The 81998-nt window shown below is 42.2% G+C and carries 61 protein-coding genes and 1 pseudogene; 47 read left to right on the top strand and 15 right to left on the bottom strand.

All coding sequences use genetic code 11. The annotated features are described in order from the left end of the window. Window positions 1–1018 precede the first annotated feature (1018 nt). From ACYQ28_RS17500 to ACYQ28_RS17485, 4 genes are all read right to left on the bottom strand, one after another. Window positions 1019–1717 (bottom strand): OmpA family protein, encoded by a 699-nt coding sequence (locus tag ACYQ28_RS17500; RefSeq protein WP_460052166.1) that lies wholly within the window; start codon window positions 1715–1717, stop codon window positions 1019–1021. 196 nt (window positions 1718–1913) lie between these two features. Further along, window positions 1914–2186 carry a 30S ribosomal protein S20 gene (gene rpsT / locus ACYQ28_RS17495; RefSeq protein ID WP_460052167.1) on the bottom strand — a complete coding sequence of 91 codons (273 nt, stop codon included), beginning with the start codon at window positions 2184–2186 and terminating at the stop codon, window positions 1914–1916. Between the two features lie 198 nt (window positions 2187–2384). Continuing rightward, the gene (locus ACYQ28_RS17490; protein ID WP_460052169.1) at window positions 2385–2783 is read right to left on the bottom strand and encodes a hypothetical protein; all 399 of its coding nucleotides are present in this window, start codon (window positions 2781–2783) and stop codon (window positions 2385–2387) included. Between the two features lie 1317 nt (window positions 2784–4100). Beyond that, window positions 4101–4412, bottom strand: a complete 312-nt coding sequence (locus ACYQ28_RS17485; RefSeq protein WP_460052170.1) for a YebG family protein — start codon at window positions 4410–4412, stop codon at window positions 4101–4103. A 206-nt stretch (window positions 4413–4618) separates the two neighbouring features. On the opposite strand from ACYQ28_RS17485, the gene murJ reads away from it, so the two are divergent. The 16 genes from murJ to ACYQ28_RS17405 all read left to right on the top strand — a co-directional run bounded on the left by murJ (window position 4619) and on the right by ACYQ28_RS17405 (window position 25721). Continuing rightward, window positions 4619–6223: a murein biosynthesis integral membrane protein MurJ gene (gene murJ / locus ACYQ28_RS17480; RefSeq protein ID WP_460052171.1), complete on the top strand. Its 1605-nt coding sequence runs from the start codon at window positions 4619–4621 to the stop codon at window positions 6221–6223. Between the two features lie 77 nt (window positions 6224–6300). Next, window positions 6301–7269 carry a bifunctional riboflavin kinase/FAD synthetase gene (gene ribF, locus ACYQ28_RS17475; protein WP_460052172.1) on the top strand — a complete coding sequence of 323 codons (969 nt, stop codon included), beginning with the start codon at window positions 6301–6303 and terminating at the stop codon, window positions 7267–7269. A 95-nt stretch (window positions 7270–7364) separates the two neighbouring features. Next, window positions 7365–10163, top strand: coding sequence for an isoleucine--tRNA ligase (gene ileS / locus ACYQ28_RS17470; RefSeq protein WP_460052174.1), 2799 nt, complete (start codon window positions 7365–7367; stop codon window positions 10161–10163). Window positions 10164–10203: 40 nt separating this feature from the next. Then, entirely contained in the window at window positions 10204–10722 is a 519-nt protein-coding gene (gene lspA, locus ACYQ28_RS17465) for a signal peptidase II (RefSeq protein WP_460052175.1), read from the top strand. A gap of 8 nt (window positions 10723–10730) precedes the next feature. After that, the gene (locus ACYQ28_RS17460; protein WP_460052177.1) at window positions 10731–11180 is read left to right on the top strand and encodes an FKBP-type peptidyl-prolyl cis-trans isomerase; all 450 of its coding nucleotides are present in this window, start codon (window positions 10731–10733) and stop codon (window positions 11178–11180) included. Window positions 11181–11225: 45 nt separating this feature from the next. Beyond that, window positions 11226–12164 (top strand): 4-hydroxy-3-methylbut-2-enyl diphosphate reductase, encoded by a 939-nt coding sequence (ispH, locus tag ACYQ28_RS17455; RefSeq protein WP_460052178.1) that lies wholly within the window; start codon window positions 11226–11228, stop codon window positions 12162–12164. Between the two features lie 258 nt (window positions 12165–12422). Then, window positions 12423–12920 (top strand): type IV pilin protein, encoded by a 498-nt coding sequence (locus ACYQ28_RS17450; RefSeq protein WP_460052179.1) that lies wholly within the window; start codon window positions 12423–12425, stop codon window positions 12918–12920. Window positions 12921–13248: 328 nt separating this feature from the next. Next, window positions 13249–13764, top strand: a complete 516-nt coding sequence (locus tag ACYQ28_RS17445) for a GspH/FimT family pseudopilin (protein WP_460052181.1) — start codon at window positions 13249–13251, stop codon at window positions 13762–13764. Window positions 13765–13788: 24 nt separating this feature from the next. After that, window positions 13789–14274 (top strand): type IV pilus modification protein PilV, encoded by a 486-nt coding sequence (pilV, locus tag ACYQ28_RS17440; protein ID WP_460052182.1) that lies wholly within the window; start codon window positions 13789–13791, stop codon window positions 14272–14274. Window positions 14275–14304: 30 nt separating this feature from the next. Then, window positions 14305–15354, top strand: a complete 1050-nt coding sequence (locus ACYQ28_RS17435; protein WP_460052183.1) for a PilW family protein — start codon at window positions 14305–14307, stop codon at window positions 15352–15354. 36 nt (window positions 15355–15390) lie between these two features. Further along, on the top strand, window positions 15391–15936 hold the full coding sequence (locus ACYQ28_RS17430; RefSeq protein WP_460052184.1) for a pilus assembly PilX family protein: 546 nt from the start codon (window positions 15391–15393) through the stop codon (window positions 15934–15936). Between the two features lie 85 nt (window positions 15937–16021). Beyond that, entirely contained in the window at window positions 16022–19540 is a 3519-nt protein-coding gene (locus ACYQ28_RS17425; protein WP_460052186.1) for a pilus assembly protein, read from the top strand. A 429-nt stretch (window positions 19541–19969) separates the two neighbouring features. Next, complete coding sequence (locus tag ACYQ28_RS17420) at window positions 19970–20428, top strand: type IV pilus modification PilV family protein (RefSeq protein WP_460052187.1); 459 nt, start codon at window positions 19970–19972, stop codon at window positions 20426–20428. Continuing rightward, window positions 20425–21423 carry a PilW family protein gene (locus ACYQ28_RS17415; RefSeq protein WP_460052188.1) on the top strand — a complete coding sequence of 333 codons (999 nt, stop codon included), beginning with the start codon at window positions 20425–20427 and terminating at the stop codon, window positions 21421–21423. The genes ACYQ28_RS17420 and ACYQ28_RS17415 overlap by 4 nt, the downstream gene beginning before the upstream one ends. Continuing rightward, on the top strand, window positions 21424–21963 hold the full coding sequence (locus ACYQ28_RS17410) for a pilus assembly PilX family protein (protein ID WP_460052190.1): 540 nt from the start codon (window positions 21424–21426) through the stop codon (window positions 21961–21963). A 131-nt stretch (window positions 21964–22094) separates the two neighbouring features. Beyond that, entirely contained in the window at window positions 22095–25721 is a 3627-nt protein-coding gene (locus tag ACYQ28_RS17405; RefSeq protein WP_460052191.1) for a pilus assembly protein, read from the top strand. A 695-nt stretch (window positions 25722–26416) separates the two neighbouring features. Here the strand turns inward: ACYQ28_RS17405 and ACYQ28_RS17400 are convergent. Beyond that, window positions 26417–26989, bottom strand: a complete 573-nt coding sequence (locus ACYQ28_RS17400) for a GspH/FimT family pseudopilin (RefSeq protein ID WP_460052192.1) — start codon at window positions 26987–26989, stop codon at window positions 26417–26419. A gap of 345 nt (window positions 26990–27334) precedes the next feature. Between ACYQ28_RS17400 and ACYQ28_RS17395 the strand changes: the two genes are divergently transcribed. Continuing rightward, window positions 27335–34591: an RHS repeat domain-containing protein gene (locus tag ACYQ28_RS17395; protein WP_460052194.1), complete on the top strand. Its 7257-nt coding sequence runs from the start codon at window positions 27335–27337 to the stop codon at window positions 34589–34591. Between the two features lie 381 nt (window positions 34592–34972). On the opposite strand, the gene ACYQ28_RS17390 is transcribed toward ACYQ28_RS17395, so the two are convergent. Beyond that, window positions 34973–35077: a SymE family type I addiction module toxin gene (locus ACYQ28_RS17390; protein WP_460052195.1), complete on the bottom strand. Its 105-nt coding sequence runs from the start codon at window positions 35075–35077 to the stop codon at window positions 34973–34975. A gap of 250 nt (window positions 35078–35327) precedes the next feature. Between ACYQ28_RS17390 and ACYQ28_RS17385 the strand changes: the two are divergent. The 4 genes and pseudogenes from ACYQ28_RS17385 to ACYQ28_RS17370 form a co-directional block, all read left to right on the top strand. Then, window positions 35328–35570: pseudogene (locus ACYQ28_RS17385) on the top strand (alpha-amylase family glycosyl hydrolase); the annotation flags it as partial. A 168-nt stretch (window positions 35571–35738) separates the two neighbouring features. After that, a complete protein-coding gene (locus ACYQ28_RS17380; RefSeq protein WP_460052248.1) occupies window positions 35739–36773 on the top strand; it encodes a transposase in 1035 nt (344 codons plus the stop codon). A gap of 109 nt (window positions 36774–36882) precedes the next feature. Next, window positions 36883–37098, top strand: a complete 216-nt coding sequence (locus ACYQ28_RS17375; protein WP_460052196.1) for a hypothetical protein — start codon at window positions 36883–36885, stop codon at window positions 37096–37098. Between the two features lie 700 nt (window positions 37099–37798). Then, window positions 37799–38797 carry a hypothetical protein gene (locus tag ACYQ28_RS17370; protein WP_460052198.1) on the top strand — a complete coding sequence of 333 codons (999 nt, stop codon included), beginning with the start codon at window positions 37799–37801 and terminating at the stop codon, window positions 38795–38797. Window positions 38798–38874: 77 nt separating this feature from the next. On the opposite strand, the gene ACYQ28_RS17365 is transcribed toward ACYQ28_RS17370, so the two are convergent. Continuing rightward, entirely contained in the window at window positions 38875–39117 is a 243-nt protein-coding gene (locus ACYQ28_RS17365; protein WP_460052199.1) for a hypothetical protein, read from the bottom strand. Between the two features lie 508 nt (window positions 39118–39625). Between ACYQ28_RS17365 and ACYQ28_RS17360 the strand changes: the two genes are divergently transcribed. The 3 genes from ACYQ28_RS17360 (at window position 39626) to ACYQ28_RS17350 (ending at window position 41599) form a co-directional block, all read left to right on the top strand. After that, on the top strand, window positions 39626–40507 hold the full coding sequence (locus ACYQ28_RS17360) for a DUF4382 domain-containing protein (RefSeq protein ID WP_460052201.1): 882 nt from the start codon (window positions 39626–39628) through the stop codon (window positions 40505–40507). 358 nt (window positions 40508–40865) lie between these two features. Further along, window positions 40866–41219, top strand: coding sequence for a hypothetical protein (locus tag ACYQ28_RS17355; RefSeq protein ID WP_460052202.1), 354 nt, complete (start codon window positions 40866–40868; stop codon window positions 41217–41219). Window positions 41220–41251: 32 nt separating this feature from the next. Then, window positions 41252–41599: a hypothetical protein gene (locus tag ACYQ28_RS17350; RefSeq protein ID WP_460052204.1), complete on the top strand. Its 348-nt coding sequence runs from the start codon at window positions 41252–41254 to the stop codon at window positions 41597–41599. 99 nt (window positions 41600–41698) lie between these two features. On the opposite strand, the gene dapE is transcribed toward ACYQ28_RS17350, so the two are convergent. The 7 genes from dapE to map form a co-directional block, all read right to left on the bottom strand. After that, window positions 41699–42850 (bottom strand): succinyl-diaminopimelate desuccinylase, encoded by a 1152-nt coding sequence (gene dapE, locus ACYQ28_RS17345; protein ID WP_460052205.1) that lies wholly within the window; start codon window positions 42848–42850, stop codon window positions 41699–41701. Window positions 42851–43219: 369 nt separating this feature from the next. Next, on the bottom strand, window positions 43220–44251 hold the full coding sequence (gene dapD / locus ACYQ28_RS17340; RefSeq protein WP_460052206.1) for a 2,3,4,5-tetrahydropyridine-2,6-dicarboxylate N-succinyltransferase: 1032 nt from the start codon (window positions 44249–44251) through the stop codon (window positions 43220–43222). A 53-nt stretch (window positions 44252–44304) separates the two neighbouring features. Next, on the bottom strand, window positions 44305–44649 hold the full coding sequence (locus ACYQ28_RS17335) for an ArsC family reductase (RefSeq protein ID WP_460052208.1): 345 nt from the start codon (window positions 44647–44649) through the stop codon (window positions 44305–44307). A gap of 104 nt (window positions 44650–44753) precedes the next feature. Then, window positions 44754–45446 (bottom strand): endonuclease III, encoded by a 693-nt coding sequence (nth, locus tag ACYQ28_RS17330; RefSeq protein WP_460052209.1) that lies wholly within the window; start codon window positions 45444–45446, stop codon window positions 44754–44756. A gap of 14 nt (window positions 45447–45460) precedes the next feature. Next, complete coding sequence (gene dapC, locus ACYQ28_RS17325) at window positions 45461–46660, bottom strand: succinyldiaminopimelate transaminase (RefSeq protein ID WP_460052211.1); 1200 nt, start codon at window positions 46658–46660, stop codon at window positions 45461–45463. Between the two features lie 18 nt (window positions 46661–46678). Next, on the bottom strand, window positions 46679–49378 hold the full coding sequence (locus ACYQ28_RS17320) for a [protein-PII] uridylyltransferase (RefSeq protein WP_460052212.1): 2700 nt from the start codon (window positions 49376–49378) through the stop codon (window positions 46679–46681). Continuing rightward, the gene (map, locus tag ACYQ28_RS17315) at window positions 49378–50151 is read right to left on the bottom strand and encodes a type I methionyl aminopeptidase (RefSeq protein WP_460052213.1); all 774 of its coding nucleotides are present in this window, start codon (window positions 50149–50151) and stop codon (window positions 49378–49380) included. Before map ends, ACYQ28_RS17320 begins: the two co-directional genes overlap by 1 nt. A gap of 471 nt (window positions 50152–50622) precedes the next feature. On the opposite strand from map, the gene rpsB reads away from it, so the two are divergent. From rpsB to ACYQ28_RS17210, 21 genes are all read left to right on the top strand, one after another. After that, complete coding sequence (gene rpsB / locus ACYQ28_RS17310; RefSeq protein ID WP_460052215.1) at window positions 50623–51366, top strand: 30S ribosomal protein S2; 744 nt, start codon at window positions 50623–50625, stop codon at window positions 51364–51366. 183 nt (window positions 51367–51549) lie between these two features. After that, complete coding sequence (gene tsf / locus ACYQ28_RS17305) at window positions 51550–52428, top strand: translation elongation factor Ts (protein WP_460052216.1); 879 nt, start codon at window positions 51550–51552, stop codon at window positions 52426–52428. 241 nt (window positions 52429–52669) lie between these two features. Beyond that, entirely contained in the window at window positions 52670–53413 is a 744-nt protein-coding gene (gene pyrH, locus ACYQ28_RS17300; RefSeq protein ID WP_460052218.1) for a UMP kinase, read from the top strand. Window positions 53414–53449: 36 nt separating this feature from the next. Continuing rightward, on the top strand, window positions 53450–54007 hold the full coding sequence (gene frr / locus ACYQ28_RS17295) for a ribosome recycling factor (RefSeq protein WP_460052219.1): 558 nt from the start codon (window positions 53450–53452) through the stop codon (window positions 54005–54007). 32 nt (window positions 54008–54039) lie between these two features. After that, complete coding sequence (gene uppS, locus ACYQ28_RS17290; protein WP_460052220.1) at window positions 54040–54780, top strand: polyprenyl diphosphate synthase; 741 nt, start codon at window positions 54040–54042, stop codon at window positions 54778–54780. Continuing rightward, complete coding sequence (locus ACYQ28_RS17285) at window positions 54773–55621, top strand: phosphatidate cytidylyltransferase (protein ID WP_460052222.1); 849 nt, start codon at window positions 54773–54775, stop codon at window positions 55619–55621. The genes uppS and ACYQ28_RS17285 overlap by 8 nt, the downstream gene beginning before the upstream one ends. A gap of 52 nt (window positions 55622–55673) precedes the next feature. Next, window positions 55674–56876, top strand: a complete 1203-nt coding sequence (gene ispC / locus ACYQ28_RS17280) for a 1-deoxy-D-xylulose-5-phosphate reductoisomerase (RefSeq protein WP_460052223.1) — start codon at window positions 55674–55676, stop codon at window positions 56874–56876. Window positions 56877–57084: 208 nt separating this feature from the next. Further along, window positions 57085–58455 (top strand): RIP metalloprotease RseP, encoded by a 1371-nt coding sequence (rseP, locus tag ACYQ28_RS17275; RefSeq protein ID WP_460052224.1) that lies wholly within the window; start codon window positions 57085–57087, stop codon window positions 58453–58455. Between the two features lie 156 nt (window positions 58456–58611). Further along, window positions 58612–61305, top strand: coding sequence for an outer membrane protein assembly factor BamA (gene bamA / locus ACYQ28_RS17270; protein WP_460052226.1), 2694 nt, complete (start codon window positions 58612–58614; stop codon window positions 61303–61305). 465 nt (window positions 61306–61770) lie between these two features. Then, window positions 61771–62280, top strand: coding sequence for an OmpH/Skp family outer membrane protein (locus ACYQ28_RS17265; RefSeq protein WP_460052227.1), 510 nt, complete (start codon window positions 61771–61773; stop codon window positions 62278–62280). Between the two features lie 22 nt (window positions 62281–62302). Continuing rightward, window positions 62303–63331 (top strand): UDP-3-O-(3-hydroxymyristoyl)glucosamine N-acyltransferase, encoded by a 1029-nt coding sequence (gene lpxD, locus ACYQ28_RS17260; RefSeq protein WP_460052228.1) that lies wholly within the window; start codon window positions 62303–62305, stop codon window positions 63329–63331. A 45-nt stretch (window positions 63332–63376) separates the two neighbouring features. After that, the gene (gene fabZ, locus ACYQ28_RS17255; protein WP_460052230.1) at window positions 63377–63814 is read left to right on the top strand and encodes a 3-hydroxyacyl-ACP dehydratase FabZ; all 438 of its coding nucleotides are present in this window, start codon (window positions 63377–63379) and stop codon (window positions 63812–63814) included. Window positions 63815–63850: 36 nt separating this feature from the next. Further along, window positions 63851–64627, top strand: a complete 777-nt coding sequence (lpxA, locus tag ACYQ28_RS17250; RefSeq protein WP_460052231.1) for an acyl-ACP--UDP-N-acetylglucosamine O-acyltransferase — start codon at window positions 63851–63853, stop codon at window positions 64625–64627. Beyond that, window positions 64628–65767, top strand: a complete 1140-nt coding sequence (lpxB, locus tag ACYQ28_RS17245) for a lipid-A-disaccharide synthase (protein ID WP_460052233.1) — start codon at window positions 64628–64630, stop codon at window positions 65765–65767. After that, on the top strand, window positions 65767–66378 hold the full coding sequence (gene rnhB / locus ACYQ28_RS17240; protein WP_460052234.1) for a ribonuclease HII: 612 nt from the start codon (window positions 65767–65769) through the stop codon (window positions 66376–66378). Before lpxB ends, rnhB begins: the two co-directional genes overlap by 1 nt. A 520-nt stretch (window positions 66379–66898) precedes the next feature. Then, window positions 66899–68308 (top strand): hypothetical protein, encoded by a 1410-nt coding sequence (locus tag ACYQ28_RS17235; RefSeq protein WP_460052235.1) that lies wholly within the window; start codon window positions 66899–66901, stop codon window positions 68306–68308. Window positions 68309–70081: 1773 nt separating this feature from the next. Next, on the top strand, window positions 70082–74536 hold the full coding sequence (locus ACYQ28_RS17230) for a S8 family serine peptidase (RefSeq protein ID WP_460052237.1): 4455 nt from the start codon (window positions 70082–70084) through the stop codon (window positions 74534–74536). A gap of 768 nt (window positions 74537–75304) precedes the next feature. Further along, window positions 75305–75805, top strand: coding sequence for a hypothetical protein (locus tag ACYQ28_RS17225; RefSeq protein WP_460052239.1), 501 nt, complete (start codon window positions 75305–75307; stop codon window positions 75803–75805). 2 nt (window positions 75806–75807) lie between these two features. Continuing rightward, on the top strand, window positions 75808–76140 hold the full coding sequence (locus ACYQ28_RS17220; RefSeq protein WP_460052240.1) for a hypothetical protein: 333 nt from the start codon (window positions 75808–75810) through the stop codon (window positions 76138–76140). 570 nt (window positions 76141–76710) lie between these two features. Further along, window positions 76711–77316 (top strand): hypothetical protein, encoded by a 606-nt coding sequence (locus tag ACYQ28_RS17215; protein ID WP_460052242.1) that lies wholly within the window; start codon window positions 76711–76713, stop codon window positions 77314–77316. A gap of 42 nt (window positions 77317–77358) precedes the next feature. After that, window positions 77359–78294 (top strand): rhomboid family intramembrane serine protease, encoded by a 936-nt coding sequence (locus ACYQ28_RS17210; RefSeq protein ID WP_460052243.1) that lies wholly within the window; start codon window positions 77359–77361, stop codon window positions 78292–78294. A gap of 587 nt (window positions 78295–78881) precedes the next feature. Here the strand turns inward: ACYQ28_RS17210 and ACYQ28_RS17205 are convergent. After that, the gene (locus ACYQ28_RS17205) at window positions 78882–79571 is read right to left on the bottom strand and encodes a class I SAM-dependent methyltransferase (RefSeq protein WP_460052244.1); all 690 of its coding nucleotides are present in this window, start codon (window positions 79569–79571) and stop codon (window positions 78882–78884) included. A 484-nt stretch (window positions 79572–80055) separates the two neighbouring features. On the opposite strand from ACYQ28_RS17205, the gene ACYQ28_RS17200 reads away from it, so the two are divergent. Continuing rightward, window positions 80056–80478: a GFA family protein gene (locus ACYQ28_RS17200; protein ID WP_460164733.1), complete on the top strand. Its 423-nt coding sequence runs from the start codon at window positions 80056–80058 to the stop codon at window positions 80476–80478. A gap of 535 nt (window positions 80479–81013) precedes the next feature. Beyond that, the gene (locus ACYQ28_RS17195) at window positions 81014–81475 is read left to right on the top strand and encodes a hypothetical protein (protein ID WP_460052247.1); all 462 of its coding nucleotides are present in this window, start codon (window positions 81014–81016) and stop codon (window positions 81473–81475) included. The last annotated feature ends 523 nt before the right edge of the window (window positions 81476–81998 follow it).

Genomic DNA, 81998 nt, shown 5'->3' with positions numbered 1-81998 from the left:
ACGATGCATCGCCGATGGTAGTGTGGGGTCTCCCCATGTGAGAGTAGGTCATCGTCAAGCTCTTAACTCTAAAAGGGTCATCCTAACGGATGGCCCTTTTTTTATGCCTTCTTAAAAACAATCTATATACCCTTCAAAAATAACTCGCTAAATTAAAACTCTCATCTACTAGTTAGATTACTCAGAATAGTTAGCTATTTTTGGTTAGCCCAGCGTTAATGCGATCGCTCTAGAATCCTTAAAAGAGTCTTTCGAGCGTCTCGATGTTATTGGAATTGGCTGTAGAGAGTTTTTCTCAAGAATGTCCAATCATCTATCTCTGTGGCTCTGGTTCTATTACTAGTGGCCTATCTCTGTTTAAGTCTATTCGTTTTGTTAAACGCCGCTATGACTTGCTAGTTTCAGTCTTTTTTAACCACAGCTCCCGGGAATTTAAATGTTGCGACTAAAATCGATTACAATTTGCCGGCAACTTACCTTTATTAAATGAAAATGAGGAGGTCAATGTTGCCAGAAAATGAATGATAATGGCGGCAATAATTTATTCGTATTTGAAGTTCGGGTATTACTCATACTCATACTCATACTCATACTCCATTAGCGATCAATGCAATCCTCTCGTTATATAATTGCAGTAATTAATTACGATAAATCGGCTTCGGATTTATTTCTGCTATTAAACAACGCAAATGTATTTCTAGTAATAATGGCAAAGATTGATCGGTGAGAACCGCGCGAATTGACGGTTGCTTGTATGCTATGAATACGTCGTTATTTCCGGCCATAATTACTTACTGCGTTTGAAACTTGATTAATTAAATGGTTTTGCTATTTATTAGATTTCTTCTAACAAGTGGCGGGCTTTATCTGAAATATTTAATTAACTCTGACTGGCGATATTTCCGTATAAGTACATTCCACCAGATACGGATTTGGGTACAAAAAAGCCCGGCGAACCGGGCAAAGTTATGGCGAGTGATTAAGTAGAGATGAAATAAAGGTGTTATGAAAAGGCGCTTTAAAAGCGAGATACAAAGTTATTGCTTGTATTGGTTAAAAAGTCGATGTCTACACGGCGCTCAAGAGCGTAAGCTTCGCGGTCACCTTTTTGGGCTTGGGAGAAATTTGAGCCTTCGCCGCGAGTGATAATTCGAGATTCTTTTACACCCATCACCAATAATTTATCTTTCACCGACTTCGCACGATATTGCGAAAGAACATTGTTGTAGTCGTCGTTACCACGTGGATCGGTATGGCCAACCAGTTCGATATTGATATCGGGGTTTTCCATCAGCACTTCCGCAATGGCATCTACAACGCCTTCAGCATCTGTGTTTAGCTGGTCCGAATTGGTGCTGAAGAACACGCGCATTGGCAGTGTTTCTAGTTGTAGCTTGTAAGGCTCTGGTTGGCTGTTTTGGTCTACCAATAAAGCTTGGTTCACGGCGAGTTCCTCTTCTAAATAAGCGATTTCAGATGTTGCGGCTTTAAGGGATGCAGTAGATTCATCCGCTCTTTTTATCTCATCGCCAAGATACGCTCCTGCAAGTGAGCCGATAACAAAGCCTACAGGTCCTCCGACAATGGTGCCAACAATGGTTGATGTCGCAAAGGTGGCTCCTTGTTTTGCTTCGGTAGCGGTGGTTGCTGCTAACGATTGCGTGGCGCCAGTTACAAGTGCAAGTGAAAGAGTAGAAAGTGCGATTAGTTTTTTCATGTCCGTTTCCCGTGAATTTAAAAATCTGTGTGTTTTGTTTCGATAGGGTTATTAAACACAGGGAAGTAGGCTTCGGAATGGGTGCTTTAGGGCGAGTCAGCGATAGAATGTGGCAGAATATGGCAATTGCAGATTATTACGGGCGTAAAAAAAGCCGCATGAGCGGCTTCTTTTGTTGTTTGACGACAAGCTAATCTTAAGCAGCGGTGCTTAATGCTTTAACTTGAGCGTTCAAACGGCTCTTGTGACGAGCAGCTTTATTCTTATGAATAATGCCTTTATCTGCAATTCGATCGATTACAGGTACTGCAGCCGTATACGCTGCTTTAGCTGCTTCTTGGTCACCGGCTGCAATGGCTGCATTAACTTTTTTAATATAAGTACGCACCATTGAGCGCAGGCTGGCGTTATGCTTACGCGCTTTGTCGTTTTGGCGAGCACGTTTTTTTGCTTGAGGTGAATTTGCCACCGTGTTGCTCCTGTGAATGGGCTGTTAAAACTAAGGACGCAGCATTATGCGTTTTTTTTAGTCTGTGTCAATTCGAATTTTAGAGATTTTTCTAATTATAGATAGATATCTCATCTTGCTTAGTTAGATTGAGCGCTTCACATAGGAAGTCGGCCATTCCTGTATCGTGAAGGTATCTAATAGCTCGATGATGGGTATCTATTGAAAAGCTGAGCGTGGCTTCGGGACTAGGTTTATGGCCAGCATACGTGGCTCAAGAAGCTGTGCCTGCTCCAGTTTTTGTGCAAGTCCACTTGGATAGGTATCCGGTAGTCTCGACTCTAAAACTAAATCATCATTAGTCTCGTATTGGAGACGCTTATCAGCGCGATCAGTTTCAATTCGGCTGCGACAGCCGATTTCTTCAATCGCCATTGCTAAGCGTTTAGCGTAGGTTTTGTCCAGTCCCTGTTTCAGAATGTTTACCTTGCCTGAAAACAGATTTTTCAGCTGGCTACCGTTTCTCACGCCAAAACGATCTGCAAACGCCATCATGGCCGCTTCACGATTTTTGCCTGGGAAGGTTTCACCCCAAAAAACAACTTTATAAGTATCCATAGTGCTTACTGCTTTGTTAGCTACCAAAAACATAAATACATCAATAAATGACGGAGTCAGAGTGGACCTGGTATCTAATCCATTAGAACTTTGTCCATTTTCATAAGATAGGTTTGCATCTGAACTTAAGCGAGACCATAAGTGTGAGTTTTAGAGTTAACTCATACATGTCTTATATCGGATAAGTGCAGTTACTTTGTGATTAGTCTCTTTTCGGTAATTATATAACTGTTTAAACAATATGCAAAAGTGTGAACTACTTAATAGCTTTAAATTAAATGTTAAATTTTGTTTTCTTGTTCAAGAATAAGTAAATGCTAATGTTAAGACTTGTTGTGCAAAATAATTCTGATCAGTATCTCTGATACTCATCCGTAATTTAATCAAGGAGTAGTAATTAAAAATGTAATTTCCAATTCTTTAACCATTTCAATTATTTATCGTTCCTGAAATTGGAGAGGCTTGCCAGTGTCGCTGGAAACTTTTGATTGATTAGAGCTTACTATATTTTTTTGGTGGATTTTTGTAGTCGGTTTTTTTTGGATTGTTCGATCAAATAAATCTTATTGGTTTGATCATTCCAGATTGAGATTGATAAACAAGGATTCGATTCAATGATGATATTACGAGTGAATTTCTATAAATAGCAAATCACTATAATTGTATCAAAAGAATTACTTAAATTAGGAGTTAAGAGAGAAGAGCAAAAAACTGAAAATTAGATGAATCTAATTTGTTAAATAGAAGTTTTGAATATAACAGTAAGATTCTCGATGTCGGCACTATTTCAATAAATGTGGATTATTAAAATTAGCGGTTCGTAATAAAAATATTGTTTAATCTTGTAATTAATTCGGGTTTGATTAAATTTATCCAAGGTGCAAACAAGGGATACGTTAAAAGAATTTTTAACTCATCTAATGAATGCTTGAACCTAAATAAAGGAACCTCTAACTCATCCAATAAATTAATCAAAAGACAAAAATTGACAATGCAATTTCCAATTTCCTCACAATTTCAATCGCCTACCGCTCTTGAAATTGGCAATAAGTCCTTGTGTCGATGGAAGCTCTGGGGCAATTAGAGTTTCCAAAAGTTTTTAGCATGAAATTAAAATTACGATCGCCGTCCTTGGCGATCTCAAACCAACATCCTGTCGGTAACATTAAAGGCTAGCAAAGAAGACTAACCCGAGAGGGGGTAATTCGCATAAATATTGGAGTCCTTTCCAAACGATATCCCTGATTTCTTAACCATCGAAAGTGATTTTCGATTGGTATAGCTCAAATTTTAAAGTGAAGACACGCCACTCAATTTTTAAAGTGAAGACACGCCACTCAATGAAGTTACATTGCTGTCAGTTTTTGTGGCTGAAGATGATGAATCTTCAAATTTTTCCAACAGTGCGTCAGGTTTGCCTTTGCATGCTTTTACGAGTAGTTCTCGTCGTTTTGCGAGTAGCAAACCAATTTTTTCGGCTGAATCTTCGTCTAATCCAGGGACTTCCTGTTCAATTAGCGTTGTAATGTTTGCAGCAAGCTCTAGCATGCTGTCGTGTTCTTCTGCATCTTTTTTGTTGTCGAACATAGCGCCATCTCGATCACATTTCCAAACTGCTACAACAGCCATTTTCTTCCCCTTCTATAAGTACTGTATGTGTGTACAGTATTTTATTTTTGTCTGCAGGTCAACCAGTTTTAATGAGCGTTATGCATACAAAATAGTTAACGAGCTTGCCGAAGGTCTGAATTTCATAGCTCGACATTCGGTCACTTGCATCTCAACACAGTAAAATCAGGTACACTGCCCAAAATTTCTGCCTAGGAATTCGCTGCTTGGAAAAATTACCACCTGAAAAAAATTCATCGTTACAAGAAGCTTCTGGAAAAAAAAGTCTGTTTCGCTCAAGTTCTATCGTCGGCTCAATGACCATGTCGTCACGTATTTTGGGATTGATTCGCGACGTATGTTTTGCGCGGTTTGTGGGTGCCGAGGCGGGGGCAGATGCCTTCTATGTGGCATTTAAGATTCCCAATTTTTTTCGCCGGTTATTTGCTGAGGGGGCGTTTTCTCAGGCATTTGTGCCGGTTCTGAGTGAATACCGTACTAAAGGCAGTTCGCAGGCCGTCAAGCTTCTCATAGATCACGTCTGTGGTGCTCTGGGATCAGTCCTGTTGCTCTTTACTGTATTGGCCGTTTTGGGCGCGCCTGTGGTTGCAACACTCTTTGCTCCTGGATTCGTGAACGATGAAGTTAAATTCGATCTGGCGACCGATCTTTTGCGAATTACGTTTCCTTATTTGTTTTTGATTTCCATGACAGGCTTTGCTGGAGCCGTGCTCAACAGTTATGACCGTTTTGCGATTCCCGCACTGACTCCGATTTGGTTGAATATCTGTTTGATTGGCGCTGCGCTTTTTGCTGCTCCTTATTTCTCGCAGCCTGCTTACGCGCTGGCTTGGGGTGTTTTGATTGCTGGTGTTGTGCAGTTGCTGTTTCAATTGCCTTTTCTGGCACAACTGCAACTCATGCCAAAGCCGAAGGTTAATTTCCGCCACGAAGGGGTTATTCAGGTACTTTCATTGATGGCACCGGCAATCTTTGGTGTTTCAGTAAGTCAGCTAAATCTACTTCTCGATACCGTGCTAGCGTCTTTCTTACCAACGGGAAGTGTTTCTTGGTTGTACTATTCTGATCGATTATCAGAGCTGCCCTTGGGCGTTTTTGCAGTGGCGATAGGTACGGTTATTTTGCCGAATTTATCGCGTTTACACGCCAGTGAAGATCCTGGCCGATTCAGTGCGACCCTTGACTGGGCACTCAGAATGATTGTGATGATTGCAGTGCCCGCTGCGCTAGCGTTGATTCTCTTAGCCGAGCCTATTCTCAGCACATTGTTTTTATACGGTAAAACGACCGCTTTCGATATTGAAATGTCGACGTGGAGCCTTCGTGCTTATGCGTTGGGATTAGTCGCATTCATGCTTATTAAAGTGCTAGCGCCGGGTTTTTATGCGCGCCAAGATATGAAAACGCCAGTGAAAATAGGCATTAAAGCCATGATTGCTAACATGGTTTTTAATGTGGTGTTTGTGGTGCCGTTGTATTTTTATTTAAATTTAGGCCACGTTGGTCTTGCCTTGGCGACTTCTGTTTCGGCTTTCTTGAATGCAGGTTGGTTACTTCACGAGTTGAAAAAGCGCGAGGTTTATCAGCCAGAGCCGGTATGGAAGAGAATGTTCTTTACGCAAGCGGTTGCTAATGGTGTTATGGCACTTTTGCTGGTCTTAATTCTCACACAAGTACCTTCTTGGATTGAAATTAATGCCGCTCAACGATGTTTGTGGTTACTGCTTCTTTGCGTTGTTGGTGGTGGCAGTTATCTATTGAGTTTATACGCCTGCGGAATTAGGGCGAAAGACCTCCGACCTTCTCGCTAGTTAAGGAAAATGCCACACAACTTAAAAGTCATCGGTTATAATCACCGCCCTTTTTAACCCCGATGCTGGACGAGTCTGTGGCCGAGACCCAAATTAATCATGCACCCAAGTTGATCCGAGGACTGCACAACATCCGTGATATTCACCACGGTAGTGTCGTTACCCTAGGTTCGTTCGATGGTGTGCATCTCGGCCATCAAAGAGTTATAAAGCAATTGAAAGACAAGGCCGCTGAATATAGTGTGCCGTCGGTTGCAGTAATATTTGAGCCTCAGCCAATGGAGTTTTTATCGCCGCAGGCGGCTCCGGCTCGAATCATGAGGTTTCGCGAAAAAGTCAGAGCGCTGCTTGATGCCGGAATAGACCGAGTTTGTTGTTTGGAGTTTAACAATAAGCTCAGCTCGCTTTCGGCCCAAGAATTTTGTGAAAAAATTCTCGTACATGGCTTGGGAGCTCGATTTGTTGTCATTGGCGATGACTTTCGCTTTGGGCAAGACCGCCAAGGGGATTTTGAGTTTCTTCAAGCACAAGGTACCAAGTGGGGCTTTGGCGTTGCTGATACCAACACGCTGGAACAAAACGGCGAAAGAATTAGTAGTACTCGTATTCGTCATCTTTTAGCCGAAGCTGACTTTGACGGGGCAAGACACTTATTAGGCAAACCGTTCACTATGAGTGGCCGGGTGGGTTATGGCAATCAGCTGGGGCGTAAACTCGGACTACCCACCGCGAACCTAGCCATCCGGCGTTATAAAACTCCCGTCCGCGGTGTGTTTGCCGCTCACGTTACACTTCCTAGTGGTGAGGTTTTACCCGCGGTGGCGAATGTCGGCGTACGGCCTACGGTTGACGGTATTGCAAAACCGATACTTGAGGCCCATGTATTAAACTTTGCGGGTGATCTTTACGGACAAATGTTAACGGTAGAGTTTTGCAAAAAGCTTCGCGATGAATCCAAGTTCGAATCTATTACTGCCCTACAGCAGCAAATTTTAAAGGATATCGAACAGGCTAAAGATTATTTTAAAGAAAACTCGTTATTTTAGAGAAAACCCAAAGTAGCTAAGTAGTTTCTTGTGTGTACCCAAAGACCTGTACATATTGGAACCTTTGAATTTTATCCCACGACTTCTGTGTTGTTATGACTGATTACAAAAAAACTCTTAATCTTCCGCAAACCAGTTTTGCGATGAAAGCTAATCTTGCTCAGCGTGAGCCAGAGTTTGTTAAACGTTGGCAGAAAGAAGGTACCTACGAAAAAATTCGTAACTCCCGTGCGGGTCGAGAAAAATTCATACTTCACGATGGCCCGCCCTATGCAAACGGCGACATCCACTTGGGTCATGCAGTTAATAAAATCCTGAAAGACATCATTGTTAAATCGAAGACTTTATCTGGTTATGACTCACCCTACGTTCCGGGTTGGGATTGCCATGGCTTACCCATTGAACATCGCGTTGAGAAAAAAATTGGCAAGGCCGGTGTTAAGGTCGATTTCAAAGCTTTCCGACAACAGTGTCGTGATTACGCAGCTAAGCAAGTAGAAGGTCAAAAGAAAGACTTTATTCGTTTGGGTGTACTTGGCGAGTGGAACAACCCCTACCTCACCATGGATAAGCAATACGAAGCTGACATTATTCGCGCACTTGGAAAAATCATCGAAAACGGCCATTTGCAAAAAGGTTTCAAGCCTGTTTACTGGTCCGTTGTGGGTGGCTCCGCGTTAGCCGAAGCTGAGGTCGAATATCAGGATAAAACCTCGTTTTCCATTGATGTTAAATTTGCTGTGGTTGACCAATCTGCTCTAAAAGCCGTGTTTGGCGCTGAGCAAACCTCAGAAACAGCTTACGTAGTTATTTGGACAACAACGCCTTGGACTCTTCCTGCCAACCAAGCCGTTAGCTTGAACGCTGAATTAGATTACGCCCTAGTGGTTGCTGGCGATGAAAGCTACGTGTTAGCCGAAGCGCTTGTTGAGTCGGTAATGCAGCGCTCTAACATTGAAGATTACAGCATTGTGGGTCGCGCCAAAGGCAGTGATCTTGAGCACTTGAAGCTTCAACATCCATTTTACGACCGACAAGTTCCAGTGATTTTGGGTGATCATGTCACTACAGACGCTGGTACCGGTTGTGTTCATACTGCTCCCGATCACGGCGGTGAAGACTTTGCTGTGTCGCAAAAATACGGCATCGAAACGCTTAACTATTTGGATGATTCCGGTATCTATCGCGCGAATGTTGAAATCTTCGCCGGTGAGCATGTTTATAAGGTCGACGAAAAAGTCATCGACGTATTAAAAGAACATAACGCGCTTTTGTGTGAAGGCAAAATTGTTCACAGCTTCCCGCATTGCTGGCGTACCAAAACTCCGCTGATTTTCCGAGCGACGCCGCAATGGTTCGTCAGCCTCACCAAAAATAATCTGCAATCTAAAGTAATGAACTGCATCGATGATGTGCAGTGGATTCCGGGTTGGGGTAAGGCTCGTATTGAATCAATGCTGGCAAACAGCCCAGACTGGTGTATTTCTCGCCAACGTACTTGGGGTGCGCCCATCGCACTGTTTGTACATAAAGAAACCCAAGAATTGCATCCAAAAACGCCAGAACTTATCGAAGAAGTGGCTAAGCTGGTTGAGAAAGATGGCATGGATGCTTGGTTCGATCTTGAGCCTAGCGCCCTGTTGGGTGACGAGGCCAACGACTATCAAAAAGTTACCGACACGCTAGATGTCTGGTTCGATTCTGGTGTTTCTCACTATGCCGTGGTTAGTCGCAGAGAGAATTTAAGCTTTCCGGCAGATTTGTATTTAGAAGGTTCTGATCAACATCGTGGTTGGTTCCAATCTTCTTTAAAAACCAGTTTGGCTATCAATGAAGCACCTCCCTATAAAGCAGTGTTAACCCACGGCTTCTTGGTGGATTCCAACGGCCACAAACTTTCTAAATCTGGCGACAACGCAATTCCTCCGCAAGAAGTGCTTCAGGAGTTGGGTGCAGACGTTTTACGTCTTTGGGTTTGTGCAACAGACTTCAGTGGTGAGATGAGTGCGTCTAAAGAAATTCTAAAACGCACGGCCGACTCTTATCGCCGTATTCGTAATACCGCCAGATTCTTATTGAGCAACATTCCTGATTTTGATCCGGCTAAAGATTTATTAAGTACTGATCAACTCTTATCGTTGGATGCTTGGGCTGTGGCAAGAACTGCACAGCTGCAAACTGAATTGCGCAAAGATTACGACAGTTATCAATTGCACCTGCTGTATCAGAAGTTGCATAACTTCTGTAGCGTAGAGCTGGGTGGTTTTTACCTCGATATTATTAAAGACCGCTTGTACACAACCGCCGCCGATAGCTTGGCGCGCCGTTCTGCACAAACCGCGGTGTACTGGATTGTCGAAGCCTTGGTTCGCTGGATTGCACCGGTATTGAGTTTTACCGCCGAAGAAATTTGGGCGGCCTTGCCAGCGGTGGAAAACAGAGACGACACGGTATTTACCGCTGAGTGGTTAGAGCTGCCGCAAATTGATGCGGATATGAGTTACTGGAAAACCATTTCTAACGTAAAAACTGCGGTTAACAAGGTGCTTGAAGAAGAGCGTAATGCCGGTGTAGTTGGTGGTGGTTTGACCGCTAGCGTGACGCTTTACGCAGAAGGTGAAATCTTTGAAGCAATTAATAAGCTCGAAGAAGAGCTTCGTTTCGTATTGATCACCTCGGCAGCTTCTATTTTACCCTTATCAGAAGCCGCCAATAATGCGAAAGATACCGATATCAAAGGTTTGAAAGTCTTGGTCAGCAAGGCTTCCGGTGAAAAATGTGTGCGCTGTTATCACGTTTTAGAAGACGTTGGCAGCAATTCAGAACACCCAGAGATTTGTCCTCGCTGTGTAACCAATATCGATGGACAAGGTGAAGTGCGTAAGTTTGCCTAGACATTTTCTAGTCACGCAAACGGCAATATAGAGGCAAATTTTGTTTAATTTATCGAAGGCTACAATCGCTTGGTATTTGATTGCTTTAGCGGTAATTTTGGTTGATCAAGTTAGTAAGTATTTAGCAACTGCTAGTTTGGAGATGCATACGCCAATAATATTTACGTCCTTTTTCAACTTTACGCTCATGTACAACGAAGGCGCAGCTTTCAGTTTTCTAAGTGACGCAGGCGGTTGGCAAAGGTATCTGTTTTCAGGTCTTGCTGGGGCGGTGAGTATAGGTTTGGTTATTTGGCTGGCAAGAATTCCGTCGTATAAACGTTGGGAGCCAATTGCTTTAGCTCTTGTACTTGGGGGCGCCATTGGTAACCTCTACGATCGAGTTGTTCTCGGCCATGTTGTCGATTTTATTGTCGTTCATTATCAAGATCATTACTGGCCTGCATTTAATATTGCCGATTCTGCGATTTCAGTTGGCGCTATAATGCTGGTAATTGACGCTTTTTTTGGCAAAAAAAAATCCGGTGAGATGGCTTCTGAGAACTTAGACAAACAGTGATGACAACTATGACAGATTTAACAATTGGTCCCGGTACCCGAGTCACGCTTCATTTCTCTTTGAAATTAGAAAATGGAGACGTTGTTGATACAACTTTTGGCGGCGAACCAGCCACTTTTGAGGTGGGTGACGGCAATCTTTTAGAAGGCTTTGAGCGCGCGCTCTTTGGAATGACCTGTGGTAACAAAGAGACCTTGGTTATTAAGCCCGAAAACGGGTTTGGTCAGCGTAATCCGCAAAATATTCAAGAAATTCCTCGCTCGGAATTTGATCCAGGCATTGAAATGTCAGAGGGTTTGGTACTTTCTTTCGCCGATGCAGCAAACACCGAACTGCCGGGAGTGGTGAGCAGTTTTGATGAGCAGACGGTAAAGGTCGATTTTAATCACCCTCTATCTGGACGTGATATCCACTTTGAAGTGGAAATCATTGATGTTGCACCGGTTACCACTCATTAACGAACTCACGTTTTCTCTTTTTTGATGTAGGGAAGTTTTCAACCTATGGACATAAAACTTGCTAACCCCAGAGGGTTTTGCGCCGGTGTTGATCGTGCTATCGATATCGTGAATCGAGCTTTAGATGTATTCGGCGCACCAATTTATGTCCGTCATGAGGTGGTTCATAACAAATTTGTGGTTGATTCTTTGCGCGATCGCGGAGCAGTATTTGTCGACGAGCTGGATCAAGTGCCGGATTCTTCGTTAGTAATCTTCAGTGCTCACGGTGTGTCAAAAACTGTTCAGCAAGAGGCTCAACGCAGAGGTTTAAAGGTCTTCGATGCGACCTGTCCGTTAGTGACCAAGGTTCATATGGAGGTTTTGCGTTTCAGCCGCAACGGCCAAGAGTGCATTCTAATCGGCCACAATGGCCATCCCGAAGTTGAGGGTACTATGGGTCAATACGATCATAGCTCCGGCGGTGAAATGTATTTGGTCGAAAACGAAGGCGATGTCGAAAACCTTCTAAGTAAGGTTCGTGATCCCAACAATCTTTCCTACGTGACCCAAACTACCCTGTCCGTTGACGATACCGCACGTGTTATTGATGCACTGCGCGCAGTATTTCCCAAAATTAGCGGTCCTCGTAAAGACGACATTTGTTATGCCACCCAAAATCGTCAAGATGCTGTACGCCAGCTAGCACTGGAGTGCGATCTGGTTTTGGTGGTTGGATCTGTTAACTCCTCTAACTCGAATCGTCTGCGAGAATTAGCCGAACGCTGTGGCACCAAAGCATTTCTGCTGGATAACGCCGATGCTATCGAAGCCGATTGGCTTAAAGGAGTTTCTACCATTGGCCTTACCGCGGGTGCGTCTGCGCCAGAAGTCTTGGTAAAGGGTGTTGTTGATCGATTGGTGGCGATGGGGGCGAGCTTACCGGTGGAAATAGACGGACAAGAAGAAAATGTTCGTTTCACATTGCCGGTAGAGTTGCGCTGAATTTAATTTCTAGCTCTTGATTGGCATCACTTTTCGTTTGTTAAAAATTTTCTAGAATATTCGCTCATCCAGAATTTGTTCCGTTTGTCTGCGTTTGTCAGCGCTAGTCTGAGTTGAGCTAGTGTAAAAGAGACTTCGTCTAATCTTAATGTTAGAAATAGTCTTGAAGGTTAGAAATAGTCTTGATGGAACATCTGTCGTATCGACTCTAGGTTCGCAGAACAACACGTCTCTAGAATTAACTTATTGGAAAGGTCCATGAGCATAAATACCACCCAACGCGGTTTTACTTTAATCGAGGTAATTATCGTTGTTGCCATCATCGGAATTCTGGCTTCTATTGCTTTTCCGGCTTATCAAAGTCAGGTTGATAAAGGTTATCGCTCCGATGCGCAAGGTGCTTTAACTGCCTTCGCTCAAGCTATGGAGCGTTATTACACGGCTAACGGGACCTACGTAGGTGCAGAGGTTGGCGGTGATCCAGCCGGTGCAGAAATAGCCTTTGGCGATGCGCCTGTTGCACCACGTATTTTCTCTCAACAGGTACCGTTAAACGGCGGTGCAGCGGTTTATGATCTGGTTATCGCAGAAGCTACCGCAACCGGTTACACCATATACGCTCGACCACTAGCCGGAGCGCGCATGACCGGCGACGGTCTTTTCGCCATTCGCGGCAACGGTCGTCGCGGTTGGGATAGAAATGACAACAATGACCCATTTGAAGCGGGTGAAACCTGCTGGGAACAAGAGTGTTGATTAAGATAGTATTGATTTAGGTGGTGTTGATTTAGATGGTTTTAATCTAAATTTTCTCAGGAAACCGTTCAGGTTTTTCAGCATGTTCGGCGCATTTTTAAGCTTGAGATGCGCAATACTTCTTCGATGTTTGCAAAAATAAAGTCCGAAGAATGTGTGAATAATGTTTTTTTTCACACATTCTATGGCGATTTCCTCACAGTTTTTTTAGCTCTCAAATCTTAGTCTCCCATTGATTCTGCTGACAATACCGCTGGTCAGTCGTCGGATGCTGTCAAACATAAGTTTATCTATTATCCCTTAAAAGAATTTCATTAAAGGCTCTAAAGTGAAAGATAACTCTGGATTCACCTTAATTGAGTTGTTGGTAGCCGTAGCTATCTTGGCAATTCTAGTTGCCTTCGCCATTCCCAATTTTACCGACACAACCGCTCGCAGTCGTTTGGCAGCTAACGCTAATGAAGTGCTTGGCGCCATCCAGCTTGCTAGAGCGGAGGCGCTGCGTCGCAACGGTGCTGTGTCATTAGCACCTCTTGACGGTGCAGATTGGTCAAACGGATTTGCAGTGTATATAGACGCCGGTGGTACGGCCAACGCCTATGATGATGGTGAAGAGATTCGTATTTTTGAGAACTTTGGTCGCGGCACAACCATCGCGACTGTGGGCGCTTCAACCAATATCATTTTTGATAGCCGCGGTTTTGCCAACTCTAATGGAGCCGGTGCTGCGCCTTCGGAAGAAGCGCTTCGAATTTGTGATGATCGTCCAGCAGAAGTGGGGCGTTTAGTTAATTTACTGGTATCTGGCGCCACTTGGGTGGCAGATGCAAACGACTGTAACTAGTGAGTTTAAAGAGTTGTGAAGTGTATGCGTACTTCGAATAAAAGCTCCCAAAAGGGCATTACCTTAATCGAAATTCTGGTAACCGTTATTATTCTGGCGATCGGTTTTTTAGGTCTAGCCAGCGTTCAGCTACTGGGAACTCGCAATATTTCCTCTAGTAATTATCGTTCTCTAGCAACCATTTATGCCCATGATATTGTTGAGCGCATGAGATCAAACCAAACCGGCGTTGATTTTGGTGCTTATAACAATACCAACAGTGAAGACGGCGTTGATCCCGGCTGTTCACCTTGTTCACCAGCCGAGTTGGCGCAGCTTGATCTGTTCCAGTGGAATACTCTGATGACCTCTAACCCGGTTCAAGGCGGCTTACCTAATGGCAACGGAACCATTGATTATTCGGATGCGACCGAGCAATTTACTGTGACAATCACGTGGTCTGAAAACACCATAGATGATGCCGGGCCGGGGTTACAGGATCAGACTTACCAACTTGTTGTGCGACTTTGAAGTTAACGGAATTTAGTGTTAGTGATGCCCATGAAAAACTTTAACGATGCAAATCGCCTTACACAGGGTTTCACCCTAATAGAGCTGTTAGTGGCGCTATTTTTGGGTGCTGTTTTAATTTTTGGCGCAATCCAAGTCTTTGACAGCAGCCGCGAAGGTGCCCGCGTTCAAAATGCCATGGCATCGATTCAGGATGGTGGGCGTGTTGCTATGGAGCTGATCTCTCGGGATATTCGCCGCGCTGATTCCAGTGGTTGCTTGGCGGATAAATCACGAATTCAAAATATATTGGATGCCTCTACCGCAAATTACTTGGATGACGTGCACCCATTTTTTAATTTAGGTGCGACGGCTGGCGAGAGCGGTGTTACCGGCGTTGAGTCGGCATTGGGTGACGTGATCACCGACTTTAATCCCCTTACCGCTGTTTCTACCGATTTGGACGTAATCGATGGCACCAGTATTTTACGTGTTGTGGGTGCTGCTCCGGCTTGCGACGGCATCAATGCGTTGGATAACTCCTCATTAGATGAAGATGATCCGCTGCGTTTGAGATCCGCGTGTGAAATTCCAGAGGGAACCGTTCTTCTGGTAGCCGATTGTCAACGCGCCGATATCTTTGTGAAAACCAATCCCGCCGGTGCCGGTTTGGTTATCGAACATGCTGCGACAGCAGCGGGTGGTTTTGCCAATACACAACCTACTTTTTCAAAAACCTATAAATACGACGCTCAAATTCTAGTGCCTTTTGTTCGCGAGTATTTTGTTGCGCAAGGTTCTAACGGCAACAACTCTTTGTACCGACGCGACAGTGGTCGGGTGCAAGAATTGGTAACTAATGTCGTTGATTTTCAGGTTATCTATGGACAAGACAGTAACGACAACGGTGCCGCCGATATTTTTGCCGGAACCTTCGCTGATATGTCTACAGTGGTATCGGTACGAGCCAGTTTAACGGTGCGAAGTGAACAGGCGATTATTCGCGAGCCCGGTGATGTTGATAGTCGTCCAATTATTCGCAACTACACCAGTACTAACGGAATTCGTAATCGCGTAGTTGCGTCTTCTGTGGGTGGATAATAGTTCTTTGCTCTTTTTATACGTGGGAGTTTCTTCATGAACAGCTCAAGACAAAATCAAAGCGGCGCCGTCTTGATTGTAAGCCTCGTGGTTTTATTGGTACTGACCATCGTTGTGCTTTCTGCCAACCGAAATGTTTTGCTTCAAGAACGTATGACCGCGGCTATTCGTGACTCTGATATTGCGTTCCAAGCTGCGGAGTCTGGTTTAGTCGAAGCGGAAGCGTTTATTAATGATGTGCTACCGGGCCTTGGCGGATTGGGCATTTTTTCTGCCACCGGCAATGACGGTTTATACGCAGTTAATGCCGGCCCCTCTGACTATACAGACCCTGCCGTGTGGGCCGATGGTGTTACCCGTCAAGCGGTGGCAACCGCCGACGGCTACGACGTGCGTTATTTTGTCGAAAGTCTGGGTGCTTTTTCTATTGGTGGTTTAGGTGAAAGTATTGCCCTCAACAACGATTACAGTCAGCCAGAACAAGACACAGTTGCCGATGTTTTCCGCGTGGTAGTTCGTGCAGCGGGTCCAAATGGCACACCAGTAAAAGTTGTAGCTAGCTATTTCAGTGCAAATCTCTGATTTAACTTAAATTATCAGCTAATCAAATTTGTTTCGTTAATTCATTCACAAAAAATGGACAAGCTTCCGCTTGCCGGTGAGAGTTATGGGTTTCTCAAATCATAAAGTTTTTTTGCGGGCTAGAACGTTTTCACATGTTGCGTTTACGTCGGCGCTTACTTTGGCAACCTGTCACAGTGCCTTTGCCGTTAATCTACCAGATCGCCCTCTGTTAACCGAGGCGAGTATTGAGCCTAACGTCATGTTAACGCTCGACGATTCTGGTTCTATGACCAACGGCTTTAACTCCGCAGATTTCGATTCAGGGAGAACCTACTCAAACACTCCCAATAATAATAACACGCAGGGAACAAGAGATTGTCCGACAGCAATTGCTATTCCCGATCTAGGAGATCGATTAGATAATCTGGATGATGCTGTTAAGGAAGCTAATCGCATTGTTGCGCGTACCGATGCAGACGGTAATGCATTTTTTACCCATCTTGGCGTTGATTACGCGTGGGGTACCTCCAATGAGCGCGATGTTAGAACGGGCTTGCCACAGCGCTGTTTCTTATCGGGTGGACGCTACTTTGTTCAGTATTCTAACGATTTTGAAATCGAAGGAGCATCGGGCGGCAACTCTATTTTTACCTTTGGTAACTTCTGGAACTATTACTTCTCAAACGAGGATGGTACCGACGGTGATAACTGGGGTGAAGAAGATCAGAAGTTTGGTGTTGGTGAACGTATCGAGGTTGCTCAAGACGCCGCAAAATTGCTGTTAAGAAGTTTGGATGGTGTTCGTATTGGACTAGGTGGTTTTGACAACGGCGTTGGCGGCACAATTCTCGCCGAAATTGATTCCATTGATGCTGTTGTGGGTACGCAAAACGGCGTTGGAATTACGCAGCGTGAACTGCTCATCGATCGAATCAACGATATTGTTGCAGAAGGATCTACGCCTCTCGGTGAAACACTTTCTGAAATGGGTCGATACTTTGTTGAAGGTTTTCTCGACCAGCCCTTAACCTTGCATCCAAACGACGTCAGCGGCACTCCTACTGGTACAGAGAGCGTTGAAACAGCAGGAAGAGTCTTTAACAATGAGCCTTTGTATTTAAACGGCACCCGCAGGCCCACCGCCGAGCGCCCGGTTATTCAAGCTTTCTGTCAGCGAAACTTTACGGTAATGCTTACCGATGGTGCTCCCCAGTCAGACAGTCGTCACAACCCATTGCTTGAAAACTACGACGCAGACGGCTTTGATTCCTTTTTTGGCAACGACGTATTTGATGATATTGCATTGGCTTTATATGACATCGATTTACGCCCTGATTTGAACGAGTTCGACGGCGATCCCGTGCGCAACAACGTGTCTACCTATGTAATTGCCGGTTTCGATGGTGTTGGTGTTTCAACCGTTCTTACCAATGTTGTAAATAACGGCATTGGTTTTGGTGTAGATGAAAACGTAGGCCCAGGCACCTTGTACGAAGCCGCAGACGGTGACGCGTTGGTAGACGCATTCGACCGAATTTTCGAAGAAATCTTCTCAAGTGCGGGTTCTCTAACGTCGGTTACATTCAACTCGGGATCACTAGAATTAGATACTGCGCTTTACCAAGCCACCTTCTCACGCACCGAATTTTTATGGAACGGTGAGTTGGTAGCGTTTCCGATTGACGAAAACACCGGCTTGTTTTCATTGGATGCCGCTTGGAATGCTTCTCGTATTCTAGATGCACGGGTGGCAGCAAACGGACATACCGATCGCTCGATCTACACTATGGGAAACACTAACGACGGTATTTCTTTTGTGACCGCCAACTGGGGCCTTTTAACCGCAAATCAACAAAACGATTTGCAGGGTGGCGGCAGTCCTGCGCAGGGTAGGGATGTTTTAAATTATCTTCGCGGTGAATCGAACCCACTGTTTCGCAATCGAACAACATCGGACGGCCGTCTAGGTTTGTTAGGTGATATCGTTAACTCATCTCCCATTGAAGTGGGTGAGCCGGAACTAAATTACCCTGATCCAGGTGTAACGGTTGGCAACGGCACTGTGAGCACTGCTTTTGGTACGGCGAGCCGCCCTTACTCACAATTTCGTGCTGCTAATGCAGGGCGTGAATCGATAGTCTATGTGGGTTCTAACGATGGAATGATGCATGCCTTCCGAGGCAGTCCTGAAGATGGTGGTCAGGAAGTATTTGCATACATTCCAAGCCAACTTTTCGACTCAAGCAGAGATGACGAAGGGCTTTTCTTCCTAACTAATGAACGTTACGACCACCGTTTTTACGTTGATGGCCCTCTTACCGCGTCAGACATCTTTATTGACCCAAATGGTGGCTCTAGTGACCGCTGGAGAACCGTTGTCGTTGGTGCGTTGAGAGCAGGCGGCAGAGGTATTTACGCGCTGGATGTTACTGATCCAAGTACTTTGAGTAATCCGAACAACGCAGCTGATGTCGTTCTTTGGGAATTTGACGGCGACGATTCACCGAATATGGGATACGTATACGGCGAAATTCGAGTTGCGTTGATGGCCAACGGCAAGTGGGCGGCAATTGTTGGTAACGGTTATAACAGCGATAACGAAGAAGCTCGGTTATTTATTATATTCTTCGAGGAAGGTGCCGACGGTACTTGGTCTACCGGTGAATGGGTTGAGCTTGAGACCGGAGTTGCTAATGACAACGGTATGGGAGCTCCTGTATTAGCCGATCTAGATGGCGACTTCATTGTCGATCGTATTTACTCGGGTGACATTCGCGGCAACATGTGGGTGTTTGATGTAAGCAGCGATAACCCAAATAATTGGGGGTCTGCATACACGCGCAGCAACGGCGAGCCGCAACCATTGTTCACCGCGCGCAATGACTCTAACCAAGTGCAAGCAATTACAACGCAACCTATTATTACCCGTAATCCAGACACGGTTACCACCGGTAATGGCGCAAACGTGTTGGTCTTCTTCGGAACCGGTAAATTTATTGAACAAGGTGACTATACCGATCTAACTCAAATGTCATTCTATGCCGTATGGGATAGAGGTGATGGCTCCCTTGATCGTGGTGATTTGGAGCCTCGTATTCTAACGACAACAACGATTACCAATGCCGATGGCGAAGAAGTTATTACTCGCCAAGTGTCTGGTGATCAGATTCGGTGGTTTAATGGATCTGAAGGCGAATGGGGTTGGTTTATGGATTTCCCAGAGCCCGGCGAGCGTGTCATTGTTGAGCCATCGATCTTGCAAGGTAGTTTATTCTTCGCGAGTTCTATACCAACGACATCGGCATGCTCTAACGGTGGTCAAGGATTCCTGAACAGTGTTTCTACTAATGGTCTTGCATCCGAAACGCCTTTATTCGATGTAAACGGTGATGGCCGTGTTGATATCGAAGATCTAGGTTATGTTGGTGAAACAGTATTGGATGGCTTACCTTCGGGTGCGGCCTACATTGGTGGTGGAGACACAGAAGATCCATGTCCTGCCCAAAATGGACAATACCAAGCGTACTCAACTTCAAGCGGTGAAATTCAATATCGCTGGGTCTGTCCAGAAGATGGAAGTACCACCGGACGCTTGTCATGGCAGGAACTTTTGTCTCAATAGACTTTGGTTTAAATCTGTAAGACTTTAAAATTAAGATCTTCATAACGTGAAAAACCCGGCTCTAGCCGGGTTTTTTTATGCCTGAATATATTGCTTATAAAATTTAAACAACCTTGTCTCCTTCTGTGTTGCGAAATTGACCGCTCATCCTCTGCGTGTCGCTGTATTTAACATCCCTAATATTCCCAGCCGCTAAATTAGTTTAGATTTTGGGTAAGTAATTAATCACACAAAATATTAATTATTTAGTTATAAATTTTGTAAATTTTTAAAACCTATTCTTCACGCAAATTATTTTCAATAAAAATTACTTCATTAGAAATTAACTCACCTAAAAGTTGATAGGCGGTTGCGGATAACTCTTACCAGCGTCTTTGGTGACTTCTGATTTTATAAACATAAGTTCTGATTCGTAAGGAGAGCAATCGGTTGAATAACCTTCGTAAAAATTCCGGAGTTACATTAATTGAAATGTTGGTGACGGTGACTATTGTTGCCATTGGTTTTTTGGGATTGTTGGGTACGCAATTAATTAGCGCAAAAAATATTTATGGTAGTGGTTATAGAAGTCTCGCCACGATTTACGCAACGGAAATGGCAGATCAACTGAGAGCGGCCAGCACACAAATAAACTCACAATTATTCGATCCAGAAAGCAGCGGTTGTGACAACAATTGTGATGTGAACGAACTTATTCAAGAAAAGATTGCTGCCTGGCAAAATAAAATAACTGCTCCAACAATTAATGGCGGATTACCAAATGGATCAGCTGCTGTGGAGTTTGATGCATCGGCCAATAATTACCGCGTTTTAATTCTTTGGAATGAACAAAATAATTCTGACGTAGATGTTCGGCAACAAGAATTTACGATGGTTGTGCAATTATGAAAAACCAAAACAATAATGTTCAACAAAAAAAATATTTTAATAGCGGTTTTAGCTTAGTCGAATTGTTGGTTGCTTTATTAATTGGGAGTCTGTTGCTGCTTGGTATTATTCAAATATTTACGGCCAGCAATCAAGGTGCCCAAGGACAAAATGCATTGCTAAGAATTCAAGAAAACGCCCGCATAGGGTTAGAATTTTTAGCGCGCGATATCAGAGCAGTTGATTACGCCGGATGTTTAGCGAATAAAACTAACATCACCAATATCATCAGTCGTACTGGTGGATTTGATCCAAGTATTCACGAATATTTCCAGTTGGGTGCCATTAATTCATTTATTGCAAATAGTGGTGAGTCTTTAGGATCAAACGAACTCATCGCGGGTTCCGACGTGTTAACGCTTGTAGGTGCTCGGCCGGTCTGTTCTGGCACCGGCGAATTGGTGACAAACACCGATAGAGTTGCACCATTACAACTTAAAAACAGCTGCGACATTCCTGATGGTAGTGTTCTGCTCGTGACAAATTGCCAGAGCGGAAACATTTTTGTTAAGTCTGGAGGTGGGACCGGGGTTATTGGCCACACAACGGCACCGGCGTTTGGCCTGTCTAATACATCGAATCAACTAAATACTGTGTATTCGGATAATGCAACTCTTCTAGAACCATACGTATACACCTATTTTATCAGTACTGGCGCGAACGGAAACACGTCTTTATTTCGACGAGAAGGTGACAGAAATTTTGAATTAATTACCAATGTTAGAAATTTGCAATTTCAATTCGCGGTAGATGCAAATTTAGATGGAGTTGCCGAGCAACTAGTCAGCACGGCATCGCTAACACCGGATCAAATCCCTTACGTTATTGGTATCGAATATAGCTTAGCCTTACAAGCTGAATCTTCTGATGTTCTCACAGAAAGAACTTTCACCACACTTACCATGATACGCAATCGAACAACACCTAATTATCGACTAATTAATCAAGGGAATTAAATGAATAAGATGTGTGCGCCAAAAAATCAAAGCGGTTCGGTATTGGTAATTAGTTTGATTGTGTTACTTGTGCTTAGCTTAATTGTTTTAGGTCTAAATAGAGATGTTGTCTTACAAGAAAAAATGACCGCTGCATTTCGAGAGTCTGCCGTGGTTTTTCAAGCAGCAGAAGCTGGTTTGTCGCAAGTGGAGCGAGAGTTAACAACGTTGCGAGATTTGTCGAGATTCACCAACAATAACGGTTTTTATCTGACAGGTAATTCACCAGATAATTATTTTGATGGAAGTATCTGGGAGAGCAATTCTACTGCTGAGATTGAACTAAATTATTCAGAATTAACCGTTAAATATTTTGTAGAGTATGTTGGTGTTGAATTAAATGACGGATCAGCCGAAACGCCCGTTCTTAGTAATCTATACGGCGCCCCAGAAACAGGAACTTCTTCCGCAATCTATCGTATTGTAGTGAGATCCAAATCTAATAATGGCGGATCTGAAAAAATATTATCTTCCTATTTTAGTGCTGGCTTTTCTTCGTAAGATAAAAGTTCGATCTACACACTTACATTTCTTGAAGTTGGCGAGACATCCTTGTGTCGCTGGAAACTCAATATTAATCAGAGCTTCCTGTCTCAAATTTATCATTATTACGTTTTTCATGGAGAAAGCGTATGCAATTAGCCGCTATAAACTTTCGAACGCTAAAGGGTGTTCAGAAAACATTAAAAATAAGAAAATTCTTTTTCCCAAAAAACGTTATTAATGTTGTGTTGATGTATTTAATGGGTTTTTCTGACTTTGCTTTAGCATTAGAATTTCCAGATCAACCGCTATTAACACCATTAGTTCCTGAACCTAACGTAATGCTGTTAATTGATAATTCTGCATCTATGGCGATGTTTGAAGTGGGCAATTATGACGCAAATATAGATTATGCAAATTGCCCAGAGTCACTACAATTACCGCTCCAACAGGTTCGCACCTTAGATAGATTTCCAACTCCGTCCAATCAAACCGTTCGAATAGCCATCGATTCAATGGGTAGAGTGAGTTTTACCTACAACGGATTTCAATATGAATGGGGTACAACGGAAGGACTAGGCCCTCAAGGCTTTGAATCGCGCTGTTTTCCAGATGTTGTAACAGACGCCTTACGCATTAATCCAGAAGGTGAAGGAATACGTCTTAATTTTAACGATGAAAACATTCCTTTATATCGAACCGTATATTCGCTTGAAGGTCGGGCAACCACTCAATCGGGTAATTTTTGGAATTTTTTCTTTTCTAATATCGATCAATCCGGACCGGCGATATTTGCAAATCGCGAGTCAAAATTTGGTGTAGGTAGACGTATAGATATTGCAGAACAGGCAGCTGAGGTACTTGTAGAGACGATATCTGATGTAAAGTTGGGGTTATCTGTATTTCAAACGCAAGTAAATACGCGCGCGGAGGCAACCGGAGCGGTTATTGTTCAGGGTATACAAACTTTGAATACTAATAATGGTGGGGCAAGTCATCGACAAGCGATATTAAATTCAATCGATAATATACAAACCAGTGGCAACACTCCCATTGCCGAAAGTCTACTCGATATCGGTCGGTATTATATGACCGGTTTTGAAGATCAAAATATTATTATTCACCCAAATACCGCCCTGGAACAAAGTCTTCTGGCTACAGATTTATTTTCAACATTGCCAGAGTATTCCGATGGTGCAATTGTTCCCACCGCCGAAAATCCAGTAATAGAAGAGTTTTGCCAGCAGAATTTTATTGTCGCACTAACCGACGGTGAGCCTAACGAGCTCAGTGTCTTAAATTCGCATATTGTTGGCGGTACCACAGTTGGTTCTAATTACCGAGGTTACAGTGATGTTATTAATTTATTTACCGGCGATTTTAACGTCATCGACTTAGGAACCCCCGATAATGGAGTAAGCTATTTACGTAATAGGGGCGTCTTAGACGACGTTGCGCTGGCTTTATTTGATATCGATCTTCGGCCAGATTTATCTGACCCAGCGAATAACCCAATCAAAAATAATGTAAGTACCTATTTTGTTGCGGGATTCTCGCCTACATTGACGGCTAACAGAGAATTAGCGGAAGCCGCTTTTAATTCCGTTGAAGGCGGTGGTCGAATTTTTCCTGCATTAGATGCCGATGAGCTTGTTGTCGCGTTCAACGAAGTCTTCGGCGAAATCTTTGCAGCGTCGGGTACATTTTCTAGTGTTGCTTTTAATTCAGCTCGATTAACCAGTGGCACTTTTTTATATCAGGCATCGTATCAAGTATCGAATAACTTTTGGGTAGGTGATTTACAAGCATTTTCAGCCGATATTACCGCAGAAAATATCAACGAAATATTCAACAATAATCCCGTCTGGAGTGCTTCAGATTTACTCACAAGGCGTGTATTAAATTCGGGCATAGACAGCCGTCAAATTTTAACAATGTCTGATTTCTCGGCATTGAAAGGAAGTTCTGGCCGCGATGGCATCGCTTTTAACTCAAACTCATTTCAACAGGGATTATTCAACGAAGAGCAAAATGCCGATTTACGAGGCGTAATTTCAAACGACAATAATCCTTTAGATGTTATCAATTATATTCGCGGCGAAGAGTCTCCTGAATTTCGCACTCGTGTATCTGGACAATTTGGTTTATTGGGCGATATTGTTAATTCTTCACCCATACAGGTGGGTGCGCCGAACCTGAATTATCCCGATTTCTCAGAAAATGCATTGGTTCCCTTCGGAGATTCAACTTTAAATGGAAGTTATTCAAACTTTGTACAATCTCATGAAAACAGGGCTCCGGTTTTGTATGTCGGTGCTAACGACGGCATGATGCATGCGTTCAGTGGCGAGACCGGTGAAGAATTATTCGCTTATATTCCCTCTATGGTTTTTGATGGCACATCCGAGCAAGAAGGGTTGTTCTATTTGACCCGTAAAAATTATCGTCACAAGTTTTACGTCGATGGCGCCATGGTTGCGTCGGATGTATTTATTAATCCCAACGGTGATAATTTTGCACGCGAATGGCGTACGATTTTGGTCGGCGCCCTACGTACCGGTGGAAAAGGTCTATTCGCTTTAGACGTTACCAATCCGGAATCGATAAGTGAAAATTCTGCTCAACAATCGGTATTGTGGGAATTTGATGGAGCAGATGGCTTATCCGGTGATTCTGATATGGGGCATATTTTTGGAAATCCACAAATTGCCATGATGAACAATGGCCAATTTGCTGTAATTACTGGCAATGGTTACAACTCCGAAAGCGGTTTGGCCAAACTGTTCATTATCTTTATAGAAGCGGGTGCCGATGGCAGATGGCAATCCGGCGATTGGATAGAATTAAATACCAATAATGATCCCGACAACGGACTTTCTGCTCCAACTCTGGTTGATTTAAATGGCGATCAAATTGTTGATAGAATTTATGCCGGTGATTTAAAAGGAAACCTCTGGGCGTTTGATGTAAGTGCTAATAACAGTGGTTTATGGCGAAGCGCATTTGGCAGAGAGGGTAATGCAACACCGCTTTACACCGCGGTTAATGATGGTGCGCAATTCCAGCAAATTACCACTGCACCCTTAATTGCGTTTAATTCGGAGACGCCAGTCATCGGCAATGAACCAAATTTATTAGTGCTATTTGGTACCGGGCAATTAATTGAGTCCAATGATTTTGCCGATACTACAGAGCAAGCATTTTATGCGGTGTGGGATAGAGGCCAAGGCGATTTAGATAGAGATGATTTACACGAAAGACGACTATTAACTGGAGCATCATTTCGCCAGCTCGATACAGCATCACCCTTCGGTGATCCTATTGCTTGGTTTAACGAGGGAACAGAAGCTGATGAGTTTGGCTGGTATATCAACCTACCCAATAATAACGAACGTATTGTTGTAGAGCCTACACTATTGGCAGGTTCGGTTTTTTTCGCAAGCGTTAGCCCTTCGCTCTCAGCTTGCTCTGGCGGTGGCACTGGATTTTTAAATGCCATTGGCCTAGATGGTTTAGCAACACGAACACCGATATTTGATTTTGATAACGACGGCCAAGTTGATAATCAAGACCAGGGTTTCGTTAGTCAAGCCATTTTTGGAGCTCCCAACGGATCTACTTTTATCGGATCACCAACTGGCGTTGAACCCTGCAGTACCAACGGTTACTTACAAGCCTATACAACATCCGATGGTAATCTTGAGTTTCGATCAATATGTCCAGAAACCTCCGGTGGATTAGGGCGCAGAGCATGGACGGAAATATTTAGGAATTAATCTGAAGTGTGGTAATAAAAAAGCCGAGTTTTAACTCGTTTTTTTTGTAGGAGACATATTTAATAAAAACTAGAATTAAGCTCTGTGTAATCTTTTTGGACCGGATGATTCGAAAAATTATTTTTAAGTTTTTTGAAACTTAATTTATTAATGACTCTATATTGTGAAAATTTTCTCTGTTTTTTTAAGGCTATAAGTTTAAAAACAGCTTCTATCTTTTGATAGTCGTGATGCTGATAATTATTAAGAATTCAATCTTTCTGTTGTGGATTTATTGGCGGATCTGAATGCGATTGTTTTAGGGCGGTGCATGGCTAGTTGTTTTTTAACAACTTGTTTGTGAGGAGTTTTAAATACTATTTGTATAGGAAACTCTGATTAACCATAGTTTCTCGCGACACAAGGATGTGTCGCCAATTTCAAGAGCGGTAAGTAATTGAAATTGTGAAGAAATTGGAAATCGCATTTTCAATTTCTGTCCTCTGATTAAATCATGGATGAGTTAATCAGAGGTTCCTATAGATATCTTTATCTTTGAGTAGTTTTGGATGATGAAGGGTAGTGATGGTCGGTAATTTAAATAACCGGCTTGATAAGTACTTTGAGGTGAACGTATAAAAATAGTTATTTCGTAAAGTATTCGACACAGTCGTCATAATTAAGTGTAGAGAAATATTTTTTTGATTTTATAATAGTTATCCACAACTAATGTCTTCACCACTACCGTTTTCTGGTATGCCGTTATTATTGTTGTCTTGTGCTAAGTAAACTCTGCCAGATCTTGAAAATATTAAAGCACGGGAATTTTCTGTAGAATTCACTTTGCTGCAATAAACTAAATTACCGCTAATGTTTTTACGAAAACTGGTGCCTAAAGGATCAAAATTAATGTAGTTGGAATTTAAGCTCGCATTTAACGTGAAGAATCCTGTATTTGAATCTCTTTCAAATATTCTATAAACATCTTCGTTATTATCTAAAGCACCATTCACGTTGTCATCAGAAAAAATAACAACACCATTCGACCAATCCTGCCCGCAAATATCAAATTCATCTAAAGCGCATACGCTAACATACTTACCGTTAGCTACAGCTGTTTGGCGAGCAAATGTAATTAAACTTAAATATCGATTTATTTCCGTTGCGGATTTGTTTTTCTGATAAATCGTATTTAGAGCTGGAATAGAAAAGGCTACCAGAATCGACGCTATCGATAGAGTTATCAATAACTCAATAATAGAAAACCCGTACGGTATTTTTTTAACCATGGTTATCGTCTTTAGTGAATTTAGAGAGTAATTAAATTTAGGTGTTCAAAAATAAAGCGTCGTCAACGTGTTTGCAATAATTCAATTACGTGAAAAATGTAGTACTTAAGTTTATTTAAGCAAATAAAAATTTGATCATAATCTTTATTAAATCAGAAAGTTTTAAAAATAACTGTCTTTACGCTTTCTTGTCTTGAGATCAATTTACAGATTATTGTATTCTTCACAGAATATATATTTGTAAATATGTGACTCAAAGAACTTCTAATAAGCGCTTAATACAAAAGTGTTAAGTTCTCTAATTTGAGCTACGAAATACATAAAATTTCACCTTGGAATGTTTTGATGAATTTTTCTGGACTCTATCGCGCGTTTAAGTTGGCTGCTTTTGCATCCCTAAGCACACTGGCATTTAACGCCACAGCTATTGATTTTGAGAACTTTGAATATGATGTATATGTTGGTGACCAAAATGGTGACGGCATAGACGATATTTATTTATCAGCGAAAGACTCATTCATCCCCATTCATGGTGAAGTGCTTGTTCCTTTAAGTATTCAGCTTGCAGACAACTACGTTCTGCAAGGCGGCGACGGCTTCTATTACGATCCTTTTGTGGTGGAGGATATCGATCTTACTAATTTCACTTTAGTGCCAAATGCAGTTGTATATGATTACAACGAAGACGGTTCTTTAGATTTGGTCGTTGGTGAAAGTCAAAACATTATTACCAACATCGCGCTTCTAGGTAGCCCAAATACCTCTGCCCCCATTTTAGTGGCAGATATAGATAAATATGACGTTTTAAGTACACCACCAACACCAGGAACAATCGGACTTGCGGAAGGACTGGTTAGTAGTGATGTTTTAAATAAGTCTGATTCTTTTGCACCGATAGCCGCCGAGTTTCGCGTTAGCGAAAGCGGTGCCGCGAACTACGCAATTTCTATATATACTCCTCCGGGGACAGCTGGCGTTTCACCTCAAATTTCTTTAAATTATTCCTCGCAGAGTGGTAACGGTTTATTAGGCTTGGGGTGGAGTCTGGGGGGGTTGTCATCTATAAGTAGATGTAGGCAATCTATGGCTGTTGATGGTCATTCGGCGCCTATCACGTGGAGTCAGAACGACAGATTTTGCTTAAATGGACAGAGGCTTCTATTGCAGTCTGGATCGAAATATGGTGAGGTTGGTGCAACTTATAAAACAGAAATTGATAGTTTCGCGACCATAATTTCTATAGGAGGAGAATTAGGTCATCCTGCCTATTTCGTTATGAAATCTAAGGATGGTTCTTCAACAGAATTTGGAAATAATTTAAGTTCCTTATTTAACAATATTTCGGGAGAAACGTTAAGTTGGTCTATAAGTAAATTCAGTGATAGTGTTGGAAATAAAATAGATTTTGAATACGAAAATACTGGACTTAGTCAGAAAATATCCAAAATAGAATACGGTTCCTCAAATTTAAATCATTCATTTTTGGAGTTTTCTTACGAAAAACGTCCTTATGATAAAATTACTGGTTATACAGCGGGATTTAAGACCGAAATATCTGACAGATTGACAGAAATTAATGTAAATACGAATTCTACACTAATTCGTAAGTATATATTAACCTACGATCACGTTAATATTGATTACTCTCGCGTTGTTAAAATTGAAGAATGTACAGATGATGAAAAATTAACTTGTCGAAGTGCCACAAATTTCGAATGGCAATATCCGATAACTGGACTTAGTTATTCGTCAGAAAATTTATACAACTTACCTACCACTAAATTTCTCGATTATAAACCATTGGACATTAATGGTGATGGAGACCTTGATTTAGCTTATATTCGCGCCTCTGGTGGATTTAGTAGCCAATATTTTACTTATGCTATTTCTGATGGCGAATCCCTCGTTCGCGCTCCCGAAGAAAAGTATTATTCTGATAACGTTGGTTCTTCCAAGGTAAAATTTGAAGTTTTAGACTACAACTCAGACGGCAGGTCGGATGTTATGATCTACGCTGAATCTCTATCGCGTTGGACATTATTTTTGTCCGAATACATCTCTGGCAATTGGAAGTTGGTGGAGAAGTCGAATATCTCTTTCCCTTTTGCCGACGAGGATACCGTATTCGCAGATGTCAACTCTGATGGATTGGCCGATGCGTTATACTACGACGAAGGTAATCTTTATGTATACCCTTTAATCAAGTCGGGCGCTTCTATTACTTCGAGTCAGTACTACAAATTTGCCTCCTCACCAACTACATATCCTATTTCTATAACTGGTGGTCCAACAATTTCAGAAGTAAATACTCACTGTAATGAATTACAATACCTTCAAGGATTTAGTACTGTCAAACTGTATCCAGGTGCAGTTGGTGATTATAATGCTGATGGTCGAATTGATCTTGTTTTTTCTATTGAGCGATATTTTGATGAGGCAGTAGATTACAACCCTCCTGGTGGTGGCGGCACCCATCCGTTGAAAGTGACTAATTCTTTAACCTCTATATCGTCGGGAACACTCTCAGCAAACTCAACAACTACAAAATCACCTTATTTACCGTCGGGCGTTAGATGTGCGGACCGTGGTTTTAAACTTAAAAATTATGTTGCATATACCTTTTCTGACGATTCTAATTCTCTGTCTTATATTGGTCGTTTATTGGATAAACATGCCTACAATGATAATGATGACAAGGTAAGAGTTTTAGCAACAGATATAAACTCTGACGGAGTTAGTGATATTGCTTCGTTTAACAAAACAGACTCGGATTATTATGTTTGGTCAGCGAAATTGGGAACAGGCGTCGGATATGAGTCCGAGATGTTTCTAATTGGCGGTAAAGAAAGTAATGTTGATAGTTTAGCGCAATTTTCCGATTTTAATAATGAAGGTTATTTAGATTTTATTTATAACGATTTCGGTGCATCAAAATTAAAAGTTAAGTATTGGTCTCCGTCAGAGCAACGTTTTTCAGCTGCGACCGATGATATTCCTCGATATTCTAGAAATTTAACAAACGAAAAATATACATATACTGAAAGCTCAACTATTCCCTATCAAAAATCTGTTTCAACCTCATCGGCTGACTTTATTACTGCAAATGATGATGATGATCGCTATTTCTTTTTAAATCTTGATGGAGCTGGTGGTAGCGATTTGATCCACTTTGACCAAAGTGAGCAAGCTTTAAAAATATATAAGAATAAAAATGTTGGTCCTACAAATCACGTTATCAAAAAATTTACGGATGGGCTCGGCGCTAAAACATATGTGAATTATGAATTATCACATTCTTCCGGCCACTATATGGGGTTAAATATTGGCGCTGTAAATTCCACCACTAACCAACAAGTATGTGTTGTAGTCGATAATTCTTACGGTGCTTTAGATAATTGCTTCACTCGCGTAAAAACCACTTTGAACCCGGCAAATTTTTACGCAGCGTTGAATAACCCTTTTGCTGGTTTACCTAACATTCAGTCAGAAGCTTTCGATATGGCTCCGGTGTTGGAAAATCAGAGTCCTAACTTTGTTGTTACATATGTTTCCAGTAGCGCTCCAACGGCTAATAATCCAGATTCTCTTGCAACAGTGTCATATTTTTATGAGCAGAGTAAATTACAAGCTGCTGGACGTGGATTTTTAGGATATAAGAAGCTCTCCACGCTGGATCACCAAACCGGAATAGAAACAACCACTACTTATAGGCAGGATTACCCCTATACAGGCAGCCCGATAAAAACGGAAAGTTTTTATAATACGCAACGTTTAAGTAGTTCTAGCAACTTATGGAATACAAAGAAAAGTGTGCGATTAGATGGTATTCGCTATCAACCTTTTATTGAAAAAGTGGAAGATATTTCATACAAAGTTTCCAGTAACTTCAAAGACGGTTTATCTGTGTCTTCGGAGATTGTAAAGAAAGTAGATACTCTTAGCGTCTTTGATGACTATGGAAATCCTACCGAAATAACAATAACAACAATCGGAGATGGTAATACTTATTCAATTTATACTCGTAATGATTATGGTTTAACCAATACATCTAGAGAATTAGGGCGTCTAAGATCAACAACAGTTGAGCATTCTAGATCGGGTTCCAATATTCCTAAAATTACGAGAACATCTAACTTTTCATATTATGGCTTTGGCTGCAATGGGCCAGAAAATATGTATGGATTGCTTTGTGTCGAAGAAACTAAGACAGGTGATCAATACACGTTAACCACAAAATATGAATACGATATATATGGTAATAAAATAAAAAATACCACTGAATCAACGGGTGAAAATGCGAGAGTCTCTGCATATTCCTATTCTGTTAACGGTCGTTATATGAACAAAATGTCCAATCATTATGGACAGGTGACTGATGAATACATTGCGTGGGATGTTCATGGACAACCCACAAAGATGAAAGATATTCTTGGGAATTTGAGTCAGAGTAAATATACAGAATTCGGAGAGAATTATTTAATTTATAGCCCTACAGGTTCTTTCTCCGTTACATATAGATCTGCACCAGAAGGCTGTCCTATCGGTGCTGTTTATAGAATTAATGTATTTTCTGTGGATGAGGCAGAATCGTTTGAGTGTATAGATAAAGTTGGTAACAGTATAAAAACCGCAAAAAAACTCTTAGATGGAACTTGGAGTTATAGCCTCTCCGAGTATGATATTTTGGGGAGAATGTCTCGTCAGTCAGAACCATATAAAGCTAACAGTGAAATATTTTGGACCGACTATTATTACGATGTGCTTGGCAATGTTGTTCGTATGGATCAACCAGATTATGCGAACAACCCAAGAAATAGCTATATAGAATACGTTGGTTTTTCTAAAATCGACACAAATGTTTTAAATCAAAAAAGAATAGAATATACCAATGTACTGGGCGAACTAATTAAAGTCATTGATAACGAAGGTACAAACATATCATATCAATACAACGCTGTTGGTGATCTTCAATCAACAAGTACCTCTTCCGGATCTACTTCTTATGTAATTGAAAATAAATACGACAACTATGGTAATAAATTACAGACAAATGATCCCGATAAAGGTACTTGGTTTTACCATTATAATGGTTATAAAGAGTTAACTAGCCAAGTAAATGCTAATGGGGACATTGTAAGCCTTGAATACGATTTCTTAGGCCGCAACATTAAGCGGACAGATCCAGATGGGGTTACCCAATGGATCTATAACAATAATAATTCAGGTAATAGCAGATCAAAAATGGATTATGAGGTGTTATTTGATACCTCTGGAGAAGTAACTTATAGAAAAGACTATTTGTATGACAGTCTTGGTCGTGTGAACGAGGTAAAGACAAAGATAGACGATGAAGAATTCTTTGAGCGTACTGTGTTCGATGTATATGGGCGCAATTACCAGAGTGCAGATGCGGCAAAAACTCAAAATAGTATGCAGTATGAATACAAAAATGGATATTTATATAAGATTAGCAACGTACAAAATGTTAACGAAATATATTATCTAGCAACTCAAATGGATGCGCGAGGCAATGTCAATCAGTACAAACAAGGAGCTGTTGTAACAAATCGCTCATACGCAGCCGAAACTGGTTTTTTAACCAACGTTAAATCGAGTGTATTAGGTGTTTTTGGAACACAAGATTTATCGTATGACTGGGATGCTCTTTCTAATCTAATATCTCGAACAGAAAAAAGCGGTAATAAAAACCTTGTAGAAAGTTTTGGTTACGATAAGTTGAACAGACTCAGTTGGTCAGAAGTTTCTGGGAGAACACGCCAAAATTATGTCTATGATTTATTTGGTAATACTACGTCAAAAACCGGTGTAGGTAATTATAAATACGGTGGTGCCTGTCTAAATGGTGCTGGACCACATGCGGTTTGCGAAATTAATAATGGTGGAACAACCGAAGCTTTTGATTACGATAACAATGGCAATATGCTCTCTCACCGTGTAAACGGTACAGTAGACCGCCAATTTGTGTATTCAAGTTTCGATAAACCAACTCGAATTACCAAAGGTGATCACACGACAGAATTTGAGTATGGTGCGGATCGTAGCCGTTATAAGCGTGTTGATAATAATGATGGTGAGATTACAACAACGCTATATATTGGCGCTATTGAAATACTAACCAAACCGGATAATAGTCGCGAAATTCGTCGTTATATCAATGGATCGGTTCTAGTTACACAGGATTATAATCTTGATGCTAACGGTAATTATCAGTTTGCTCGTGCGGTAACACGCAATATTCTTACCGACCATCTTGGATCTACCGATGTTATTGCTGATGTAAACGGACAAATTGTTCAAGAACAGAGCTTTGATGCCTGGGGTGCAAGGCGTGCAACGGCTGATGGCGTTCGTCTCGACAATATTTCACTCATATCGTTTGCAGATATTAATAATCAATACACCACTAAAGGATTTACAGGGCACGAGTCTGTAGACCAAGTTGGTGTCATTCATATGAACGGTCGAATTTATGATGCGCGGTTGAGTCGTTTTTTACAGGCAGATCCGAATGTTGATGGTGTCGATAGCACCCAAGGATACAATCGCTATTCTTATGTTCATAACAACCCTTTGAATGCTACCGACCCAACGGGTTTTTTCCTAGATAAACTGGTTGGCGCTCTTACTAATGGAATATTAGGAGAGGCTATTGCCAATGCTATTCCAGAGTTCAGGCAGGTCTTACAGATAGCCGCTTGTACCCTAGGTAATGCTTTAGGTTGTGCTGTTTCAACATTTGGAAATACGTTTGCAGCCGGTGGATCATTTAAAGACTCTTTAAAAGCAGGGGTCCAGTCGTATGCTTCTGCGAAAGCTTTTGATAGCATAGGGGATTACTTTGACGGAGCAAAAGGATCCAGTGTTTATACGCGTAGAGGTGGTTTTTATCATGGGTTAGCGCATCAATTTACAGGTGGGGTAATCTCTGAATTGCAGGGTGGGAAATTTGGTCACGGATTTGTTTCGGCCGGCATTAGTTTTGCCGCGGGGCATTATGCTGAAAATGCTGGCTTTACTCTGGAGGAGCAGTTTGTATTTGCAGTAGTAGCCGGCGGAGTAACGAGCGAAGCAACGGGCGGCAAATTCACAAACGGTGCAACTACAGCGGTTTACCAGTTTGTATTTAATCAGGCGGCCCATCCTTCTGCACAAAAGGGGCGAAGCCTGAATCCATTTAAGATTATTAGAAAAGAGTTTCCTAAGTGGTGGAATGAGGAAGTTTCTCAGCCAGTAGGTGAAGTAGTGGATGCTTTAGCAACGAGTGCTAAAGAAAACCTAACTATTAAGGCTGGATTTGAAGGTGCATATGGTGCGGGGGCTACAGTTCAAGGAACTACAAAATTGAATGGTGATAAGGGGTATGAAATTACCTTTAACAAAGGAGTGATGTTGAATCCTGTGGGTAGTATTGGCGGTGATGTTTATTCTACAGGCGATATAAACGGCTTTTTTCAGTCTGTCGAATTTTGTGCTGTTGGTTGCATAAGTATTGAAACTAACTATCAGGATTGGAGTTTTGGTACATCTATAGGGACTGCTGCTGGATTTAATTTTCAAACAGGTACCAAAGGGGATTTCTAGTGTTTGGCGTGATATTTATTTGTTTGCTTGGTATTCAGGGGTTTTTATTAACTCAATACTTGAGGAGTCTCTCGCGTATATCAAGTATCAGTGTTGACCAGCAAAAACTTATTGGGCTTACAGTTCTGGAAAGTAGACTCACGAATTATATGTTGCTCAAAGATGTTAAGTTTTTTATATGCCTTTTGACTAAATCATATGCAAAAAGTGACATAGAAGAAGGAGTTAAAGCTCAGCTAGATACGGCGAGATTTTATCTGCTTCTACAATATCCGGTTGTTGCCTTGCTCTTTTTGGCTCCAACACTTTTTAATCAATAACACTCAATAAGTAGGAAAGGCACTCGTTAAAAATTATTGAGTGCCTTTTTAGTTTTTACAGTTAAGGTTCGCTAGTCAGTACCAAACATCCGTCCATCACTCTGACCTTCACCGGCGAATCAATCTCAAATCCGGCTTTGATTAATAATAATAAATAAAAGGACATCCATAAAATTGACTTTCCCTCCAATCTTAGCCATAATCCCAAACTATGACTAAACCTCGTTCCGAACAAGTCTCCATCGACGACACTCCGTTTTACCACTAAATACTAAATAAAAGGACATCCATAAAATTGACTTTCCTTCCAATCTTAGTCATAATCCCAAACTATGACTAAACCTCGTTCCGAACAAGTCTCCATCGACGACACTCCGTTTTACCACTGCATGGTCCGCTGTGTCCGCCGTGCTTTTTTGTGTGGTGATGATCACGAAACCGGTGAGAATTTCGATCACCGCAAACAGTGGTTGGTCTCTCGTCTTCGTTTTTTATCCTATGTTTATGCCATTGATATTTGTGCTTACGCGGTGATGAGCAACCATTACCACGTAGTTTTGCATGTGGATAAAAGTCGTGCCGAAAACTGGAGTTTGGATGAGGTGGTCGAGCGTTGGTTGCAGTTGTACAAAGGTGATAAATTAATTCAAAAGTGGATTGTTTCGTGCAGAATAAATAGGAAAGAATAAATAGGACATCCATAAAATTGACTTTGATTTTCTCCTCTGCCATAATCCCAAACCATGACTAAACCTCGTTCCGAACAAGTCTCCATCGACGACACGCCGTTTTACCATTGCATGGTTCGCTGTGTGCGCCGTGCTTTTTTGTGTGGCGATGATCACGAAACCGGCGAGAATTTTGATCACCGCAAACAGTGGTTGGTCTCTCGTCTTCGTTTTTTATCGTACGTTTACGCTATCGATATTTGTGCTTACGCAGTGATGAGCAATCATTACCACGTAATTTTGCATGTGGATAAACGTCGTGCTGAGACATGGAGTTTGGATGAGGTAGTCGAGCGTTGGTTGCAGTTGTACAAAGGCGATAAATTAATTCAAAAGTGGATTGCCTTTCGTGCAGAGATGTCTAAGTCAGAACTTAAAAAAGCCGAAAACATTATTGAGCAATGGCGTGAACGTTTAACCTCAATCAGTTGGTTTATGCGGGGCGTGAATGAAACTATTGCTCGAATGGCAAACGAAGAAGACAATTGCAAAGGTAGATTTTGGGAAGGACGCTTTAAATCTCAGGCATTGCTGGATGAGCAAGCGTTGCTCACGTGTATGGCCTATGTTGATTTAAATCCAGTCCGTGCAGGCATCGCCGATGATCTAATCGATAGTGATTTTACCTCCATCCAGCAGCGTATTTTCGATTTTGTTAACGCTAAAAATACAACCGATAAAAATTCAAAACAGGAAAAAAATTCAGATACTTCTGAGGAAAAAATCAATCTCAAATTAACAAAAAGTAATCAAAAACGAATTCAATCAAAAGTTAAAAAACAACAAAAAACAGAAAAATTACTTCAATTAGATTCTCCGCCAAAATCTCACATAAAACCATTTCATGGCAGTGTGCACACTGATCTTACTGATGCCATCCCAATAACATTTGCAGATTACTTAGAGCTGGTTGAAACTACCGGGCGATGTATTCGTGAAGACAAGCGTGGTTTTATTTCCGATGCGTCCGAAAAAACTATCCACACTCTTGGGCTTAATCTAGAACAGTGGATTACACACGTTAAAAATTTCTCCTCTTTATATGCTTCAAATGCAGGTTCAAAAGAAACCTTAAAGATTAAATCCGCAAAAGACAATAAACGTTGGTATAAAGGTATTGGGTTAATATCTTAGGTTACCGTGTGCGCTTTTAATTGTTTACGGATTACTATAATCTGAGGTTGTCCTTTATTGCTCATTATTGCTCTTCTCAAACACAACTTTCACATGGATCTGGTTTGTAATGAAAAAATATATTGTCCTTCTTTTAATGTTTGTGAGTGTTGTACTGATGCAACAGGCTAGCGCAATCACTGAGAAGCGAATTAAACCTTCTAAAGTGAATCTCCGTAACTATGAAACCTTTGTCTCTCAGATACGTGAAGATTTGCCTGTTGGAACCTCTATTGAGCAGGTAGAAGAGTATCTATCTAACAGAGGAATTAGCTACGGTGTTTAAGAAGAGGAAGGTCTTATAAAATTTACAGTCCAAAACATTGCTAGTTTTTTATTTATTGTCACTACCAGCCTCCAGGTTAAGATATATGTAACTTATGAAAGTGATGTTTCGAAAATTACCGGTGAAACTTATCAAACAGGGCCATAAAAGCGCTGTTCGATAGTTATTAACCTCGATCTAATCTAGTGTTGAAAAATAGAGGAAACGCTGGTTAACCAAGTGTTTCCCGCGACACAAGGACGTGTTGTTAATTTCGAAAACAGTCATTGATTTATGTTGTAACAAAATTGCAAATCACACTTTCAATTTCTACCCTCTGATTTAATCGTAGATAAACCAATCAAAAATCCCCCACTATTAAACCATCGATAGTTTGCCTAGGCTGTAATTAGGCGTCATCGATGTGTGACTTTGCATGTTAATAGAAACGTTGCTGAGACATTAAAAAAATCTGAAAAAAGCCAAAAAATCGGTTAATTGTACGAATAATTAATCCCTGTTAGTTGGTTTATGTGCCGCTTTAATGTATTAATAAAAGTATGATTTACAAGTCTTTTTTTACTTTTTTGTAGCAGTATTCATGATTTTTTTGGCGATACATAATTCTGCCTATTAAAGATGAAATTAAGGTTTTATTAATTTAATCACCGTGAAGTTCGTTTAATCGATGACTTCTCAATAAAAGTGAGTTTGAATTCTTATGGCAACTAAAAAAGAGTATCTTCCTAATATAGAGTTATGGTTTGAAAGACTGGGTCACATGTCTAAAGATGATTGGTTTCAAAGTGCTTTAGCGTCGCAACGAGATTGGTTAAAGAAAGATTATTCAGGAGCCATGGAGCAAAGATTCATGGGGGTCTCAATGGCTTATCTGAATAGAGCTTGGCGTTCCTGGTTTCTTGAAAAAGACCTTAACGCTTTTCGTTTGAATATGCTGCACCATTCTATTTTGAATATTGCACGTCACGCTCGTTTATCTGCGTATTACGCAGAGTCATTGGGGCAATGGATTCTACCCGCCCTTTTGGCTAACCATATGGAAGGCATTCATTGGCACAGTCAACACTTGGTTCCAGGTTTTAATCGCTATAATGAAGTACCAAAAACTGCCCCCGATGCCATGACACTAGGGTCTTATACAGCGCGTGGTATTCAATTTCGCTTGGTATTGCAAGCTGATTGGGAAACGGTGCTTGAGCGAGCCGAAATTGTGGTTGCTAACCCTGAAATACTAATGCGTAAGGCCGATCTATGGGATTGGAAATTTGATATCGCAATTGCTAATGGCGATGTAAAAACTATGGAGGCAATTGTACGCAAGCTATTAACGCCTGCACTTAAAAAAGCTCATGACGACGCTTATTTCGGTGCAGGAGGATTGTTTACCCCCTTGGCAATGTTGCATCTAAAAATTGCCCGTTACCACGGTTATGTATTGGATGTAGAGTCACCGTGGATTCCTCCAGAATGGCTTGACATGGAACCACTCGAAAACCCAGTAATTTTCGAAGAATTTAAACACGTTGATATATACGAAGCCTACGAAATTAATGAACATTATTGGCGTGGGCCAATAGATTATCTTCCCTTAAAACCGCGAAGACCCGGCGAACCTCCAGTAACTTTTCAAGAATGCTGGGATTTGTTGGCCAGTGATGTAAAAAAAGAATATTTTTATAAAAAACCCAAAAATGACTAAAAGGTATTTTAGGGTTTCGGTGATTCTTATAGAAATCAATACAAAAGCCTACAGTAAAAATCTGTAGGCTTTCTTTTTTACCAACCTATAGAGCCCATATTGTCGTCGTTTTTAGGTTTTGGTTTGCTGCCAATTTTTGTTGAGAAATGTATTTTTTCTTCGCCGTATTGATTGCGTCGGTAAGAGAATTCGCTTTCGAATACAATTTTTAAATCGTCGTCTTCAATAAACGATAATGCGTCCTGTATTGCTTTCTCAATCATTTCTACGCTGATTTTATTAATCTTTTCTTTAATGTCTTTCTCTTTGGTTTCTTGCATTGTATTTTCCATTAGTAATTGAGCGAATCAAGAAACGTTGATTATAAAATTGAGCGTGTGAACTTATGTTTTAATTTTTATTTATGTAATCTAATTTATTGCTTGAGCTGCTTAAAAACAGCTCTTTGATAAATGCCTTTTACTTACGTTGGTTCTTTAGTTGGCGCTAATTATTGTTTTGGCGTGTAAATTCGTAAAGTTTAATTGTATTAATTTCAAACTGTTTATCAATTCTTCGTCTCTAAATTTTTCTTACCTGTGTATTCAAAAATAATATATTGATAGTGTTACTTGTATCGCAGCCTGCATACTTCGTTTTCTGTTTAAATAACACTTTAGTTGTGTGTTGTTACTTACATTCTTAAGAAAAAGCTTTAGTTTTGTGAGTTGGTTCGCGTGCGGTATTGCTAAGTATTATCCATTGCGAAAATCGGTAAGCCTTTTGCGTGCTTAGCCGTTAGCGTGTCTGGATAGACATTTTAAACAGTTTTAACAGAAGAGACGTATAATGGAAAAGATCAAAAAAATTCTGTCGGCAGGTTTTGTGGGTTCATCGGTTGTTCTACTTGCAGCGTGTGGTGGCGGTGGATCTGGTACCGATAACGTAAGTACAGGTTCACTAACGTTAGGTATCACTGATGCTCCTATTGACTCTGCAGATTCCGTAACCGTGGTATTCGATTCAGTGACGCTACAAGGCCCTGAAAGAACTACGATCGAATTCGATGAGCCAATGGCCATTGATCTGTTAGATTTTCAAAATGGTGAGCGCGTCTTATTGTTAGATGAACAAGAGCTATTGGCCGGTGATTATCAATTTATCCGTTTAGGCATTGTTGAAGAAGGGTCTTTCATTGAAGTTGAGGGGCAGCAGTTTCCGTTAGAAGTACCAAGCGGCTCTCAAAGTGGTTTGCAATTAAACCGAGGTTTTACTTTAGCTGCTGGCGGTGTTTCTGACTTTACGGTCGATTTTGATTTGCGTCGCTCTATTACCATAACCGGTAATGGCGATTATATGCTGCGCCCTACGCTGAGAATTGTTGATGCGTTACAGGCGGTAAATTTAACTGGTGTAATTGATGAAGCCTTTATTATTGACCCAGCCTGTAACAATGGCGATAACAATGACATGGGTAATGTGGTTTATCTTTTCCCAACACAAGACGTTGTGCCGCAAGACGTACAAGGTAACGATGGCGACCCTATCGCCAGTGCCAATGTAGAGTTTAACAGTGCAACGGGAGAGTATGAATATACCATTGGATTTGTCGCCGTTGGAAATTATACCTTAGCGTTTACCTGCGATGCATTGTTGGATAATCCAGAAGAAGATAACTTAGATGTTGTTAATTTTCCGTTTGTTGAAAATATCGCGGTTGGTTCCAATTAATCGCTTGCGTATTATTTTACGAAAAAATTTCTACCGACATTCTTATTTCCAATCAAAAAACCACCATTTGGTGGTTTTTGTATTTTTAGTATATCTGAAATTACCATTTTTAGTTAATTCGAAAGTTTATTTAAATTAACTAAGGGAAACTCTGATTAACCTAGAGTTTCTCGCGACACAAGGATGTGTCGCCAATTTCAAGAACGGTAAGTGATTGAAATTGTGAAGAAATTGGAAATCACATTTTCAATTTCTGTCCTCTGATTAAATCATGGATGAGTTAATCAGAGGTTCCTAAGTTGTAATTCTTTCACGGCAGATGCTTTGCTAGACTTGTGGTCTTTTAGGGCGTGAGCAAATGTTAAAAAATATTGTAAAGTTTGGGGCTGTATTATTTTCTTGTGTGTTTTTGAGTAGTTACTCTTTGGCGGCTGCCAATCAAAATACAGGTAATGTTAAAATTACAAGAATGATCAATGTCGGTAATACTGGTCAAAATGTTTTGGAAATTATTACCGATCAAAGCCAAGTAACCAATCCTGCCGGTTGCGCTAATCCCAACCGTTATGTTTTGCCGGCAGATTTTTCTGAAATTGGGCGGGCTATGATTTTAGGCGCCAGAGTTGCTGAAAAAGAAATACAATTTGTAATCTGGGGTGGTGGTTGTTTTGGTTCACAAAATTATCCCCAAATTGTACACGTTATTTTTTAATAAACATAAATAAATTTAAGTTGGGGAGTTTAATGAACCGCGGTATAGCTTTTATATTGTCAATAATGGTTTCGTTTCCAGTATCTGCTGGATTATCTCGAAATAATACTGTTGAATGGGTTGTTGTTAGTTCGATTCAATCTGGGCATGGTTATTTTGTGCAGTTCTCGAATGCTTTGCCTGATGATGAGTGTGCATCTGGCGCTAAATCACGAGTCAAGTTTGATAGAGATGATGATGGAATTTTATCGTTACTTCTAACGGCAAGAGCATCGTCTTCAAAGGTTGGATTTTATTACAATACAACCACAAATTTACCGAATGCCGGTGGCCACGTAGTGCCTTCTTGTGAAATCTTAAATATTTGGATAGAGAATTAATTCTTTCTCCGGGCGACAATAATCTCGGTAACAATATTTGATGGTTAAAAGGCGAGTTAAATACTCGCCTTTTTTGTTTTTAACTAAACAAATGCAAAATTAATCTGCAAGAAGATTTTTTAATATACCTTCATAAATAGCCGATGTGTTATCTAAGTCGGTAATGCTTACGCATTCGTTAATTTGATGAATGGTTTTATTAATTGGGCCGAGTTCTACAACTTGCGCACCGGTTGGGGCGATAAATCGGCCATCGGATGTGCCGCCTGCGGTGGATAATTTTGTGTCTATGCCGGTGTTGGATTTTATTGAGTCTACTATGGCGTCCACTAATGTGCCGGGCTCGGTAAGAAAAGCTTCGCCACTTAAATTCCAGTCAATCTCATAATCCAAATTATATTTTTTTAGAATTGCTTCTGTGCGTTCAATTAATTGTTGATGTGTCGATTCGGTTGAAAATCTAAAATTAAAAATAACTTTTAAATGGCCTGGTACAACGTTGGTCGCGCCGGTACCACCGTTAATGTTTGATATTTGAAAGCTGGTTGCTGGGAAATAATCATTGCCGTCGTCCCAGTTTTCGGTAGCGAGTTCTGCTAGAGCCGGAGCTGCCATGTGAATAGGGTTTTTTACTAAATGCGGATACGCAACGTGACCTTGTTTACCTTTAATAGTTAACCAGCCACCAATGCTGCCGCGTCGGCCGTTTTTAATGACATCACCGGCGACTTCGGTACTGGATGGCTCACCCACCAAACACCAAGTAATTTTTTCGTTTCTTTCTTCTAGCCATTCAACAACTTTGACCGTGCCGTAATCGGCAGGGCCTTCTTCATCACTGGTGATTAAAAATGCGATACGACCCTTGTGATTTGGGTAGCTTTCTACAAAGCGCTCGCAGGCTGTAACCATGGCCGCGAGTGAGCCTTTCATGTCGGCAGCGCCGCGGCCGTACAGCATATCTTCGTGAATTGCGGCTTCGAAAGGATGAAATGTCCAGTTCTCCTCTGGGCCAGTCGGTACTACGTCGGTATGGCCTGCAAATGCGAATAAAGGGCCGCCTTCACCGCGCACCGCCCAAAGATTATCTACTTTGTCGTCTCCTTCACCCCAAGACAGAATTTGGCAGTCAAAGCCAATTGCGGCTAAACGTTCAATCATTAACGTTTGGCAGCCTGCATCGTCGGGAGTAATCGACGGTTTGCGAATAAGTTCTTGAGCAAGTTGCACGGTAGCTGAGTAGTTTGACATAAAATTCTCGGGGGTAATTGATACTTAGAAAACGAGAGCAGAGAACAAATATTAGTTAATCATTAATCAAGATTATTTCACTGGTAGCAGCTGAAACTCTGTGGCCATTTTATTCGCTTATCTTCCATTTAATGAGAGAACAGCAATAGAGGTTATGAATTCCAATTTCTGCCAGCTAATTAAATCATGATGGAGTTATTCAGTGGTTCTAGAGTCAGTGGTTCTAGAGTCAGTGCTGAGTTTAAATACTTTTATTGAAACGTTTTTGTTGCGATGCTTTTTAAAAAGAGTTGTCAGAAAACTCACCATAGTTTGTTATTCAATGAGACTCCAAAAAATTAGAGCCTCATTGTTAACTCTGTAATACGATTAGTTATGAGCGTGCAGCTCTTCGTTTAATTCGATGGCTGATTTATTGGTTTTGCATTCAACGGCGCCGGTTTGTGAGTTGCGGCGGAACAATAAATCATTTTTACCGGCGAGATCACGCGCTTTCATAACTTCTACCACATCACCTTTGTCATCAAGTACGGTGACTTGTGTACCGGCGGTGATGTAAAGGCCAGCTTCAACGGTGCAGCGGTCGCCTAATGGAATACCAATGCCAGAGTTAGCACCCAGTAGCGAACCTTCCCCCACAGAAATAACAATATTACCGCCGCCCGACAGTGTGCCCATGGTTGAGCAGCCGCCGCCTAAATCGGAACCTTCGCCGATCATCACGCCCGCAGAAATACGACCTTCGATCATGCTCTTACCAGCGGTACCTGCGTTAAAGTTTACGAAACCTTCGTGCATGATGGTGGTACCTTCGCCAATATAAGCACCTAAACGAACGCGCGCGGTGTGGGCGATACGAACGCCGGTGGGCACTACATAGTTGGTCATTTTCGGGAATTTATCCACGCAATCGACATCGAGAATTTGGCCGTTTAGGCGAGCCTTGAGCTGACGCTCCGATAATTCAGAAAGATCTATGGCGCCTTCGTTGGTCCAAGCCACGTTCGGCAATACTGCAAACATACCGCTTAAATTAACGTTGTGTGGTTTTACCAAGCGGTGTGAAAGCAGATGCAGTTTTAAATAAGCCTCTGGCGTTGTTTTCGGTTCGGCATCGGTTTCTAAAAGTGTTGCCACAACTGGGCGAGTACTTTGGTCAAGCTGCAAAACAAGTTCAGCCAGTTCGCTGTCTAGCGATGCTAAAGCTTCTGAAACCGCTTTAATGTGATCGCTGGTTAACTCGATAGCCTGATTACCGTTTTGGTAATTTAATGCCGAGCTAACTGCTTGAGTAATTTCAGCGCTTGGATTTAATAAGGGTTTTGGATAGAAGACTTCAAGCCATTCGCCTTTTGAATTTTGCGTTCCTACGCCGAAGCCTAGGCTAAAAAGTGTCGTCATTATCTCGTCCTGCATTTATGGAAATGTAATTTTAATCTTTTGAAGAGCTGTAATTAAGCGAGCCATTGCTGATATTGTTCAGCTTTAAAGCCAACATATCGTTGTTTACCGGTATCCAGTAGCGGGCGCTTGATGAGCGTTGGGTGCGCGCAAAGTAGTTGGGCTGCTTGGTCACCGAAAGCTCGATCTCTTTCGGTATCAGACAATTGCTTCCACGTGGTGCTGCGTTTATTGATTAGATTCTCAGTGCCGAGTTCTTGTAACCACTCGTTAACTTGAGTTTCGGTAATTCCGTCACTGCGAAAATCGTGAAATGAATAATCGATGCTATTTTCGTCGAGCCATTTACGGGCTTTTTTTACGGTGTCGCAATTTTTAATGCCGTACAGCGTTGTCATGGGCGAGCCTTTTTCTGTGGTCAAAAAGCAGATATCAAAAAGGTGCGCAAGCATAGCAAAAAAGCTTGAGCTGCTCACGTTTGCAAGTTGAGTTACAAGCTAATTTACGGTTTTAGAACTTTCTTTGGATGCTTGCGATTTGGATAGCAGGTTGTGCATATCTCGCAGACACGTCCATCACAGCCCCGAGCACTACAAAATTCGCGCCCATAATAAATGATCTGCAAATGCAATTTATTCCAAGAGTCTTTAGGAAAGAGCTTTTTGAGATCGCGTTCGGTTTGAGTCACATTTTTGCCGTTGGTTAAACCCCAACGCTGCGCCAAACGATGAATATGCGTATCAACTGGGAATGCCGGTACGCCAAACGCTTGCGCCATAACAACACCCGCGGTTTTATGGCCTACGCCGGGTAGCTGTTCGAGTTTTTCCATGTCGCCCGGTACTTTGCCGTCGTAGTTTTCTACCAAAATTTGCGACAGCTTTAAAATGGCTTTGCTTTTTTGAGGTGACAATCCGCAAGGGCGAATGATGGCTTGGATGTCTTCAACTGATTGCTTGGCCATATCAAACGGATTGTTGGCAAGCTTCCAGAGTCCCGGTGTCACCTTGTTCACGCGTTCATCGGTGCATTGTGCAGACAATAGTACGGCCACCAACAAAGTGTAGGAGTCGGTATGGCCCAGCGGAATAGGCGGCTCGGGATAAAGCTCGTTAAGGCGATGTAAAATAAACGCAACTCGCTCTGGTTTGGTGAGATTTCTCGCTGATGAAGTATTTTCGGTATCCAAATTCATAAGTATGTAATCGCTTACTTTTGATCTAGATTTTTTGCAAACTTAACCAGGCGTTGCGCGGCCTCTACACATTCATCTAGCTCTGCGACCATAGCTATGCGCACATAGTGCGATCCCGGATTGACACCGTTGGATTCTCTGGCCAAATAGCTGCCCGGCAAAACCGTAACGTTTTGTTCGGCAAAAAGCCGTTTGGCAAATTCTTGATCATCAATGGGCGTTTTTAGCCAAAAGAAGAACGCGGCATCCGGCATTTGTACGTCGTACGCGGTCTTTAATAGAGGTAAGACTTGAGAAAATTTCTGGCGATAGGCTTCACGATTTTGCTCGACGTGCAGCTCGTCCTGCCATGCGACTGTACTGGCTTTTTGTGCAACCATTGGCATCGCACAACCGTGGTAGGTTCGGTATTTCAAAAATTTGGCAATAATGGTCGCATCACCGGCAACAAAGCCAGAGCGCAATCCCGGCAGGTTAGAGCGCTTAGACAAGCTTTGAAAAATAACGCAATTTTTGAAATCCAGCCGACCCATGCTCGCACAGGCTTGCAGTACGCCAGCAGGTTTATTATCGAAATAGATTTCTGAATAGCATTCGTCACTGGCGATGACGAAGTTATAGCGATCAGACAGCTCAATTAACTTAACCAGATAGTCCAGCGGTGCTATAGCTCCGGTTGGATTGCCGGGTGTGCATAGGTACAAAAGTTGGCAGCGCAACCAAATCTCTTCGGGTACTTCATCTAAATTCGGTAAGTAACCCGATTCTTCACGGCAATTTAAATAGTAAGGTTCGGCGCCTGCCAGCAATGCTGCGCCTTCGTAAATTTGGTAAAAAGGATTGGGGGAGATAATGACCGGTGATTCTTGGGTGTTATCCACAACCACCTGTGCGAAAGCAAACAAAGCTTCGCGGGTACCGTTTACGCTTAAAACGTTTGCGATCTTAACGCTGTTGTTTGGCAGATCGAAACGCTGTTCGCACCATTGAGCACAAGCTTGGCGAAGCTCCTCTGTGCCACTGGTTACCGGATATTGGCGCAGTAACTCTAAATTATTCGCGATGGCTTCTAACGCAAAAGCCGGTGGCTCGTGTTTAGGTTCACCAATAGAGAGCGCGATGTGCGGCAGGTGCGCCGGTGGTGTAATGCCCGCTTTTAATAACGCGAGTTTTTCAAACGGGTAGCTGTGCAGCTGCTCGATGTGTGGATTCATGTTGGGAAAATCTTTTGGTTAAGCCAGAACTTTGGCGTCTTGTTCTTGAGTTTGCTGATCCAGCTGACTTTGAATTTCTTTTTGCAGTTGCGCGCAGACGTTTGGGTCACTCAATGGCTCGCCGTTTTCGTCCGATAATAAGAACACGTCTTCCACGCGCTCGCCAAGTGTACTAATGCGCGCACTGTTTAGGTGAATGTTCAAGTCGATAAATATACGTCCAATGCGAGCCAGTAATCCGGGCCGGTCTGGAGAGATGACTTCTAGCAAGGTTTGGCCGCTCACCAAATCATTATTGATTGAGGTTTGAGTGGGCATGCGGAAATGCTTGAGCACGCGCGGCGTTCTGCGGTGAATACTGGTGGAATCTTCAAGGCCTACGGAAATTTCACGTACCAGAGAGTCGTGAATTTTCTTTAAGGTTTTCTTATCGCGCTCGATCGGATTGCCTTGCTGATCCAACACGTAGAAGTTAATCAGCGTAATGCCGGTATCGGAGGTATAAATGCGCGCTTCTTGAATGTTTAGGTTCAAGTGATCAAGTGTTAGCGCCGCAGTGGCGAATACGTTTTTGCGATCAAGGGTGCGAATGAATATTTGCGTGGCGCCTTCAACATGAAAAGTGCTGGTTTGGCTGAAGGCTACGACAAGACTTGGGTCTTCGGCATCGGCCACGGCCTGAGTTTGCCAGGCGATATCGATGTGCGATTCACGAACAAAATAATCTTCGCTGATATCGGCCCAAATGGTTAACGCTTTGTCTTTTGAAAGCTTTTTGTCGGCCAACTTGGCCAAAGCGGACTGCTGGGTCTCGTCGATCAAATCTTGTCGATCAACCGGGTTTTCGAGACCACGTCTCAGTATGCGTTTGGTCTCCATGTACAGCTGTCGCATAAGGCTGGCGCGCCAGTTATTCCAAATGGTTGGATTGGTGGCGTTCATATCGGCGACGGTGAGCGTGTATAAATAGTCGAGACGATATTGGTCGGCAACTTCTATGGCGAAATTGTGAATAACATCGGGATCGGAAATATCTTGTTTTTGGGAGACCGAAGACATCATCAAATGATTTTCGACCAACCACACAATTAGGTTGGTATCGCGGCGATTCACGTTGTGGCGCGTGCAAAAATCGTAGGCGTCTTTAGCGCCTAATTGTGAATGATCGCCACCGCGGCCTTTGGCGATATCGTGATAAAGACCCGCCATGTAAAGCAATTCCGGTTTGGGCAAATTGCGGTAAATGTAGTGGGCGATTGGGTATGAATCTTTGCTCTCGGCTTGCGAGAAATGTTGCAGCATTTTCACCAATTGTAGCGTGTGGGCATCAACCGTATAAATATGAAATAAATCGTGCTGCATTTGGCCGGTAATGCGACCAAATTCTGGTAGGTATCGACCCAATACGCCATAACGCTTCATGCGTCGCAATAAGGTGAATAGATCGAAGGGCGCGCGCAAAATGGCGATAAACAAACTTTGATGCAGTGGTGTGGCTCGAAATTCATCGTCAATGAGATTTCTGCTGGCGCGGATCAAGCGAATGGTGCTGGCGCGAACACCCTGTATTTTCGGGTTATTGCCCATGTGTACAAAGATTTCGAGAAGCGCCGATGGGTAGCGCTCAAAGACTTTGTTGTTGGTAACTTCAATAAAGTTGTTGTTGAGCTGGAAGCGATCATTAATGGGTATGATTTCTTCCGGCACACCTTTATCTAAGATGGCTTCACTCAAGAATTGCAACAAGACATCGTTCAACTCTCGCAGAGACAAGACAACGCGGTAATACCATTGCATAAACTGCTCTACAGCCAAACGTTTTTCAGAATTGCTGTAGCCGAACATGGTTGCCAATTCGGTTTGGTAATTGAATAGCAGTCGCTCTTCAGGGCGACCCGCTAAAAGATGCAAGCCGTAGCGAACCTTCCAAAGAAATTCTTCACCGCCATTAAGAATAGAAAGCTCTCTGGAGGTAATAACGTCTTGGCCTTCCAATTGATTGATTGAATCGACGCCAAAGAAGCGCTTGGTAACCCAAACCAGAGTTTGAATATCGCGCAAGCCACCGGGCGCGTTTTTGATGTTTGGCTCAAGGTTGTATTCGGTGAAATTAAACTTCTGGTGGCGTTTTTCTTGTTCGGCAAGTTTGGCTTTGAAGAATTCTCTCGCAGGCCAAACAACATCTGGGCTGACGGCGTCTTTGAGCATAGACACTAAGTGCGGTTTACCAACAATCGAGCGGCATTCCATAAGGTTGGTAATGATCGTGATATCGTTAGACGCAAGCTTGGTGCATTGCTCGATAGTGCGTACGCTGTGGCCTATGTCTAAACCAATATCCCACAACAGCATTACAAAGCCTTCAATGCTTTTACTGGCAGACTCAATGTTGTCTTCTTCAAAGAGTATCAGAATGTCGATATCCGAGTAGGGGTGCAGCTGACCGCGACCGTATCCACCAACAGCGATAAGGCCGCATTGCTCGCTCCACTCAAATTGGTGCCAAGCATAATGCAGCAGGCAATCAACAAATAATGCACGTTCGTAGATAAGGCGACGAATTGGATCGCCTTGGGAAAAACGATGATCAAAATGAGCGTTGGTTTGCGAGATCGCCGCCTTAAACACGGAGATCTTGTTATCGCTAGATTCTAAATTGTGGCGAAACTTCTCCTGATCAAAAAAAATCAGGGGTTCTTCGAAGTGTGGAATCGACACTAAAAGCTTTCCTCTGAGCGAGTAGTAAAGACTTCAACGCCGGTAGCAGTAACGGCCATGGTGTGCTCCCACTGCGCTGATAGGCGACCGTCTTTGGTTTCTACGGTCCAGCCATCTTTTTTAAGTTTAGTATGAGGTTTGCCGGCGTTAATCATGGGTTCGATGGTGAAAACCATACCTTCAACCAGTTCCATGCCTGTGCCTGGTCTGCCGTAATGCAGAATTTGCGGTTCTTCGTGGAATTGTTTGCCAATACCATGACCGCAGTATTCACGTACTACCGAGTAATAGTTTTTCTCAGCATGTTGCTGAATAACGTGGCCGATATCGCCTAAACGTGTGCCCGGTTTTACCAGTTCAATACCTTTATATAAGCACTCTTGAGTTACTTTTACCAAGCGGTCGGCATGTGGAGCAACTTTGCCGACGTTGTACATCTTACTGGTGTCGCCGTGATAACCATCATAAATAACGGTGACATCAATATTAATGATGTCGCCTTCTTTGAGGATTTTCTTATCAGACGGAATGCCGTGACAAATTACTTGGTTTACCGAGGTGCAGATTGATTTAGGAAATCCTTTGTAGCCCAAGCATGCCGGAATAGCTTTTTGCTCATTAACAATATAGTCGTGGCAGATTTGATCGAGCTTTTCGGTTGTTACGCCGGGCACCACGTATTCACCTATCATCTCCAGAACATCAGCGGCCATTTTGCCTGCGATTCGCATCTTCGCGATTTCTTCTGGGGTTTTAATGTGAATATTGGTCATAGTTTACCTTTGGGTCTGATTGATAGAGTGGTGCGAATTACGAGGCAAAAGACTGCTCAAGATTGAGGTTCACAATGATCACAGTGTCTGGAGCGATCTGCTTGGTAGCTCAAGGATTTACGTAATTTTCGCATAAAGTGCATAAGTATAAACCAAGCAGTAAACGTCGAGTAGGTTATGTCTTGCTCGTTTGGTGCTTATTTTTATTGCTAATTCCTTGTAAATTCTGTGCTTATCGAGCAATTAGGCGTTTTGTGTCGCGTTTTCCGTCAAAATCAAACCAGCTTTTTGTAGAAGTAGGCAGGTGTTTGTGGTATAAAGCGCGGCTCGTCTGGTAGGGGTCTGCTCCTCGGCGAAAAAAGCGTTAAAAACACAATGTCACACATACGTCGACACGACTTTCTGGGTGCTCTTTATGGGTTGAAAGTTGGGATGTATGGAGGCCCAACCCAAATAATTTAGGAATTATTTATGCCACAAGTAAGCATGCGCGACATGTTGCAAGCCGGTGTTCACTTCGGTCACCAAACCCGTTACTGGAACCCAAAAATGAATCAATACATTTTTGGTGCTCGCAACAAAATCCACATCATCAACCTTGAGCACACTGTGCCTGCCTTTAACGAAGCTCTTGAAGTTGTTCGTAAGATGGCAGCCTCTAAAAAGAAAATCCTTTTCGTTGGCACCAAGCGTGCGGCTCAAAAGAGCATTCGCGAACAAGCAGAGCGTTCTGGTCAGCCTTTCGTAAGTCACCGTTGGTTAGGTGGTATGCTTACCAACTATAAAACCATCCGTGCTTCTATCAAGCGTTACCGCGAGCTTGAAATTCAAAGCCAAGACGGTACTTTCGATAAGCTTACTAAGAAAGAAGCGTTAATGCGCACTCGCACCATGGAAAAACTAGACCGCTCAATTGGTGGTATTAAAGACATGGGTGGCCTTCCAGATGCTCTATTCATCATTGATGTTGAGCACGAGCGCATTGCTATTCAAGAAGCTAACAAGCTTGGTATTCCAGTTATCGGTATTGTTGATACCAACAGCAGCCCAGAAGGCGTTGATTACGTTATTCCAGGTAACGATGACGCAATCCGTGCAATCAAGTTGTACACCAGTGCAATTGCTGATGCTTGTCTAGAAGGTGCCGCTGCAAATCAAGCTCCTGTAAAAGACGAGTACGTTGAAGAACAGCAAGCTGACGTAGCTGCTGAGTAATCATCGAACATACGAATCTTATAGTAAAAATTTGTGCGTCATATAAATGGCATGGAAGACCGGTATAACGCGGTTTAAATCACAAATGCTTACTCATAGTTCGACATTTGATTCAAAAAGGGGCTAGCAGGCCCCTTTTTTCAAACATTATTTAATTCACGAATTTTCATAGAGGATAAAAAGATGGCAGCTATTTCTGCATCTTTAGTTAAAGATCTACGTGAGCGTACCGGTTTAGGTATGATGGAATGTAAAAAAGCTTTGCAAGAAGCTGATGGCGATATCGAATTGGCGATTGAAAACTTGCGTAAAGCCAGTGGCCTTAAAGCGGCTAAGAAAGCGGATCGTACCGCAGCAGAAGGTGTGGTTGTTGCCAAGTCTAACGACGAAGGTACTTACGCGCTAATGGTTGAAGTTAACAGCGAAACTGACTTCGTTGCTCGCGATACTAGCTTCCTAGGTTTTTGTGAAACCGTTTTAGAGAAAGCATTCGCTGACAAGCAAACCGACGTTGCTGCTCTTATGGCTGGTGACTTAGAAGACGCTCGTGAAAAACTCGTTCAAAAAATCGGTGAAAACATCAGCGTTCGTCGCATTTCGGCAGTGACTAGCGAAGCGGGCTGTGTTGGCGTTTACGTTCACTCTAACAACCGTATCGCATCAATCGTTGAATTGACTGTTGCTGGCAAAGCGGATGTTGCAAAAGACATTGCTATGCACGTAGCTGCTGTTAACCCACGTGTTAACAAGCCAGAAGATATGCCTGCTGAATTGCTTGAGAAAGAAAAAGAAATCATCAAAGCTCAACCGGATATGGCCGGTAAGCCAGACGAAATCGTTGAGAAAATGATGGGCGGCCGTATCAACAAGTTTTTGAAAGAAAACAGCTTATCTCAACAACCGTTTGTTAAGAACCCAGAGCAAACCGTTGCTCAGCTTGCTAAAGCAGCTGGCGGTGAAGTTGCTTCTTTCGTACGTTTCGAAGTGGGTGAAGGTATCGAGAAAGCAGAAGTGGACTTCGCTGCTGAAGTTGCTGCTCAGGTACAACAAGCTAACAAATAAGCTCAAATTTATTGGCATTTGCTTAGCAATAAAAACCGGGGATATCCCCGGTTTTTTTTTGTTGCGAAAGAGCTAAAAAAGCGGTTTTTGAATTTTTTTGCGGCGGTTCTAAACAGAAGTCTGTGAAAAGTATTTTACAAATCAATTTTGAACGTAATGTAAGATAATTGATTTGTGAAATTCATTACGCTTCCTGTTAAACTTCGCCGCAAATTTTTATCTGGTGTGGCGGAGCGAAACCATGGCAACAGCCCGGGACAAAAAATACAAAAGGATTTTATTAAAATTAAGCGGTGAGCAGCTTATGGGAGAAGAGGGTTTTGGTATCGATCCCAAAGTCCTTGATAAGATGGCGCTCGAAATTGGTCAACTGGTTGGCATCGGTGTCCAGGTTGGCTTAGTAATTGGCGGTGGTAACCTTTTCCGGGGCGCCGCTCTCAGTGCCGCCGGTCTCGATCGTGTTACCGGTGACCACATGGGTATGTTAGCAACAGTAATGAATGCACTGGCGATGCGCGATGCGCTAGAACGTTCCGATATTAATTGTAGTGTGATGTCTGCAATTCCTATGAGTGGTATCGTTGAGCATTACGACCGACGTCGAGCCATGCGTTTATTAGAATCCGGTGAAGTGGTAATTTTCTCCGCGGGTACCGGCAACCCATTTTTCACCACAGATTCTGCGGCTTGCTTACGCGGAATTGAAGTTGAGGTGGATTTGGTTTTGAAAGCCACCAAAGTGGATGGTGTATACACCGCAGATCCTATGAAAGATCCGTCTGCGATCAGATACGATCGCTTAAGTTACGACGAAGTCTTGAGTAAGAAGTTGGGTGTAATGGATTTAACCGCTATATGCTTGTGTCAAGAACACGATATGCCGTTACGTGTTTTCAAAATGGACAAAGTAGGCGCGTTATTAAACATAATTACCGGTGGTAGTGAAGGCACTCTCGTGGAGCAAACTCGTCCACAAGAAGGTTGAGCCTTACCGGAAGAAAAATAAGAGAGCTAGTCACTGATGATCAAAGATATTCTCAATGATGCAGAAACCCGTATGGGTAAATCAATCGAAGCACTTGGACATAACTTCAATAAAATTCGTACAGGTCGTGCTCACCCAAGTTTGTTGGATGGCATCACCGTTAACTACTACGGCTCAGAAACTCCGTTGTCACAGGCCGCCAACGTTTCAGTTTTAGACGCGCGTACTCTTTCAATATCAGCTTGGGATCGCTCTTTGATTCCTGAAATTGAAAAAGCCATCATGAAGTCAGATTTGGGGTTGAACCCATCGACAACCGGCGAGCTGATTCGTTTACCAATGCCAGCGCTTACAGAAGAGACTCGTAAGGGCTTTATCAAAACCGCTCGTGCTGAAGCAGAGCAAGCTCGTGTATCCATCCGCAACATTCGTCGCGACGCTATCGGAGACCTTAAAACTTTATTGAAAGATAAAGAAATTGGTGAAGACGAAGAACGCAAAGGCGGTGAAGACGTACAAAAGATCACGGACAAGTATATCGCCCAAGTGGATAGCGCTTTGGCAGATAAAGAAAAGGATTTGATGGAAATTTAAGGGCTGAAATTTTTAGCCTTATAGAGGTTGGCGTGACGAGCGAAGCGTTAAAACACATTGCCATTATTATGGATGGTAATAGCCGCTGGGCGAAGCAGCAGGGTATGTTGGTTGCTTCCGGCCACAAAGCCGGTGTTGAGAGAATTAGAGATGTTCTTCGGGCCAGCTTAGAGCGCGGTGTTGAGGTTTTAACGTTATTTGCTTTCAGTAGCGAAAACTGGCGTCGTCCACCAACCGAAGTAAATGCTTTAATGACGTTATTTTTGGGGTATTTACGCCGAGAAGCGCGCCAGCTGAGTGAAGAAAACGTCGCGATTCGCATTATTGGCAGTCGTGATCGTTTTAGTAAGCGCATTCAGCAAGCTATGGCTGAAGCTGAAGACATTACCCGTAATGGTCAGCGTACACTGGTCATCGCCGCCGACTATGGCGGCAAATGGGATATGACCCAAGCGGCCAAAAAAGTTGCCGAACAGGTTGCGAGTGGCTTAATAACTCCTGAAAGTATCAATGAAGACTTGATAGCTTCACATTTAAGCTTGGCCGACCTGCCGCCACTCGATCTATTAATACGAACCGGTGGCGAAGTACGCATCAGTAATTTCTTACTTTGGCAGGCTGCTTATACTGAATTTTATTTTACCAACGTCTATTGGCCAGATTTTGATGGCGTTGAACTTAATAAAGCTGTTGATGAGTTTTACTGCCGTCAGCGGCGTTTTGGCGGTCGCCACACTGATGATAATAATAAACCGGGGATAGCCAGTGCTTAAAGATAGGGTAAAAAGTGCTGTTCTGATGGCACTCGTCTTTTTAGTTGCCCTCTTTATCTTGCCTAAAATCGGCTTTTTGATGTTTGTGTCCTTCGCAACTGCTGCGGCAGCTTGGGAATGGTCGGCATTGGCTGGTCTTAAGCGTCGCCACCAGCGTATGACCTACGTGTGTGTCCTATTTGTTCTTATCTCGGCATGTGCCGGAATGTTAGGCTTTGGTAGCGATCTAGAAGCCATTGACCACGATAGAATTCAATACTTTGTACTTATAGATTTAGTCTGGTGGTTCGTCGCATTGTTTTTAGTGCGCGGATATCCAGATAACGCCAAAACTTGGGGATCTCAAGCCGGAATCATGGTGATTGGCGGTTTGGTGCTCATACCTACCTGGATTGGTCTCACCTTTTTACGCTCAGAACATAACGGCAGTTGGCTAATCCTGTTTCTCGTTACGGTCGTTGCCAGTGCCGATATCGGTGCTTATTTTTCCGGTCGAAAATTCGGCAAAAGACGTTTGGCGCCGTCCGTCAGTCCAGGAAAATCCTGGGAGGGTGTTTTCGGTGGTTTATCGTTGGCTGTATTGCTAGCCGTTGTAGTCGGTTATTTTTGGATGCCAGACAATCGTCTTTCATTGATATTGTTAGTGGCTGCTACGGCCTTGGTTTCTGTGCTGGGCGACTTACTTGAAAGCATGATAAAACGGCACCGAGGGGTTAAAGACAGTGGTTATTTATTCCCAGGTCACGGTGGTATTCTCGATCGAGTCGATGGTATTACTGCCGCTGCTCCGGTGTTTTCTTTAGGGCTATTATTGCTTGGCTTACAGTTTCCGGCGAATTGATCGTCCAATAAGTTCAAAAAGACACCCGTAATTGGGAGTTCTGAGTTTTTCTATGCAACAAATTACACTCCTAGGCTCGACCGGCTCAATTGGTCGCAGCACTCTTGATGTTATTGCCCGAAATTCCAATCGTTTTCAGGTTTTTGCACTGACCGCGCACAATAATGTTTCATTATTGGCGCAGCAATGTTTGGAGTTTACGCCAAAATTTGCCGTATTAAGCGATCCGCAAAAGGCTGCGGAACTTAGAGATACGCTCGCAGGCAAAACCTGCGAAACAGAAGTGCTTTGCGGCATGGCGGCGTTTGAAGAGGTCGCTTCAGACAGTCAAGTCGATACCGTTGTGGCTGCTATTGTGGGTTCTGTGGGTTTAAAGCCGACCATGGCCGCTGTTAAAAGCGGGAAAAAAGTATTGCTTGCAAACAAAGAGTCGTTGGTAATGGCTGGCAAGGCTTTTATGGATGCAGTGGTCAATCACAAGGCGACCCTGCTGCCGCTCGACAGCGAGCACAATGCTATTTTTCAATGCCTACCTTACAAAGGGTTTCAAGACTCTTTGGGAGCGGCCAAGCCTGACGCACTCAAAGATTCCGGTATCGCTAAAATCTTGTTAACAGGTTCGGGTGGCCCGTTTCGAGAAACGCCCATCGCTGATCTGATCGCGGTAACTCCCGATCAAGCTTGTGCTCATCCAAATTGGTCGATGGGGCGAAAAATATCCGTCGATAGCGCGACCATGATGAATAAAGGCCTTGAATTTATCGAAGCGCGTTGGCTGTTCGACGTAAGTCCTGATGATATCGAAGTGGTGATCCATCCGCAGAGCGTCATCCATTCAATGGCTCAATATATTGATGGCTCAGTACTTGCTCAAATGGGAAACCCTGACATGAGAACGCCAATCGCCCACGCGTTAGCTTGGCCCGAGCGCGTAGAATCCGGTGTTGCGCACTTAGATTTTTTCGAGGTAGCGCGTTTAGATTTTTCTCGGCCGGATTTTGAGCGCTTTCCGTGTTTACGTTTAGCGATCGATGCGAGCCGGGAGTCGTCAACCATAGCTGCGGTTATGAATGCCGCCAATGAGGTTGCTGTTGAGGCATTTTTAGACGAAAAAATTCGTTATACCGATATCGCAACCATAGTAGAGTCGGTCATGAATCGCTGTGATTCACCCACAACCACAGATCTTGAGGCAATTGTTTCGATAGACCAGCAAGCGCGAATTATCGCTCAGGAAGAAATACGGTCAAAATAACGTTGAATAGCCTAAGCTCTGGTATCAAAAAGTAAAATTCGATACCGTTAATCTTCGGTTAATCAACCTTTGAGCACTATCTGTTGTCCAACTCGATTGCAGTTGGATTAGCTAAAGGTTTATACAGCTAATAATCTGTCTTCATTACCAAGCATGGCTATCTTAACGGTTTCTTGGATAAAGGTTGGTCATTCTTACGGAGAAATAGATGACATTAATATGGTTTTTGATAGCTCTGGGAGTCTTGGTGACATTCCACGAGTTCGGCCATTTCTACATTGCCCGCGTATGTGGCGTGCGAGTTGAGCGCTTTTCAATTGGCTTTGGCAAACCCCTTATCAAGTGGTATGACAAAAAAGGCACCGAATACGCTATCGCAGGTATCCCTCTTGGTGGTTACGTCAAAATGCTTGATGAGCGCCAAGGCCCTGTTGATGAAAAGGATCTGCACGAAGAATTTACCCGCAAGCCCGTATGGTCTCGTATAGCCATTGTTGCAGCCGGTCCAATCGCTAACATCGTGCTTGCCGTATTTTTATTTTGGTTGGTGTTGTTGCAACCGCAATCCTATTTAGCGCCTGTTGTAGGTGATGTGGAGCCCGGCAGTGTTGCCGAAGCCGCTCGATTAGAACCTGGGCAAGAAATTGTTGCGATCGATGGTGTTGAAACCCCATCTTGGGAGGCCGTAAATCGCGCTTTAGTTAAACGTTTGGGCGAAAGCGGTGAAATTACTTTTAAAGTTAGCTATTCCGATTCTGATCTGACCTACGAGTCCAGTGCTTATTTGAATGACTGGCAAAAAGGTGTGAGCGATCCTGACCCTATTATTGGTGCGGGTATTAAACCCTTCCGACCTGAAGTAAAACCCATTGTTGCACAAGTGGTTGAGGGTACCCCTGCGGCGGGAGCCGGCATCCAGTTAGGTGATGAGTTCGTTGCCGTTGACGGCCAGCTTGTGACTGATTGGGAATTCTTCGCCGATTATGTTTCGTCCCGTCCGGGTGAAACCATCGAATTTACGGTTGACCGTAAAGGCGAATTACAAGAAGTATTGATTACCCCAGCTCGCTTTGAAGACGGTGGTAAAGTCATTGGTCGAATCGGTGTCGCTCCAGAAAATCCGACTTGGCCCAAAGAGATGATTCGCTCCAGCTCTTATTCGGTGGTTGAAGCTTTTGGTCAGGGCATTAAAAAGACTTGGGAAACCAGCGGTGTTGTATTGCTCTCGCTGCAAAAGCTGGTGGTAGGTGAGATCTCAACCAAAAGCTTAAGTGGTCCACTGTCCATTGCTAAAGTGGCCGGTGATTCAGCTGAACTGGGTTTTGTTTATTTTTTGCGAATGTTGGCGCTATTAAGTGTTAGTCTTGCTATTTTCAACCTTCTGCCAATCCCCGTTCTTGATGGCGGTCACTTAACCTACTACTTTATCGAAGCCATCAAAGGTAAGCCGTTATCGGAACGTGTCCAGTCAATTGGTTATAGGCTGGGTTTCTTTGTGGTCGCCAGTGTTATGGTTTTGGCGTTCTATAACGACATTATGCGCCAAATACAAGGCCAGCTTTTTAACTTGCCCTTCTAGCGTGTTTTACAGTTTAATGCCCGCCTTTGTGTGGGCATTTTGCAACTTTTCAGAGTTTTTTTTGACTCAATAAAGGTTTTGTCAGTCGTACTTGGCAACCCAATAACGAATCATTTTATAAACCATCAATAAAGATACAATTAACTGCCTCAGAATATGAATCGCTCCCTGTTTCCTCTTGCTTTATCCTTAACGCTGCTCTCGCCACTGTCGTTAGCTGAAACCTTTCGTGTCGATGATATTCGTGTTCAGGGGCTGCAACGTGTCTCTGCGGGCACAGTATTCTCTGTTTTACCAGTACAGGTAGGCGATGAAGTCGAAGAGCTTGATATTCAAGAGCTGAGTCGTGCTTTATTCCGAACCGGATATTTTGAAGATATCAGTGTTGGTAAAGACGGGCAGGTATTGGTTATCTCGGTTCGCGAGAGACCGGCAATCAGTTCGATCACCATCGATGGTAACAAGGCCATTAAAACCGATGACCTATTACAGGGTTTAACCGACAACGGTTTATCGGAAGGTCAAATTTTTAAAAGAGCGACTTTAGAAGGTTTAACTCAAGAACTTGAACGCCAATATGTGGCTCAAGGTCGCTATGGCGCAAGCGTTGATGCCGACGTTATTGATTTACCGCGCAACCAAGTGCAGTTAATCATCAATGTAGATGAAGGCAAGGTTGCGAAGATCAAACACGTCAATATTGTTGGTAACGAGAAATTTTCCGACAAAGAACTTTTGGAACTGTTCGAGTTAGGTAAGGCCGGTCGATTCGATTGGTTCACCAGCAAAAACAAATACGCCAAAGAAAAGTTAGCCGGTGACCTAGAGCGTCTAGAAAGCTTTTATCTAGATCGCGGTTACTTAAAATTCAATATTGATTCGACTCAGGTTTCATTGAGTCCCGACAAAGAGTCGGTCTATATCACCGTCAATATCACCGAAGGTGATGTGTACAAGGTCAGCGAAGTTGACCTAGCCGGTGATTTGATTGTTGATGAAAGTATTATTCGTCGATTGATTCTGGTTCGTGAAGAACAAAACTTCTCGCAAGTATTGATGACGACCACTTCCGAGTACATTACTCGCCGTCTTGGTAACGAGGGTTATACCTTCGCAGAGGTGCGTGGTATTCCTGAACGTAACGATGACGATAAAACCGTAAAGGTCACCTTCTTCGTTGATCCCGGTAAGCGGGCCTATGTTCGCCGTATCGAATTCCGTGGTAACACGCGTACCTCAGACGATGTTTTACGACGAGAAATGCGTCAGATGGAAGGTGGCTCTGCCTCCACCGCTTCGATTGAATCTTCTAAAGTACGTCTAGAGCGATTGGGTTTCTTCAAGCAGGTCGATGTCGATACGCAAGAAGTGCCGGGCAGTTCTGACTTGGTTGACGTGGAATATACTGTTGAAGAGCAACCGTCAGGTAGTGTGGGTGCCAGCGTTGGTTTTGCTCAGGGCACCGGTTTAACGCTCGGCGCTAACGTTCAGCAAGATAACTGGTTCGGTTCGGGTAAATCGGTTGGTTTCTCGTTAAGTCGTAGCTCTTTCCAAACCGTTTATAGCTTCAACTACAACGACCCTTATTTTACGCCGGATGGCGTCAGCCGTGGTTTTAGTCTGTTCTTCCGAGCTCGTGACTTTAACGAGTTTAACGTCTCAAGTTTTACCACGGATACCTACGGCGCTACCGTAAACTTCGGTTACCCAACCTCAGAAATTTCTCGAATTAACTACGGTTTTGGTTTTAGTAATATCTCCATCGAAACCGGTCGTTTCGCGGTGCAAGAAATTCGGTCTAGTCCTCGATTATTTGATACCGATTTTGTGCGTCAATCCTACGTAACCGAAGATCAAGTCGCTGAAATTAATGCACTTCGCAACGATTTGGTAGACGATCTTAACGGCGATGGAATTCTTGATGCTGATGAAATTGCTGCATTTAATGATTCAGATGCAGTAACCAATGGCGTGGTTGATCCTTTCGACTACACCGCGGTTGATACTCGTTTTGCCAGTGACGATCCTGTGGTTTTGGTGCGTAACCCAAGTGGCTTTGTGGATGAAAACGGCGACAACTTTAATATGCTGACCTTCACGTTGGGTTGGCGCGAATCGACCCTAAACCGTGGTCGATTGGCAACTCGTGGTGCTTCTCAGTCTTTATCACTGGAAGTTACGGTTCCCGGTAGTGATCTTGAGTATTACAAGGTCACTTACGATGCTCAGTACTTCAAACCTATCACCCGTGATTTTACCTTGCGCTTGCGCACTCAATTGGGTTATGCCGATTCTTTTGGCAGTACTACCGAGCTACCTTTCTTCGAGCATTTCTTCGCCGGTGGTTTTGGTTCGGTTCGTGGTTTTGAGCGCAACAGTTTAGGTCCGCGCAGTTCACCGGCATTCCAATATGACACCATTGCCTTGACCGCAGAAGACTTAGATGGCGATGGCGATGCTGATAACCTCGATAATTTCGCCTACATTCTTGATAGCGAAACCGGTCGTTTGTCTGCTCAACAGCTTACTCGCGGCGATGATGCTTTTGGTGGTAACGTGCTGGTGGAGTTTGGTGCAGAGATATTATTCCCATTACCGTTCATTAAAGATCAGCGTACGTTACAGTCGGCGCTATTTGTTGATGCCGGTAACGTCTTTGATACTAACTGTGCCGATACGCAGCTGAATTGTTCTGACGTAGATTTGGGATTATTAAGTGCATCTGTCGGCGTGGGCATTACTTGGATTACCGGTTTTGGTCCGCTGACCTTTAGCTTGGCCAAACCTATTAAAGAGCAAGAAGACGACGAGACAGAATTCTTTCAATTCTCTCTCGGTACCACTTTCTAGCCAATTTGATTGCGGCATTATTGTTGGTTCTTATTTAACCAATTTTGCCAAACCTAAAAAACCAGCGTAATGCTGGTTTTTTTGTTGAGGCTGAATTCAATAGAGTGACGAAAATTACTCTTCCTGAGCGGGTATTTTCCTCGAAAATTGGAAAAAATCGCAATATTTTTCAATAAGTAGTGGAAACCATCTTGCTTAGGAGGTCATAATGCCGCCCGGAAAAAAATAGGCGCATGGTATATCTAAGATAGACCTGCCGAATCTTATGTACAGAGCTTGATTGATGGTTAGGATTGGCCTGGATGTAAGTTGCTAAGTTTGTTCATCAAATAGCATTAAGAGACGGTGATTAATTAAATTAGGCAAATTGGCAGTTAGTTTTGCAACTGGCTTGCAAAAATAGACTCCAACGGTCTTCTAATTGGGATTTTAAATTCATCGTCTGTGAAATCAGGAGCATTACACGTGTTAAATTTCAAGACCTTCGCGGCATTCGTAGTTTCTACCTTCGTTTCTTTTTCTGCATTTGCAGAGGGCAAAGTTGCTGTTTTCAATTTTGAGAAAGCTATCTTGAGCACCGAAGCTGCTAAAAAAGCGAGTGCTTCGCTATCGGCAGATCCTGAGTTTGCGGCGTTACAAGCTAAATACGAAGGTTTAATTGCAGAGCTGCAAGCCCTTCGTGAAGAGCAGCAAACCAAAGGTATCACTTGGGATGCGAATCAACAGGCAGAACACCGCAAAAATGTTGAATACAAACGCGCTGATTTAGAGCTTGCTCAAAAGAAACTACAAGCCGAGCAAAATGCTGCGGTACGTGGTTTGTTACAAGAGTTTGAAACCAAAACCAAAACGGCACTTGAAGAAGTTATCAAGGCTCAGGGTATATCAGTCGTATTAAATTCGAGCCAAGTCTATTTTGTTGATCCGGCGGCAGACATTACCGCTTTAGTTACTGAGAAATTAAACAAAAAATAATACGATTTGGGACCGAATCTCAATGTTATTAGGTGATATTGCAAGCGCTATTGGAGCAGAGCTTGTTGGTGATGACTCGTTAAATATAGTGGGTATCGCAGACCTCGAACGAGCACAGCCAAATCAATTGGCATTTGTAGCCCGATCTGCGTTTGCTAAATATTTACCTGAAACAAAAGCCGGAGTGGTTATCCTTACTCAGGAGCTCGCCGATCAGTCGAGCTTCTCTGGCAATAAGTTAATTTGCAGCAATCCGTACTTGGCTTACGCTCAGGTGAGCCAATTTTTCGATCCGTTTTCTACTCCCGAGGCTGCAAACATTCATGCCACTGCGATAGTTGCTGAATCCGCCGTTATTGGCAGTGATGTAATTGTTGGCGCTAACGCAGTCATTGAAGACGGTGTAAAAATTGGTGCAGGTACCCGAATCGGTGCTAACAGTTTTATTGGTAAACACACGCAAATTGGTGACAACTGTCTTATTCATTCTAACGTTGTCATTTACCACGAAATAGAAATCGGTCATCGCGTTATCATTCATAGTTGTGCTGTGATTGGTGCCGATGGTTTTGGGTTTGCACCTAAACCCAGCGGCTGGCAGAAAATACACCAGTTGGGTGGTGTCGTTATTGGTAATGATGTTGAAATTGGTGCAACTACAGCGATAGATCGTGGCGCTCTCGGCGATACCGTTCTTGCAGATGGTGTTAAGCTCGATAACCACATTCACATTGCTCATAACGTGGAACTTGGCAAAAACACCGCTATTGCGGCCTTTTGTGGTATTGCTGGCAGCACCAAAATTGGCGCCAACTGTACCATTGCTGGAATGGTCGGATTTGCAGGTCATTTAACCATTTGCGATAACGCACATTTTACCGGTAAAACCATGGTGGCCTCCGATATTTCAGAACCGGGCGTCTACTCTTCGGGTATTCCGTGTATGCCAGCTCAACAGTGGCGTAAAAATGCGATTCGCATAAGTAAGCTTGATGAAACTGTTCGTCAGGTTCGTCGCCTCGAAAAAATAATTAGTAAATTTAGTGATTAATAGAATTCGCGGTTTGACCCGTTGAATGAGAGTAAGGCCAAAAAAATGATGGACGTGAATGAAATTCGCAAGTATCTACCACACCGCTATCCGTTTTTGTTGGTGGATCGTGTATTAGAGTTAGTCCCCGACGAGTCCATTGTCGCATATAAAAATATTTCGGCTAACGAAGATGTCTTTAATGGCCACTTCCCTCAGCTTCCTATTTTTCCAGGCGTTATGATTGTCGAAGCGCTTGCGCAAGCATCGGGCGTTTTAGGTTTCAAATCATTAGAAAAAACACCGCAAGATGGATCTTTGTATCTGCTTGCCGGTATCGATGATGTTCGCTTTAGACGACAAGTTACTCCAGGTGACCGCTTGATGCTTGAGTCAAAAGTGGTATCTGTTAAGCGCGGTATTTGGAAGTTTGACGCGAAAGCCTCAGTAGATGGTGAGTTAGCTTGTTCCTGCGTCATTATGTGCGCTGATCGCAAAGTATAAATTCAACCTTCATATAGCAAATTTCTGGGAAATCCTGTGAGTTTAATCGACCCACGCGCAATCATTGATCCCTCCGCTATTATTGACGAAGACGTTACTGTTGGCCCTTGGTCGATTATTGGCCCTAACGTAACAATTGGTGCAGGCTCAGTTATTGAGTCGCACGTTGTTATTAAAGGCCCAACGGTAATTGGCAAGAATAACCGTATTTATCAATTTTCGACCATTGGCGAAGACACTCCCGATCTTAAATATCAGGGCGAGCCTACTCGTTTGGTGATCGGCGATAACAACGTTATTCGTGAAGGCGTCACCATTCATCGCGGAACGGTTCAAGACCGCTTTGAAACCACTATCGGTGATCACAATTTAATCATGGCCTACGCTCATGTTGGTCACGACAGTGTCATTGGTAATCATTGTATTCTTGTTAATAATTCAGCATTAGCCGGACATGTAGTGGTGCATGATTGGGCAATCCTCGGTGGATTTACCCTAGTGCATCAGTTTTGTCATATTGGCGCCCATTGCTTTACCGGAATGGGAAGCGCTATAGGTAAAGATGTTCCAGCATTTGTTATGGTGACTGGAAATCCTGCTGCGGCAAAAAGTATCAATGCCGAAGGCTTGCGTCGTCGCGGATACACCAAAGAAGAAATCGCCGCGATTAATAAAGGCTTTAAAATAATTTACCGTCGAGGTCTTACTGTAGAAGAAGCCTTAGTTGAGCTTGCTTCCTTGGCTGAAACAGTGCCTGCGGTTAATTTGTTGATCGAATCTCTTAAATCTTCCAAGCGAGGAATTGTGCGCTAAATGGATAAAACCTTGCGCATTGGTATGGTGGTGGGTGAAGCCTCCGGTGATACGCTCGCCGTAGGCCTCATGAAAGAAATTAAAAAACGCCATCCAGATGCAATCTTTGAAGGTATTGGTGGACCTAAAATGATTGCACAAGGCTTTAACAGCTTTTTCGATCAAGAACGCTTGGCGGTGATGGGTTTAATTGAACCGCTAAAACGTTTGCCCGAATTATTAAAAATACGGCGAGAAATTATTCAGTATTTTTCAGAGCACCGGCCAGATGTATTCGTTGGTGTAGACTCGCCGGATTTTAATCTAACCATCGAAGAAAAACTTCGCGCACAAGGCATAAAAACTACTCACTACGTTAGTCCGTCAGTTTGGGCTTGGCGTCAAGGCCGAGTTAAAAAAATCGCTAGAGCCTGTGATTTAATGCTAACGCTTCTGCCTTTTGAAGCGGAGTTTTATAAAGATCATAATGTTGCCGTCGAGTTTGTAGGTCACCCCTTAGCAAATGAATTTACTCATTTGCACAGTCAAACCGCCGCCCAACAACAGCTACATCTTAAACCAACCGCAAAAACCATCGCCATAATGCCCGGTAGTCGTGAAGCTGAAGTTCGTTTAATTGCACCAGAGTTTTTGCAGGCGGCGGCAATTATTCACGCCGTAGATTCTGAGTTTCAGTTTGTCATTCCCGCAGCGAACGAAAAGCGCTTTGCGCAATTGCAAGAATTACTCAAGCAATATGATTCGTTGCCTGTTACCTTAGTTTTGAAGCAGTCTAAAGAAGCCATGATGGCTTCGAACTTCGTTATGATTGCATCGGGCACCACAACACTTGAGGCCATGCTGCTCGGTAAACCGATGGTAATTGGTTATCGCATGGCATGGTTGAGCTTTCAAATTATGAAAGCACTGGCAAAAATAAAACACGTGGGTTTACCCAATTTGTTGGCCGGCAAAACCATTGTGCCCGAATTATTGCAAAATGATTTATCGGCTCAAGGCGTTGCCGATGTCGCATTAGAAGCGTTTTCCAACCCGGATAAAACCGAACTGCTCACCGAAGAATTCCATCGCCTGTCACAACAATTACGTCAAAACGCAAATTTGAAGGCGGCGGACGCCATTTTAAAACTCATCTCTTAATGTCAAAACAATACGAAATATTTATTCCGAAATATTCCGGCCAGTTAATGGCTGGTGTCGATGAAGTTGGTCGCGGCCCTTTAGCAGGAGATGTTGTTACCGCAGCGGTTATTCTTGACAGAAATAATCCAATAGAAGGTTTGCGCGATTCTAAAAAATTATCCGAAAAAAAACGTGAAATTCTCTTTGAAGAAATACAACAAAAAGCCTTAGCTTTTAGTATTGCCAGAGCCAGTGTCGACGAAATCGACACACTTAATATTTTACAGGCAAGTTTATTGGCTATGGCACGAGCAGTCGAAACGTTACCCATTCAGCCTGAATACGTGTTGGTGGACGGTAATAAATTACCCAAATGGACTTATGCAAGCGAAAGCGTAGTGGGTGGTGACGATCGAGTTGATTGTATTGCAGCGGCGTCGATTTTAGCAAAGGTCACTCGTGATCGTGAAATGATCGCTTTTGATGATCAGTTTCCGGGTTATGGATTTGCCGGACATAAAGGCTATCCCACTAAAAAACATCTAGAAGCCATGGATAAGCTCGGTATTTGCGAGATTCACCGACGATCCTATGGTCCAGTTAAAATACGTATTGGAACCTCCGACTAAATCACCCAGGAACTGGTCAGAGGTTTTTATAAAATAATCTTGGTCTAAAGGCTTAATAACATCATTTATTTAAGCTTTTATTATTTTTATAAATGAGTTAATGAAAAATATTTTGACGTATGGCAAGTCTAGCGCCGACTATCGATATTTTCTCTAAATCTGATAATTCTAAGAGTTGCGATCTATTAGATTGCAGTTTTCAATTTTTCATTAACATATTCTTTGTTTCTCCATGATTTTTCTCACAGACGTCATTTAAACGCGGCGAAATATTTTTACACGAAAATTATTATTTATTGAAATTCTACTTAGGTTAATGTCTGTTCGTTAATGAAGGCGTTATAAATTTTAATTGAGTGTGCAGCAGAACTTTTACCTTTCTTCACTAACTTATTAAGGGTTGGTTCAGTAATAAAATAAGAATCCTATTTAACGATATTTTTTATTTTTCTTTCAGTTTTGATTAAGTTTTTATTTGCTTAAATTGCGCGATCTATTTCACCTAAAAAGGAATGCCATTGTGCTGTTTGGAAAAAATAATCATATAAAATCTCTACTGGTCGTTGGTGTGCTTTCATTCGGCTTGTCTGCGTGTGGGGGTGGTGGCGGAGGTGGTGGAGATGCAGAGGACGGGTATTTTCGCTTTGTTAATATTTCTTCTAATGCGCCAGATGTTCAGCTAGAGATTGATGAGAGTGTTTTTACCCAAGAAGGTTTTGGAGAATCCAGTAATTTAGATAATTTAGAGCCCGATACCTATGAATTACGGTTCAATTTAGTTCTTCCAAATTCGGTAGAAGAACAATTCATTTCTGACAACGATTTAATTGTTCGTGAAAATGAAATATCTACCTATGTGCTTTATGGTGACATTAGTAATCCCGAAGAAATGGTTATTACCACATCGGTTGAAGATATTTTCGATCCAGACTTTGATATTGATGTCGGTCGCGTACAATTTTTTCATTCCGCAGAAACGCTCGGTGATGTGGATGTTTATGTAGTCGATGCCGGTGACGATTTATTAAATCAGTCGCCAGATTTATTTTTATTGTACGAAGATGTATCAGAGGCTATAGATTTTGATATTGGCGACTATAAAATTATTGTTACAGAAGCCGGTACGCAAAATATATTAATTGAATCTGATAATATTGATATTAATTTTGGCGAGTCTTACATTTACTGCATCGTATCCGTGCCTAGCGAGGCATCCGATATACCAAGATATCGCTTGGTCGAATTGGACGAAGGCAGTGCGCGGGTATTGGCTAATGATGCGCAACCAACTTATCTTCGATTTAATAACGCCATTGCCGACATAGATTCTGTCGATATTTATTTTGATTCTATAGATGGTGGTGTTGAAACCGCATTAATTGTAAATACCGAGTTTGGAGACATTAGTGCGCAAATAGCCGTTGAAATTGAAGATATTGATCGCGGCGACAGTCACGAATTATTTATTCTGGATTCTGCCACACAAGAAGTCTTGGATAGTTTTGACATCGACATAGATCCTGATCGACAAATTCTAATTACCGCGGCAGGTTTGAGCGAAGGTACCAGTGACGAACGTATTCGTTTGAATTCCATCAGTGAAGATTTACGAGCTATCAATACCCACGCGCGTATTATTTATACACACGCTATTGGTCAAGAGCGTGATGACTCTCTGGAATTTTTATTGGTAGAAGACGGATCAGATCCAGATGCTTTTAACCCGCAAGTTACCCTGAGTTATTTAGCCAGTCGAGAATTTGAGATCGAACCCGGTGATTACAATATTTTTGTCTTTAACCAAGATACTGGCGCATTACTCATTGAGCATGAGCTGAATGGCTTAAATCGAGGCGATATCGTTAATTTAACCGCAACAGAAGCAGAAGGTGGTAGTACGCCTTATGTTCTTCAGGAGATTGAAAATTAAATCTACTTTCTGTTAAGTCTCATTCTTTTTGTATTGAACCCCCTGATTAATTCCGCCATGATTTAATCAGGGGCCAGAAATTAACCATGCGATTGTCAATGGCATTAAGCAGTCTCTGATCACTTCATACGTATCTGTTACCATTTCTGTCAAATTCAATTTTAAATTAAAGCGTTAATAAATTGGTGGTAACTCAGCTACTCGTAATTATCGCGAGGCGATTACTAACAACGTCGGTTTTACATTTGACTAATCTGTAATCTAACCTCGTCTGTTCCTCAATTACCGACAATAACCAGCCATAGAGAATTTTAAAAAGCTTGCCTGATTGTAGATTTAACACCGGTAATTGTGTCTATGCCGCAGGTGTTCAACGCTGTTTTATGTAATTGCATTTGAATTAAAAGATCATTGACTAAAAAAATCTTTTGTATTATATGCTGGCTTTATGAGTCCTTTTGGTCATTGAAGCTTTTGAAGAGATAAGATTAGACCAAAACAGAGTAATTGTTATATGCATAAGCGTATTTTCCGGTCTATGCACTAACTGTTTTTATGACCGAAAATATCGGTATCGCTTTAAGACGATGAGTGACTGGCTTGATCGTCAAATCCCACAATATCCATCATGCTCTAATTCGTGCTTTGGTCTGAGAGATATTTGTTGTCATTCAGTTGATTTCTGTCGCAGTCACACTTTGTACAAGAATACTTTGAATAACCTTATGTTGCTAATTTCAAGCTCAATCAACGATAGAGATTGTTAATAAATAGGAAATCGTATTGCTTACCTCTATCTTCTGATTAAATTAACACGTTGTTAGTGGTGATTGGTCTGACGTTTACATATTGTATTTAACTATCAAAAAAACTTTTTGCTGAATAAATTTCGTCTTAGACATTTTCTATTAGGCTTGGCACTATGATTCTGTTTTCAGCTGTCGCTGCCGTTTGGTAGCCATTTTTAACGTGAAAAAAGTGTGTTTGTGGCTATTTTTTTATTTCGCGCGCAAAGTATTTTTTAATCGCGGTAAATAAGTGTTAAGCTTCGTCTGCATTTATTTTAAAAAGATTGAGTTTCGTTCTTCAATTTATTCAAGGAATTAAGTTTTCCAAAATCATCAGGTTATTTCTGTCAGGTTAGAAATCTTTTTAGGCTGAAAAGTGTGCTCCATCTCACATTCGTAATTCGCTAATTATTTAAATTAATTAAAAGTAATTTCTTTAGCCCTAAATTGTAACCTTTGAGGTGCAGCAATAAGCGACCGTCTTATTTGAGTCATGCACGCACCCGGTTTTTTTTCATTAAAAGTTTTAATTATTTATTGATGATAAATGTTGGCAATTAGTAGCAATTATTTTTTTTGTGGTAAAAATAACAAAGAATATTCGTTGCTAAAATTCTAGTTATTTTTTCTTTATTTGGTCAGCTTTTGTAATGGAGCAATTCCTTCATAAGGCAGGCTTGATAATAGAATCGAAAATTCTACCAATCGCTATTATTTATCGGATTTTATTTTAACTTTTTTTATTCAGTTTGTTGTGCACTAAGACACCGTACTTAAGTATGTTAATTCTTAGATGACGGTATTGATTAAATGTCGAATTGGACGGCGTTTAACAAGGAAATAAAACAACTGCAGCGATGATTTATTCAATCCAATAAATGCAGTGACAAAAGGGATAACCCGCGGTTTTTATAAAAATCATAGGTTTAACGTCCACTCACTCAAATTTCCCATTGGGCAACCTTAGGGATTAACGAGGTCAATAATGAAAAAGCAATTAATTACCCTCGCCTCGGCGTCGGTGTTAATGTTAGGTGGCATCAGTGCTTACACTGCCACAACATTAACCTCCGCGTCGTCGACCGGTACTAGCGCAAGTGTCGCTACCCGCGGATGGCAGGCAGCAGCACCCGCTAAAAAAGATATTTCTGTACAGCGCGCTTCTCGTGTATTTACACCCGAGAAAGGCGTAGAAGGAATGCAAAAGTACATCGTTCGTTTCGACGAAGAACCTCTGGCGATGTACGAAGGTGATATTCCTGGCTTGGCCGCAACTCGTGCCAGCATGACTCGTAAAGCCGGTAATCGCGATGCAGCGCGTTTAGATATGCACACGCCTGCCGCCGAAGCTTATATGAGCTATCTACATGATCGCCATGTAGAGATGGAAGACAAGATGAACCTCCAAGTTGGTCGTAAAATGGAGGTTGTATACAACTATCGCGTTGCGTTAAACGGTATGACCGTACGCATGACTCAAGACGAAGCAATGGAACTGGCTAAGGTGCCGGGCATTGCCAAAATCCAGCGCGACTACGAAGGTTTCCTAACCACCGATCGTGGTCCTACCTACATTGGTGCTCCGCAAATTTGGGACGGTTCTGCCACTGGCCTTGACGCCATGGGTGAAGGCATCGTTATCGGCATGATGGACAGCGGAATTAATGGGGATCACCCATCATTCGCAACTATCGGTGCCGATGGCTATGTTCACACCAATCCTTTAGGTGACGGCGTATTCCTTGGCGAATGTGACCCAACCAGCGATCTATTCAATCCAGAGGTTGTGTGTACCAATAAATTGATTGGTCGCTACCTATTCATCGACGCAAACCCTACAGAAGATTCTTCTGAAGATACCGATGGTCACGGTACTCACACCTCCAGTACCGCTGGCGGTAACTTCACCAGAGCAACTGTGTTTGACGCAGAAGGTTCACCAACTGGCCTTGAGTTAAACATTTCCGGTGTTGCGCCACACGCAAACATTATTACTTTCCAAGTGTGTGCGCCTGGTTGTGCAACCAGTGACCGTGTTGCGGCTGTAGAGCAAATAATCTCTGATGGTTTGGTTGACGTTATCAACCACTCAATCGGCTCAAATACGCCAATTAACTCTTCTCCATGGGAAGACGCAATGGCGTTGTCATTCTTATCTGCACGTGCAGCCGGTATTACCGTTGCCAACTCTGCGGGTAACAATGGTCCAGACGCTTCAACCCTTGGCAGCCCTGGTGCTCCTTGGATTACTCACTCTGGTGCCTTCACTCACGATCGCGAAATTTCTACCAAGTTCATGACCGATATGACCGGTGGTCTTTCAGCACCTTCAGACATCGAAGGTCGTGCTGTGACCGGTGGTTACGGTCCTGCGCCAGTAGTTTACGCGGGTGATTTCGATAACGGTGACGCAGATCCTGCTCAGTGTTTAGTGCCATTCCCAGCGGGTACCTTCAACGGCGAAATCGTAATGTGTGATCGCGGTGCAATCGCGCGTGTTGATAAATGTATCAACGTTCGTGACGGCGGCGCAGGCGGTTGTATTCTTGCGAACGTTGCCGGCGGTTCCGACAGCCTAAACAACGATGCGCACGTTCTTCCTGCTATTCATATCGATATCGCAGCAGGTAACGCGGTACGTGATTGGTTAGCAGAAGGTACCGACCACACCGCGATCATCTCTAGCAACTTGCAGCAGTTCGGCTCTAATGCCGCCAATGCCGCGATTGCAGCAGATTTCACCTCGCGTGGTCCTAACCTGAGCCAAGATTACCTACCAATTACTGTGGGTTCTCCTGGCGTTGACGTTTACGCAGCATTCCGCAACGGCATTGAGTTCAGCTTCCTAAGCGGTACCTCAATGGCAAGCCCTCACACTGCGGGTTCTTCAGTACTGTTAAAACAACTTCACCCAGATTGGACTGACGCTGAAATTCTTTCTGCTTTAGCAACAACCGCAAGCGTTGCGGCCATGAAAGAAGACGGCGTAACCCCAGCCGATCCGTTTGATGTTGGTGGCGGTATGGTTCAAGTTGCAGAAGCTGCGAAAGCCGGTCTTCTACTTGACGAAACCGTTGCAAACTTCCAAGCAGCTGATCCTGCATTGGGTGGTGATCCTAAAGCACTAAACCTTCCAGGCATGGTTAACCGTGAATGTTTAATTGAGTGTTCATGGACTCGTACCTTCGAAGCCACCCAAGCTGGCAGCTGGACCGTTTCTGCGTCTGCGGCCAACATTACTGTTTCTCCAACCACCTTCTCTCTAGTTCCGGGCGAAATGCAAACCATCACCATCAATGTTGATGCGTCTGCTCTAGCCGAAGGTGTTTGGGCTCACGAAACTGTAAACCTAGTTCCATCATCTGCGGCTCTTCCAGAGCAACATTTGACGGTTTCGGTATTGCCAGCCGCTGGTCAAATTCCAGACATCATTCAAGCAACCGCCGTTCGTAACGCCGATTCTTTCGTGGTAGAAGACATCACCAGTATCGCAATTACCGATCTGCAAGTGTCTGTTAGCGGCCTAGCACCAGCAAGCGAAGAAACCTTCGAATTGCTTGGTGACAGCGACAACAGCTCACCATTTGATGATCTAACCGACGGTGTTGTATTCAGCTTGTTAAGCGTTCCAGCTGATGCCGACCTATTGGTTGCATTCACCGAAGACGAAACCTCAGAATCACCAGACCTTGATCTGTACGTAGGTCTTGATACTGATGGCGACGGCTTACCAAGCGCTGGCGAGCTAGTGTGTGTAAGTGCTTCTGCGACTGCATCTGAAACCTGTAACGTCGATGAGCCAACCGAAGGCACATGGTGGGTATTGGTTCAAAACTGGCAGGCATCTGCAAACCCTCCAGACAGCTTCGTGCTTAGCACTGCGGTATCTGCGGGTGATGCAGGCAACCTAACTGTTGACGCACCATTCTCCGTTCCTGCGCTTGAGCCATTCGATCTACGCATCATTTGGAACTTGCCTGAAACTGCACAACCGGGTGATCTATTCTTCGGCGCCATCACCATCGGCTCTGATGCAGACAACCCAGATAACTTCGGTACCATTCCAGTTATCATCACTCGTGGCGAAGACGACGTAACCTTCACCGCAAGCACTGACATTGCCGAAGTCGGCGACAGCATTGCATTCAGCGCTGAAATTCAACCTAACTTCACCACAGAAGATCGTACCTACGAAATTACTGCGGCTATTCCTCCAGGCTTCAGCGTGGTTGATGGTTCAGTAACCGAAGGTGGCGTAGTTAGCGGCGACAGCATCGTATGGACTGTTGAAATGCCATCATTGGCAAACGCAGAACCAAGCTACGTTGCCGTAACCAGTGAAGAAGACCCAGCGTGTGCGATTCCATTCGCAAACAGCGGTGCCTACACTGACCTTGAAGCATTTGGCATCTTCCCAGATACCACCATTGTTGGTGATAGCGTTACCTTCAACGCCTTCCCAGGTCAAAACTTCAACTTCTACGGACGCAGTTTTGTTGGCGGCTTAAGCCTAACCGATGATGGCTTCATCTTCTTCGAATCAACCGCTGGCCCATCTCCGTTCATTAACGAAGCAATTCCAAGCTCAACCGAACCAAATGACCTAATCGCTGCGCTATGGCGCGACATGATCATCCCAACGCCAAGTGCAACTCCTGGCGCTGTTGTGGGTGTATCTCTAGCGACTGCCGGACCAGATCTAACCTTGATCGAATTCGACAACATGGAAATTTGGCCGGGCGGCCTTGGCGATAGCATCGACTTTGCCGTAGCAATCTCTGGCGTGGTTGACGATACCCCTGGGGTATACGAAATCATGACGGCGTTCGATAACGTAAACGTTACCGAAACCTTCGGCACCATCGGTGTAGAAAACCAAACCGGTACCGCAGGTACTCAAGTCTTCTTCGAAGACATCGCAGTAACCAGCGGCATGGCAATCTGTTACGACTTGGTACAACCACCATCTGATTCAGTGGTACTTTCTTACGAACTTACCGTTGACCCAGTAGCCGTTGGCACCGACGTAGTGGCAACCCTAACCAGCGAAGTTGATGTTATTGGTACCGAAGCAGTTACCCTAGAAGCACCAATCTCTGTTGAAGGCGAGCCACTACCAGTCTTTACCGGTGAATTCCAAGGTTCAATTACCTCAACCCGTCCAATTCTTCGTGGCCTACCAATCTTGGTAGAATTCGAATTATTCGACAACGGCATAATTACAACCGAACCAGACCTAACCTTCGTAGTTGTTGACGAAGACGGCGACGTTGTTTACACCGCAAGCGGCAAAACCTTCCGCTTCAGCGATACATACTTCCGCTTAATGCCAACTGGCCGACTACCTGTAGGCGACCTAACCATTAAAGCAGTAGTAGACGACATCGTAGTAGCCGAAGAAGAATTTACCATCAGAAAATTTAAATTCTTCTTTTGGTAAGCCAATAAACCAAAACGAAACGCTGCGTTAAACCAGCGTTTCTAAAAACGGTTTGATAAAAAATCCCCGCCTAGTGCGGGGATTTTTTTTGTTTTAAAGAAAAAAATAATAACGCGTAAAAATTAAATGCAAAAAATTCGAATAGAAAATTTTTTTGTTAGAAATTAAAGGATGATGAAATTATGTAAAATGAATATCGTGCCATAATAATTGAAAAGTTGACTAAATAAGACTTTCAATATAGCGTTCAGAACAATCATTATGGATATACATGACAGATGACTAAGTTGCGATTGCTCAGCAATTTACCGGAGCTTTGTGAATAGACATGATTTTATTACTCAGGTTTTGGAGAGGACGTTGCGATCACCAAAGAAATGAATTGAAAATACATGAATTAATAACTTGGCGTATATTAGCATCTCAGATTTTTACTCCAAAGTTATATCCAAGAGTATCCCTGTCTTCCAAGTGACTTAGGTATTGCTATACACTCGTTTTTGTCTAATTTAAGTTTTAGCAAAAAGTGAGGGCGTATAATAAAAAGGATCATGTAGAATCAAAATCACTTAGAGATAAAGCATCCAATATCAAAAACCTGTAGGCGAAGTGTTTGAAAAAGGGGGTAAGCCTAGAAAAATTCCGAACAAAAAAACGGGAATAATCAAGTTATTGATGCTAATAAACACTAGATGACTCACAGGTATAAGTTTAAATACAGCATTAAGTGTCCGTGTATCGAGAGGTAAATTTTCAACCGGAGGAAAAGTGAAGAAAAAATTAGAAGACAGTAAATATACTATATTGGGGCCAGATGATCTTTGGAAATTTTATACCGGATTGTCAGGAGTATATCGTGGTGGCGGTAACTCTTCTGATTCAAAAATATTGCGTTCCAGTGGGCCAAGAGCGAAAGACGTGACGGTAATTTATGACCCTGATCATGAAATAGAGATGGTCATTCCTAATCCAAGTAAAGGTCTTTCATTCGCAAGTAATATCGAGAAATTATCCAAAAATCCTATCATATCTGGACATGTATGGATATTACCAAAAGGAGAAAGTTTACCTGAAGGATTGGTTTTTAATGTTAAAGACTTCGCTCATCCGCTTTTGAATGTTTCTCGCAAAATGTCATTAGCTGAATTCTCTGAAAAACTTCGAGTGTTGGCTGGCAAGCTCAAGCCTACAAGGGTGAAGATAGAAAAAGGAACTGGTCGTATAATTGAAGAATACCCCGGAGCTCTTGAAAAAGCAGAGGCAAGCTAGTTATGTCCAAAAGAAATATTTATTTACCTAATGAACTCGTTAAGGAGTTGGGTGAAATTGTAAGTAATCAAGGATACGAAGCTTTATTTCATGTATTTAGAAATGTTGATTTGGATACTTCTGAATATTTATCGATAGACGAAACTGACGCAAAGTTACTAATTCGACTGGCAGATATAGAAATGTCGAAAGCAATTTTAATGTACCCTTTTAATGATGACGAAGTAGAAAATTACAATCCTGAACATGAAGAAAAATACGACGATGTAATGATGGGTATTTATGAAAAAACTTATTATTACATACAGTCTGAATTTGAGGGGTTAAAGAGTTAAAATCTCCAACGCATTAGTGCTCAAAGAATCGTGTCAATTTTTGCTAGTTTTAACACAAGGTTGGCACGAGATTCGAGTGATTGCTATAAATAATAATATCATTCTGCTACATGGAATTAATTATCCGATAAATGCAGAAAGGTTATTCATCTTCATAGAAATTCAGAATCTGAGCATCTCTTCGAGTAGAAATATCTAATAAATCTATAGTTCATAACCTAGATATCTTGTTGTGGTCGCTGATATAGGTATTAAAAGTTAGAGGTCTGAGAGCAGTAGAGTTAGGAGCATGAAGGGCTAAAGTGCTGAGTCTATTTCTTTGTAAAACACGTTATTTTTGCATGTGAGAGCCTTGAGGATGATGCGGAAATTTTCTGAAAATATAACGACAAATAAGCGTTAAATGTAAAAAATAGTTGCTTCTCGCTAAGTTTTTCTATGATCAAGTTGAACGCATAAGATAGCGGTGAGGTAACAAATTAGTAGAGTTTTATTTATTAACTCGGGTTGTGATGAAAATCAATTTTCATTGGGCGGTAATAAATATGTTTATGTGGAATATTTACGATAATGGATGTTTTAGAAAAACTTGCTGAGAAAAACCGGCGTCACAATCAACAACAAAGGATTAACCGCCGAAAACGTTTTCCAAAAATACTGGTGGTGACAATTGCTTTTGCCGCTTGGGTTTCGATTTTTATCTTTCTGAACATAGATACCTACAATCCAGAGAACTTTCCTTTTTGGGGGATATCTAAGCAAATTTGGCTTGCGGCGATGATTCTGAGTATAGGTACCGGATTGGTCTTCATTACCTACAGTTGCTCGTTTATATTATGGATCCTTTGGCTCGCGAAGCGTATTGTTGTGAGAACTTTGCTGCTTAAAATTTCGATAATAATGTTTATGTCACTCGGGCTGGGGTTTTTATTTATTGGTTTTGGCTTATATCTTGATCATATTATTAGAGACAATATTTCGTCAATAACAGTTTTTTTTGAATTTGGTTTTGATAAAACACCGAGGTTAATAGAAGTTTTTCTTAATTTTTTTATTTCTACTGCCTCAATGTTTTTAGTAGTGATTGAATGTCTGGTTGTATCTGCTCCTTTTGGGGAAAGGAGAAAGCCCTTCGAGCTTTTAGGAAGTAAGGCAAGTAATGATGATAATTTTTAATATCTATTAAAACTAATTTTTATTCTAAGGAGAGTGCTTTAATTGTTTCTTCCATATAGCTTAGATCTTCCCTACCTCCAGAGATTAGATTTGCGCGGTTACCCGTTTTTTACCATGGTGTTTGGTGTCGCTTGTATAGTTATATTTACCTTGCAGGTTTTTAGCGAACTTGCATACAAAGAAGCTATTATCAATTATTGCCAAAATGAGTTAACTGCTAGTGTAAAGCCGATTCTCGAGAAGTTAGGCTCTGAGAGTGTATTTGATACTTGTGTTAGCTTTATGGTTAAGTGGGACATAAATTACGATAGCAAATCATTGGATTTTTTTGCTTATAAAGCTCAACTTTCACTGCAAGAAGAACAGATCTTAGCAGATGAGTTAAAGCGTTTTAATTTGATTGTTGTTGATGATCCGCTAACTGCAAAGTGGTGGCATAACCCTCTCAATTCAAACCTTATTCAATACATTACGTCCTCTTTTTTACACGCAGATTGGAAGCATTTATTATTTAATTTAATCTTCTTTTTTGCATTTTCGGTGACCATCGAAAAATTAATAGGCAGTGTATTCTATCTTGCGTTTTTTCTGTTGTGTTGTTACACAACCGGTGTGGCGTATGAATCTGGTGTGTTTGGTGTTTATGGCTACAAACCTACCATAGGTTTATCTGGAGTGGTAGCGGGGCTAATGGCGTTAACAGCATTCGTATATCCACTGAAAAAAATGAAAGTTTTTGTTTGGGTCTTAGTACTAGTTACTACTGTTAGAGTTCCTGTTATTTTAATTGTTGGGTTTTATATATTTTCCGATGTGTATGGTTTGGCTTATCTAACTGAAGAAAGCAATATTAATTATGTGTCTCACACGGCAGGTTCTGTTACCGGTCTTTTTGGTGCTTTAGTTTATTATGTTTTCAAATATTTCAGGCGAATTGAGGTTGGCGTTAAAGGTCTAGAAAAGAACGAAGATTTGTAGTTTTTTGTATTAAGTTGAGTTTTTTGATGGGCTTCTAGGAGTCTTCTGTATAGGTCTAAATTGAGAATAGAGAATACGGCCGATTGGAATTGGTTTTTCGGTGGGTATGATTTTATTGATGGTCTTGATGCCCCACATAATATTTAACTTGGCTATATCGAAGAGACGTAAGAGATTTGAAGAGGTTAATTATGAGCTTGAGCGTCATCGTAGCAAACCCAATGGTTGTATTCTTTCTGGTATTTTATTTTTAATCTATGGCGGTGTTCTACTGTTTTTAGAAAGTTAATTCCACCTTTAGGGATTGCTTCAGGTTTAAATCCAAATAGCGACTCAAGAATTAGAAACTTCTTTGTATTTTTGTTTGTTATTTCGGGAGTTACCAGTTTAGTTAGTGGTATTGTTGGGTATATTAAACTTAGAAAGAACGGCAACTGAACAATATGTAATCAAAATTATGAATAAATTGGCAATCGCATTGTCATTTCTGTCCATTGATTACATCAGAGAGACAATAATTAGGAGCTCCTATACCTAAACTATGTAACAGCAATTGACCATAAAGAGAGATCATTGCGTCGATATTTTTACGGTGATTTTTCTACAATCTGGTTAAGTGTTTGGTCTGTGCGTAAAAATGAGAGAATATCACCTTTAAAATTCTCGTTTAAATAAGAAGTATTTCCTGGTTTTGAAAACGATGATACGTAACCTAATTTAAGTAAATTTTTGGCTAGTTTGTTTTTTCTACCTCTTCCAGGATCTACAATTATTACCTCGCACTTCGGTTTTGAATGTTCTTGAATGAATCCTGTAAGCAATTCTACATGCCCATCTTCATACAGTAGATCGCTACCTATTATTAGATCAAAGCGCCCTAACTTATCGTTGTTGTCTGCCCAGCCGGTTCTTTCAAAAGGAATAGCGTTGTCACCATTAAGTTCGGTATTTCGCTTTAAAAATCTCTCGACTTCTGGGTGAAAATCAGTAGCGGTAATATCTACCTTCCGCTTATTGAGTAATAAACTGCTTAAGGCGGTTCCACACCCAATTTCAAGTACTCGTTTAGAACCAACGTCATAGCTATTCATATGGTGGGCAAGAACCAAGCTCGATGGCCAGATAATTCCAAAAATGGGCCACATTGCTGAATAAATCCCCAGCTTTTCGGCAATACCTTCTGGGTCGTAAAACTCCTGCTTGTTACGAAGCGTACAGAGATGAATATCGATGTTTCCAAACTCAATGGTTTGGTAGCATACGCGTAGATTTGTCATTTGACCGTCTCAAAGAAGTGAGCGCTCAGCCAGTTATCAAAGATAAATGACAAAACGAAGAGTTCGCAAGGCTACAGTGATTGGCTAAGAATGCAATGTCTTTAATAAGAACAAATCACGGATTTGTTAAGCTCTTCGCCATTGTGGTTTTAACATATTAGAGAAACCTTAAATTCCTTTAAAGGAGTCGATCCATCTGGTTCGAGGCTGATGCACGCCAACATTCAAATTGTATGATTACAATCAAAGTGCCCGATTGCGATAATTATTTTAATCAACGTGGTTTTGTTATATCGCGATTCTCAAGAGATAATTCAAAAAAGAGGAGTTTCAATATCGGTCTTCAGAACGTGCTAAAAACCGTCATGATTGATAGAAAGTTTTTCGTTAAAAAGAGGAATCATTAATTTTATTTGACATACCAATTAGGTGGCTTAAAAATGCTTTAATGGTGTTGTGAAAACTTGCCAAGCTATCTTGGCTTATGACTAAATTACAGGCATATACGATGATAAAAGGTTCCTGTTTGTGCGGATCAGTGACATTTAAAGTAGAAGGTAAATTCGATAATTTTTTTTTATGTCATTGCAGTTATTGTAAAAAAGACACGGGGTCGGCACATGCTGCTAATTTATTTACGAAATCCGATTCGTTGATTTGGTTGTCTGGAATAGAATACGTTACAAACTTTTCACTTGAATCTACACGACATGTAAAAAGTTTCTGTTCACAGTGTGGTTCTGCCGTTCCGACAGTATCTCCCGATGCGGGTGTTTGCGTGGTTCCAGCAGGATCATTAGACGATGAATTAGATTTTATGCCCGAGGCGCATATCTTCACAAAAAGTAATGCAAAATGGGAAGAGAAACTCAGTGAGCTTAAACGCTTTAAAGCGCTTCCTAAATAGTTTTATATGATCCAATAATGTTGTTAGAGACTCTCACCACTCATTTGAGATGTTGATTTACCGGTAGTTTACGTGAGAACAATATCTAAAAACCAATAAACCCTGCTTTCAGTATTAAAGAAACTCTGATTAACCTGTAGTTTCCAGTGGCACAAGGATGTGTCGCCAATATCAAGAGCGCTAAGCGATTAAAATTGTGAAAAAATTGAAAATGGCATTTTCAATTTATGCGTTATATAAATTATCTGGTAATGTCTTACGTTAGTTTATTTGATGATTCTTCGCCTTAAGGTGTTTTCTTGCAATATAATTGTTTATCTAATGCATTTATTTTTGTATCCATGATGACTGATTTGCAACTCCAAGTAATAATGATTCAAGTAATAGTCTTATTTTATTCTGTTTGGTAATCTAGGTTAAAAATCACAAAAGCATAACTAATTTCGTTCAATTTTATTACTTGGGTGATATATTCCTAAATCCGTTGTCCATTACGCAAATTCGCAAGCTCCCTACAAACTTAACATTGGTCATTATGAAAAAATACATTCCTCATGCACTCGCCATCTTTGTTGCTTTTGTTTTCTTACAATCGCTCTTTTTTAAGTTCGCTGAATTATTTACAGAGCCCGCGGATATCACCGTTTATATTTTCTCTACGATTGGTACTTGGATATCTTCACTCGGGCTTACTGGTCTTGGTAAGGCGTTCGCGAGTTATGGTGGCTACGCCGTTGGCTCCGCTGAGCTGGTCGCGAGTGTGTTGATTCTGATCACTGCAACTCGATTTTGGGGTGCATTAATCGGTTTCTGTATCATGTCTGGCGCTATATTTTTTCACGTTTTTACACCTCTCGGTTTATTCCCTTATACCGATCTCAGTTGTTTAGAGGCGGGCTGTCCGCAAGAGAAAGCGTTGTTTTTTATGGCCTGTGCAGTTTGGTTAATTTGTGTTTATTTTGTAATTACATTGAATAAATTTAAGAAGAACGCTTAATCTCTCATAATCTCTGATTCGATCCGCGGGGGATTGAATCAGAAGCCACTTTTATGTTCCCTTTTTTGCATCTATTGATAGCGTCATCCTTTCGTCGCTTCGTCTGTTGTTCTTTGAGTGTTTAGATTATATACAGAGATCCGGTTATTCTTAGTTCCTCACCGACCTCACGCGCTTTTTCCTTAAACTTTGCCCTAACCCTTTGTTTTTCTTTTCCCATTACTATCTAGCTGTTCTCTAAGTTTTCCATCTGGTGTTAAATATTGTTCTTGCATGGATAAATGGTGTTGTTGAATAATCGATATCAAATATTTTTTTAGGTGGTTTATTTTTGTAGACGTGGAATAAGGGCATTACCTAAGTAATAACAAAAGAGTGTAACTATAGTGAATTTTATTATTGTAGATTTAGAAGCAACCTGTTGGGAAGATAGGCAAAATAAACCCTGTAGTGGTCAATTATTTTCATACCACCCTGTAGGAGGTTTTTATCATTTAAATGCTTTCTCAACTTCAGCTGGTGT

This window comes from Sessilibacter sp. MAH1, assembly GCF_054658315.1.
The sequence above is the reverse complement of the archived record's forward strand: the minus strand, read 5'-3'. Positions and strand labels throughout refer to the sequence as shown.

What these genes read in the sequence shown, in the direction of transcription:
- ACYQ28_RS17500 (WP_460052166.1), bottom strand. Translation starts at nt 1,717, where the DNA reads ATGAAAAAACTAATCGCACTTTCTACTCTTTCACTTGCACTTGTAACT.
- ACYQ28_RS17490 (WP_460052169.1), bottom strand. Translation starts at nt 2,783, where the DNA reads ATGGATACTTATAAAGTTGTTTTTTGGGGTGAAACCTTCCCAGGCAAA.
- ACYQ28_RS17485 (WP_460052170.1), bottom strand. Translation starts at nt 4,412, where the DNA reads ATGGCTGTTGTAGCAGTTTGGAAATGTGATCGAGATGGCGCTATGTTC.
- ileS (WP_460052174.1), top strand. Translation starts at nt 7,365, where the DNA reads ATGACTGATTACAAAAAAACTCTTAATCTTCCGCAAACCAGTTTTGCG.
- ACYQ28_RS17460 (WP_460052177.1), top strand. Translation starts at nt 10,731, where the DNA reads ATGACAGATTTAACAATTGGTCCCGGTACCCGAGTCACGCTTCATTTC.
- ispH (WP_460052178.1), top strand. Translation starts at nt 11,226, where the DNA reads ATGGACATAAAACTTGCTAACCCCAGAGGGTTTTGCGCCGGTGTTGAT.
- ACYQ28_RS17450 (WP_460052179.1), top strand. Translation starts at nt 12,423, where the DNA reads ATGAGCATAAATACCACCCAACGCGGTTTTACTTTAATCGAGGTAATT.
- pilV (WP_460052182.1), top strand. Translation starts at nt 13,789, where the DNA reads ATGCGTACTTCGAATAAAAGCTCCCAAAAGGGCATTACCTTAATCGAA.
- ACYQ28_RS17435 (WP_460052183.1), top strand. Translation starts at nt 14,305, where the DNA reads ATGAAAAACTTTAACGATGCAAATCGCCTTACACAGGGTTTCACCCTA.
- ACYQ28_RS17430 (WP_460052184.1), top strand. Translation starts at nt 15,391, where the DNA reads ATGAACAGCTCAAGACAAAATCAAAGCGGCGCCGTCTTGATTGTAAGC.
- ACYQ28_RS17425 (WP_460052186.1), top strand. Translation starts at nt 16,022, where the DNA reads ATGGGTTTCTCAAATCATAAAGTTTTTTTGCGGGCTAGAACGTTTTCA.
- ACYQ28_RS17415 (WP_460052188.1), top strand. Translation starts at nt 20,425, where the DNA reads ATGAAAAACCAAAACAATAATGTTCAACAAAAAAAATATTTTAATAGC.
- ACYQ28_RS17410 (WP_460052190.1), top strand. Translation starts at nt 21,424, where the DNA reads ATGAATAAGATGTGTGCGCCAAAAAATCAAAGCGGTTCGGTATTGGTA.
- ACYQ28_RS17405 (WP_460052191.1), top strand. Translation starts at nt 22,095, where the DNA reads ATGCAATTAGCCGCTATAAACTTTCGAACGCTAAAGGGTGTTCAGAAA.
- ACYQ28_RS17400 (WP_460052192.1), bottom strand. Translation starts at nt 26,989, where the DNA reads ATGGTTAAAAAAATACCGTACGGGTTTTCTATTATTGAGTTATTGATA.
- ACYQ28_RS17395 (WP_460052194.1), top strand. Translation starts at nt 27,335, where the DNA reads ATGAATTTTTCTGGACTCTATCGCGCGTTTAAGTTGGCTGCTTTTGCA.
- ACYQ28_RS17390 (WP_460052195.1), bottom strand. Translation starts at nt 35,077, where the DNA reads ATGTCCTTTTATTTATTATTATTAATCAAAGCCGGATTTGAGATTGAT.
- ACYQ28_RS17375 (WP_460052196.1), top strand. Translation starts at nt 36,883, where the DNA reads ATGAAAAAATATATTGTCCTTCTTTTAATGTTTGTGAGTGTTGTACTG.
- ACYQ28_RS17370 (WP_460052198.1), top strand. Translation starts at nt 37,799, where the DNA reads ATGGCAACTAAAAAAGAGTATCTTCCTAATATAGAGTTATGGTTTGAA.
- ACYQ28_RS17365 (WP_460052199.1), bottom strand. Translation starts at nt 39,117, where the DNA reads ATGCAAGAAACCAAAGAGAAAGACATTAAAGAAAAGATTAATAAAATC.
- ACYQ28_RS17360 (WP_460052201.1), top strand. Translation starts at nt 39,626, where the DNA reads ATGGAAAAGATCAAAAAAATTCTGTCGGCAGGTTTTGTGGGTTCATCG.
- ACYQ28_RS17355 (WP_460052202.1), top strand. Translation starts at nt 40,866, where the DNA reads ATGTTAAAAAATATTGTAAAGTTTGGGGCTGTATTATTTTCTTGTGTG.
- ACYQ28_RS17350 (WP_460052204.1), top strand. Translation starts at nt 41,252, where the DNA reads ATGAACCGCGGTATAGCTTTTATATTGTCAATAATGGTTTCGTTTCCA.
- dapE (WP_460052205.1), bottom strand. Translation starts at nt 42,850, where the DNA reads ATGTCAAACTACTCAGCTACCGTGCAACTTGCTCAAGAACTTATTCGC.
- dapD (WP_460052206.1), bottom strand. Translation starts at nt 44,251, where the DNA reads ATGACGACACTTTTTAGCCTAGGCTTCGGCGTAGGAACGCAAAATTCA.
- ACYQ28_RS17335 (WP_460052208.1), bottom strand. Translation starts at nt 44,649, where the DNA reads ATGACAACGCTGTACGGCATTAAAAATTGCGACACCGTAAAAAAAGCC.
- nth (WP_460052209.1), bottom strand. Translation starts at nt 45,446, where the DNA reads ATGAATTTGGATACCGAAAATACTTCATCAGCGAGAAATCTCACCAAA.
- dapC (WP_460052211.1), bottom strand. Translation starts at nt 46,660, where the DNA reads ATGAATCCACACATCGAGCAGCTGCACAGCTACCCGTTTGAAAAACTC.
- map (WP_460052213.1), bottom strand. Translation starts at nt 50,151, where the DNA reads ATGACCAATATTCACATTAAAACCCCAGAAGAAATCGCGAAGATGCGA.
- rpsB (WP_460052215.1), top strand. Translation starts at nt 50,623, where the DNA reads ATGCCACAAGTAAGCATGCGCGACATGTTGCAAGCCGGTGTTCACTTC.
- tsf (WP_460052216.1), top strand. Translation starts at nt 51,550, where the DNA reads ATGGCAGCTATTTCTGCATCTTTAGTTAAAGATCTACGTGAGCGTACC.
- pyrH (WP_460052218.1), top strand. Translation starts at nt 52,670, where the DNA reads ATGGCAACAGCCCGGGACAAAAAATACAAAAGGATTTTATTAAAATTA.
- frr (WP_460052219.1), top strand. Translation starts at nt 53,450, where the DNA reads ATGATCAAAGATATTCTCAATGATGCAGAAACCCGTATGGGTAAATCA.
- ispC (WP_460052223.1), top strand. Translation starts at nt 55,674, where the DNA reads ATGCAACAAATTACACTCCTAGGCTCGACCGGCTCAATTGGTCGCAGC.
- rseP (WP_460052224.1), top strand. Translation starts at nt 57,085, where the DNA reads ATGACATTAATATGGTTTTTGATAGCTCTGGGAGTCTTGGTGACATTC.
- bamA (WP_460052226.1), top strand. Translation starts at nt 58,612, where the DNA reads ATGAATCGCTCCCTGTTTCCTCTTGCTTTATCCTTAACGCTGCTCTCG.
- lpxD (WP_460052228.1), top strand. Translation starts at nt 62,303, where the DNA reads ATGTTATTAGGTGATATTGCAAGCGCTATTGGAGCAGAGCTTGTTGGT.
- fabZ (WP_460052230.1), top strand. Translation starts at nt 63,377, where the DNA reads ATGATGGACGTGAATGAAATTCGCAAGTATCTACCACACCGCTATCCG.
- lpxB (WP_460052233.1), top strand. Translation starts at nt 64,628, where the DNA reads ATGGATAAAACCTTGCGCATTGGTATGGTGGTGGGTGAAGCCTCCGGT.
- rnhB (WP_460052234.1), top strand. Translation starts at nt 65,767, where the DNA reads ATGTCAAAACAATACGAAATATTTATTCCGAAATATTCCGGCCAGTTA.
- ACYQ28_RS17230 (WP_460052237.1), top strand. Translation starts at nt 70,082, where the DNA reads ATGAAAAAGCAATTAATTACCCTCGCCTCGGCGTCGGTGTTAATGTTA.
- ACYQ28_RS17220 (WP_460052240.1), top strand. Translation starts at nt 75,808, where the DNA reads ATGTCCAAAAGAAATATTTATTTACCTAATGAACTCGTTAAGGAGTTG.
- ACYQ28_RS17215 (WP_460052242.1), top strand. Translation starts at nt 76,711, where the DNA reads ATGGATGTTTTAGAAAAACTTGCTGAGAAAAACCGGCGTCACAATCAA.
- ACYQ28_RS17205 (WP_460052244.1), bottom strand. Translation starts at nt 79,571, where the DNA reads ATGACAAATCTACGCGTATGCTACCAAACCATTGAGTTTGGAAACATC.
- ACYQ28_RS17200 (WP_460164733.1), top strand. Translation starts at nt 80,056, where the DNA reads ATGACTAAATTACAGGCATATACGATGATAAAAGGTTCCTGTTTGTGC.
- ACYQ28_RS17195 (WP_460052247.1), top strand. Translation starts at nt 81,014, where the DNA reads ATGAAAAAATACATTCCTCATGCACTCGCCATCTTTGTTGCTTTTGTT.